The following is a 114,541-nucleotide window of genomic DNA, read 5'->3' on the forward strand; positions in this document are numbered from 1 at the left end:
ATGTGCGATCGCGTGGCCGTGACGAAGGTCGATTCATGGATCGACATGAGCGTGCTGGAAGGCGCACTACGCGACGATCTGGACGAAAAAGCGCCGCGCGCAATCGCCGTGCTGGACCCGTTGAAGCTGATCATCGACAACTACCCGGAAGGCACGAGCGAAATGTGCAGCGCGCCCGTTCATCCGCATCATCCGGACCGTGGCGTGCGTGAGTTTCCGTTTTCGCGGGACTTGTGGATCGAACGCGAGGACTTTCAGGAAGCACCCAAGAAAGGCTATTTCCGCTTGTTCCCAGGCAACAAGGTGCGGCTCAAATACGGCTTCGTGGTCGAATGCACCGGCGCGGACAAGGACGAAAACGGCAACATCACAGCCGTGCACTGCAATTACTTCCCGGACAGCAAATCGGGCACGGAAGGCGCAAACGCCTACAAGGTCAAGGGCACGATTCACTGGGTCAGCGCAAAAGACGCGTATGAAGCCGAAGTCCGGCTCTACGATCGACTCTTCAAGGAGCCGCAACCGGGAGCCGGCGGCGCCGAATTCCTCGACGCATTGAATCCGGACTCAAAGCGCATCGTTCGCGCCTATCTCGAGCCCTCCGCGCGCAATGCTAACGCGGAAGATCGATTCCAGTTCGAACGCCACGGCTACTTCGTGGCTGACCGCGTGGATTCGAAGCCGGGTGTTCCGGTGTTCAATCGTATTGTCAGTTTGCGCGATAGCTGGGGCAAACTGGCCTAAAGCCGGTGCGGCGGTTATCAACGAACGCTCACACATTGCCGGAGAACGGATTGAATCGCACCTTGCCACGATTGTCCGTCCGTGCAATGTGCAGGGTGACTGGGTTCGCGCTGCTGATGGCGGCGCAGATGGCTTGCGCGAGTCCGGCGGAACAACCTGAGGCGTCGCCCACGTTGCGTAAAATCGCCGAGAACAACAGCATTGTTCTTGGCGTGCGCGAATCGTCGGTACCGTTCTCTTATCTGGATGCAAACCAGCAGCCTATTGGCTATTCGCAAAGCATCGCGCTCAAGATAGTCGATGAAGTCCGGCGCCGCCTTGGAAAACCGCATCTTGCCGTGAGCACGGTAGTGGTGACTTCCACGAACCGTTTGTCTTACGTGGTCAACCATCAGATTGACCTTGAATGCGGTTCGACCGCTCATATTCGCGATCGTGAACAGCTCGTCGCGTTTTCAAACAGCTTCTTCGACTATGGCATCCGGATGGCGGTGAAGCGCAAGTCCGGCATTCGGAACTACAGTGACCTCGCCGGCAAGACCGTATCCACAACCGCCGGCACGTCCGACGAACAGTTGATCCGCGAACTCTCGCTAAACCAGAAGCTCGATCTGCGAATCATCAGCGCCCGGGATCATGCCGAAGGTTTCAATGCGATAAAGACCGGCCGGGCTGTCGCTTTCGTCATGGATGATCCGCTGCTCTACGGAAAGATCGCGCAAGAAGGCGCAGCGCAACGCGACTACGTGGTCACCGGAGACCCGCTCGCGCATGAAGCGTATGCATGCATCATGCGCAAGGGCGACCCTGTCTTCAAGCAACTGGCCGACGACGTGATTGCCGGCATGCAGCGTTCAGGCGAAGCGGAAAAGCTCTACAACACGTGGTTCATGCAACCCATTCCGCCCGACAACATTAACCTGCGCTTTCCGCTTTCGCAGGAAATGAGAGCGCTGTTCGCGAACCCGAACGACCGCCCATCGGATAATTGAGCGGCGGCATTGGCGGCTCAATCCAGCGTCTGATGCAGTTCCGCGAGCGACAAGGTAGTCTGGAAAAGCCGCGCGAGGCTGCGGCTTGCATATTCATCGACATCAGTTTGCGATACCCAACGGTACGCGTCCATTTCTGGAATCATGGTGCCGTCCCGGCGACGCGGGAAATACGACTCGCAAATGCAGTCCTCCAGCCTCACCTCGGCCTCAGTGACGCGCACGGCAAACAAATGCAGGTCCTTGTCCCGCCGATACACAAAGCGCCCAAGATCCTTTAGCCGCTCGGCAGGCAGCACAATGCCCGTCTCTTCCACGAGCTCGCGCAACGCAGCTTCAACGGGCTCCTCGCCCTCCTCGCCCTGGCCTTTGGGAATGTCCCAGTGCGACGTTTCGGTCGCGTGGCAGAGCAACACATCGCCTTGCGTGTTGAGTATCACGACGCCGCACGAAACCGTCCGCTCAGCCATTCGATGACCTGCCGCCTCGAGACCCGACAGGCCGCCTACGAAGCTTTGAATGAAGAACGATCACTGTTTCAGAAGCGCCCAACTGCCGCCATTGGTCTTGCAAACAGTCGGAGCCCAAGTCTGCGTCTGACCCTTGGCGTGCGCGACCATGGTCAGCTTGCGACAGGTACGGTCGCCTTTCTTGTCCGTGTCCGACGGCGTGATCGTACCGTTGATTGCTACCGGATTGCCGGCGCCTTCATTGTTCCAGTCAAACGACTCGCCGTCCTGCTTGGTATCGAGTGCGGTGTGCGCTGCCTTGTTGAGCATTTGAAGATCGCGCTGCTTCATATACGTGATGGGTGTGTTGTTCAGGAACCCGAGGTTCGCCGCCTGCGCTGCGCCACCGCCCAGCAGAACGCAACTCGCGACCAGTGACAACGCCATTTGGGCGGAGATGCGTTTGAGCCCGCGAGTTGACTGTGACATGAACATGAGATGTTCTCCCTCGTTGATATTGGTTGATTTTCTGCGCGGATCGCCATTCGGCATGCAGGGACTGGATGGCGGAGGCCAATCGTCTGGCGTCGAGGATAGCATGAGGCTACACGTGCTCAGCAAGCGCAAAAGCGCGGCCAAATGGCCGTCACGTGTGTATTTCAGAGTTATGCAGGACGATCTCGGACACGTCCGATAGAGCCGGCAAAGGAGCAAAACTAACATCGACGACTTGTCGACTTTTGCTCCTCCCTGTCATGGACACCGTTTTCGCCAGCGCGCTCACGCCCACACTTTATGGATGCCTGTGCATCGCGGTAATTGCGTGCGCGTTCGTCATGCCAAAGGGTTTGATAGCGGTGGATCGGCTCCTTGCAAGACGACCCGAGCGATCCGAGTGGGCTGACTGGACGCAAGAGCCGCGACATGCCGACGTAATGGAGCCAGCCCTCTGGCCACGCGTCCTCACCGCCATAGGCTGCGCGCTGCTGTTCGCAGCGCTGCTTACGCTTATGTTTTTATGCCAGCAACTTGCGCTGTAACGCGCAGGGCAAATATGAGACGCCGCAGGAAGTGTCGAAATGTTCGTGGTACGGCAGGAGGGACTCGAACCCCCGCCCCTCGGCTTAGAAGGCCGATGCTCTATCCAGCTGAGCTACTGCCGCGTTGCAGACGATCCGCGATTTTACCTCATTGAACGCGCGCGGGGCCCCATTACAGGCCCCGCGTCATTCCGGCTGTATCAGGTCGGCTTCAAACCGGTTGCGGATGCAACATGAACCAGCCAAGGCAGAACGCCCCCGCGATCAGGCAATACACGCCGAAGGCCGCAAGCCGCCCTTTTCCTTCGAAATATCGCATCAGGAAACGTACGCTCAAATATGCGGCAATGCCCGTCAGAACGCCGCCAAGGATGGCATCGGCGAGTTGATCGGGTGCGTGAAAGAGCTTCGGCAGTTCGAGTACGCCCGCCGCGAAAATAATCGGCGTGCCGAGCAGGAACGAAAACTCGGCCGCCTTTTCGGCACTCAGGCCCGCACCCACACCCGCGATGATCGTCAAACCGCTACGCGAGAAACCCGGAATCAGTGCGCCAATCTGCGCCAGGCCAACCAGAAAAGCCTGCTTGAACGTCAGATCTTCCGGCGCGCGTTGTGCGCGGGCCCGCGTCAAGCGGTCGCCCAGCCACAGCAGCACACCGTTGACCATCAGCGCGACCGCGACGATCCGAAGGTCATGAAACAGCGCTTCGAGGCGCTTCTCGAGCACCAGGCCCACGATACCCGTAGGAATAGTGCCGATGATCAGCGCCCACATCATGTGACCATCGGCGTTCTGGCGTCCGCGCAACGATCCAATAAACCCGATCACCAACGCAATCCAGCGCTTGCGGAAATACCACAGCAGCGCCAGCGCAGTACCAAGATGCAATGCGACGAGAAATGGCAGCAACTGAGGCGCATGTTTGTCGATATGCATGCCGATCAAGCCGGGCACGAGAAGTGTATGGCCAAGACTGCTGACCGGAAACAGCTCGGTCACGCCCTGCAGGACGCTCAGGAAAATCAGAAACCACAAAGTCACGCGTCGATCCTCTTTCGTTGTTGGCGACAGGCTAGCGACAAGATCGCAAAGCCGCGGCGGTGCAGCATACGGCACGCAAAACGCGCCGATTATGCCGGTCGCCAAAAGCAGCGCCAAGCATTTGCGTGCGAGATCGCGCAAACGAAAGCTTATTGTTAGAGATATGAATTCAAAAAGAAATTAAAAAAGGCTCGTCGATTAAGACGAGCCTTTTTATGCATTCCGACATGACAACGTCACGGTCTTAGCTTGTAGAAGAACAAAGCGGTTCCAGCGCCGAACGTGCCAAAAATAAATACTCCAAACATCATAGCCAGATCCATATCATCCTCGCCGTTCGTAGGATCATCTCAACGATAGGATCGTCAAGGCCACAAAATGTTTCATCCGCGTTACATCGTGCGTTCATTATCGGGGTAATGAAACCGGCTGTGTCAGTCGCAATTTCCCCAAAAGGGTTTCCCCGTAGAATTGAGCGCGAACCACTCATTCTCGCCGCTCTGCTGAACGATCGATCCATGGAGACCGCCCTATGCCAACGACGCCCGATATCCTGGAAATCAAACGTGACGACGCCGTCCTCGAACTCGCCCCGCACGCCGGCGCACGCCTGATGACGTGGCGCGTAGGCGGCGAGCCGGTTATCTTCTGGCCTGCCGCACCGGACTGGTCCAATTTCGTCAAGATTCGCGGTGGCAATCCCTTGCTGTTCCCGTTTCTCGGCCGCCATTTCGTGGACGGCCAGATTGGCAAGTGGCGCGACCCGGAAGGCGTTGTGCATGACCTCCCCATGCACGGTTTCGCGCGCAATCTGCCGTTCGAGCACAGGAAGGACGCAGACGGGCACGGCGTCCGCATGACGCTTGTCGACAATGACTTCACCCGCCAGGGCTATCCATTCGCATTTCGCTTCGAAGCCGCATACCGTCTGGTCGATGGCGTGACGCTCGACGTCGAATTGACGACCTCGAATCCTGGCGAAGTGCCGCTGCCTTATTATTCCGGCCACCATTTTTACTTCGCGCTGCCGCACGATCAGCGAGGCATCAGCAGCATCGAACTGCCGCGCACGGAAATGCGCCGGCAACGCGATGATGGCTCGATCAGCGAGCCGGAAGCCGGCAAGATGCTTTACGGAATCGATGACCCCGCCATTCTCGACCGTTTCCACTGCTTTACGGGTCCGTCCGACCAACCGGTGCGGCTCGTGACGCCGGGACTGAAACGCGCGGTGAATTTCGACCTTCAACGTCCTGACTCGGTGCCCTGGTATGCAGTGACGACGTGGACCGAAGCGCCGGCGTCGGATTTTTATTGCGTCGAGCCGTGGGTCGGTCTGCCGGACGCCATACACAACGGCCACGGGCTGCGCTGGCTTGCGCCGGGAAAGACTGAGACGGTAGCGCTCAGGCTGACCATTTCGCCAGCGTCCTGACCACAACAAACGCAACGGACACGGATTGCACCCGCGCTTCTGAGTGCGGCAGCGCGAGGACGTTAAAATCATATCTTTCGACGTTACGCGTTTTGTTTGTCCGCCGTGGCTCTTCGGGTTGTGCGGCGTTTTGCGAGGTTCTGAGTTTGACAAAAATAATTCGACGGCTGGCCTGCGCGACCTTGGTCGCAGTGCTCGCCGCGTGTGGCTCCGCACCTGTCGGACCGGGGTTTTATCGTGTGGAACGGGGCGACACCGTGTCGAAGATCGCCCGGGCGAACCGGACATCGGTGCAGAATATCGCGCGCTGGAACAATCTCACCGATCCGAACGCTATTGAAGTCGATCAGGTGCTGCGCGTCGCGCCGCCGGCGGGGACCGCTATCGCGTCGTCTTCGTCGTCATCTTCACCTTCTTCCGGCATGGGCGGCGGCGCAAGTTCCGCGGACACGGCGCCGGCTGTCTCCGGCGGCGCGGTCAAACCCGCCACCAGCATTTCGCTGATCTGGCCGGCACAAGGGGCCGTGATTCGCGGATTCGACGGCAAGGGTTCAAAGGGTATCGATATCGGCGGAACGCCCGGCGCGCAGATCGTGGCGGCCGCGGCCGGTTCGGTGGTTTATGCGGGAAACGGCTTGCGCGGTTACGGCAATCTGCTGATCGTGAAGCACAACGCCGACTACCTCACCGCTTACGCGCATAACCGCGCGCTGCTCGTGAAGGAAGGCCAGAGCGTCACGCAAGGCCAGCCCATCGCGGAAATGGGCGATAGCGACACAAACCGCGTGATGCTGCATTTCGAATTGCGCTACAAGGGTAGTTCGATCGATCCGTCGCGCTATCTGCCATCCCGATAGATACATCGGCGCAACGCAAGCTTTGGTACGTTCAATCAGTTACAAGGAAGATTCAATGAAAGAGAATGTCAGCGCCTCGGCGCTTGGAAAACTGGCCGTGACGGCTGCTGTCCTGACGCTTGCGGCCGCGCTGGCAGGTTGCGCGAATTCAGCGAAACGCACGTATTTGCCAACCGGAGACACGGGCTTTGCCATCAACTGCAGCGGCGGCGACGCCAGCACGAGTTGGGCCGAATGCTACAAAAAGGCGGGAGAAATATGCGGCTCGTATGGCTACGACGTTGTTTCGAAGGATGTGGACAACGGCGCGACGTCGGGCGGATCGGTCGCGGGAATTTTTGGCGCGAACGTCAAGAACCGGTCGATGGTGATTCGCTGCAAGCAATGATGCCCGCGCGGCTCGCTGCCGCGTGATTTTTCACGGCGTCCCCAAGCCGCTTGCTTTCTTCGCGCATGTCCGGAACATGCAGCGAGCCGAGCAGCCGCGCTGCACGCCATCGTCCTGACAACGGATCGATGTGCGACGCGAATACCAGCAGCGAAATCATCGCAAGCGGGCAAAGAGCAAGAAAGATCCACAGCGCCATCATGATCTGTTTCAACTGAAGAGATATCCGATCATACCGTTGCAGCAAGAATTTCGCATGACACCCGCTTATCTCAATTTTTACACCGTAATAATTACATGGTGCGGCGTAAGCTGAACAACCCGTTTTGCGATGGTCGGGCACAGCCACATTGCGTTACGCGTTGATACAAGTGATCACAATCCTCGGGATTGTTGCATCCTAAGATGTCTTCAGCCCGCGCCTCTCTGCGCGAACAGGTCCCGCGGGTCAGAAGCGCCGATGTGCCCGCATCGGCGTTTCGCCTTTCTTCCTGGCGGCCCAGCACTTTCCCGGCTTTTATCAGAGGACGACGTTCTGATCGATCAGGCTCGCCATGCAAAAGGCCGTTCCGACTCACGCCGCAACGGCCTTTTGCCCTCCGCCACGTCCGCTCACTCAATGCGAAGCGTGAACGTGGTCGTGCGTGTGCGCGCCCGGATCTTCAGCCGCCTGACACGCCGGACAGATACCCTTTAGTTCGATATCGTCGCCCGCCAGCCTGTATCCGCTCGCCTCGACCTGCGACAGCAGGCTCTGGCGCAACTGCTTTTGCTGCTGCAACTCGGTGACGCGCCCGCATTGCTGGCAAACCACCAGCACGCCATGCTGGCAATGTGTCAGATCGTGACAAACCGTAAACGCGTTGATGGATTCAATCCGATGAATCAGCCCCGCCGAGAGCAAAAAATCCAGCGCCCGATAAACCGTGGGCGGCGATGCATTGGGATGCATTGCGCGCATTTCGTCGAGCAGCGTGTAAGCCTTGGTCGCGCGCCCTGACGTCAGCAGTAGTTCCAGCACCGTGCGGCGGATGGGCGTGAGCTTTTGACCGCGCTCGCGACAATAGTCGTCGGCCATGGTGACCGCGGCTTGAAGCGCTTCTGAGGACGAATGGTCGTGAGACCGGGCGGCGTTGGCGGGCGTGTTCATGGGCAAATTATACGCTGCCGCGGCGCGCGGACAGCCATTAGGCGCGCGGCGTGCTGGCGATCATTGCGGCCGCGCCGGCTGGCCGGACGTGGCGGGCGCGATGATCATGACGGGCGGCGTGGTATCGGTCGGGACGCCCTTGTAGTCGGGCGGATCCTGCGGAATCACGCGATGCGGCGTTGAATCGGCACATGCCGAAAGGAATACGGAGCAGGCAAACAGAACGGCAAAGCGCGGCATGGACGGCCCGGAAATGGTTTTCGTGGATTTGAAGACGAAGCAGGAAGAGTAAACGATATCGGGGATTGCGACCGAATCGCCACCGAATCGCCACCGAATGGCAACTGAATGCAACGCAGTGCGCAGCAAACCAACCATGCGGAAAACGACGCGCAGAAAGAAGCACAAAAATGACAAAGGGGTCGCGAGTTGAACTCGTGACCCCTTCATGTGTAACGTGGTCGGAGCGAAAGGATTCGAACCTTCGACCCTCTGATCCCAAATCAGATGCGCTACCAGGCTGCGCTACGCTCCGACAAGAGCGAGACTATAGCGTGTACTGGGTAGCGGCGCAATCAAAAACGCTCGAGACCCTAAAAGGAGATAGTCGATGAACCTCATTCTCTGGCGCCACGCCGAAGCCGAAGATCAGGCCGCGAGCGACCTCGCGCGGCAGCTAACAGGCCGCGGCGTCAAGCAGGCCCAAGCGGCGGCGAAATGGCTGAAAAGCCGTATCGATGACGACGCAATCTTTCTTGTCAGTCCCGCCACGCGCACCATCCAGACAATGGAAACCTTCGGCGACCGGTATCAGGTTGTGAAGGAAATCGCGCCGGGCGCTGCCGCGCAAGCCGTGCTCGATGCAGCACAATGGCCCCAGGGCGCTGCGGAAACGGTCGTGGTGGTCGGACACCAGCCGACGCTTGGGCGCGCCGCGGCTTTGCTCATGACAGGGCACGAAGCCGACTGGACCATGAAGAAGGCCGGCATCTGGTGGTTCCAGGGCCGTTCGCGCGCGGGCGACGATCAAATCGTACTGCGCGCCGTCACGAGTCCCGACCTGCTTTGAACCTGTAAAAACCCGCCTGGTCCACGGAGGACTCAGAGCACTCGCAGTGACGCTTCATTGAATCGTCACTGTGATGCCATGCGAGCGTCATTCGCGATCCTTACATTGTCGGCTATCGGTAATACGTCAGCCAAATCCATCTGGGGATTGTCAATGCAGGAATCGACGACGCACGCTTTCGTGAACCCATCGAACGCTTTGGGCGGCGCAGCAGGACCGACCGCCACAGAGTCCCGCGTGCGCCTGCCGCGTGCCGCCGAGACGGTCACGGCGCAGCACAGGCTGCGGGTCTCGTGGGCACACTCGGAAACCGAGCTTCGCGAAGCGCAGCGCCTGCGATACCGCGTATTCGCCGACGAAATGGGCGCTCAGTTAAAAGGTCCAGCGGGCCTTGACGTCGATGCATTCGATGCCTTTTGCGACCACCTGCTGGTCCGCGACCTGGATACGTTGAAGGTCGTGGGCACGTACCGGGTATTGCCGCCGCATCAGGCCGTGCGCGCCGGCCGTCTCTATGCCGAGAGCGAATTCGATGTCTCGCGCCTCGCCCATCTGCGTCCGAAGCTGGTCGAAGTGGGCCGCTCGTGCGTGCATGCCGATTACCGGAGCGGCGCGGTCATCATGTCGCTGTGGGGCGGTCTTGCCGCGTACATGAAGCAAAACGGCTACGAGACCATGCTGGGCTGCGCGAGTGTATCGATGGCCGATGGCGGCCACTACGCCGCAGATCTCTTCGACGGGATGGACAAGGACGCGTTCACGGCGCTGGAATACCGCGCGTTCGCTCACACGCCGCTGCCGGTGCAGGAATTGCGAACGGGCGCGCAAGCAACCCCGCCGCCACTGGTCAAGGGTTATCTGCGACTGGGCGCAAAAATCTGCGGCGCGCCGGCCTGGGATCCTGACTTCAACACGGCCGACTTCCTGACCCTGCTGCGCCTGACCGATATCAACGAACGCTACGCGCGGCATTTCATGGCCGACTGAACGCGACGCAGGATCGATGGCGCCCCCCCGACCCCGCCCGCTCCCTGGGGCGCCAATCAAACACCCGTATAAACCACCCGATAAGGCTTGCCGATCTTCTCCCACTCGGCCGCTTCCTGCACGAGGCTATAGTCGGTCAGCGGATTCAGCGAGACCCACTCGTTGGGCAGCTTCACGTCAAAACCACCATTGGCGGACGTGACTTCGATGGCCGGCAAGCCGACATCGGCGCGTCTTCTGCACAGCAGCGCCGCCAGCCGCAGACAGAACAGCAACGTCCAGTCGACATCGCGCGCCTGCGAAAGCTTGCCGAGCTTGCCAACGTGGCCAAGCACCAGACCCGCCAGCCGCGCCTGATCGGTACGCGAGAAACCCGGCATATCGGCATGACTCGCGATGTACGCCGAATGCTTGTGATACGCGCTATGCGAGATGGAAAGGCCGATCTCGTGCAGCGCCGCGGCCCATTCGAGGAACATCTTGTTCTCGATCCGGCGATCGGCGTCGATGGAAGACTCGCCTGCTTCGAGCTGCTCGTAGAATCCGACAGCAAGCTGCGCAATGCGCCCCGATTGCGCGCCATCGACCGAGTAGCGCCGCTTGAATCCTTCCACGGTAACGGTCCGCATGTCCTGATGCTGCGTGCGGCCGAGCAGGTCGTAGAGCACGCCGAGACGCAACGCGCCGTCGGTGGTATCGACGTATTCGATGCCCAGTTCCTCGAACACGCCAAGCATGATCGACAAGCCGCCGGCGAGCACCGGAATCCGGTCGGCCTTCAGCGCAATGAGCTTCAGCCGGTTCACGTTCTCGGCCTTGATCAACGCTTTTTTCAGCCGCTCCAGACCGCCGCGCGAAATGCCGTGCGTGATGCCGGGATCGTTGAAGCCATTGGCTTCGATCAGTTCAGCCAGCGCGCGCGCCGTGCCCGATGATCCGATCGCCTGGTCCCAGCCGGTTTGCTTGTACTCGCTGGAGATAATCTCGATTTCACGCTTGGCGGCGAGTTCGGCCTGCCGCATGCAGTATTCGTCCACATTGCCGGCGGCGAAGAATTGCCGGCTATGGCTCACGCAGCCTATGTACAAGCTTTCCATATGGATAGGCGTGTAATGCGACCCGATGATGAATTCCGTCGAACCGCCGCCGATGTCCACCACGAGCCGTTTGCCCGCGCTCGCGGGAACGGAGTGTGCGGCGCCTGCATAGATCAGGCGCGCTTCCTCGCGTCCGGCAATCACTTCGATGGGGAATCCGAGCGCGTTCTGCGCTTCCGCGAGAAATTCTTCGGCGTTCTTCGCCACGCGCAGCGTGTTGGTTGCAACCGCACGCACGTGATCGGGGTGGAAGTCGCGCAGCCGTTCGCCGAAACGCTTGAGCGCGTCCCAGCCGCGCAGTTGCGACGCGCGATCGAGGAATTTGTCGCGCGAGAGGCCCGCCGCGAGGCGCACCGGTTCGCGCAGCGCGTCGACCTGATAGATCGGGCTGCCTGCAGGCGTCTCTTCAACGCGTCCGACGATCAGCCTGAAGCTGTTCGATCCAAGATCTACGGCTGCCAAAAGATGAGGGGAATTGACCATCGATTTTTTAGATTCCGTAGGGTTGTGTCCGCAAATGCATGGCGTTCAGGTGCGATGATCTGATCGCATGCCGCGGCGCGCCGATTTTAATTCCAAGCGGACCGCTCTGCTGGTCTGGTGAAAAGCAAATGAAACAAACAAAGAGGATAAATCGAATCTGAGGTGAACCCAGGCGAATCTTGCCAGAGTCGACCTTACGCGCGCCCTGCGTTAAATTCGTGACATTATGATTTCATAAAAACGTCATCATATTGTGGTTCATTCCGGGCGATCCTTGCGTATTCTGTTTTTGTGAGTACTTTTCCATACTGATGTCCAACCGCTCCCCCCTTCTGAACCGCGAACTGGGCATTCTGGGTTTTAACGAACGTGTATTGTCGCAAGCCGCCGATACCGCCGTTCCCCTGCTCGAACGACTCCGCTTCATCTGCATCACCAGCAGCAATCTCGACGAATTCTTCGAAGTCCGCATGGCCGGCATGCAGGAACAGATGCGAGACAACCCAGGCTCGCTTTCGCCCGATGGCATGTCGTTGCAGCATGTGTACGATCTTGTGGTCGAGCGCGCGCATCGGCTGGTGCATCAGCAATACGCGATGCTGCAGGACAGCGTGTATCCCGCGCTCGAAAGCGAAGGCATCTATTTTCATGGCGTGGAGTCGTGGACCGAGGCACAGACCGACTGGGCGCGCGACTACTTTCAAAACGAGTTGCTGCCGGTGCTGACACCCATCGGGCTTGATCCCGCGCATCCGTTTCCGCGTGTGCTGAACAAGAGCCTGAACTTCGTCATAGAACTCGAAGGCAAGGATGCGTTCGGGCGTCAGGCGGTCATGGGCATTGTCCAGGCGCCGCGTGCGCTGCCCCGGCTCGTGCGCATGCCCGAAGCGCTGTCGGGATATCCGCATGGCTTCGTGCTGCTGAGTTCCTTGATGCAGCGTTTCGTGGACCAGTTGTTTCCGCATCTGGTCGTGCGCAGTTGCAACCAGTTCCGTATCACGCGCAATAGCGAACTGTTCGTCGATGAAGACGAAATCACCAATCTGCGCGTGGCGCTCCAGGGCGAATTGCCGGCGCGGCATCTGGGCAATGCGGTGCGCCTGGAAGTATCGGCGGAAACGCCGCCGCATATGGTCCGCCGGCTTCTGGACGAGAGCGAACTGAATGATCGCGATTGTTATCGCGTGAATGGGCCGGTGAATCTCGTGCGCCTCATGCAGTTGCCCGAAATGGTCGACCGGCCCGACCTCAAGTTCGTCCCGCATATTCCCGCCGTGCCGAGGGAGATCGCGAACGCGGCCAATCTCTTCGATGTCATCGATAAGGGCGATGTGCTTCTGCATCACCCGTACGAGAGCTTTCAACCGGTGCTGGAGTTGCTGTTGCAAGCCGCGAAGGACCCGCAAGTGGTCGCGATCAAGCAGACGATCTATCGCACGGGAACGGATTCGCCGCTGATGGACGCCTTGATGCAGGCCGCGCGCAACGGCAAGGAAGTGACCGTGGTCGTGGAGTTGCTCGCGCGTTTCGATGAAGAGACGAACATCAACTGGGCTTCGCAACTGGAGGCCGTCGGTGCGCACGTGGTCTATGGCGTGGTCGGCCACAAATGCCACGCGAAAATGATGCTGATCGTGCGGCGTGTGTCGCAGGGCGGCAAGATGATGCTCAGGCGTTATGCGCATCTGGGAACGGGAAATTACCATCCGCGTACCGCGCGTCTTTATACCGACTTTGGCATGATGACGTCGAACCAAGAGGTCTGCGAAGACGTGCATCATGTGTTCCAGCAACTTACCGGCATTGGCGGTGAGTTGCGTTTGCATCAGCTCTGGCAAGCGCCTTTCACGCTGCATCCGAATCTCATGGATGCCATTCGCGCCGAAGCCGATAATGCCCGCGCAGGCAAGAAGGCGCGAATCGTCGCCAAGATGAACGCGCTGCTCGAACCGACCGTGATCGCCGCCTTGTATGAAGCGTCGCAGGCGGGCGTGAAGATCGATTTGATCGTACGCGGCGTGTGCGCGTTGAAACCCGGCGTGGAAGACCTGTCCGAGAACATTACCGTGCGGTCTATCGTCGGGCGTTTTCTCGAGCATCACCGCATCTTCTATTTTTATGCGGGCGGTGAGGAGAAGGTGTATTTATCGAGCGCGGACTGGATGGACCGCAACTTCTTTCGCCGCGTCGAAGTGGCGTTTCCCGTGAATGACCGGCGCCTGAAACGGCGGGTGATCGCGGAAGGTTTGTCGGCTTTTCTCGGCGATAACCAGTCCGCATGGCTCATGCAAAGCGATGGTCATTATCGGCGGCGGCGGCCAGGAAAATCCATGCGCAGTGCGCAGCTTGGATTGCTGACGAAGTTCTGCTCGTAACCGCAACGCTTCAACCGATCCGCGGCGCTTCAGGCCGCGATCGACTTTCTCAGCGACGTGCGCGCGGCCGGAAACCTGACCGAAAACGTGCTGCCGCGTCCTTCTTCGCTTTTGACTTCGAGGTCGGCGTGATGGCGTTGCAATACGTGCTTCACGATGGCCAATCCGAGGCCCGTGCCGCCGGTATCGCGAGACCGGCTTCTATCCACGCGATAAAACCGCTCCGTCAAACGCGGAATGTGTTCGGCCGGAATGCCGAGTCCGCTATCGCGCACTGAAAATACCGCGCGATCACGAATGCGTTGCCACGTGACATCGATCGTGCCGCCGTCCGGCGTATATCGGATTGCATTGGTCACCAGATTGGCGAGCGCACTGACAATCTCGGTTTCGGAACCGGAGACCGTCAGCGCTTCATCCACGTTGAACGTGATCCGATGCCGGCCACCGGATAAATTGTCGGCGTCTTCTTCGAGGTGACGCAAAACCGCGCGCATATCCAGCACATCCTCGCTCGGCGGTTTGCCGTCGCCTTCAAGATTTGCCAGCACGAGCAGGTCACGCACAATGTTCTGCATGCGCGCCGATTGCTGTTCCATCATCTCCAGATAACGCGCGCGGTCGGCTTCATCCAGTGGAATCTCGCGCATGGTTTCGAGAAAGCCCGACAACACGGTCAACGGCGTCTTCAACTCATGCGAAACGTTCGCAACAAAATCGCGCCGCATGGAATCCGTTCGTTCCAGTTCGGTTATATCCTGCGTGAGGATCAGCTTGCGATTTTCACCGTACGGAAATATCTGCACGGACAACACATGTTGCCGGTTCGCGCCCATTCCACGCATGACCAGCACTTCCTCATAATGCTGCGAGGCGAGATACCGGACAAACTCGGGTTGACGCACGAGATGGGTTATATGCTGGCGCAGATCGCGTTTTGCATCGAGCCCGAAATGCGTTTCCGCAATGGCGTTGCACCATTCGATCTGATCGGTATCGTCGAGCATGGCCACGCCATTCGGCGACGCCTGAATACCCTGGATAAAACGCGAATGCTGCTGCTCGACCTGACGCACCTGCGCATGCCAGCGCTTGGCGAGTTTATGCAGCCGATAATAAATCTCGCCCCATACCCCCGGCGCGCTCGGCACTTCGCCATATACGGGTGCGTCCAGCAAGCGCCAGAGACGCTGAGTATGAAAGGTCGTGAAGAGTGTCTGCAGAACCAGCATGACGAGCGCAAAACAGAGCGCAGTGCGCAAACCAAGCAGCGCACCAACGATCACGCTCAATATCGCGAGTAACGCGAGGGACACGAGGGAACGCGTCCAGATGATATTCATGAATTAGCGGATCGAGATTATTGCCACGCGATCCCACGACCCCGATTGGTCGCGGGTTTCATGCACTTTTTATCAAGCGCTCTTGGCGAGCCGATACCCACTGCCACGAACCGTTTCAATCATAGCATCGCAACCCGCGGGCTTTAAAGCCGCCCGCAAGCGCTTGATATGCACGTCCACCGTCCGCTCTTCAACGAATACGTGATCGCCCCAGACCTGATCGAGCAATTGCGTGCGGCTATGCACGCGTTCCGGATGCGTCATGAAAAAGTGCAACAGCCGGAATTCGGTCGGACCGAGATCGAGCTTGATGTCGTCGGAATGACCATTCGCGTGCGCAGCCACCCGATGCGTGGCTGGATCAAGACGCAAGCCGTTGATGGCCACCACGTCTTCCGTCAATTGCGGCGCACGCCGGCGCAATACCGCCTTGATCCGCGCCATCAGTTCCTTGGGAGAAAACGGCTTGGTCACATAATCGTCCGCGCCGATTTCAAGCCCAAGCACCTTATCCTGCTCGTCGCCACGCGCGGTAAGCATGATGATCGGAATGTGTTTCGTGCGTTCGTTGCCGCGTAATTCCCGAGCGAAGGCTATACCGGATTTACCCGGCAGCATCCAGTCGAGAAGCACCAGGTCCGGCAATACGTCGCTGATCAGGTTTTGCGCCTGTTCCGCGTTATAAGCACGAATGGGGCAATGGCCCGCGTGTTGCAGATTCACCGAAATCAATTCGGAAATCGCGGGTTCGTCTTCTATAACGAGAATGCTGCTGGGCATCGGCACCTCTGTAACCTTCTTCGCGTAAGTTATCTAACGGCAATGGGAACCAAGTGAAACTTCAGCTCAGCGCTTCGCGTTCAAGCTGATCGCGCGACACATGGCGGACATCCGTACCCTTCACAATGTAAATAATGAATTCCGCAATGTTCTTCGCGTGGTCGCCAATCCGTTCAACCGCTTTCGCGATGAACAGATAATCGAGTCCCGCTGAAATCATGCGCGGATCTTCCATCATGTATGTGATGAGCTTGCGCACGAACGCGCGGAATTCTTCGTCGATGGCTTTGTCGTCGCGCACGATCTGCGCGGCGGCAACCGTGTCGAGGCGCGCGAATGCATCGAGCGCGCGGCGCAGGATGGATACCGCCATTTCCCCGGACAACTTGATTTCCGCGATATTCACGTTGCGGCCCATGCCGTCTTCGTTGATCCGCTTCACGCGCTTCGCGATTTTCTCGGCTTCGTCGCCGGCGCGTTCCAGATTCGTAATGGTCTTCGAGATTGCCATCAACAAGCGCAAGTCGCGTGCGGCCGGCTGGCGGCGCGCGATGATATTGCTGCATTCCTCGTCGATTTCGACCTCCATGGTATTCAGGCGCTGCTCGGCCAGAATCACCTTGTCGGCAATGTCGATATCGAACGCGTTGAGCGCCTGCATGGCATTGATGATCTGCGACTCGACCAAGCCGCCCATTTCCAGCACTTTGGACGAAACCGCGTTCAGATCGGCGTCGAACTGGCTCGACAAATGTTTATCGGACATATGTGCTCCTGAAGTCCTTTTTTAGCCCGTATGACTGCGAGAGATCCATCGCGGACTCACCCAAACCGGCCGGTGATGTAATCTTCCGTTTCCTTGCGGGACGGCTTGATAAAGATTTTTTCCGTATCGCCGAATTCGATCAATTCGCCCAGATACATATAAGCAGTGTAGTCCGAACAACGTGCCGCCTGCTGCATGTTGTGCGTGACGATCACCACCGTATAGTCATTCTTCAGTTCGGCGATCAATTCTTCGATCCGGCCCGTCGAAATAGGGTCGAGCGCGGAACACGGTTCGTCGAGCAACAGCACTTCAGGGCGGATTGCGATGCCGCGCGCAATGCAAAGGCGCTGCTGCTGGCCGCCCGACAAGCCATAACCGCTTTGCTGCAGCTTGTCCTTCACTTCGTTCCACAGCGCCGCTTTCGTCAGCGCCCATTCAACGCGGTCGTCCATCTCCGAGCGCGACAGTTGCTCGAACATCTTCACGCCGAACGCAATGTTGTCGTAGATCGACATGGGGAACGGCGTCGGTTTCTGAAACACCATGCCCACGCGTGCGCGCAACAGCGAAATATCGCGGCGCGTGTCGAGCAGATTGTTGCCATCCATCAGGATCTCGCCTTCCGCGCGCTGCTCCGGATAAAGCGCATACATCTTGTTGAAGGTGCGCAGCAAGGTGGACTTGCCGCAACCCGACGGCCCGATAAACGCCGTCACCTTGTGCTCCGGAATGCGCAGGTTGATGTTCTTCAGCGCATGGAACTTGTTGTAGAAGAAGTTGAGGTTGTTCACCTCGATCTTCGGTTTCATCGACCCGGCTGGAGGCGCCTGGTGCGTCGGCTTGAAACTGCCCGGCACGGCGCCGCGTTCCACGGGGTCCTTGTTTGCATCGGTGGCCGGACTGGCGTTCCGGGTGCTCACATCGCCTGCGACTGTGTTCATGGAAGTTTCCGCCTTATTTTTTCGAGAAGATCGTGCGCGCGAGAATGTTCAGACCGAGCACGCCGAGCGTGATCAGGAACACGCCGGCCCACGCGAGCGCTTGCCATTGGGGGAACGGGCTCATCGCGAACTTGTAGATGGTGACTGGCAAGTTGGCGACGGGCTGGCTCATGTCCCACGAGAAGAATTGATTCGACAACGCCGTGAACAGAAGCGGCGCCGTTTCGCCGGTAATCCGGGCAACCGCGAGCAGGACGCCCGTCACGATGCCGCTTACTGATGCCTTCAGCGTGATCGATGTCACCATCTTCCACTTCGGCGTACCGAGCGCGAAGGCTGCTTCGCGCAGCGCATTCGGCACCAGCCGCAGCATGTTCTCGGTCGTGCGGATCACAATAGGAATCTGCAGCAACGCCAGCGCGATCACGCCCGCCCAGCCGCTGAAACGCCCCGAATGCGCGACCACGATTGCGTACACGAACAGGCCGATCACAATCGACGGCGCGGACAGCAGAATGTCGTTGATGAAGCGGGTCACGCTTGCAAGCCAGCGCTTGTCGCCGTATTCGGCAAGATACACGCCTGCGAGCACGCCAAGCGGCGTACCGATAAACGTGGCAAGCACCACAAGCATCAAGCTGCCGACAATGGCGTTGAGCAAACCGCCGCCATCCGTGTTGGGCGGCGGCGTGTTCTGCGTGAACAATTCGATCGACATGCCGCCAACACCCAGCTTCACCGTGGTGAAGAGAATCCATATCAGCCACAGCAGGCCGAACGCCATTGCCGCCAGCGACAACACCAGCGCAACCACATTCTTGCTGCGCCGGCGGCGCTGCAGCTTGATTCGCGTGGAGGCTTCGCGTTCCGGATTGCCGGAGCCGGGAAATTGCATCGTGGGCTGGCTCATTTTCCGCCCTCCCCTTTTTCGAGGCGAAGCAGCATGAGCTTCGACAATGACAGCACAACGAACGTGATCAGGAACAGGATCAGCCCGAGTTCCATCAACGCCGACGTATGCAGGCCCGGACTCGCTTCAGCAAACTCGTTCGCGAGCGCCGAGGTGATGCTGTTGCCCGGTGAAAACAGCGAGACGTTATCGAGCAGATTCGTATTGCCGATCACGAACGTCACCGCCATGGTCTCGCCGAGCGCGCGGCCGAGACCGAGCATCACGCCGCCAATCACGCCGGTTCGCGTGAACGGCAACACGATCTTCCACATGACTTCCCAGGTCGTGCAGCCAATGCCATACGCCGACTCCTTGAGCAGCACGGGCGTGACTTCGAACACATCGCGCATCACTGCCGCAATGTACGGAATGATCATGATCGCGAGAATCACGCCGGCGCACAAAATGCCGATACCAATTGGCGGCCCCTGAAAGAAGCGGCCGATCAGCCAGACGTCGCCAAGCAGGTGTCCCAGCGGCTTTTCGAAGTACGTGGCGAAGAGCGGGGAAAACACCAGCAAGCCCCACATGCCGTAGACAATCGAGGGAATCGCCGCGAGCAATTCAATAGCGACGCCGAGCGGCCGGCGCAGCCACGCGGGCGCGAGCTCGGTCAGAAACAGCGCGATGCCGAAACTCACCGGCACGGCGATGATCAATGCAATGATCGATGTGGCAATCGTGCCGTAGATAGGCACGAGCGCGCCGAAGCTATCCGTTTGCGGATCCCATTCGGAGCGCCAAAGAAAACTGGGGCCAAACTTTTGCAGCGTGGGCAGCGAAGCCACCACCAGCGACACGATAATGCCGCCCAGCAGCAAGAGCGTGACCACTGCGGCGAGCCGCGCAAGGCCGCCGAAAACGATATCACCGAGTTGTCCCGGAGCGCGCTGGGCGCGGCTTGCGGGCGGAGTCGATGCGAGGTTGATGTCCGACATGGGAGCCTTCGGAAGGACCGCGCGGCGGTTGCCGCGCGGATCTTGATGCACTTAAAGGACTAGGAACCAGAAAGCCTGCGCGTGTTGCTTAAGTTTGTATCGAGCAATACGCCCGATGCAAACCCATATAAGGCTTACTGAACGACCGCCTTGCCCGACGCGTCCTTCACCTTCGCCTTCCACTGCGTTTCGATTTCAGCAGTCACCGAATCCGGCAACGGAATGTAGTCGAGTTCGTTCGCTGCTTGCGTACCGTTCTTGAACGCCCAGCCGAAGAACTTCAGCGTTTCCGCACCTTGCGCTTCCTTTTCCTGCGTCGTGTGCAGCAGCACGAACGTGGCGCCCACGATTGGCCATGCGTCCTTGCCCGGCTCGTTCGTCAGGATCTGGTAGAACGACTTCGACCAGTCCGCGCTGGCTGCCGCTGCCTTGAACGTTTCCGTCTTCGGCTCGACCACGGCGCCCGCCGAGTTCTTCATGTCGACGTACGTCATCTTGTTCTGTTTAGCGTACGCCCATTCCACATAACCGATAGCACCCGGCAAACGCTGAACGAACGCGGCAACGCCGTCGTTACCCTTGCCGCCCGTGCCTGTCGGCCAGTTGACCGTCGAACCTTCGCCAACCTTGCTCTTCCACTCGGCGTTCACCTTGGACAAGTAGTTCGTCCAGATGAAGCTCGTGCCCGAACCATCCGCGCGGCGCACGACGGCAATGTCGGTGTCCGGCAGTTTGACCTTCGGGTTCAGCGCGGCAATGGCCGGGGCGTTCCACTTCTTGATCTTGCCCAGATAGATATCGCCGAGCACTTCGCCCGACAACGTCAGTTCGCCCGCCTTGATGCCCGGAACGTTGATCGCCGGAACTACGCCGCCAACCACTGTCGGGAACTGGAAAAGCCCCTCCTTCGCCAGTTCGTCATCCTTGAGGGGTGCGTCCGAGCCAGCGAAATCCACCGTCTTTGCGATGATTTGCTTGATGCCGCCCGACGAACCGATGCCTTGGTAGTTGACCTTGCCGCCGCCCGACTTCTGGTACGTATCGGCCCATTTCGTGTAAATCGGTGCAGCGAAGGTGCTGCCCGCGCCAGTGATGTCGGCAGCTTGGGCCGACATCGCGAACATTGCGCCGACGATGCCTGCGAGCGCGGTGTGCATCAATTTCATGTGATCTCCAGGGTTGTGAGCAAGTGGCTCGACACCGCGAAGGATAGGTTCTCTGTGTGACAGTTCGATGACGAATGATGAAGCCAGCGTGACAACGTGCTTACGGCTTGAAAGTTATATTAGCCGATTGAAAAGCACACGTTTGCGAGGCTCTTAAACCGGCGCATAACAAAAAACACCACGATCGGGTCGTGGCGTTCTTGTTGTCGCGCAGAGGTGCCAAGATCTCAGGCGGTGGCGTCCTTCACGACTTTAGCGATGGTTTCCGCGTGCCGGATAGCGTCGGTTTGCGACGCCGCCTCCACCATCACGCGCAATACCGGCTCGGTTCCCGATGGGCGAATCAGCACGCGCCCTTTCGATTCAAGCTCGCGCTCAGCCTCGGCGATGGCACGCTTGATCGCGTCGCTGCTCTTCCAGTCAGCGCCCGGACTCATGCGCACGTTGATCAGCTTTTGCGGGAACAGGCTGACGCCTTCCAGCAGTTCGGCAAGCGTGCGGCCGCTGCGCTTGACCGCTGCAAGCACCAGCAGCGCGGAGACGATGCCATCGCCAGTGGAATGCCGGTCCAGCGACAAGATGTGGCCGGAGCCTTCCGCACCCAGAACCCAGTTGTTCTCGCGCAGCTTTTCGAGAACATAACGATCGCCCACCGCCGCACGTACGAGCTGCACGCCGCCCTTTTTCAAGGCCACTTCGACCGCCATGTTGGTCATCAACGTGCCTACCGCGCCGTCGATTTTTCCGTCTGTCGCAATCCGGTCGTTGACCAGCACGTAGAGCAGTTCGTCGCCGTTGTAGAGCCGGCCGGAGGCATCGACGATCTGCAGACGGTCAGCGTCGCCATCGAGCGCAATGCCCATATGCGCCTGATGTTCCCTGACCGCCTTGACCAGTGCGTCGGGCGCCGTTGCACCCACGCCGTCATTGATATTGAAGCCGTTCGGCGACACGCCGATGGTCACGACTTCCGCGCCCAGTTCGTGAAATACCTGGGGCGCCACGTCATACGCTGCGCCATGCGCGCAGTCGACAACCAGCTTCAGGCCATGCAGGTCGAAACTCGCCGGAAACGTACTCTTGCAAAATTCGATATAGCGGCCGCGGGCGTCGTCCAGCCGGCGTGCCTTGCCGAGCAACTCCGAGGGAGCGCAGGACATGGGTTCGTCGAGTTGCGCTTCGATCTGCAACTCGACGTCGTCCGGGAGCTTGTTGCCATCGGCGGAGAAAAACTTGATGCCGTTGTCGTAGTACGGGTTGTGTGAGGCGCTGATCACCACGCCCGCAGCGAGACGCAAGGCGCGCGTAAGGTAAGCCACGCCCGGCGTAGGGATCGGGCCAGCCAGCATCACGTCGACGCCCGCCGCTGAAAAACCCGATTCCAGCGCTGCCTCGAGCATGTAGCCAGACACCCGCGTGTCCTTGCCGATCAACACCGTCGGGCGAGTGCCGCGCTGCGCCCATTGATCCGCGCCCGCGAGCACCTTGCCGGCCGCATAGCCAAGGCGCAGTACAAAGTCCGGTGTGATCGGCGCCTCGCCAACCTTGCCTCGAATGCCATCGGTTCCAAAATATCGACGTGCCATTTTTTTGTTCGTACCTCGCGCAGAACGCGCTTGATCTAGTTGTGTGTTGATGAGTGCCGCCCGCGCGAGGTCTATACCGTCGCGCCCCTCTTTTACTGCGAACGGTCAGCCGCGTCCCGAACCGCTTGCCAAACCTTGAGCGCGTCTGCGGTTGCAGCGACATCGTGCACACGCACAATCGACGCGCCCCGCTCCACAACGCACACCGCGGCCGCCACGCTCGCCGCAACCCGCTCCGACGGATGAGCCCGGCCGGTGACGGCGCCGAGCATCGATTTGCGCGACATACCCGCCAGCAGCGGCACATTCAGGTTCGCGGGCCGCGTGTCGGCGAAATGGGCCAATAAGTCGTAATTATGAACCGTCACGGACTTGCCGAAGCCAAATCCTGGGTCAAGACAGATCCGATTTTGCGCGATGTCAACCTTGGTCAATGTGCGAACCCGCTCATCGAAGAACGCACGGACCTCCGCAACAACGTCGCGGTAGACAGGTTCATGCTTCTGCATGGTTTCCGGCTCACCCAGCATGTGCATCACGCATAAACCACAGGCGCTGTTCTTGACGGCGTCGAGCGCGCCTTCACGGCGAAACCCCCAGATGTCATTGACCATGTCTGCGCCCGCATTTACCGCGGCGCTCATGACGGCAGGCTTGTAGGTATCGATGGAAAGCGGCACGCCCGTCGAGCGCAACGCCTCGATTACCGGAATCACGCGTTCGAGTTCCTCGTTGAGCGGCACGGCCGGTGCACCGGGCCGGGTAGATTCGCCGCCGATATCTATCATGTCGGCGCCGTCGCGAATCATCGCTTCCGCTTGAGCGAGCGCAGCATCGCGGGATACGAAACGGCCGCCGTCTGAAAACGAATCGGGCGTCACGTTCAGAATTCCCATAATCAGAGGGCGTTCGAACGTGAGCGTGAATCGGCCGCATTGAAGAGGCTGGACAAGGGTTTGCATGATCATGGCCGCGGTGACAACGCGCTCAAAAACGAAAAAGGGCTGGTGTGAACAACACACCAGCCCTTTCAACTACTTCGGGTTCACGTCAGGCGGAAGCAGGTGCCGTCGCGTTACCCGGTTTGACTTCAGCGCCGGTATTCCCGCCACCAGCCGAAGGATCGCTCGACGGCGGTGGCAGATTCTTCGGCGGACGCGGCGGACGACCACCCATGATGTCGCTGATCTGATCTGCGTCGATGGTTTCCCATTCCAGCAGCGCCTTCGTCATGGCTTCGACCTTGTCGCGGTTGTCTTCCAGCAGCTTGCGGGCAAGACCATATTGTTCGTCGAGAATCCGGCGAATTTCGGCATCGACCTTTTGCTGCGTGGCTTCGGACACCGTCTTCGACGCCATCTTGCCAAACATGCCGTCCTGCTCGGTATCGACATAAACCATCGTGCCGAGCACGTCCGACATGCCGTAGCGCGTCACCATGTCGCGCGCCATCTTGGTCGCGCGCTCGAAGTCATTCGAAGCGCCTGTGGACATGGAATTCAGGAACACTTCTTCCGCTGCGCGACCGCCGAACAGAATGGCAATTTCCTCAAGCATCTTGTCGCGATACAGATTCACGCGATCATGTTCCGGCAACTGCCACGTCACGCCCAACGCCCAGCCACGCGGCATGATGGTGACCTTGTGAACCGGATCGGCGTGCGGCAACAGCTTGGCAACCACGGCGTGACCCGACTCGTGGAACGCCGTATTGCGGCGCTCCTCTTCACGCATCACGGCGGACTTGCGTTCCGGGCCCATGAAGATCTTGTCTTTCGCGTCTTCGAAATCCGCCATCTCGACAATTCGCTTGCCGCGGCGCGCTGCAAACAGCGCGGCTTCGTTCACCAAGTTGGCCAGATCGGCGCCCGAGAAGCCCGGCGTGCCACGAGCAATCACCGAAGCATCGACGTCGTTCGAAATGGGCACCTTACGCAGGTGGACTTTCATGATGTGTTCGCGGCCGCGAATATCCGGCAGACCCACATACACCTGACGGTCGAAACGGCCCGGACGCAGCAGCGCCTTGTCCAGCACATCAGAACGGTTCGTCGCGGCGATCACGATCACGCCGGAGTTCGCTTCGAAGCCGTCCATTTCCACGAGCATCTGGTTCAACGTCTGTTCGCGTTCGTCATTACCGCCGCCCATGCCAGCGCCGCGATGACGGCCCACAGCATCGATTTCGTCGATAAAAACGATACAAGGCGCGTGCTTCTTGGCCTGTTCGAACATGTCACGCACCCGTGCTGCGCCGACACCTACGAACATTTCCACGAAGTCGGAACCGGAGATGCTGAAAAACGGTACTTTGGCTTCGCCGGCGATGGCACGCGCCAGCAGCGTCTTACCGGTCCCCGGAGGACCAACCAGCAGCACGCCGCGTGGAATCCGGCCACCCAGTTTCTGGAATTTCTGCGGATCACGCAGGAAGTCGACGAGCTCGGAAACTTCTTCCTTTGCTTCGTCGCAACCGGCGACATCGGTGAAATTGATTGCGTTGTTGTTTTCGTCGATCAGCCGCGCTCGCGACTTGCCGAACGAAAACGCGCCGCCTTTCCCGCCGCCCTGCATCTGCCGCATCATGAAGAACCAGAAACCGATGATCAGGATCGTCGGTCCGAGGTAATACAGCGCGGAAACGAGCGCGTTGGGCTCGTCGTCAGCCTTGCCGCTGACCTGAACGCCGTACTTCATCAGGTCGCCGACCATCCAGATGTCGCCAGGCGACACGATCTGGTATTTCTGACCGTCTGCGGGAGTGACGGTGAGATTACGGCCCTGCACGGTTACGGTCTTGACCTTGCCGGTCTTCGCGTCGTCCATGAACTGCGAATACGACACCCCTTCCTGGACGCGGGGCTTGTCGAACTGCTTGAACACCGTGAACAGCACCAGTGCGATAACCAGCCACACCGCTGCCTTAGAAAACATATTGTTGTTCAAAGCACCACTCCTTCACTCATAGACGGGCGCCTACATTCGCCTTGCGGCACCACGAAAGCATTCTAATCCAGACCGCAAACCCCTGCTATAACCTTTAACTAGCGGGAAGATAGCGGCCCGGATCCGATTTTTGGACCCTTTCGGCCAAAATGCGCACAGGACAACAGATCCTGCGAGGCATTTTCCCCGGCAACCCTCAATCACGACGCTTGAGTTGCCTGCCCAAAATAAACGTTTCGGACGATTTATCCCGCGACGCCTTGGGTTTGCGCGGCGCGACGATTTTGAATTGATGCTTGAACTTTTCTACGATCTGACTATAGCCACTGCCGTGAAAACATTTGACCAGCAAGGCACCATCCGGTTTCAGGTGGTTTTGCGAGAACTCCAGCGCCAGATCACACAGATGCTCCATTCGGGCTGCATCCGCACTCGCAACACCTGAGAGGTTGGGGGCCATGTCCGAGATTACAAGATCGACCTGATGATCTCCGACCAATTCTTTGAGCTGATCCAGTACTGAATCCTCCCGAAAGTCGCCCTGAAAGAACGTCACGTCGGCAATGGGTTCCATCGGCAGGATGTCGAGCGCAATTATCTTGCCATCTATGCCACCTTCGCGTGTGTCGCCGCGGTTCGCGCCTTTCGCGAGCTTGTTGCGTACGTACTGGCTCCAGCTACCTGGCGTGGATCCCAGGTCCACGATGATCTGACCAGGTTTGATCAACTTGTCCTGCTCGTCGATTTCCTTCAGCTTGTACGCGGCGCGCGCCCGATACCCCTCGCGCTGGGCGAGTTTCACGTACGGGTCGTTGATGTGGTCGTGCAGCCACGAGTAGTTGAAGCGGTTTTTTGCCATTAAGAATGAACTCTTGCTGCGTGAAACTGTGCTTTTAGCGGATAATACGCGTCTAATTCAGGCTGCTGCTCATATTTGAGGCAGCATTCGTCGGTGTAGACAGCTAGTTTCGGCGCTGTTGCGCCCTTGTATTTGCCTGCGGTGCCTGAACTGATAGCTGGATGCCTCAATGCCCGCAAGGCACTTCGGCCAATCTGGCAGTAGGTGGGCCCCAAGTGCGGCACCTGAGTTCCGGCGATTAAAGATTCGTTAAAATCAAGTCCGTTTGCTCGCCGCATCATGCGCCGCCCGTCATGTCCGGAGCAAGGCGTTCCGCCCTGCCCGTCTTTGTTATTGCAATCGCGACCGTTTAGCCGCTTTTACGCTACGGCGCCTCTCATTTTAGTCGAGTCCGTTACTTCTCATGCCAGCTCTCAAACTTTCTCCTGCCCAACGAGCCGACCTGCGCTCCCAGGCTCACGCGCTCAAGCCCGTTGTACTCATTGGCGGCGAAGGGCTGACCGAAGCCGTGCTGGCTGAAATCGAAGTGCATCTTGCAGCGCACCAGCTCATCAAGATCCGGGTTTTCGGCGATGACCGCGAAGCCCGTGTCGCCGCTTACGCTGAAATCTGCGACCGCCTGGGCGCAGCGCCCGTCCAGCAGATCGGCAAGCTGCTCGTGGTGTGGCGCCCGGAAGACGATGCCGCACCAGCCGGGCGGCCGCGTACCGCTGGCGTTCGCGGCGCAAACCGCGTCGCGCCGCCGAGCGCCGGCGAAGCTGCCGACGCCTCGGCCAAGGGCCGCGCCCCGCGCGTGGTCAAGGTCGTCAAGATCACGCGAGACGCCCCCGTTGTCCGCAAGCCGAAGAAGCAAAAATTGCTGGTTCGCGGCAACGAGCGCGTGACCGCGGGCGGCAACGTGAAACGCGCGAAAAAGCGCTTGCCCAGCGCTAAGCGTCACCACCAATCGTCGAAATAAACTGCCGTCCCGAATAAAGGAGCCGGTGACGTCCCGATATTCGCGGACGTCACCGGCTTTTTTTAGCCGCGCGCGCGACGCGCTGCGACGCTGGCCGTCTTGCCCTTCGGAACAGCGGTTTGCGCGGGGAATCGTCCAGGCGGCAGACGCCAGAACAACACAAGCCCCAGCACGCTCTCGATCAAATAAAACGCGCTCGATACGCCGTGCAACATGCCAAACCGGCTTGCATAGGGCGATTGCGCGAGTTCCATGCCGCCCTCTTGAGCCGCCACACGCAGCGCGTTCATGAATGGCTGCAACGCAAAATAGCCGATCAGCACGCACAACAGCATGCCCGCGATTACCCAGCGCGTACGTTTATATTCTTCAAAACCCGTACGCACCAGGCGATTCGCCATGACCAACAGCACGAGCGCGCACGCGACACCCAGCATGCCCTCGATGCGAAATAGCTGCGCCGCGACCGATCCCGCGGAGGTCCGGTCGAGCATGCTGAACAGCACGGGTGCGGCAATGTAGCCCAGAGTCAGTACGCTGCCGACCCAGATCATGGCGACGATCCGAAAGAATCGATGAGCCATCAGACGTACTTGACCGCAATGACTTCGTACTCGCGCGCGCCGCTCGGCGCCTGCACCGACGCGACATCGCCCTCCGTCTTGCCAATCAGCGCACGTGCGATGGGCGAGCTGATGGAAACCAGGCCGTGGTCGATATCCGCCTCATCGTCGCCGACGATCTGATACGTCACCGTTTTGCCCGAATCCAGGTCTTCCAGCTCGACGGTCGCGCCAAAGATCACCCGGCCGTCGGCTTCCACCTCGGTCGGATCGATGACCTGCGCGCCCGCCAGCTTCGACTCAAGCTCGGCAATCCGGCCTTCGATGAAGCCCTGCTTCTCTTTGGCGGCGTCGTACTCCGCGTTTTCCGACAGGTCTCCCTGCGCGCGTGCTTCGGCAATTGAATTGACGACCGCCGGGCGTTCCACGGATTTCAGATGTTGCAATTCGTCGCGCAACAACGCTGCGCCACGTTTAGTCAAAGGAACTGTGCTCATAACCAACTCATTACGCAAAAATGCAGACGTAAAAAAATTACCGCGGTTAAGTGCATCTCCCGGTAAAAATTGGGAGACGCCGCTTAACCGCGGCCCTTGATGCTTAGACTTCGCTTGGAGACTGCTGATACAGCTGAGACTCGAATCAGAAGCCTTAGTTTAGGCGAGCATGCAGTCCTTGTAAATCATAGACTTCCAGGTCCTTCAGATATCGGAGGCCTTCGACCGCCGCACGGGCGCCGGACATGGTCGTGTAGTACGTGACCTTGTTGGCCTGTGCGCTCATGCGGATGGAACGCGAATCGGCGATTGCGGCGCGCGTTTCATCCACTGTCGTGAAGACCAGCGCAATTTCACCGTTCTTGATCATGTCGACAATGTGCGGACGTCCGTCCTTCACCTTGTTCACGACCTTGACCGGCACGCCCGCCGCTTCGATCGCCGCCGCCGTGCCCTTGGTCGCCACGATCGGATAACCCAGTTCGTGCAGCATGGTCGCGACTTCCACGGCCTTTTGCTTGTCGGCGTCCATCACGGTCAGGAGAACCGTGCCGCTTTCCGGCAAGCGGGATCCCGCCGCGAGTTGCGACTTGAAGAGCGCCTCGCCGAACGTGCGGCCCACGCCCATGACTTCGCCGGTTGAGCGCATTTCAGGTCCGAGCACCGGATCGACAGCCGGGAATTTCACGAACGGGAACACCGCTTCCTTCACGCTGAAATAAGGCGGAATCACTTCCTTCGTAACGCCTTGCGCCGCCAGCTTCTGGCCGACCATCGCGCGGGCGGCGATTTTCGCGAGTGGCAAACCCGTTGCCTTCGATACATACGGCACCGTGCGCGAAGCACGCGGATTCACTTCCAGCACATAGATCACGTCCTGTTTCGAGCCGTCGTCGCGCGGCACCTGCTGGATAGCGAACTGCACGTTCATCAGGCCAACCACGTTCAGCGCGCGCGCCATTGCGCCGGTCTGGCGCTTGAGTTCGTCGATGGTTTCCTGCGACAGCGAATACGGCGGCAGCGAGCAAGCCGAGTCGCCGGAATGCACGCCTGCCTGTTCGATATGCTCCATCACGCCACCGATAAACACCGCTTCGCCGTCCGAAATGCAATCCACGTCGCATTCGATTGCGTCGTTGAGGAAGCGGTCGAGCAGCACCGGCGAATCGTGCGAGACCTTTACGGCCTCGCGCATGTAGCGTTCGAGATCGCGCGGTTCGTGGACGATTTCCATCGCGCGGCCGCCGAGCACGTACGACGGGCGCACAACCAGCGGATAGCCGATTTCCTCGGCGAGACGCAGCGCTTCGTCTTCGGCACGCGCGGTGCGGTTCGGCGGCTGACGCAAGTTCAGGTCTTGCAGCAGCTTCTGGAAACGCTCGCGGTCTTCGGCGGCGTCGATCATGTCAGGCGACGTTCCGACAATAGGCACGCCGTTCGCTTCCAGATCCAGGGCGAGCTTCAACGGCGTCTGCCCGCCGTATTGCACGATCACGCCAACCGGCTTTTCCAGATCGACGATTTCAAGCACGTCTTCCAGCGTCAGCGATTCGAAGTACAGGCGATCGGACGTGTCGTAGTCGGTGGAAACGGTCTCGGGATTGCAGTTGACCATGATGGTTTCATAGCCGTCTTCGCGCATCGCGAGCGCTGCATGCACGCAGCAATAATCGAATTCGATGCCCTGCCCGATCCGGTTCGGGCCGCCGCCGAGCACCATGATCTTCTTTTTGTCCGTGGGATTGGCTTCGCACTCTTCCTCGTAGGTCGAATACATGTAGGCCGTTTTTGTCGCGAATTCGGCCGCGCACGTGTCCACGCGCTTGTAGACCGGACGCACTTTCAATGCGTGGCGATGGCGGCGCACAGCCGTTTGATCCGAGCCCAGCAGCTTTGCCAAGCGCCGGTCCGAGAAACCGCTCTGCTTCAGATACAGCATTTCGTCCTTGGTCAGGCTCTCGACCGTGCGACCGCCCAGCGCCTTTTCCTTCTGGATGATCTGCTCGATTTGCGCGAGGAACCACGGATCGATCGACGTTTCCTCGAAGATTTCCAGAGCGCTCAGGCCGAGACGGAACGCGTCGCCCAGGAACCAGATCCGGTCCGGACCCGGCTCGCCGATTTCGCGAATGACCTCGTCGCGGCTGGTGGTCTTTTCATCGAGCCCGTCGACGCCGACTTCCAGGCCGCGCAACGCCTTCTGGAACGATTCCTGGAACGTGCGGCCAATCGCCATCACTTCGCCGACCGACTTCATTTGCGTCGTCAGGCGAGCATCGGCCTCGCGGAATTTTTCGAACGCGAAACGCGGAATCTTCGTGACCACATAGTCGATGGTCGGCTCGAACGACGCCGGCGTCTGACCGCCGGTGATCTCGTTCTTCAACTCGTCGAGCGTATAACCCACGGCCAGCTTCGCGGCGACCTTGGCAATCGGGAAACCCGTCGCCTTCGACGCCAGCGCCGACGAACGCGACACGCGCGGATTCATCTCGATCACGACCATGCGGCCGTCCTTCGGGTTGATCGCGAACTGCACGTTCGAGCCGCCGGTGTCCACGCCAATCTCGCGCAGCACCGCGAGCGATGCGTTGCGCAGGATCTGGTATTCCTTGTCGGTGAGCGTCTGGGCCGGCGCGACCGTGATGGAGTCGCCGGTATGCACGCCCATCGGGTCCAGGTTTTCGATAGAGCAGACAATGATGCAGTTGTCTTTGGTGTCGCGCACCACTTCCATCTCGAACTCTTTCCAGCCGAGCAGCGACTCTTCGATCAGCAGTTCACGCGTGGGCGACAAATCCAGTCCACGACGGCAGATTTCCTCGAATTCTTCCCGGTTGTATGCAATCCCTCCGCCCGATCCGCCGAGCGTGAACGACGGACGAATCACGGTCGGATAACCGCCGCTGCCCGTCTGCGCGGCAATATCCGCCTGCACCTGCAGCGCTTCTTCCATGGAATGCGCGATGCCCGACTTGGCCGAACCCAGGCCAATCTTCGTCATGGCTTCCTTGAACTTCTGGCGGTCTTCTGCTTTATCGATCGCTTCTGGCGACGCGCCGATCAACTCGACCTTGTACTTTTCCAGCACGCCGTGATGGAACAGATCGAGCGCGCAGTTGAGCGCGGTTTGTCCGCCCATGGTCGGAAGGATTGCGTCAGGGCGTTCCTTGTCGATGATGCGCTCGACCACTTCCCATGTGATCGGCTCGATATACGTGACGTCGGCCGTGTTCGGGTCGGTCATGATCGTCGCGGGATTGCTGTTGACGAGAATGACCTTGTAGCCTTCCTCGCGCAACGCCTTGCACGCCTGCGCGCCCGAATAATCGAACTCGCACGCCTGGCCGATGATGATCGGTCCCGCGCCGATGATGAGGATGCTCTTGATGTCTGTCCGCTTCGGCATAACTGCTCTCAATGATGTGTGTTGCGTGTTCTGGTCCAGCCCGCGTCTTCAGGCGGCTTCTTTCTGCGCTTCCATCAGGCCAACGAAGCGATCGAACAAGTAAGCAAGATCGTTCGGTCCCGGCGATGCTTCCGGATGTCCCTGGAAGCAGAAAGCGGGTTTGTCGGTGAGCGCGAAGCCTTGCAGCGTGCCGTCGAAGAGCGACGTGTGCGTGACCTTTGCGTTGGCGGGGAGCGTTGCGGCATCGACGGCAAAACCGTGGTTCTGCGACGTGATCACCACGCGGCCGTCTTCCAGATCCTTTACCGGATGATTCGCGCCGTGATGGCCCGTTTTCATCTTCATGGTTTTGGCGCCGACCGCCAGGCCCATGATCTGGTGACCAAGGCAAATGCCGAAAGTGGGAATGCCGGCCTTGATGAACTCGCGCGTTGCCGCGATGGCGTAGTCGCACGGTTCCGGGTCGCCCGGGCCGTTCGAGAGGAAGATGCCGTCAGGATTGAGCGCAAGGGCTTCGGCGGCAGTGGCTTCAGCGGGCAGCACGGTGACGTGGCAACCGCGCTCGGCCAGCATGCGCAGGATGTTGTACTTCACGCCGTAGTCGAACGCGACCACACGATACTGCGCCGCCGTCTGTTCGCCGTAGCCGCTTTCGAGCTTCCATTCGGACTGCTTCCACTCGTACTGCTCTTTCGTGGAAACGACTTTGGCCAGATCCATTCCGGACAAACCGGGGAACGAGCGCGCGAGTTCCAGGGCTTTCGCTTCGTCGTCGCCCGCAAGAATGCAGCCGTTTTGCGCGCCTTTGTCACGCAGGATACGCGTGAGCTTGCGAGTATCGATATTGGAAATCGCGACGACGTTTTCGGCTTTCAGATAATCGGCAAGCGACCGTTCAGAACGAAAATTCGATGCAAGCACCGGCAGATCGCGAATGATCAGGCCGGCGGCATGGACTTTGGTGGATTCGACATCGTCAGCGTTCACGCCGACATTGCCGATATGCGGATACGTCAGCGTGACGATTTGCTGCGCGTAGCTCGGATCAGTCAGGATTTCCTGATAACCGGTGATGGCGGTGTTGAACACCACTTCGCCGATCGTGTGACCGGACGCACCGATCGAATGACCACGAAAGACCGTGCCGTCGGCGAGTGCGAGGATTGCGGAAGAGAATGACGGCAACACGGGAGGCTCCTTTGGAACACCCTGTTTGCCGACCTGTCATCCGACCGTGGGGTCGCGCGCGGCCTTGTACGTGGCGGGCGCAGAGCGCATCGCGTTCCGAGGCGTGGCGCCTCGAGCGCGGTGGATGAACGGTGAGTGGGAGGTAGGCGCTAGGGTGTAGGTTGATTTGCTCAAACCTTCGAATTATAGCCCGAAATAGCCCTTCCCTTCAAATTTGAGACGCGCCGTATGCAAGACGCGTTCCAGGCCCTGTACTCAAGCCATACCCAGCGGCCTTCGCGCAGCTAAGACGCCATGCCCCGGTGTTTTTCGAGAACGCTGCCTGGCAATGCATACCAGATGGCGCTTGCGATCTGCAGTGCGATCAGCACGCCCCACACGCTCAAGTGCGCAACGACCGGATAGCGCCCGGCTTGCGCAGGCCAGTGCGACAGCATTGCGCCGATTCCGACTTGAAGGCCGAAGATCAGGATGAACAGCACGAGTGTCAACGTGCTGTGAGCCCGGCCGATCATGTGCGTCGGAAAGTATTCGGCCATCACGGCGTAGCTCAGAATGCCCGTCCCGCCGAAAATCCCGTAGCACGCAATCAGGAACGCGGGTGAAATCGGCGCACGTGCGAGCATCAGCAACTGAACAAGCACGAAAAGCGCCATGCCGAACCCGCAAAAGGCGTACACGGTGACGCCGCGTTTGGCCAGGCTGCGCGCCGCCGCGCCGAAACTCACGCAGCCGATCATCATTGCTATTCCGAGCACCGATACCAGCACTGCTGCGTATTCGGCGCTGAGGTTCATGACATCAAGCAGATAGGGCCTGATCCAGAGCGACTGCATGGCGTAAAAAACGCCCTGCGTCACCACCGGAAACGATGCAATCTTCCAGAACGTACCACTGCGCAAGATATGCCACGTGCCCTTGAACTGCGTGAGCATATCCGCGTTCCGATGCACGCCTTCACGGCGCTCTGGAGCGAATACGAAGATGGCCACGGCAACCGCGAGCGTCATGACAACGAGCCCAAAGCAGATATGACGCCAGTCGGTCACGCCGAGCAGCAAGGCGAGCGGCGAACCGACGACCACGCCGCCCAGACCGCCTACCGCCATGACCAGGCCATTGACCATGGGCAATTGCGCGACGGGAAGGATTTGCGCCAGCGCCTTGAACGCCGCGCTCATGCACACCGACACGCCAACGCCGATCAGCAAGCGCCCCGCCATCATGCCGCCGATACCCCGCGCCGCGCCAAACACGCCAATCCCGAGAGCCGCGAAAAGCAGCATGCCGGCCGTGACGCGGCGTGGACCAAAGCGGTCGAGCAACATGCCGACGGGAATCTGCGCGGCGGCAAAACCAAGAAAATACAGCGATGTAAGCAAGCCAAGATCGGCCGCCGACAGCCCGAGATCATGTGTGATGTACGGGGCGAAGCCCAGGTTTACGCCACGGAACACGTACGAAACAAAGTATCCGGCCGAGAACAGGAAGAACACGCGAAGGCTGGCGGAGGACGTCATGTGCAGCGCAGGGGCTTTATAGAATTTGAAGCGGCAGTTTAACGTGCGCGCCCAAATGAAAACGCCGTCACCTTGGTGACGGCGTGGATTCTTGACCGCGTGGACAGCTTGTTATTTCTTTTTGTCCTTGCCGGCCTTCGTGCTTTTGGACGCCGCCGCGACCGGCTTGACCGCTATCGGCTTCGCTTTCGCCGGCGCACTGGTTTTCTCGGCAACGCGCGTCACCTTGGCTGGCGCGGCGCTGGCCTTGGCATTACGCGACGAAACGCCCTTCGATTGCGGTGCGTGCGTGCCGATCTTCGTCACGCCGCCCTTCGTCCGGCTCGTCACGCTCACCGTCTCGACGCGAACCGGACCCGGCTCCGCCGGCACGGCACGGCCAACCGGCACATGCAACACCATCACCTGGCCTGGCAACACGGAATCGCGATGCGTCCGGTTCCAGCCCTTCAACTGCCCGACCGAGACGTTGTATCGATCGGCGAAGGTCGACATGGACTGCGCGCGGCGCACGCGAATCAGCATCTTGCGCGTATCCGGGACATCGGGTTCAACGGCAAGCATGGCGCTTTCGGCGACGTCGGCGCTGATGTCCTCGTCATCGTCATCGCCGCGCGGCACCACGATGGTCGATCCCGCCTTCAGCCGCATGCCCGCCGGAATCCGGTTCACGGACATCAGCGTATCCGGGTCCACGCCGATTTTCTGCGCGATAACAGCGGGCGTCGCACGTTCGCTCACCGTATAAGTGGTCCACGACGACAGCGCGCCCGAATACGACTTCAGGTTTTTCTGGAAGGCGTTGGCGTTGTCGAAAGGAAGCAGGATTTGCGGATTGGTCGCGCCCAGAATCACCGGCTTCGCAAACGACGGATTCAGCGAACGAAACTCCTCCACCGTCATGCCCGCGAGCCGGGCGGCCATGGTCACGTCGATGTCGCGCGCCGTGGTCACGGTCACGAAATACGGGTGATTCGGAATATCCGGCAGCGTGAGACCATACATCTGCGGATTCGCGATGATGTTTTTCACGGCCTGCAGCTTCGGCACGTAGTTACGCGTCTCGTTGGGCATGCGCAGGCTTTGGTAGTCCGTGGGCAAACCAAGCGCCTCGTTCTTCGCGATCGCGCGCTGCACGCTGCCCTCGCCCCAGTTATACGCGGCGAGCGCCAGATGCCAGTCGCCGAACATGTCATGAAGCCGCGACAGGTAATCGAGCGCCGCGCTCGTCGACGCCAGCACGTCGCGCCGCTCATCCTGAAACATGTTCTGCTTCAGGTTGTAGTCGCGGCCGGTGCCCGGCACGAACTGCCACATGCCGGCGGCCTTCGCCACGGAAAGCGCCTGCGGGTTATAGGCGGATTCGATGAATGGCAGCAACGCGAGCTCGGTCGGCATGTGCCGCTGTTCGAGTTCCTCGACAATGTGATACAGGTATTTTTGCGACCGCCCCGTCATGCGCTCGACGTAATCCGGGCGTTGCGCGTACCAGCTCACCTGCATGTCGACGAGGTCGCTTTGCAGATCGGGAATCTGGAAACCACGGCGGATACGGCCCCACAAGTCGCCGTCAGGTCCGGAAAGCGAATCGACTGATGTCTTGTCGACGTTGATCGTTTCACGGGCGGCGGCAGTCTTGCGAATGGTGTCGGCTACGGCTTGCTGCTTCTGGGCGGAAGGGAGTGAAGATAGGGAATTGGTCGCTGTCGGTCCCTGGCTGGCACATGCAGCCAAAGTCAGGACGAGTAGCGCGCTAAAAATCAATCGCATGAACGTCTCGGATTCCAAAAAATGTGCTTGGAAATTTGGACCCGATAGTACGGAACCGCACTCTTTACGTCAATATAAATGCAAAAAACATAGCAAAATCCGGGCTCTGCAATGCTTTTCAACGTTTCAGATGAAGATATCCGCAGGGCTACGCGGGTTAGCGAAATTTGTCCTTCCAGCCGCGCATGAGTGTGAACGCATCAAGCCGATCGTGCACTGGGCGATTGAATTGTGCAGCAAGCGTGGCCTGGACTTTTTTATTATCGACACGAAGGAACGGATTGGCCTGACGTTCGTGCGAAAGCGTGGTGGGAATGGTCGGCCGATGGCGGGCGCGCAGGCTTTCCGCTTCTTTTTGCCATGCGGCGAGCGCAGGATTATCGGGGTCCGCCGCGCGCGCAAAGCGGATGTTCGACAGCGTATATTCATGCGCACAATGAACGCGCGTCGCGTCTGGAAGCGCGGCGAGCGCATCAAGGGAATTCAGCATTTGCTCTGGCGTGCCTTCAAAGAGCCGGCCACAGCCGCTTGCAAAAAGTGTGTCGCCACAGAATAGATGGGGCGTACCCTGCGGGTCTGCCGCCTGGAAATACGCGATATGCCCGGCCGTATGCCCCGGCACGTCGATCACCGAAAATTCCAGCGCCGGACTCGCAATACTGACGATATCGCCCTGCTTCACACGCCGCGTCAGATGGTCGATCTTCTCGCTGGCCGGGCCGGTCACCGGGATTTCACCCTCGGCCGAATGGCTAACGAGCAGCTTTGCAACGCCGCCGACGTGGTCGTGATGGTGGTGCGTGAGTAAAATAGCAGTCAGCCGCAAGCCGCGCTTCGTCAGATAGGCGTCGACCGGCGCGGCGTCGCCCGGGTCGACCACGACGGCATCCTGGCCGTCGGAAATCACCCAGATGTAGTTGTCTTCAAACGCCGGAACCGGCACGTACTCAAGCGTTTTCATAAGGCGACTCACCCGAACATGTCAGAGCGAACGATTATAGACTGGCCCGCCTGGACGCTCTCCGCGCCCGGCCGCTATGTGCTCGACTGGGAGCAGGCGCAGCTCGACCGAGTGGTATCGGATATTTTTGGCTATCACGCGCTGCAGTTGGGTCTCCCCGGACTCGACGCATTGCGCGAGAATCGCATGCCGTATCGCGGCCTCGTGCTCGATACCGCCAGCGCCGCCAGCGCGCCTTTCACGCTCCCGCCGCCCGCTTCCGCTGACGTACGGCCGGGCGTGACCGCGCTGCCATCGGCTAGCCGTGGTTTGCACGCGCCAGAGGGGCGCAGCGCCGTGTGGTGTGACCTGCTGGACTTGCCGTTCGAGGCGCAGAGCGTCGATTTGCTCGTCATGCCGCATACGCTCGAATTCACGAGCGATCCGCACCGCTTGTTGCGCGAAGCCGAACGCGTGCTGATGCCCGAGGGCCAGTTGATCATTCTCGGTTTCAATTCGCTCAGCTTGTGGGGTGCGCGGCAATCGCTCGGCAAGGTCGCCGGCAAGCCGTTCGTGCCGTCCGCGCATGAAATGATCGCGTTCACGCGGATCAAGGACTGGATCAAGCTGCTCGGATTCGATCTTGAACGCGGGCGCTTCGGCTGTTATCGTCCGCCTCTTCTCACCGATCAGTGGCTCGCGCGCTATCAGTTCATGGAAGCCGCCGGCGACCGCTGGTGGCCGATCTTCGGCGCCGCCTACATGATCACCGCCGTCAAACGCGTGCGCGGCATGCGCCTGATCGGGCCGCGCAAGCTGAAAAAACCCGCACTCGCGCCCGGCTTGGCTCCGGTCGCCACGCCGCACACACGCAACGAGCATTGATGACACAAACTGCCAGCGACAAAGTAATCGACATCTACACCGACGGCGCTTGCAAGGGCAATCCCGGTCCGGGTGGCTGGGGCGCGCTGCTGCGCTTTGGTGACCAGGAAAAGGAATTGTTCGGCGGCGAAACGCCGACAACCAACAACCGCATGGAACTGATGGGCGTGATTTCGGCGCTTGAGGCGCTCAAACGCCCGTGCCGCGTTGTGATCCACACCGATTCGCAATATGTGCAGAAAGGCATCAGCGAATGGATTCACGGGTGGAAAAAGAAAAACTGGATGACGGCCGCTAAAACGCCCGTCAAGAACGCGGATCTCTGGAAACGGCTCGACGCGCTGGTGGCCCAGCACCAGATTGAATGGCGCTGGGTGAAAGGCCATGCCGGCCATCCAGAAAACGAACGCGCCGACGCGCTCGCGAATCGCGGCGTGACCTCACTCGCGGAAGGATAATTTTTTATTTCTATGCGCCAACTCGTACTCGATACCGAAACAACCGGCCTCAATGCCCGCACGGGCGACCGCATTATTGAAATTGGCTGTGTTGAGCTTGTGAATCGACGGCTCACCGGCAACAACCTGCACTTTTACGTGAATCCGGGACGCGACAGCGACCCGGGCGCGCTCGCGGTGCACGGCCTTACAACTGAATTTCTCAGCGATAAACCCCGCTTCGCCGACATTGCCGCCGAGTTGCGTGATTTCGTGGCGGGCGCCGAGCTGATCATCCACAACGCCCCGTTCGACGTTGGCTTCATGGACGTCGAATTCGCGCTCCTCGGCATGCCTTGCGTGAAGGACGTGTGCGGCGGCGTGATCGATACGCTCGTACAGGCGAAGCAGATGTTTCCCGGCAAACGCAATTCACTCGATGCGTTATGCGACCGCTTTGGCATCAGCAATGCGCACCGGACGCTGCATGGCGCGTTGCTCGACTCGGAGTTGCTCGCGGAAGTTTATCTGGCCATGACGCGCGGCCAGGAAAGCCTGGTCATCGACATGCTTGGCGAAATGCCTGTGTCCGGTCCTGGACATGCGCCGCGCATTGCGCTCGATGATTTGCAGTTGCCGGTGCTGATGGCGTCGGAGGAAGAATTGAGCGCGCATCTCGCCGCCCTCGATGATCTCGATAAAGCGGTCAAGGGCACGAGCGTCTGGAGAATCGAAACGGTTATCGATGTTGAAGTTTCGGTCACGCCTTGAACCGGCGAACATAATTATTGAAGCACCGGAAGAATCACTTTACGAAACGGCGGCGCTCTGACATAATTCAAAGCTCTTCGGGTGGTTAGCTCAGCGGTAGAGCACTGCCTTCACACGGCAGGGGTCACAGGTTCAATCCCTGTACCACCCACCAGGATTCCTGGGTCGTGAAAGCCCAGAAGAATCAAGGCCCTACGGCGAAAGTCATAGGGCCTTTTTCTTTTCTGGCAGCAGAGCCTAACTCGCGCATAACGCCATTTGGCGCAAAAGCGGCGCAGTCGAAAATAGCCCCAGACACAAAAGCAACCAATATCGTCTGGAGCATCAATGGCAGGCATCTGGAAACGCGGCAACTACTGGCGCGCATACATCAGGCGGCAGGGTTACCCCCAGCAGAATCGCAGTTTCGACACCCGAACCGAAGCCGAGGCTTGGGCCCGGGGCATTGAATGCGAGATGGACCGCGGCATCTTCGTCGACCGAACTCAGGCCGAGCTCAACACCTTCGGCGATCTCCTGAAGCGTTATGCCGAGGAAGTCTCACCGCACAAAAAAGGCGGCGCCGGAGAAATCCTACGCATCCGCAAACTGCGCACGGAATCGCTGGCCGAGTACAAGGTTGCGGCGCTGACAAGCAAAGTCATGGCCGAATACCGCGATAGCCGGCTGCGTCAGGTGAGCGGATCCACGGTCAACCGTGAGCTGACTCTGATCGGCCACGTGCTTACTATTGCCCGCAAGGAATGGGGCATCCCCATCAAAGCTAACCCTGTATCGGAGATCCGTCGCCCCAAAGAAAATCGGGCGCGCACACGGCGTCTATTCAATGACGAAGAAAAACGCCTGCTTGCCGAGCTCGCCCCCAGCCGACGTGACGAGAACAGACGCTTCGAGCCCGGCGGCTGCCGCAACAAATGGGTGCTGCCCGCCGTGGTCCTCGCGATTGAAACGGCCATGCGCCGCAGCGAGATTCTCTCCCTGCATTGGCCCGATGTGTTCCTCGACGAACGATTTGTCCGGCTGCACGACAGCAAGAACGGAGAGCCGCGTGACGTTCCGCTCTCGACACGAGCTGCGGCCACACTGGCGGCCCTGCCACACGATCCTGACGGTCAAGTGTTCCCGATCACCGGCGAAGCCCTCAAGAAGGCATTCACCCGCGCCTGCGAGCGTGCCGGAATTGCAAACTTGCATTTCCACGATCTGCGGCACGAAGCGACATCGCGAATAGCTGAGCGCCTCGACAACATTCTCGAGCTATCAGCCGTGACCGGGCATAAGACCTTACAGATGCTGAAGCGGTACTACCACCCGCGTGCGATAGACCTGGCGAGAAAGCTTGGCTAATGCACCGGTGTCCGCCCTGCCCCGACTGAAAAACCTAACTCGCTCACAACGCCATGTACGGCTGCGGGCTCGGCCGCATAGGATGCGCTCAACGTAACTCAACTCAGAGTCGCCGGGCAAAGCTCGGTGTGGCACGACTCGACGGTGAGTAACTTAACTCCGAGCCACTCGGCGCAACTCCAAGTGGTTCCCCGGGAACTTACTCACCTCATCAGGGAGCGAAGCGATGATCCTATTGATCGCCGCAGAGAAAGGAGGCGTTGGTAAGTCGACGCTTGCCACGAATTTGGCCGTTTACTTGGCCCATCAGGGCGTGGACATCGTGTTGCTCGATACCGACGGCCAGGCGACGGCGGCCCGGTTTGTCGAGCGGCGCGATGAGGTTGGTATCACACCGGCTGTGCCGTGCGTTCAGCGTACCGGCGAGATTGCCTCGACGCTTCGTGACCTTGCGCGACGGTATCAGGTGGTCGTGGTCGATGCAGGCGGCCGCGATTCGCGCGAAATGCGGTCCGCGATGGCCGTCGCGAATCTGCTGCTCGTGCCAACCAAGGCCAGTCAGGCGGATCTGGAGACATTCCTGAAGGTCAACGAGCTGATCGGCTTGGCGCGCGGACTGAATCCGGAACTGAGGGCAGTAGCGGTCCTTTCCATCGCTCCATCCAACCCGGTGATTCGTGAAGTCGAGGACGCACGGAACCTACTGGCCCGGTTTGACCAGCTTGAACTCGCTGACACGATCATCCGGGACCGCAAGATCTATCGCGATGCCCTCCTGGCTGGCAAGGGCGTCACCGAGCTCGACAACAGCCGTGCACGCGCGGAGATCCAGCTTCTCGCCCAGGAATTTTTCGACCTCACTTGAAAGGATTCACATGACCACCAAATTCAAGCTTCAATCGCACACGGCCAAGCCAGAACTGCGCCCGGCCAGCCCCGAAGATTTTTCCAACGATGCCGGAATGGTCCGTTCACAGCAGCAGCCGCGCCCTTTAAAGCCCGTGCGCCTAAATCTGGATCTCACCCCGGATTTCCATGAGCGAGTGAAGCTCCGTGCAGCAGATCTGCGGTTGACCGGCGCGCAGTACGTGCGCGAACTGATATTGAAAGACCTGCAAGACCGAATACTGGATGAACTCAACTCCAATCAACGCTGATTGACTTTACTCAACTCGCGTGACCCACTCATAGGAGAGGCATATTACCGGCGTTACGAAGGCCGCGACGGTAGCCGTATCTACTCATTACCGTCGAGAGTCCCGTTGACGGGCGCCCCGTAGTTCAGGGGGTGGAATGAGATGCCCAAGCCCCGCCCCGCCTACCACTCCCACCTTGCTATAGAAATTCTGTAGCAACCCAGATTCGCTCGATCGCACAAGCGAACTCCTTCCCTAATGACCCTACGATACCGCTATTGACACAGTTAACAGCCAAAGCAGCCCTCGGCTCGACATCCTCGCAGCAATATCTCGTTCGGCGTAAATCGGCCACCTTCGTCCTTTGACCGGCGCTCTCACGAGGACGCTCGAACGTCGGTTCAACCTAACACCGGACCTTCACACACGGACGCAGTTCGTAGCTGAGTTCGGGCAGGTGATATTCTTTCTGCTCGCTGTATTTCCACACACGGATGCGGTATGAAACGTTCTCTGTCAATCGCTAATGGGCCGAAGCAGCAACTTTTTCTCGCATATCTGAACAGCGAGTTCGCCAAGCAAGCGGTGCGCTCCCAAGCGGCGCTTGGAGTCACAGCAGACGGATCTTTCAGCACTACGGTACATACAGTATTCGGCGAAAACTTCGGCCAGCTCGAGCTGCAATGGGTATTCGACACATCGTCGACCGGAGAGCTGATTAGTGTTGAGGTATCCCCGATAGGCGAGGCCATTTATGGGCCTGTGGTGGACTGGGAGAACGCTGCTCAGGATATTGTGAATTCGGCACTACTGTCTGCATTCAACGAGCGCCGCACTCGAACGGTTAGGCGCCAAATCTTGTATTACATCGGTCCTCAACTGGATGGCGAGTATTGGTTCCGCGGTGTGCGGCTGGCTCCCGCCATGTTGGACGATCCCTTTCCCGCCCTGCTCAATGCTGAACGCGTCGTTGCCTTGGACTTCGAGGTTGATTCGATTGACGAACGAGATGCTAGCTACTTGGCCTCTGAGTTCTCTCGGCGCTTGGCGGCTCGCTTTTCGCTCTTGCTGGACGTCGATCTATATGAATATACCGGTGAACAAGTCTGGGTTCTCCTTCCTGAGGGATCGCGAAGTGAAAGGTTTAGTCGGGGCGTCTTCAATGTACCCGTGCCAACCTCCATGCCGGGCAAAGGAAACATTTGCGGCGCGGGCGCCTGGGGATCGGCGATCGCAACATACGGCCGCACCACAGGTACGCTGAAAATGCCTCCCGAGGCCAGAAGGATTCTGAGAGGACTTGACGGTTTGGCAGAACCAGTGAAAGATGCGTTCGATGGTGCTGCGAGGATGTATCAGATTGGCCTGTCGCTATTTCAACGTTTTCCCTCTGCTGCACTAGCTTATCGTGTTGCGTCAATCGACGCCCTGCAGCAAACGGAGCCGGACTGCAATGGCTTTAGCGAATTCATGCGGAAGTATTCACCCCAAGCCGCCGCAGACCCGAAGATGCTGGATTACCTGCATAGTGACATCAGGTCGTCCCACTTTCATGCGGGTAAGTTTGATCTGGGCGAGTTTTCAGCGCAGCGACATATGGACATTGTGTCTGACCCAGACACAGCCCACCGTTCCCTCCTGCGCTATCGATGTTTCGAGGTAACACGGGAGGCGCTGGTGAACTGGATGGTGTCGATCGCCGCGCCCCCTTGTTCATAAAGCCTCTGTAGGCACCCGCTACCGCGTAACGACGTCGGCGATGATGCGGGCCTTGAGCGCGGAGTTTTTCCCGTCGTTCCGCACTTGAGTGGTCACCGTTGCGGAAGCCTCCGTGCCCGCATGGTTGATCTTCACGGCTGCTGGTGGGTATGTTGGCTTCCGGGGACCGCCTCGTAGATGTCGAGGGGAGTGACGAGTTTCTTCTGCGGGTCGGCTCACACCTGAAAACGGAGTTCCGCGTCGTCATGAAACCTATAGACACGAGGGACGGAAATACGTTGTCCTTCGCAGGGATCAATTAGGGCCGCCTGTGGTGAGAATTTTGCGAAGCACCTGTCGCTCATTCGGGGTAAGTAAACGAAATGTGATCTCGTTATCGAGCCCCTTGATCGCTGCGTCTAGCTGTGAGGTCTTGGCATTCTCCCGAGCGGTCCGTAAATTCATTTTTAATTCCTCAAGCTCCTTCGTTTCTTGATGCGAGGAGTTCTCGCGGAGAATAGCGGTTTCTACGGCCTGCGCTCGCGCTATATCAAAATAAAGGTCGAAGCCATACGATTTTCTGAGCTCGGAGTTTTGAAGCAAAGCAACAGCCTCACGCAAAGGGGTAAGCGAATCTGTTTCCAATTCTTCTATATATATAGACGATTGCGACTTTTTTTCCTGACCCGAAAGATCTCGCCATTCTCGGGCGATCGCCTCGAAGGTCGAGACACCGAGTACGTCTAACGGTGATAAACGCTGGTCGAGCGAAGTCAATCCCGCCTGATTCGCCTTCCATGCCGTCTTTAGACTCTGCTGCGCATCGCGCAGGCGTTTGGTCCATTCTCGATCGTTTTCTTGTGGAGGATTGTTTGAGACCTTGATTACGGTTCGTGTGAGTTGATTTACATTCTTTATATCGTTACGATCAGTATCATAGGCTTCTTTGGCCTTATTGTAGGCTAGTAACAAATAGTTGTTATCCCATTCATCGGATAATCGAAAGCTCCTGGGGCGGGCAAGATTGTAATAAAACCTCGATGAAATTCTCAATACTGACGTGCGTTGATCGCTATTGGCTGTTTGATATGCTTGCGTCATAATTTTATCGCCATCACGGGCGACATTCTCAAACTGTTGTTTGTCATTATTTCCCAGTTGAGATATTTCAAGGAAGATGGCTGCTTTATCGAGCAGTGCCTCTGTCAAGAGCTTTGGGCTCTGAATCTCTTGAAAGTAGTGAACGGCTTCATCGGCCCAGAATGTCGCATTCGGCTTTGTTGAACTATCGTCTTCTACAATCCGATACATTCGATTAACGTACGACAGGGATTTAGAAACCTTCTCCGGATTCTGTTTTTTTCGATCAGCGAGCGACGATTGCTTCCAGGCATACTCAAATTGATTGCGGGCTTCTATCAGGGAGGTCGCGGGCGTCGTGCCTGGGGAAATAGTGCGCGCTGAACGCGCTACCTCCGCCGCTGCGATCCACTTATCGATAGCTCCAGACAGCGTGATCCCTCCCGTCGGGCTCGGTGTCTCGTTCGCGGACCGTATTACTGAGTAACCGAACGACACGCAGCCAGCGAAGAACAGTAGAAGCGCCGCAAACCGCCATTTATCGTGCGATCTGCGAAAAAATCCATAGGCAAGGCACGAAAACAAGATACACATTAAGGCAACTATCCCGAGGTTACTCGCCGCAGCTGCCTTAATGATTTCCGGTAAATTCTTCGCGAAGTCTTCCATACCTAACTCCGCAGCAAGGCGATTCATGATTAATACGAACGCGTTCAAATCGCCGTAAGTTATGTCACAGAATCGCAACGGACCGCCGGCACTTCGAAGTTCTTTGTATTGTGCGAATATATACGTCGCGGTACAGAATAGATATTCCGGCCGCCATTCTGAAACATACTGCACGGTCGATTTCCGTATGTACGCTAGCGCTCATTTGTGCCATTTCGTCCTTGAAAAACGAACAGCATTTTCCTACGTTTGTCTGGACTGCCCGACATTCCCGGCAGCGCCTATCAACCAACCTCAAGGAAGTATATGGACCAGTTGCGCGGTAAAGTCACCACAGTTTCATTCCATGTTGTGTACACAGATGGGTCAACAAAGGATTCCATTTTCGAGCCCAAAGAGGACCTGAAAGCCATCTTGCTGTCGGAATCCTTCATGACGGAAGAAATGAAAAAGCTCTTTACTAAATCTACGACAGACTGGAAGGTAAACCCAGCGATGATCATTGTTGACGGGGCGAGGATTTTGGCAAATTGCGATTGGCCAGACTGCCAACAAGCTTAAATGGCAGATCTCACCAAGATAGTGGTGTTTTGAAGCACTTGCAGGGTGCAACTCGACCTGACCGACGGTTTTGTGTCAACAGGCTTGCCACCCGAATGTCATGTTCGGGTCGATGCTGTTGGCAAAGTCTGTGTCCATTCGTTCCGCAAGATTTTCATGGGTCATTTAGTCTACCCCTAACCAAGGCTTACGAGTGGCTTGTAGCCCGATCTGAAAGCTCGAAATTTTTGCCTGGGGCGCGGCAATTCCACGCGGCGACTTTTTCAACAACGTCGATCGGACTGAGAACGGTCAAAGTTAGTTTGACCAATGCGTAAATAGCTTTGCCGCGAAATGCTCATTTCGGTTACCTATCTATGCCGCAAATTAGAGAACCGATAGTATCCATTGTCCTGTGCAAGGGCTCGCCTCCCGCCAAATGCACCGCCCCCCATGAATGAAGAATGAATCGACCTCGGCGAGCTAAAGTGAAATAAAAAGGAGGCACCTGTGGCAAAAGCTAAATCCGCGAAGAGTCCCGCCCCCAGCGGCGAGGTCTTGACAACAGTGCCGGTCCAGATGCTTATCGCAAATAGGGACCAGCTCGGCGCTGATGTTTTCCCGCTCCAGACAGGCGAGGCATTTGCATCAATCCCAGTCGGGGATGTCCGCCCCGGCAGCCAGATTACGTGGTATTACTCTGGCCCCGCCGGAGCGACGATGACGCTTTCGTTGAATCGCGTTCCGAATAGCGGAGGACATATCCACGCCGGTGGCCCGACCGGTTCCCTGAGTCGTACCTCGATCATTCTTGGTACGAAATACCCCCAAAATGAACCGGTGGTTTTCACCGCCCCCGATGCCGCTGGAACGATCGAGATCACTGGCGTCGCCTCGAAAGGGGGAAATACTACTGGCCAAAACCGAGTCCATATACCGGGATTTACCGCGCTCACGGGTGGCGTCGGTCTCACATTGACCGGAGGGATGCCTGAGCATCCCGGCAATCATTTCGGTTTGCCGGCATTGGTGCAGAAAATTCAGCAATTGGGTGCGCAATTTCACGCGAAATTTGGCAAAAATCTGTTCGTTAATGATATGAGTTTGCACGATGGGGGCCTTTATGACTTCCATAGTACATGGGCGCCCCCCCACGCAACACATCGGGAGGGACGTACCGTTGATGTCAATAGCACCTCGATGTCGAGCGAAGAGAAGGCGTTCTTTAAGGTAACTGCTACTGGTCTCGGCTTTCGCGTCGCGTTAGAAAGCACCCCTCCGCACTGGCATCTGACGATGTAGTGTCGTCGTCTAAAGATAACCCGAGGCGCGCCCATGTAGTCCGGCAGCGAAGTATCAGTCGAGTGATTCAGCGACGTTCGCTTACTATTCTACCCCCGCTTAATACCTGCTCACGCGCGAAAAGCCCGCAATACTAGTACCGCTGACTTTTTCCGATCTGAACGCCTGCGTTGCAGTTCTCTCCGCCGCATCGCATATACTGTTCGAAATGCTGATTAACCCTGAAATGCGAGAAGCCCTCACGCAATGACCGTTCGGCAATGGCGAGAAAAGCATGCTATAAAATTACAAGGAGACCAACTTGGCAAAGGCAGCAAACAAGCGGGTAAGGACGGTTGGGTCAATAGCAAATGAATTGATCAAAAAATCTCGCGAAGCAGCATTATCCGCAGTTCAGATATTTAACAGTCCATCGATCACATTTAAGTCTGAGACGTTTATTGTTTTGATGGTTATCGCATGGACGTATTTGCTTCACGCGCACTACCGAAAAAAAGGCGTTGAATACCGGTATCACAAAATAGCCGGTGCACGTAGGATTTTCGAACGTACAGGTCAAGGTGCTTTTAGGTATTGGGACCTCGCACAGTGCCTGAAAATTGGAGATTCACCTGTTAAAGAGAGCAGCGCGACGAACCTGGCCTTTCTAATTGGGCTGCGACATGAAATCGAGCATCAAATGACCACGCGGCTTGACGAACAACTGAGCGCTCGATTTCAGGCGTGTTGCCTCAACTACAACGATCTGGTCAAAAAACTATTTGGCGACGCACACGGCATTGACAAACACTTATCGTTCAGCCTGCAATTTTCCTCTATTGATACCGAGCAGGTGAAGACCTTGGACGATGCAAAAGGCCTGCCTGCTCATATCCGAGCCTATATAAACGCATTTGACGCCAAACTAACCGAAGACGTTTTTAATGATCCTAGATTCGCTTATCGCGTCTTATTTGTCCCTAAGAGTGTAAATAAGAAAGGACAGGCAGACAAAGTCATTGAGTTCATTAAATCTGACTCTGATCTGGCGAAAGATGTAAATCAGCATTACGCTGTGATCAAAGAAACCGAAAAAACGAAATATCTGCCTTCGCAAATAATCGAACTAATAAAGGATAAAGGCTTTAAAAGTTTTACCATGCATGACCACACTACCCTCTGGAAGAAAGAAAACGCGAAAGATCTGAAAAAGCATTTCGGCACATCGGTAGCAGGTCATTGGTATTGGTACGATTCCTGGCTTGAGTATGTGACAAATCATTGCCAACACCAGCCCGAACTCAAGCAACAGTAGCAGCAACTTCCTAAGAGGTGTGTCGCCATAGTGAGATAGGGTTGTTTGGGCGAACGGAGGAAAGCGTAACGCTAGTGCTTCCCGAGAAGTTCATTCATCATCTGAACCCTTTTTCTCGTCCGAATCGCCCGCATGGCTTTCTGAGTGTACGTACCTGAATCGCCCCTCAGGTTTAGGAAGTATTCGGTAGCACCGTGTTGAGCTAGAGAAACTTGATTGCAAAGATGTCCGAACCTACTCGGGCAGTTGGACATTCCAGGATTTACGATTTTCAGTTGTCGATCTCCAGATAGCGAAAGCCAATCAACCAAAGTTTCGTCAATGTGTCGATCGCCAAATCCATAACCAATGCATATCAGTTCCGATGCATAGTTAACATATCGGCGAAACAGTTCCATAAATTCAGGTGGCGCAAGTTGATGCGCCTGTGGTGTAAATTTGTGCGCCCCCGAAAGCAGCGTATTCCGCAGAAATTGTATTTCACCATGGGAATCAATGTAGATATTTTCATTTATCGCGCGAACGCCATCCCTTTTCCCCAGCGCTAGATCGATTGAGCTTATTAAGGCGAGCTGCTGAGCATACGAGCTAGGGTCGCCATTTTTCGCAGCAATCTTAACGTAACTTAACTCGTCACCCTGTGCAAAAATATCTAACGCGCCATGTATTTTTATAAGATTTATACCGGCCTCGCCAGGCTTGAAGAAGTGATAGTCGTTTGCCTCGATGCTAGCGCGAGATAGTCGCTCGAAACTTACACTCTTTGATTCTCCATCACCGGCTCCCATTTCTATTTCGACAGCCTCTTTAAAACCTGATCTTATTGGGATAGAGAATTTTCCGGCTAGCAACTCTATTATGAGGTCGTGATTTATTGAAAATATCCATAAGGGTTTATTCTCTTCGACCAATTTGGTGATTCCACTAAAATCATCTAAGACGCAGGCTGAAAAAGCGAGATTTTTTATTTGCCGCTCCATCAAAAGACCACGAACTGCTTGAAGCAGGAATCCATTTATTGCGTGCAAATTTCGACGTTTCTCTTGATCCCTCTCACGGGAAAACGCAACTTCGACTGCACCAATAATGTTTTCATAATGCATATCTTTGTTACTCAGGAACGAAACAAGCATCGAAATCAAGTCGTCGCTCCAGCCCCCTCCCTGTGCCCGCCATAACGCATTAAAGCTCTCTAGCTTTTCTTTCGGAAGCCACCTTTTCAATTCTGCGGTCAACTCACTAACCAACTGCATTCCACAATCGAATGACGCCCCTGCACCCAGAAACAGCGCTTGCATAGGAAAACCTTCAAAAATTAACGATATGAAACTGCATCCCCATTTCCCACGATGAGTGCCCAGTGTCGATTGTTATCGTCCGGCTGCCATGCCTTGGGTAGGATACCGACTCGCGCGGCGCTTCAGGCCGATCAGGGACGTTCGTCGGATAGAAGGACTTTCGCACGGTGCCCCCCGGAAATTAGAATAACGCATAGTAACTCCGTAGCCGCCAGGATTTCGCGAGTATTGGTCATCGCGTCTCTGCTCCGGGCATTTAGAGGCATGGATTGTCCACGATTCAATTGCGTTTGGTGAAGGTCTGTTTGTGGCGCGGTCTTTGCCTGTCGTAATCCCCAGGCGGGTCATCACTTACGGCGATGCTAGGTGAGATTGCTATGAGACAATCGTTTATCCGCTAATCCATTTAGTAGACGCGAACAAACGGATCAAGCTTCTTAGCTACAAAGTGGTTCGGGCGCCATCCACTTAGTAGCTTTTCGATAAGAAATGTATCCGCTAGGCTGGTCAGCACTCCGACAACTGGGTTCATGAAGCCCGCCCCTGTCGTCAATGCATATCGAAGAGTTTTTCCCTTTATGCCTTGGACCTGGTCCTCGGACAAAATTGCTTTCATATATGCTGAGACCAAATTCTCATCGATATTCACTGAAGTAATCCAGTTCTTGAATCGGCTAGCGCTGCTCAGCAATTGCAGGAATTCATCGAATGAGCGTTCTCCAGAGTCTATGCATTCGGCTAAGCTGGGTGCATCTGGAAGAATGACATCGACGAACTTTTGTTGGGAATCCGCGTGCTCCTTTGTGCTCTGAAGCAGTTCGACGTATCGAAGACGGATCAGAGACGAGGCAACCTCCGAAGTCACGAAGTCACCACTATAGTGAGACGCCATTGCCAAATCTGCTCGCGCCTCAAGAATCGTGGTCAAAAGATTGGCGATCGTCACTGCCTCCTGAGGCGGCGCCTTAGCGTTGCGATGCGCGTTAATTTCCCCAAAATCGATGTCCGAGAAGGCGCACACCCCATTAGGTAACCGAAGAAGCTCAATACTCAGTGATTGGTCGCCATCAAAATACCGATCATCAGCGTGGAGAATTGCCTGCCGAATGGCGGTTTGCATATACACATCGTCGCCGAGATCAGATCGAGCCGCCTCGGGGATACCCCCCTTTACAAAGTGGTTTCCCGAAAGCTTCCGTGCGACGACCAGATCTACAAACCACAACGAGAACTTTCGCGCGTCCTTGCGAGCGAATCCCTTGCGCTCTAGTTGTAAAGCGATTCGATCGTATGGTGTCGCCAATTTGCCTTTTTCGTGCCCGGACATAGTTACCGCGGCGAAGTCGTAAAACTCAGTTACCCCTACTTTGTTTGTGACCGTGGCGAGAATCTCGTCGCAAAACACCGCACTCACCTGTGGAAGGTCGAGAAGGGTCTTTAGGCGCGGAAGACCGATTTGGTGTGCAAGCCCCACAAGCGTGCCGGGGTCAAGGACAAGATGGACGCCCTGATAGTAGAGAAGCGCCTCTGCGATCTGGCCGACCGTCACCAAACTCCCGTTTTCCGCCCGTCTCAGGACGACCTTCTCGAACATATTCGTTTCCGCCGTTGATTGTGCAGCCCAAATTGTTGCGTCCGGGACGGGCGATCCTACGACCGCCCAAGGATACGTTTACGGGTAGTTCCCGGTGTCCGGCTATGCATTACAGAAATGCCCCCGCCGGCCTCCTTACGCCTATTCTGCTTTCTCGTCCGTTTCGATCAATTGTGCTTCTTCTTGAATGATGCGAAAGCACAGCCACCGCAGCTTGCCAAGTAGGCTTCGCTCAAAGACTGTAAGTCGGCTTTTCCCGCGGTGAACAATCTTGGACCGAATATCGTAGATTTGGCGGAATTGAACAAGTATCTCTGCTCTTTGAGTATGAGTTTTTGCGATAAGGTAAGCACAGCGGTTTGATAGTAGCTCGCCCAAACCGGTCTGGTCAGATGAGGCTTTATCGCCGAGAAGAATCTCAACAACGACGGCGGCTTGGACGAATTGGAGCAGCTCATCGTTGCCGCAATAGCTGTCGAGAAGCCATTGTGCGGCAAGGATGAGGTGCTTCGCGCGCTCTGCGTTTCTGTAGATCGCACTCATAGTGTTGAGTTCTATCTTAATGCGACGCACGAAACTCTCGTCTGTGCCCGAATGGCCATTAAGGTCGTCCATGACCAGACAGCGTATTAGCTCGGAGTGACGCGTCTCCAGATTCTCCGCTTCCTGAGGGATCCAGTTGCCATCTATATGCCTGTGTACGTAGTATTTTTCAGGCGTGGAGTACAAGTTGTAGGTCCAGATGGGCTTCATTAGACGTTGTGCAATGCAAATGCCAAAAAATGATCTGATCGTATCGATTGCCTGCCTTTGCGGCTCGGTAGCAGAGTATTTGCCACAGAAGCCAGCGATTCTTATCTGTAGATATGCGGTGTCATTTTTCCATTCGGCTGGGGTTTGACTGGAGAGCAGACCACCGCCGGCGATGGCTTCATCCCGTTTTGCAATTCCAGAAATTAACGGAAACTCATCTTTCAGGGATTCGCCTTTTCGGATCGAAATGGTATCCGAGATATCGAACTGCCCGACATGCTCGCAGAATAGACGGCTAAACGCAGCGGGCAGCGCTGCTGTGACAGTGTATTGCCAAGGCAGCGAATTGAACTCAGTTACTAGCCTGGATGCTAGTGAGCCGAGATCTGCGTAGGGTTCGATTTCTGACAGCGGTTTGACTTCGCCACTTTCATACACCTGTTGCTCAAAGAGCTCTCGGGAGAGAGTTTCCGACACGAAGTCGACGAATGGCGATTCACCGATGTATTTTTTTAACGCTTCCTGAACTTTACCTGTCTGCGGCAAGATAGCGTCGAGCCCGATAAGGCGATCCGATGCACCTGAGCCTAAGAACATTCGGTTTCGGACTTCGATCTGACCGAGCGCTTGTGTCAGCGTTGCGGCTAACTGCGCCAAACAATTTTCATGGAGTTTGAGTGTCATTCGCAGGTCAGTTTAGTTTTTTGCGTCAAAATAATGTCCGTGAATATTTTACGGTCTCAATGTGCAGCATGCCGCAAATTCGTCGAATCGCCGCGTAACGGTCCCGACGGGCTCTGATGCCCGAGGATGAGCCGGGATGGGACGCCAGAGGCGAGCCACGAGTGGCGTGGCAAGATCGCATCTGTGTTATCCACCAAAGAGAAATTTAATGGCGTTGAATACGTTGAAGCAATCGCTTCGATCGAACTGTGACGGTCAAAGTCACTTCGACGGATTGATCCGAAGCGGCGATAGATTAGGCGGAAGTGCACGCTGCTCCAGGAAATAGATTTCGAGCGCTACCAATGGCAGACCAGCCCAGAGCGGGTGTTGCCTATGTGCATTGCGGTCTTACGTGACCCGTCTGAGGAAACGCTCAGGCAGTCGCAAACGAGTTAGCCCGCCGCCTCCTTGTCTCTTGGAGAAACGGAGATTTGAATCGTGGACTATCTTGGATTGTTTTTGTCTCGGTGCCTTCGTCGGCGCCGTCGCGACCCTCGGCCTGCGGTTTGCGAGCGACATGCAGGCGGCACACCACGGCGTCGGCAGGACAACGATTAGACCGGGCGGGCGCGACCCTTGAGGCTGATTCCGGCACCTGCGATCATGGATCATGGCGGGCCGCCACCACGCGCTGTTCGATGCGTGCGCTAACCGCCACGCTGTGAGCATTTCACCCCAAGCGCGACTAGATAACCTCAAGGGGGTGAGCATTTCACCCCAGCGCAACCCTGAATGTCGCACCGGCGTGCGAATAAAAAACGGCACAAGGTGTCGGCGAAAAAATTCTGACCATCCCGAGGGTCGGGCCAGAACTTAAGAGACTTCCGTTATCGCATCCTTAACGCGGGGCTCAGGCCATTACTTCAGACTGATATGGGGCGCTAACTATCGCTCCACCATGCCCGCGTCGATCAGTTGGGGTTGCCTCGGGTGAAATACTCACATCCCCTCGGGGTTATCTAGTCGCGCCCATCGCCTCTTAGCGCTCTTGAATGCGATAACTGGGCTGCGCAAGATCAACCGGAAAACATAATGGGCGTGCCGAATAACATAAAGCTGACCGAGCTGCTGGCGCAATCCGCCCCGTCTGTACCATATGCCGACGAGATGTGGGCGCACGCGCAACCCCTGTGGGCGGCGACAATTGTCTTGGCCGGTCGTTGACGATTGCTTTGGCCGGTGGTGAGGAGTCGTAGGCGGCGTAGCCGCCGGAGACGACGAGCCACCGGCAGCGCTGTGTCGGCGGGGCTTTAGGATGGGCTGATCGAAGCTTAAAGAAGAAGCGGTCAGCTCATGTCTGGAACCCGCATTACCGACCAACAGGTTCGTCTCTACATGAACAAGCGCAAACACCATTCTCAGGAAGTCGCTGCCGCCAAGACCGGTATCAGCGTGCGCACGGCACGCCGGATCGAGCGCGATGCCACGTTGCCCTCCCAGAAGCCGCGTCAATCTTGGCGGACCCGCCCTGATCCCTTTATCGACGTATGGGACAGCGAAGTCGTACCGTTGCTGCGCAACGCGCCCCACCTGATGGGCATCACGATCTTGCGCAAGCTGCAGGATGATCATCCGGATCGTTATCCCGACAGCATGCGTCGCACGCTGGAGCGACGTATTCGCCAGTGGCGGGCACTCGAAGGGCCTGACCTGGAGGTGTTCTTCCCCCAGGAGCATCAGCCCGGCGTGCGTGGACTGTCGGACTTCACCGATATGAGCAAGCTGTGCGTGACGATCGGTGGCGCCCCGTTTGGCCACCGGCTGTATCACTTCGTACTGGCGTTCTCGCGCTGGGAGTATGCGAACGTTGTTGAGGGTGGCGAGAGTTTCGAGGCCCTCGCAGCGGGATTGCAGAACGCGCTATGGCAAGCGGGTGGCTGCCCGCGCGAACATCGCTCTGACAGCTTGTCGGCTGCCTTTAAGAACCTGACGGAGCAGGAGGACTTCACGACGCGTTACGCAGCGCTGCTCGATCATTACGGCATGGAGGGTACGCGCAACAATCGCGGTCTGGGTCACGAGAATGGCAGCGTGGAATCCTCGCATCGATATCTGAAGGAAGCGGTCGACCAGGCCCTGATGCTGCGGGGCCATCGCGACTTCGCGGACCGGGCGGCCTACGATGAATTCATCCGTGAGGTGGTGATGCGCCGAAACCGGCGCAACGCTGCGGCGTTTCGCATTGAGCGCGCACAGCTGCAGGATTTACCTGAACGCCGTACCACTGACTTCGTCGAGGAAGAGGCGCTCGTGACCCGTTGCAGCACGTTCACCGTGCGCGGCATCCTGTACAGCGCGCCGTCGCGCCTGATCGGCCATCGCCTCAAGGTGCGTCTCTACGGTGATCGGCTCGACTGCTATCTGTCCGGCGCTCTGGTGCATAGCACCGCGCGAGCTTCTCGTGCCGCCGACAACCGCCACGCGCTTGACTACCGACACTTCATCGACTCGCTCAGGCGCAAGCCACAGGCATTCAAGGGGCTTGCGTTTCGTGATGCACTGTTTCCTCGCGAAGCCTATCGCCGGACCTGGGAGCAGTTGGAGGGGCAGCTGTCGCAACGTCAGGCCTGCAAGAGCATGGTGGGTCTGCTCGAACTCGCGGGACACCACGGCGTTGAAGCGCTATTGGCCGAACGGCTTGAAGCGTTGCTCGCAGCCGGTGACCTGCCCGATCTGAAGCAGTTGCGCGACGAATTCGCGCCACGTCAGGCATTGTGCCCTGAGGTGGTGGTCGAAATGCCCCCCGTGGCGATCTATGACGAGTTGCTCGACCAGGTGGCAGCATGAACGCTCCCGCCCACGACAACGGCCGTCTGGCCCTGATGCTCAACGAGCTACGTTTGCCGACCATCGGCAGGTTGTGGCCCGAGTTCGCGGAACGATCCGACAAGGAAGGCTGGCAGGCCTCCCGGCTACTCGGCGCATTGCTCGAGCACGAACTGGCTGAACGAGCCAAACGACGTATCGAGCGCCACCGAACCGAGTCACATCTGGACCCGACCAAAACACTTGCGACCTTCGACTTCGGCATGGTGCCGATGGTCTCGAAGGCGCATGTCACTGCGTTGGCAACCGGAGAATCCTGGCTGGAGAAAGGCGCAACGATTCTCCTGTTCGGGCCGCCTGGCGCCGGCAAGAGTCATCTGGGATCAGCCATAGGACACGCGTTGATCGACGCTGGCTACCGGGTGCTGTTCACGCGCACCAGCGAACTCGTCCAGAAGCTTCAGGCTGCACGCCAGAGCCTGCAATTGCCATCCGCACTTGCGAAGCTCGATCGCTTCGATCTCATCATCCTCGATGACCTGTCGTACGCGCGCAAGGATCAGGCCGAAACCAGTGTGCTGTTCGAACTGATTGCCGAGAGGTATGAGCGCAAAAGTCTTTTAATAACGGCCAATCAGCCGTTCTCTGGCTGGAATGATGTGTTCCCCGACCCCGGCATGACGGTCGCAGCCATCGACCGGCTCGTCCATCACTCGACGATCTTCGAGCTGAACGTCGAAAGCTATCGCCGTCGTAAGGCCAGCGACAAACAGAGCGCGCGCCGGCGACAATTACCCGACGACAATTACGATGGAGGCGCGACAACTATGAATTAGCCAGCGACAACTACACCCGTCGACCGGCCAAGATAGTTGTCGCTGATCGGCCGTGCTGCTTGACGCCGTCTACCCCTGGGCCGTGAATTCGGCGCGCGCTCTGCAATCCTGTTGGTGAACCTTGAAGCAACTTGCTCGGATGCCGAGCCAGCGTTTGACATGGAAACTATCGAGATTGGCGCGTGCTCGATCGGCGCCGATAGTTTGGTGCTAGATCGCTTCCAGATGTTTGTGCGCCCGGTTGTGAATCCGTAGCTCACTGCGTTCTGCACGGACCTGATCGGAATCAGGCAGGCTGACGTTGATAGTGCGCCGCTGTTTCCAGCCGCCGCAGATGTGCTGCGCGCCTTCGTGGCAAAGCATCAGCAGGCTTGTTCAGTCTGGATAAGCTGGGGCGCATACGATCGGAAGCAGATCGAACACGACTGCGAGCGGCATGGCGTCTCCGCGCCGCTCGTCCTGCCGCATCAGAACGCGAATCACCCGTTTACGAAAGCATAGCGGATTGGCAGGGAGGTAAGCGTGGTGAAGGCGTGCGAGCCGGTCGGCCTGACGCTCGCCGGTACGCATCACCGCGCGCTTGACGACGCGCTCAACATCGCACGGCTGCTGCCTTGGGCGTTCGGTGACCGCATGCGAGTATCAAACCGTGAGGGAACAGGCTGAAGCGGATACAGGCCCCCGCGCGCTTGGGGTTATTTGGTCGCGCGTGGAGTACTCACACCTTGCCTGCTCGCTCGGGTTGGCCGTTCGGATTTTCTATCAAATGGGGCAAGCCCGCCCGCGGGCGAGTCAGGCCAGAGGCGAAGCTCGCGGGAGCTAGTGTGTCGGGTTCAGCACCCTTGCTACGGACCGGACTGTCCACAGCTTGCTGGTGTGCCTATCAAAAAAAGTCGTTAGCGCGTGGCAACATGTCGAGCGTCATCATGGTTTGCGCCTTCGCGAGAAATGTGCCGGTCCGGTCCAGATGCAGCGCGCGCATGCCAACGGCGCGGGCACCCTCGTAGTCTGCCTGCAGAGTGTCGCCGACCATCAGGGCGTCTGCCGGTTCAACGCCAAGCGCTTCGCACGTCCATTGAAAGATGCGCGGATCCGGCTTCAACGCTCCGACTTCGAACGACCACGCATACACGTCCAGTTCGATCGGCAACAGCCGCAAAAGTGGTTCCGCATAGGGCGCAGCCAGATTGGATACGACGGCGAGTTTTGTGCCACTCGCCCTGACAGCTTCGAGTGCAGCGGCCACTTCCGGGAAAAGTTGAATGCTCGCCAGCTCGGCCCGCAAATCTGCCTCCAACTGGTCAAGGTCAACTTCTTCGACATGTAGCTCGCTTGCTGCCTGACGTAGAGTGAGCGGGCGCGTCATCAGCAGCTCGCGCGCCTGCGCGCGATCAGGAGACAGACGGGCCAGCTTCGCAAACGGCCCGCGCTTGTCGCGGATTTCACATAGGGTTCCGAATGCATCGAGCACGATTGCCCTGATCGGGCGCCGTGCTTTTCCTTGTCGATCGATCATCGTTAGAGCTCCGACTTGTTCGGTTTCAGTCATCCGTTCGCCTTTCGAGCATCGAAGTTCGCCCTCTGAGCGACCGGTCATCTTCAAATCCATAGTCCATGACGCAGCGCTGCGTCATGGACGAGGCCCGCAACGTATGGCAACGAAGCCAATGACGCAAGCATGCGTCATTGGCGACGTGTAGCAGGCCGTCGCGCGCCCGAGAACTACCGTTCCCCGAGCGGACGACGCATGCTTGCGTTGTCGCTGTGTCATGGTTTCAGCTTAAGTTCATGTCGCTTCGCGCTCGCGATCTTAAAGCGAGAGAGCCGGTCGACTTTCGGGGAATGTTTGATCGGTCGGGAAGTTTGAATGTGCACAGCGAGTGCTTGCGCTCGGCCACGGCTCTTCCGTCCATGGATAGCGTGACCGTATTTTCCAATGCTGTAGTCGGACAAGTGCCCCATGAACTTGGCCGCCTCTTCCAGTTGCACATTGGGATCCGCCTTGAGATCCGATGCCATCTGGTGGCGAAAGCAATATGGACTCACCCGCGTTCTCAAGGTTGGAAATACACTTTTCCCGAGAGAAACAATGCTGTTGTAGAGGTAATCAGCGTTGTGAGTGACTTGGAATTGCCCGGTACCATTGACCGAATTCTGTGCTGCCGATACCTGGAGAAACGTCAATGCCGCGTTAGCTTCGGCGTTTATCTTGAATCCGTAATGCCGCTTGGGCTGGCCACGCTCGCGCCCTCCGGCGTCCGTACATTTTGCCCCTACTACTTCGACCACAAGTAGGTCTCCACGCAAAAACGTGCGCACACCCTGTTGGATTTCTGCAGGGCGACATCCGGTCAACCAGAGTACAGCTAAAGCGGGGAGCAGTTGTGGCCGAGCATCCCGCCATTCAGGTTCGGATGCACGTTCCCACATGAATTCACGCCAGTCAGATGGCAGTGATTTGAGTGCTGATTTTTTAGCTTTCCCCATCGTCGTCGGCTCCGTATAAGTTAGTTTTCTGATTCCGGTGGTAGCTGTTGTGGTGGATTTCGATGTGGTTAGAAATCGGCTGGAAACCACCCCCGAGTTGCTTCGCACCTCGACCCCTGAGGGGTGCGAGTTTGGCAGTTTCCACGCACAACTCGCCATGCATTCGCATGTCTGAGTTGCGCCCGAAAACAGCCAAGCCCCCTCTTGTCCGACATGAATTTCGGACAAGAGTCCGACACGATTTCGGCACTGTAGAAATCTCCCTTCCGTTGGCAACGAACATGGAGTTGATGACTGCCTTGAACCGGCCTCGACAGTGGAGAGTTACCGCCCGCGAACCATTGATGTGCCGGGGTGATCGTTGGTTCCACGCCCGCTCGTGGACACTGCCGCCCCGCTGGCCGACGCGCCGCACCCGACCACCAGTTCCCTGGGAGCATCGCCTTCAGCCTGACGCGCAGCGACCTGCGGCTTGCCCAAGAAAGAATGCAGATCGACGATTGCCCCCTCTCTGCAAGCCAAAAAGGCGCCTATCACCAATCGCTGTTTCGCGCGCGCCGTCGCGCCCGAATCGAGCCGCATGGGGACCCGCGTCGTAGACGTGGGGAGAGCGGCGGCCTGCCTGAGGCGGGCGATCCGGCTGAACGGTTGTGAACCGGCGGCGTTTCCGTAGTGGTTGATCATGCGCCGCAGGTGCGCACTTGTTCTGCTTCATAACGAGACGGGCTAACCCGGTAAAGAATTTTCACAGAAGTTTTCCACAGCGCATCGGCGGTTTACAGTTAAGAAGGGTTAGTAAACAGTTAGCGTTGGCGGAGATCGGCTGCTCAGCCTTTGTCTAAAAGGGATTTAAGAAAGCCGCCGGTCGGTCAAAGGTCATGTTCCAGTCGGTCAAAGGTCACACCCTGGTCGGTCAAAGGTCATCCTCGGTCGCTCAAAGGTCACACTCCGGTCGGTCAAAGGTCATACTGTCTAATCAGATGGCGGGCAGCTGCTCAAGCGCTTGACCTTCACGAGATCATCCTGGCCAAGAGACCAGTCTTTCAAAAATTTGACCCGTTTCAGTTCGTCCAACGCAACTTTGACAAGCCCGCGCAGATGCTTTTGCTTGGCTGTTGTCAGCCCTGCCCCCGCCTTGATCGTCTCCAGCCTGATGGGAAACGGGGCTTCATGGCTGGCAAGATATCCGTGTAACCACGTTGCGAGCCCATCGGGTAGATCGAGGCGCTGTTTCCACTCAACACGTGTGAAGTAGCCTTTTGCTCCGTAAAGCTCGATCAGCTGCTGAGCCAGTTGCACCTTGTATTGCTTGAGCGTCGTGCCCGTTCGCGGATCGCACCACTCGAACACGGGGATCATTGACATGGCGATGCCAGCGTCACTGCCGTCATCGCCATCTCTACCGCCTAGGCGTTTCGCTATCACTTGGAGAGACGTGGCTTGCATACGAGTCAGGCAATCGCGAAGACGGGTGTAGCTTTGACTTTTCACCGGCCATCCAATCGCGATGAGAAAAGAACGCGCTGTAAACTGCACGGTGTCACCGAGCGGCCGTAACTGTGCAAGTTGAATGAGCTGGAGCCAGACGGTCTCATCGTCCTGCCGGAGCTCTTCGCCCGTATAGATCACTTGACCCTCGCCGATCACATAGATCTCGTGCCGTTTCAGGTACTCGCGCTTCTGGCTTCTATTACGGGCGTTGAACAATGCGGATCGAAAAATTTCATTCGGTAGCGCTCGGAACGTCGCGGGCCAGAAAGGAAGCATTAACTGTCGGGCCGCGTCGGCGAAGGCTGTTACCGCGTCAACCTTCGACGTCCTCTCTCGTTCCCTCGCCAACTGCGCATTTGATTTCTGCACAATCAGGGAACATTGGGAAAGAATTATGTCGCCCTTAGATTGCGTCAAGCCAGCGGCCGCTCCATCGTGACCAGTCGAGCGCGAGCGATTGCCGGTGTTGGACGCGAATACGTCACTCATCATTAACTCGACCAACGCTCACTTATTGCACATCTGACTTACGCCGGCGACCACGGCGCAAACCCAGGCTATACGCATCTGGCGTCCTGTTGGACACAGCCGGAACAGGCAACATGCCATCTATCCATGCGCGCACATCTGCGACACGCCAGCGCACGCAGCGGTGCTCGCGGATGACGGGATCAGGGACCTTCCCTACGTGGAGCCGAAAATTGAAAGCCGCGCGGGTGACGCACAGCAGAGCAGCGAACTCATTTGCGTTGATTAGCGCCTGTGGACCCAATGTATCGAACTCCGCACGGAAGTCCTTCGCCTTTTGCGCCGAGTTGACGGCGCTAGGTTGCGGATTATTGATGGATTGCTGTGCGGACCATTTTGCTTGCATTTGCTTCCCCTAAATCGCTATTGCGAGGTGGAGTCACGATACGTAAGATCGACCCGTCATCGTAATTGCGTTGTGCGCGAGTTAGGCTATGACTGCTAGTCGAAAAACCATCGAGTACAAGTGTGGACAGGCGGCCGTGAGCAGCCTGTTTCGTCGCATCCTGAAAAGAAGTGGACTGACACAAAAAGAACTTGAAATCCGCCTGCGCATTGAGCGGGCCGATGGGAGTAATTACGGGAAATACCTGCGCGGTGAGCAGGTACCCTCTTGTGGGCGATTCCTACAGTTCGTTCGCGCGGCCCGGCGCGAACGCTGGTTGACCCTAGATGAGTTGCAGGAACTCGGGATGAATGACGCCACCGCGGTCGCTGCGTTACCCGATGACATTCAGAGCGCTCGGAAGAAGGCTCTTGATCTGTTCCTGGACGGTCAGGATCGCATTTTGATTGGGCTGTTGCCCATGTACGTTCACGGCTCACGCGGCGAGCGGACACACCGCCCCCCCATAGACGGCGCCGAAATGGCTCGTGGATATGCCAGGTGGATCGCCGAAATTGAGCTGCTTGGTGGAAAGGTCACGCACAAAACTTACAAACTCGAGCCCACTCAAACGGATCTCGACGTGGAGCAATGGGAAGCCGAGCAAGCGAACAAGGCATGGAAGGCATGGCAAGCATCATTGTCTGACTTTCAGCGCGAATTTGAGCTTGCTCACATGGACTATTTGGTCGAACAGCAGATACTGAGCGAGGCCAACGCGGAGGAAGGATACTGCGACGCTCCCAAACCGCCGACGCCGCCGCTACCCGCTCACCACGTGGAGAACGTAAGAGAGCTGAACCTGTGGTTCGGCGGACGCGATTACTCCGCCTACCCCTATCGCCTCGTCCATGAAGATGAGGTCACCATTTACTGGCGCGGCGATCCTACCCAAGGCCTCCAAGGGCTCGAATCGTTTAGCATTCGCCGCGCCGCTCGCAAACGTAGAGCCAAAGCCGCCGAAACACAAGCGGCGAAGAAGGCAAAGCGGGCAATCAACCGCGCTGCATCGTGTCGGAGTGGCGCAAAAGTGGCGCACCAGCTAGCAACAGCGGGCAATACCTAAAACCTCCCGGCAATATCAAATCCTTGTAAAATCAAGGCTTACGACATTTCGATGTCGTATTTAAGGGGTTATTTTCGGGTTCACACGGCAGGGGTCACAGGTTCAATCCCTGTACCACCCACCAGGATTTCGCGGTTGAGTTTGCATCGCGTTGAAAGAAGCCCTCGGCGCAAGCTCGAGGGCTTTTTCTTTGGGGCGCCGCGCATTGCGAACTTTCACCCCGCCCAAATCCCGCGCGCCATTCCAGTTGCGGCAATCACCATCACGATAATCAGGCCGGCCTCTGCATCGCTCATTGCGGCGTATTTGCGTGCCTTGCCAAGATCGATTGCGGCGCCACGTCCAACGCCCATCCGCCATTTGATCAACGCCATCATCGGCGAGATTTCGATCAAGAGAATCAGCACAAGCGCTGTCATTTTCAGATGGAAAAGCGGCTCGTGAAGATAATAAGCACCTCCTTTTTCGAAACCACCGAACGCGCGCGTCGCGCCTGTCACCAGCAGGATCAGTGCAGCGACGCCCCAGATGTTATCGGCGCGAAAAACCTGTTTGAGGCGCGCGGAATTGGCGTTAAGGGAACTGGCGGGATCAAGCTGACGCAGCGCCCTCGCCCGGCCGAAAACCGATGCAAGCGCAAATCCAAACGCCAGCAAGTGAATGGCTGCGAGACACCATTGAGCGAGCATGCGTTCTCCTTGGCCAATCAAACATTGAACCGGCAAGCCGAGAGGTGCGCTAGTTCAGGCTTTGCCCCAATGAAACTTCCAGCGCCCGCGCCGCCTTCCGATCGCCTTCGCTGCTGAGCGGCGTGCGGAAAACAGTCTTGCGGTTATGCCCGGCGGCCGCAGGTGAATCCCACAGCAACTCCATTCTGGCGCGTGCGGCGCGTCCGAACAAACCGCGCTTTGCGGGCGTCGCGGTACTGACCGTTTCGCTATCGCTACCAGAACTACCGGAGCTGTCGGACGACTTGAAACCGTCCGGCCACTTCACCGACAACTCCCGCGCATCGTACTGACCGAGCTTGCGGCTTTCGGCCCAGACCACGGCGGTGCGGGTGGTGTTATCGATGGAAATGGCATAGCGGCCAATAGCGAATCTGCGCGCGGCGAAATTCGAGCGCCAGAGCGCGCGCGGCCGGCAAATCCACAGCACCACGGCATAGAGCGCGGGTGCGACGAGCAGCCAGCCGTTGGTTTGCGCAAGCGCGTGCAGGGCGCTTTTCCAACCGGCGGTCCACGTGAAAAAACCCACCGACCAGACAGCGAACACAAAACTCAGCAGCGCGAGCAGCCGCAACGCCTGCCGCAACCATTGCGGCAACGGATGAAGCGGCCGTTCAGCACGAGCCCGCGCCCCCGGAAGGAACAACAAGAGGAACAGGAGAACAAGGTTGATGCAAGCCCACGGCGAGGAAGTCATCGCACGCATGGACGACAAATAGCCCATTTGCGACATCGAGAACATCCAGCGCGCGACGAGCACGAGTCCGATCGCGCGCAGTGCGAAGACGGTGCCCGCACCCGCAGCCGCCGCGACCGGTGCCGGTCTCGCACTATTTTGCTTCGTTCTCGCCAAAACTTCGCTCCTGTTCACAACTGTCCCCGTTCGCACGATTCAAATATTTGCCGGCGCGCAATGTGATCCTTGTTGGAACGTCCACGTTCAACCGTCCATTTCCGCCAGTTTCGCCCGCTTTCGATAAAGCCAGCACATTATAGGGAGAATGTCGAAGCTGCCATGAGGCTTGCCCCTCCAACCCGCCGATAACCCATGCAGCCTGGACTTACAGTGTGTCAAAACAACAACGCCCCGCGCGCCTGAGGGCGCACGGGGCGTTGTTCGATCACGCGCGTCGGTGACGCGCATGAAGCCCGGACTTAGCTGGCGTTGACTTCGCGCAGCACGGTGCGGCGCTTCGTGCGGAGCAGTTCCTCGTAGGTCTGGACGTAGCGGGCCGCCATGACCTTCGACGAAAAACGCGTTTCGAACGCCTGGCGCACCTTGGCGCGCGGCAGCGTATGAAGGCGCTTCACAGCGGCGATTGCGCTGAGTTCATCTTCCACGACAAAACCCGACACACCGTTTTCGATCACTTCCGGCACTGAACCACGATTGAACGCGATGACCGGCGTACCACACGCCATGGCTTCGATCATCACGAGACCGAACGGCTCCGGCCAGTCGATCGGGAACAACAGCGCGTGCGCGTTGCCGAGGAACTCCGTCTTCTGCTGCTCGTTGATTTCGCCCACATATTCAACATGCGGCAGCGCGAACAACGGCTTGATCTGCTCTTCGTAATAGGCGCGGTCGGCGTTATCGATCTTTGCGGCGATCTTGATCTTCATGCCCGCTGCGCCGGCAATACGAATTGCCCGGTCAACGCGCTTTTCCGGCGAGATACGGCCGAGGAACGCCAGATAACCCGGCTGCACGTTGGGAACCGGCGTCAGCAGGTTTTCCGGCAGGCCGTGATAGACCGTCGAGAGCCAGTTGGCTTGCGGCAGCGGCTGGCGCTGGTTGTCCGATATCGAGACGACGGGCGCTTCGTTGAACGTGCTGAAGATCGGCTGCAGTTCCGGCAGGTCGAGACGGCCATGCATGGTCGTCAGGAACGGTACGGGCTGACGCGAGAACAGCGAAAACGGGTAATAGTCGATGTGGAAATGCAGCACGTCGAATTCGTCGGCGCGACGGCGCACTTCTTCCAGCAGCAACATGTGCGGCGCCATGGTGTCGCGAATGGTCGGATCGAGGCGCAGCGCTTGCGGCCAGAACGCTTCGAGTTTCGCGGACGTTTGCGAATCACCGCTCGCGAACAGCGTGACGTCGTGACCGGCCTCAACCAGGGCTTCGGTCAGATAGGACACCACGCGCTCCGTGCCGCCGTAGAACTTTGGGGGAACGGCTTCGTGGAGAGGCGCGATTTGAGCGATTCGCATGTCGAAAACTCCTAATAATGTCAGGCAAATTGATGCGCTTGGCATCGGTCATATTTAATCAAGCGAATCGCCCACCCGGGCCCGGCACCATGCTGGTTGTCCAGTGAAATGGCCGGAAGCACAAGAAAAACCGCGATGCTTCGCTGTTGCTTGGGTGTTTCGGCGTACTCGAATATTGAGCCATCAGCCCTTTTTCTTCAGGCGTCTGTTTCAGAGGGTGATCCCAAAGAGCAAGATCGGGTCCATCTCGTAAAACCGGCGCACCTAGCGATAAACGCACAACCTGCGGGGCCGTTGACCGGAACCTACAAGAAGCTGTCAAAAAATCTAAGGGGAAACCCGCACGAAGTATCGAGGTTTTTACACAGCTTTCAAGCCCACATTTCAACTTATTTACGTTGTTACAGCGTCGATACACTTTGCAAGCCCTTGTTTATCAAGGATGTTCTACATTGTACGAACAGTCGCAACGCACCCTGGAAATACCCGGGGGAACAACCTCGCCATGATTTCGCCAGCCCGCAATGACCGGCGCGACCTTGGCTGTCATGTCGACCAACGCGATTTCGCCTACAGCGGGACCGCCACGTGCTCATACCCTGCGCAGGAAGTTACAGGAAGTATTCGGCCGTTCGCCGGGCGACCAGGCGAACGACGGCAAGTCATTCGCGCCAAGCGGCGAACGTTGCACAAGTTCCGTCGCCGTCGGGCATCGGTATCCGTCAAACCGGCCCGCTTTCGCTGAAATTGCGCCTGTTCTGATGGATAAGTGCCACGGAAAGGCCTACACGAGACGATTTGGCTCGCTACACTGGCTACAATTCAACCTTGTCGCTGTGCGGCTTTGGCTGGATTGCCGGGGACTGCCCGACGCGCCCTGTTTGTGGCGACAGCGAAGCACCGCGCTCAACCGCTCTACTCGACCTAAAACGACCAATTGGACCAACTCACAGTCTCCCAGCGTAACGTACACAACGCGAAGCTAGCGAGCTATGCGCATCGCCCGCTTGCGTTCCTGTTCCGTTACATCCGTCGGCATCCTGTCGCTCATACCATTGTGCTGGTCAGCGTGCTGGCCGCCGTTGGTTGCGCGCTCGCCTCGCAGTACGCGATCAAGCATCTGATCGATGTGCTCGGCCAGGGCCGCGGCCATCCCGGCCCGCTTTGGGCTGCGTTCATGATCCTGGTCGGCCTGATCGCCGCCGATAACCTGCTATGGCGGGTTGGCGGCTGGGTCGGCGCGCATGCGTTCGTCGTGGTGACGGGCGACTTGCGGCGCGATCTTTTTTCATATCTGAGCGGCCATTCGCCAACCTATTTCTCCGAAAAGCAGCCCGGCATGCTGGCGAGCCGGATCACGGCGACATCGAACGCGATCTACACCGCCGAAAACACCATGGCGTGGAACGTGTTGCCGCCGTGCATCGCGGTGATCGGCGCGATCTTCATGATCGTTGCGGTCAATCCGCTGATGGCCGGCGGCCTGTTGCTCGCTTCCGCCATCCTTGCGTTCGTGCTGTACCGGCTTGCAGGGCGTGGCTCCGCGCGGCATCACACGTTTGCGTCGAAGGCGGCTTCGGTGGACGGCGAACTCGTCGATGTCATCGGCAACATGGCGCTCGTGCGTGCGTTCGGCATGACCTTTCGCGAGCAAAAGCGCTTTGGCTCGACGGTCAAGGCCGAGATGGTCGCGCGCCAGCAAAGCTTGCTATATCTCGAAAAATTGCGGCTGTTCCATGCGGTGGTCACGGCAATCCTGTCTGCAGGACTGCTCGGCTGGGCGCTGTGGCTGTGGTCGAAAGGCCAGGCGACTTCCGGCGACATCGTGCTGGTCAGCTCGCTCGGCTTCACCATCCTTCACGGCACGCGGGATCTCGCCGTGGCGTTGGTGGACGTCACGCAGCACGTCGCGCGTCTTTCGGAAGCCGTGCAAACATTGCTCGAACCGCACGGCATGCCGGACCGGTCGGATGCCACCGAGCTCGTGCCGCAAGGCGGCCGCGTCGACTTCGAAGAGGTGACATTCGCTTATCCGCGACGCCGTCCGATTCTCGATAAATTCAACCTGCACATTGAGCCGGGTCAGCGCGTCGGGCTGATCGGCAAGTCGGGCGCGGGGAAATCCACCGTGCTCGCGCTGCTGCAACGCTTCTATGAAGCGCAAGGCGGCGCGATCAAGGTCGACGGACAGGATATTTCGCTGATTACGCAAGATAGCCTGCGGCTTTCCATCGCGCTCGTTCCGCAGGATATCTCGCTGTTCCATCGGACGGTGTACGAGAATATTGCGTATGGCCGGCCCGAAGCCACGCGGGAAGAAGTGCTGGCGGCGGCTCGCGAAGCGCGCTGCACGGATTTCATCGAAGCCATGCCGGAAGGCTTCGATACCATCGTCGGCGACCGGGGCGTGAAGTTGTCGGGCGGCCAGCGCCAGCGGATTGCCATCGCTCGCGCGATTCTGAAGAACGCGCCCATCCTGCTGCTCGATGAAGCCACTTCCGCGCTCGACAGTTCCTCCGAGGAAGCCATCCAGCAAGCGCTCGACCGGCTGATGGTCGGCCGTACGGTGATTGCGATTGCGCACCGGCTGTCGACGCTGCAGGGCTTCGACCGGATCATCGTGATGAGCGCGGGCAAGGTGATTGACGACGGATCGCCGCAGCAATTGCGGGATCGTCCGGGGTTGTATCGGGAATTGTTGTCCAAGCAGCACGGCAAATTGCCGCCAACCACCATGCCCTCGCAGCAGATCGCCGCCAAGGCCGAACAAACGTAACGGGCTTCTACCAACCGTCCACGCTTCGAAAAATCCGCTTCGGTTTTCATACCGAAGCGGATTTTTTTATGTCATGCCTGAAGGTCGCGCATGAAATTGTCGCGCCAGACCGAAACGTTGTTCTCGCGAAGTTGCGTGAACATTTCGGCGTGGCGGGCGCGGCGTTCGGCCAACGGCATGGCGAGCGCCGTGGCCAGTGCATCGGCCATGCCGGCAATATCGAGCGGATTCACGATCAGCGCGCCGTTTAGTTCCTGCGCCGCCCCAGCGAATTGCGACAAGACCAATACGCCTGGATCATCCGGATCTTGCGCCGCGACGTATTCCTTGGCGACGAGGTTCATGCCGTCGCGCAAAGGCGTGACAAAACCCACATGTGACGCGTGAAAGAGCGCGGCAAGCACGGGGCGCTCGTACTGCCGGTGGATGTAGCGGATCGGCGTCCAGTCCAATTCGGCGTACCGGCCGTTGATGCGCCCGGATTCCGCTTCCAGTTGCAGGCGGATGTCCTTGTAGGTGTCCATGTCGGCGCGCGTGGGCGGCGCGATCTGCACGAATGAGACGTTATTGCGCTGCGCAGGTTCAAGTTCCAGCAGCTTTTCGAACGCGCGAAAGCGCTCGACCAGACCCTTCGAATAATCCAGGCGGTCCACGCTCATGATCAGCTTGCGGTCGCGCAGCGTGGTCTTCACGGTCTGCACTTCGCGCCCGCTTTCGCCGTCCTTGGCAAGCGCGGCGATTTCATCGGGATACACGCCGATTGGATAAGCGCCCGCCCGCAACGTCTTGCCAAAGGCGCTCACGGCATTCGGCTCGCCCGCAATGCGCGTGACCGTGCCGTTCGCCTCCGTCTCGATGTAATCGCAAAACGCGCGCAAATCCGGCGCGGTCTGGAAGCCGAGGAGATCGTAGGAACACAACGCCTCGGCCAGCACGCGATGACGCGGCACGCTCAGCAGAACCTGCGACGCTGGAAACGGAATGTGCAGGAAGAAACCGATGCGATTGGTCACGCCCTCGTCCCGCAGCGCCTGTGCAAACGGGATCAGATGATAGTCGTGGACCCAGATGACATCGTCGGGTTTGAGCAGCGGGGCGAGTTGCTTCGCGAGCCATCGGTTCACGCGGCAATAGCCTTCGAATTCATCGCGATCGAACTGGATCAGATCCGGCCGATAGTGAAACGCGGGCCAAAGCGTGGCGTTTGAAAATCCGCGGTAATACTGGTCGTAGTCACGCTGCGCCAGCCCGATGGTCGCAAACGTCACGCGCCCGCGCTCTTCGAGCTTGATGGCTTCGGGCGCTTCGGCCACCACGTCGCCGCTCCAGCCGAACCACATGCCGCCGGTTTCCTTGAGCGCGTCATACACGCCGACTGCAAGGCCGCCCGCAGCCGGGCCGCCTTCGGAGATTGGCGCGACGCGGTTCGAAACAATGATCAGGCGGCTCACGAACGCGTTCCCTGAATGCCGGCCACGCCTTGCAGCCACGTGAGCAGCGCACCGACTGATTCCAGACGCGCATGCGCGAGGGTATCGCCCGCGCCCACCTTGATCGACAGGCCGTTACGCTCGTTCACGACCGCGAAGCCCTTTTCGTCGGTCAGATCGTCGCCCACAAACACCGGGCGGCGGCCCGTAAACGGCGGTTCGTCGAGAAACGCACGCACTGCGCGACCTTTATCGACGTCCTTTGGCTTGATCTCGTAGACCATCTTGCCGGGCTGCAGTACGTAGGCATCGGCGTATTGGGCGACGAGTTTCTCCGTCGCCTCGCGCGCCGCCGGGCCGCGATCCGGCGCGTTGCGGTAATGCAGCGCGAGCGCCGCGCCCTTGATCTCCAGCAGCATGCCGGGATTCGCCTTCATCACGTTTTCGAGCACATGTTCCATGCGCATCAGGCGTTCGTCGTTGAATCCCACGCGATGCACGTCCGCGTTCGAATCGCGGCGCTCGGCGCCATGAAGACCGGCGACCGGAATATCCGGCATATTGAGAAACGAGTCGATGCTGTCGATCCCGCGTCCCGACACGATCGCCACCGCGCCGTTGGTCGCACGACGCAAGGCGTCCAGGATCGGCGGTACGGCCGGCGAGACGACAACGCCATCGGGCGTGGAAGCGAGTTCGACGAGCGTGCCGTCGAAGTCGAAGAAAAAAGCGGTCTCGGCGAGCGGGAGTTTTTCAGGAAGGTTTTGCATCGATATCTGCCTTTAAGCCGTGACGGACCGGAAAAGTGTGCGCATGTTACCGCGCTTTGTCGCTGCATCCGGACGTCCTTGCAAGCCGCACGCCCGCAAAATGGATTCGCAAGCCGGTGATCCGCCAGTCTGCGGCAAAACGTCTCGAACGTGCGCGCGGGACAGCAAGCGCACAGCAAGGCCCTCTATTCTGAGATAAAGTCGGCCCCGCATGACGTCGCGAAACATCTTGTGACGAATCATCCGGTCTGCCGCCTTCATGCATCCACTTTGTCCGAGTTGCACATGCCTTCCTGGTTCCAGTTTCAACGCCGCGGCCGCCTGCCCGCCTTGCTTGCCGCGCTGGTTTTCAGCGCCGCGCTTGCCGCGTGCTCGCATCCCGACACTACGCCCTGGAAACTGACCGACGTCAGTGGCCACCTTCCCGACCTCGACTTCCATCTGACCGACGATACCGGCAAACCCGCCACCGGCCAGTCGTTCGCCGGCAAGACCACGATCGTCTACTTTGGCTACACGCACTGCCCGGATGTCTGCCCGGAAACGATGGCGCGGCTGATGCAGGTCTTGCAGAAGCTCGGACCCGACGCTAAGAACACGCGCATTGCATTCATCACGGTTGATCCCGCACGCGATACGGCCGCCGCGCTGCACGAATACGTGCGTGCGTTCGACGCCGAACATGCAATCGGGCTGACGGGCACGGATGGGGAAATTGAGGGGCTGGCGAAGCGGTATCGCGTGGCTTATCAGGTGGAGAAGCGCGATCCGTCGGGCGCTTACGACGTCACGCACAGTTCGGCCGTCTACATCTTCGATACCCACGGCCACGCGCGCCTGCTCGCGACGGAAAATGATTCCATCGATAACATCGCGAGCGATCTGCGCCGTGTGATCGATTCGACGTCCTAGCGCGGGCCGGCTTCGCGGCGCATCCAGATATGCGGAATGTCGTCCTCGAGATGAACGTCGGAGATGGGTTCGAAGCCGGAACTCGCGTAGAAGCGCTGCAAGTGGGCCTGGGCGTGCAGACGAATGGCGCGCCCGGGCCATTGCTGCGCAATGTGCTTGAGCGTGCGTTCGAGCATGGCCTGGCCTAACCCGATACCCCGAAACGGCGCCCGAGTGAGAACCCGTCCGATGCGAAGGTCGCCGGTTTCATCGGGCGGAAGGACGCGCAGATAACCGGCGAGTTCAGCGTGGGTCGTTTGACCAAGCACAAGCAGATGCCATGCATCGGTATCCTGACCGTCTATGTCGGCATACAGGCACTGCTGCTCGATTACGAACACTTCGCTGCGGGCCGCGAGCACGGTGTAAACATCGAATGCGTCAAGTTCGTTGAACGAGGCCCAGCGCCAGTCGAATTCAGAGTAGAGGTTGGTCATGGATGCGTCTCACTTGAAGAAGTTTCGATGCCCGCGGACGGCCTGCAGACGCCGTATCAAAAAGAAAAGCCCCGACCAAGTCAGGGCTTTTTCTTTTTGAATCCTGGAGGCGCGAGCCGGAGTCGAACCGGCCTAAACGGCTTTGCAGGCCGCTGCATAACCGCTTTGCTATCGCGCCAGAAGCGGGGACTACGTGAACGTTCCGGGCCACCAAACAAAAAGGGAAGCTTGGCTTCCCCTTTAGTGGAGCGGGAGACGAGGCTCGAACTCGCGACCTCAACCTTGGCAAGGTTGCGCTCTACCAGCTGAGCTACTCCCGCATCTTGCCTTGCACTGTACTGCCAGCTACCGGCTTACCATTGCCAGCAACCTCTGAATCTGGAGCGGGAGACGAGGCTCGAACTCGCGACCTCAACCTTGGCAAGGTTGCGCTCTACCAGCTGAGCTACTCCCGCATCTTGCCGACTTCTTCTGCCAATTTACTGCTTTTGTACTTCATCAGACGCTGCGTTGCGATGTTTTGTTTCGCGTGCATCCGACAGAAACGAGATTATGGAGAAGCCCAACTTTAGTGTCAAGAGCTTTGTATGTGCCCCATCACTTTTCGACGCAATCAACTATGTCATCTATCGATCACAGCATGCCGCCGCGCTCACGAATCTGCGGCCATGCGAGTTTCATGTAATAGAGCATAGACCAGACCGTGAGGAACGCGGCAACATAGATCAGCCAAAGACCCCACACGCGCGTATCGATAACGACAGGCGTGCCCGCGATCTTGAGCGGCCCGTAGAACAGCAACATGGGAATTGCAACCATCTGGCAAACGGTCTTGAATTTGCCAAGCGAATTCACGGCCACGCTCTTCGATGCCCCGATCTGCGCCATCCATTCCCGCAACGCTGAAATCGTGATCTCACGCCCCACTATAACCAGCGCGATCACTGCGTTCAGCCGCATCAGTTGCACGAGGATCAGCAACGCGGCGGTGACCATGAGCTTGTCGGCCACGGGATCGAGAAACGCGCCGAACGCCGATGTCTGGTTGAGCTTGCGCGCCATATACCCATCGAGCCAGTCGGTCAGCGCGGCGAGCACGAAGATGACCATGCCGACCAGGTTGCGATGGTCCGGGCTCATCATCATGTCCGGCAAATAGAAGACGCCCACGACGAGCGGAATCAGCACGATTCGCAGCCACGTCAGGAAAATCGGAAAATTAAACGGCATGGGCGTGACTCTTATTGAGAGGTGCCATTGTGCCGCGTCGACTTATATGTCACAAGCCGACGGGCCGGACGTCCGGACGTTGCGTTCAATGCAACTGCCGGTAGATCTGCTCGGCCAGCGCCTGCGATATCCCTTCCACGCTCGCGAGATCTTCCACGCTCGCCGCCTGCACGCCGCGCAATCCGCCAAAGCGCGACAGCAGCCGCTGACGCCGTTTTGCACCAATGCCTTCGAGTTCTTCGAGCCGCGAGGTCTGCCGCGTCTTCGCCCGCTTCGCGCGCATGCCGGTAATTGCGAACCGATGCGCTTCGTCGCGGATCTGCGCGACCAGCATCAGCGCCGCGCTCTCCTTGCCGAGTTCGAGCGGCGTGCGGGTATCGGCGAAAATCAGGGTTTCAAGACCCACCTTACGCCCTTCTCCTTTCGCCACGCCAACCAGCATGCTGCGGTCGAGCCCCAGTTCGGCGAAGACTTGCCGCGCGATCTCGACCTGCCCCTTGCCGCCGTCGATCAACACGATATTCGGCAGGCGGCCGCCCGGCGGCGTGGGTTCGGCAACATCGGCGGCGTCCGATTGCGGCGCTTCGGACGGGTCCAGTTCAACCGGTTCATCCGAAGCACGCGCCGCGGCTTGCGCGACCATCTTCTCGTATCGGCGCGTGAGAACCTGGCGCATCGCGGCGTAATCGTCGCCGGGCGTGATGCCGGTGATGTTGTAGCGACGGTATTCCGCCGTCTGCATCTTGTGATGGTGATACACCACGCACGATGCCTGCGTGGCCTCGCCCATGGTGTGGCTGATGTCGAAACATTCAATGCGCAACTGCGCGAGATCGGCCATCTCGAGGCTCAGCGTATCCGCGAGCGAGCGCGTGCGCGCCTGTTGCGAACCTTGTTCGGACAACAGCCGCGCAAGGGCGAGCTTCGCGTTGGATTCGGCCATGGACAGCCACACGCGCTTTTGTCCCTGCGGCTGACGCAACAGCGTGACCTTGTGCCCGGCTTGCTCCATCAACAAATCCACGAGTTCGCGATTGGCCGGCGCGTGGCTCACGACCAGCACCGGCGGCACGCGATTACCAATGTAATGCTGCGCGATGAACGCCTCCAGCACTTCAGCCTCGAGCGCGCCCTGGCGCTGTGATTCGGTGGCCTGATCCGGCTGCGCCGCGCCTGTTTCCGCGATGTCATCCTGCATCTCGCCGGTCGTCGCATGCGCCTCGAAGTCCTGTTCCATCGACGCAAGCGTGCCGGGCGGCAATGCGATTTCGCCGGCGTTCGCGTCCACTTGCTCGATGACGATATGGCCGGCGCTCTCCGCGATGTCGTCATCGTCCAACCCGTCGGCCATGTCCTCAGGCATGGCGTCTTCTATGGCCAGCGCTGCTTCGACATGCGTCGGGAAATACGCCTTGTCGCCGAGATGACGGCCACCGCGCACCATCGCGAGGTTCACGCAGACCTTGCCGCCCAGCGCCGCGACCGCGAGGATATCGACGTCGTTGTCACCGCCCACTTCTATGGCCTGCTGATGCAGCACGGTGGAAAGCGAGCTCATCTGGTTGCGCACGGCGGCGGCCTGCTCGAACTTGAGATCGGCGGCGAACGCGTGCATTTTCTGCTCGAGTTCCTTCATCACTTCGCCCTGCCGCCCAAGCAGGAAACGCGATGCGTTCGACACATCGCGCGCGTAATCTTCTTCATCGATCAAACCAACGCACGGTCCCGTGCATCGTCCGATCTGATGCAGCAGGCAAGGCCGCGTGCGATTGGTAAAAACGGAGTCCTCGCACGTGCGCAGCTGGAACACGCGCTGCAAAATCTGGATACTCTCGCGCACGGCCCAGGCGCTCGGGAACGGGCCGAAGTATTGGTTCTTCTTGTCCACGCTGCCGCGGTAATACGCCATGCGCGGAAACTTATGCCCGGTCAGCTTGAGATAGGGATAAGACTTGTCGTCGCGAAACAGGATGTTGTAGCGCGGCGTGAGCGCCTTGATCAGATTATTCTCAAGCAACAGCGCTTCTGCTTCGGATCGTGTGACGGTCGTTTCTATCTTGCGAATCCGCGTCACCATCATCGCGATGCGCGGCGAAAGCAGCGTCTTCGTAAAATAGCTCGACACACGCTTTTTCAGGTCGCGCGCTTTCCCGACGTACAGCACGTTGCCGTTTTCGTCGTAGTAGCGGTACACGCCCGGCAGGTGCGGCAACTGGGCCAGGTTCTTTTTAGGGTCGAAAACGTCGGATTCGGTCATGCAGGAATGATATGCGGGGAGTTCGTCTGGCAGCCTCTGGACCGGCGCGGTTGACTTGAAAACGCGCATGACGCGCGAATCGTTATCCTCAAAAATGCCAGTTTAGTGCAAACCACACTCAGGCTCGTTGTTCACCATCGATCAGCGGTTCGTCGCCGCTCAAGCACTCATGCCGCCTTCATCGCAACATTCTCCGGGGCTCGCCGGTAACGAGAGCCACCCGAGCAACACCGCCAGCGATATCGCGTGCGATATTTTTTGCGAAGTCATCGACAACTTTGGCGATATCGGCGTCTGCTGGCGGCTCGCGCGCCAGCTCAAGGCGGAGCATGGCTGGCAGGTGCGCCTTTTCGTCGATGACCTCAAGGCCTTTCATGCGCTCTGTCCCGCCGTGGACGCCGCGCTCGCGCGCCAGGAGGCCGAGGGCGTGATCATCGAGCACTGGCATGCGCCCACGCACGCGGGCGACACGCTGCAGATCGCCGACGTGGTGATCGAAGCGTTCGGCTGCGAGTTGCCTGCCATCTACGTCACCGCAATGGTGCGCCGCGAGCGCAAGCCTGTATGGCTGAACCTGGAATACCTGAGCGCCGAGGACTGGGTCGCGGATTTCCACTTGCGGCCGTCGCCGCATCCTCGTTATGCGATCAACAAGACGTTTTTCTTTCCGGGCCTCGGCGCGGGAACGGGCGGCGTGCTGAAGGAACGCACACTCGATACCGCGCGAGAGACATTCCAGCGCGAGGCGTGGTGGCGGGAACGTGTCGGTATTGCCGCGCCCGACTCCGCAACGACCGTCATCTCGCTGTTCGCGTATGAAAATCCAGCCATCGATTTATTGCTGGAACAGTGGCGCGATTCCGCTGCGCCTGTAGTCTTGCTGGTGCCGAAGGGACGCATATCGGGCGCGGTCGCACGCTTTTTCGGGTTGCGTGGCTTCGCGGCGGGATCGAAGGCGCAAAGCGGGTCGATAACGGCCTATGCGCTGGGTTTTGTCGAGCAGCCGCTCTTCGACGCCTTGCTGTGGGCCTCCAATATCAATTTCGTGCGCGGCGAAGATTCGTTCGTGCGGGCGCAATGGGCGCAAAAACCTTTCGTCTGGCATATTTACCCGCAGGCCGACGACGCGCATCTGCCGAAGCTCGACGCCGCGCTCGCGCACTACGCAAACGGCTTGCCGGATGGCGCGCGAACGTCGCTGGAACGGTTCTGGCATGCCTGGAACGGCGTGGGCATGCCCGACTGGTCCGATTTCTGGGGGTATCGCGAGGTTCTGGAGCAGCGCGCCGCCGATTGGGCGCAAGAACTGGCGCGCATCGGCGATCTGGCCGGAAATCTGGCGGAATACGCGAAATCTCAGTTAAAATAAGCGGTTATCCAACGGCTTACAGTTCGGAACACGTGCAAGGCACAGCGAAGGCACAAGCGGCGCACGGTTCCGGGCGGATTCCACGGTGGATGGGTGAAAAGCGCCCAGGCGCGCGGTATGGCGTGGGATGGAATAGGCAGGATATCCGCAGCATCCAAATCTCAAAGCCGGCCGCCAACACCGCAGCGATCAGGCTCACATTTTCGTACAGGACAGTTTTTCAATATGAAGACCGCACAAGAACTCCGCGTCGGCAACGTCGTGATGATCGGCAGCGATGCCATGGTCGTGCAGAAAGCCGAATACAACAAATCCGGCCGCAATTCGGCCGTCGTGAAAATGAAGTTCCGTAACCTGCTCTCCGCAGGCAACATGGAATCGGTGTACAAGGCGGACGACAAGTTCGACGTCGTCCAGCTCGACCGCAAGGAAGTGACGTACTCGTATTTCGCCGATCCCATGTACGTGTTCATGGACGCGGACTACAACCAGTTCGAAGTCGAAGCCGACATGATGGGCGACGCCCTGCACTACCTCGAAGACGGCATGCCGTGCGAAGTGGTGTTCTACAACGAGAAAGCCATCTCGGTCGAACTGCCGACCACGCTGGTGCGCGAGATCATCTACACGGAACCGGCTGTGAAGGGCGATACCTCGTCGGGCAAGGTGCTGAAGACGGCCAAGCTCACCACGGGTTTCGAACTGCAAGTACCGCTTTTCTGCAATATCGGCGACAAGATCGAAATCGATACGCGCACGAACGAGTATCGCAGCCGCGCATAGGCGTTGCAGCGCATCTAGCGCCGCATCGGAAATTAGAAAAAGCGCCCCAAAGGGCGCTTTTTCTTTTTGCTGAACATTCTTGCCAATTCAGGCAAACTTTACCGCTCCGTATCTCTAAATTACGATAGAAACCTCTCGCGACATGCAAGGCGCGCTGCTAACTACCTGATTTGTCTACCACACACTGATGGCATGAAACCTGCTCTGATTGATATGACCGCGTAATGTATGCGCGGAATTTTTCAACTTCCGACACAAGAAAAAATGCCCAATACCAAAGCCACGTTTGCCCGCCTTGTCCTTGCTGCTGTTTGCGCGGTTCCCGCGATTGCCATTACCGCCGGATGTTCGTCGACTCCTACCCATGAATCGGCCGGCGAATACACCACCGATACCGCGCTGACCACGAAGGTGAAAACGGCGCTGCTGGAAGATCCAGGCCTGAAGTCATTGTCGGTGAGCGTCAAGACGTATCGGAGCGAAGTGCTGTTGTCGGGTTTCGTGGACTCGCCGAATCAGATTCAGAAGGCGGTTTCGGTCGCGCGTGGAGTAGAAGGCGTGCAGTCCGTCAAGAACGACCTGCATGTGAAGCCGCAATAAGAACCAAAGCAGCGGCGCTTGCGTGAGCGGACCGGCTTGTAAGCCGGCCGCGCCACGCGGAATCAGTATTGAGCGTTAGCAGGACGAAGACCCGCCGGTGTCATGCGATGAGCGGAATGTAAGCGTCGAGCCAATCTGAGTTCGAAGCGCGAACGTCCGGCGCCGCCACCGCCAGGTATCGAGACGTTTGCCGGGGATCGCCATCGGGGTGATTGGCCACGAACGTCATTCAGACCCATTTAACACGCCGTGTCCGCCATGCCACACGCTTTGATTGTCGAAGACGATCCGAACAGCCTTTCCGGCTTGTCCGCCATTCTCGCGGCCGATGGTTTTTCCGTCGATACCGCGACCACGCTCGCCGAGGCGCGCTCCGCCCTGACGCGCTTCATCCCGGATGTCGTGCTCGTCGACTTGAATCTGCCTGACGGCAGCGGCCTCGACCTGCTGCACAATCTGCCTGCACAACCGCCCGGCGGTGCATTGCCAGTCATCGTGATGACGGGCAATGCAACCGTGGAAAGCGCTATTGAAGGCTTGCGGCAAGGCATTTGGGATTACCTGCTCAAGCCGGTGAATATTCCACGCCTGCGCAGCTTGCTCGCGCGCATTCCGCGTCCGTACGAACTCACCGAAGAAGTCGGCGCATTGCGCAGCACGCTGCGCGAACTCGGCCACTTCGGCAGCATGCTCGGACGCAGCCCCGCTATCCAACATGTCTACGACCTGATCGAACATACCGCGCCAACGGAAGCCGCCGTGCTGATCTGCGGCGAAGCGGGCACTGGCAAGAAGGTCGCGGCCCGCACGCTGCACGACATGAGCCGGCGGCGCAAAGGTCCGTTCGTTTCGTTCGATTGCGCCGCGTCCAGCGACATGGGCGCGCGTTCGATGGAAAGCCTGATGTTCGGCCACGAGCGCGGCGCGTTCGCCGGTGCGGAAAACCGCGAACCGGGTTTGCTCGAACAGGCTGGCGGCGGCACCTTGTTCCTCGATCAGCTCGATGCATTGCCGATCGCCCAGCAGGAAGCGCTGTTGCGTGCGCTCGATTCGCAGACGTTCATGCGCGTTGGCGGCAGTAACAAGATCGTCACGGATTTCCGGCTGCTGGCGTCGACCAGAATGTCGCCGAAAGACGCCGTCGCCGAGGGCAAGCTCCGCGAGGATCTGTTCCAGCGTTTGAATGCATCTTCGATTGCGATGCCGCCCTTGCGCGATCGTGGCGACGATATAGCGCTGCTCGCGGAGCATTTTGTCTACGAGCTCAATCGCGAAAATCACGTGAGCGGCATTACAAGCGGCGCGCCCAAGCGCGTGAGTCCGGATTTCATCCGTGAATGCCTTGCGGCGGAATGGCCGGGCAACGTGCGCGAACTGCGCGAGCGGGTCCGGCGCGCGTATCACGCATCCGGCGATGTGATCGAAACCCTTCGCGCCGATGAACAGACGAGCGCCGGTGGGCGCGGCCTGAACGGCACCAGCGTTCAGGTCACGGTGGGAACCGCACTCGCCGATGTGGAGGACATGCTGATCCGGGCGACGCTCGAAGCAGTTGGCGGCACGCGGCATAGGGCCGCGACGCTGCTTGGGATCAGCCCTAAGACGCTTTATAACAAGCTGCAGCGCATGAAGCTGGAGTGATCCGGACTAATTCGTTTGAAAAAAAGCCGGTGGTTTCTTCGCAGAAACCACCGGCTTTTGCATTCGTGCATCAACAATGTACGTCTTAGCCCAACGCCTTTTTCACCAGCGCCACCGCCTGCTGATATTCGACTTGCGACATCAGCTTGTTCCAGCGCCAGGCGTGTCCTCTTGGCCGCATCCGCTTCAACCGCGTCTGCGATGCCTTCGTCTGCTGGAATGTCAGCCGGTCCAGCACCTTTTCAGCTTCTTCCGGCTGGTTGCAGATCAGCACCATGTCGCATCCAGCCGTCAGCGCTGCGGTCGCGGCTTCGGTCAGCGTGCCACCGGCGCGCGCGGCTTCCATCGAAAGGTCGTCGCTGAAGATCGCGCCGTTGAAGCCTAATTTGCCGCGCAAGATATCCTGCAACCACACGCGCGAAAAACCGGCGGGTTTTTCATCGACTTGCGGATAGATCACGTGCGCCGGAATCACCGAAGCCAGGGACATGCCCAGCCAGTCGTACGGCTTGGTATCGGCGGCGAGGATGTCTTCGAGCGGGCGATCGTCCACCGGCATGGCGACATGCGAATCCGCCGATGCAAACCCATGCCCCGGAAAATGCTTGCCGCAATTCGCCATGCCCGCGAGCGCGAGGCCGTGGTTCAGGCTCTTGGCGAGCAGGGTCACCACCCGCGGATCGCTGTGCAGCGCACGGTCGCCGATCACCTTCGAATGCCCGTAATCGAGGTCGAGCACGGGCGTAAAACTCATATCGATACCGCACGCCCGCAACTCCGCCGCCAGCACATAACCGAACGCGGTCGCGGTTTTCGTCGCGAGCAGAACGTCACGGTCCCAGAGCGCGCCGAGCTTGCCCGGCGCCGGCAGGACGGTGAAGCCATCGGTACGAAAGCGCTGCACACGGCCGCCTTCGTGATCCACGGCAATCAGGATGTCGTCACGCACCGCGCGAATCGCGTCGGTCAGCGCGGCGAGTTGCGTGCGATCCTGAAAGTGCCGCGTGAAAAGGATGATGCCGCCGGTCATCGGATGGTCGATACGGCGGATGTCGGCGTCGGAGAGCGTGGTGCCGGCCACGTCGAGCATGACCGGGCCGGGAGTGCGTTTTAAAGAGTTCAAATTGGAAGAGACAAAGTCAGGGGTTTAAGTAGTCTTGGCGCTCGGGCGCTCAGGTATTGATTTCCGCGATCACGAATGACACCGCATAGTCGCGTTCATCGGTGATCGTGACCTGTGCCGTAATGCCGTGTGCTGCTAGCCATTCGGCGAGTTCGCCCGATGCCACCACGATCGGCTTGCCGCTTGGTTCGTTGAGCGTCTGGACTGCGCGCCAGGTCATTGGCCAGTGCATGCCCAGGCCGATCGCCTTGGAAAACGCTTCCTTGGCCGAGAAACGCGTGGCGAGAAACGCGAGGCCGCGCACTTCGGAGCGCGCCTTGCGGGCGTGATAGACGCGCAGTTCGTCCGCGCCGAGCACCTTTTCGGCGAAGCGCCCTTTCGTGCGCTCCATCACGCCCGCGATGCGGCTGACCTGAACGAGATCCGTACCGATTCCATAGATCGCCATGGCGGGTTTATCGCGAAGATGTGGCGGCTAGGCGCGACGCCACCATGATCGCCTTCATTTCGCGCACGGCGTTATCCCAGCCGGCGAAGATCGCGTGCGCGACAATCGCATGACCGATGTTCAACTCCACAATGCCTTCGAGCGCCGCGATTGGCTGCACGTTCGTGTAGTGCAAACCATGCCCCGCATTCACCTTCAGCCCAAGCGAGTTGCCAAAATCGACGCTGCGCGCCACGCGCTCGAATTCCTTTTGCTGCGTGGCTTCGTCGTGCGCTTCGGCGTAGCAGCCCGTATGCAGTTCGATCACCGGCGCGCCCGATTCATACGCCGCGCGGATCTGGGTTTCATCGGCGTCGATAAACAGCGACACTCGCGCGCCCGCTTGCCTCAATTGCTCGCACGCGGCTTTCACCGCGTTGAACTGGCCGGCGACGTCGAGCCCCCCTTCCGTGGTCAGTTCCTGGCGCTTTTCCGGCACGAGACACACGTCGTGCGGACGAACGCCGCACGCTATGTCCAGCATCTCCTGCGTGACCGCGCATTCGAGGTTCATCCGCGTCTTGAGCAACGGACGCAGCGCGTGCACGTCGGCATCGAGAATATGGCGGCGATCTTCCCGCAAATGCAGCGTGATGGCGTCAGCGCCCGCTTCTTCAGCCTGGAGCGCGGCGCGGACAGGATCGGGATAGTGCATGCCGCGCGCGTTGCGCAGCGTGGCGACGTGATCGATGTTGACGCCCAGATCGATCACATTCGCGGGCGACGAAAGAAAGAAGCTCATGGATTTGGCAGCTCAGAGATTTTGCAGGTCGATCAGGATTTGACGGGTGGCGAGCGGCGTCCCGCCAAGATACACGTTCAGCAGAAAGCGCATCAGCGTCTTGCTTTGCGCGGCCGTCTGCGGGCGGCTGTATTCGTCCTTCTCCATGTCGAGCAGCGTCTGACCCGCGATCACGGGCCATTGCGACGGGACATCGTCCGACGCTTCGCGCACGCCGCGTTCTGGATCGAACACATATTTCTGCCCGGCCACAACTGGCTGGCGCGTGATGGTCTTGTTGAGCGCCATTGCGTAACCGGTTTCGCGCAACAACACGCGCTCGAACGATCGCAGCGCGTGCAACGCCGGCTCGCCGTGCGCAAGACGCGACAACGTCAGCACGTAATGATTGAAGAGCGCCGGATGCGCGTCCTCGCGCGCGCAGAACTTGACGAGCAGTTCGTTGACGTAAAAACCGCAGAGCAACGCGTCGCCGGCAAGCGGCAACATGCCGCCGACCCATTCCGCTTGCGTCAGGGTACGGACTTCGCCCTTCCCGGTCCACGATAAACCCAGCGGCTGGAACGTCTGCAGCACGCCGCGCAACGCGGAATGCGGCCGTTTTGCACCCTTGGCGACGAGCGCCACGCGGCCATGATCGCGGGAAAACACGTCGAGAACCAGGCTCGTTTCCCGATACGGATAGCTGTGCAGCACGAACGACGGCTGCTCCGCGATACGAAAGTCCGAGCGCGGCGCGGCGCGCGGCGGCTTGGGTGGTCTGGCTTGCCTGGGTTCTTTGGGTTCTTTTGGCGCAGCAGGTTGGGCTGGCGTTTTTGCCGCAGCAGCACGCGTCCCGCGCTTCTTTGGCGCGGGCGTTGCAGGGTCGTCGACGCTGAAGTTATCGTCAGCGAGCGGATCGGAGTCGGCGTTGGAAGACTGGGTCATCCACGCGTCATTCGTACCCATAGGCGCGCAGTCCCGCTTCGTTGTCCGCCCAGCCGCTCTTCACCTTGATGAAGGTTTCGAGGTACACGGGACCGTCGAAAAGCTTCTCCATGTCGAGGCGCGCCTCGGTGCTGATCTGCTTCAGCTTGGCGCCCTTCTGGCCAATGATCATCGCCTTGTGGGTATCGCGTTCCACGAGAATGGTCGCGAAAATCCGGCGCAGCCGCCCTTCGGTTTCCCATTTGTCGATCATCACCGTGCTTGTGTACGGCAATTCGTCGCCTGTCCAGCGGAACACTTTTTCGCGCAGGATTTCGGCGGCGAGAAAACGCTCGCTGCGATCGGTCAGATCGTCTTCGCCATAGATGGGCGAACCCTCCGGCAAATACGGCTTCACGACTGTCATCAGACGCGCGATGTCGTCGGGATGCTTCGCGGTCATCGGCACGATTTCCTTGAAGTCGTGCAACGCGCTCATTTTCTGCATGAACGGGAACAGCGTTTCTTTGTCGGTGACGTGATCCAGCTTGTTCGCAATCAGAAGGCACGGCGTGTCGTTCGGAATCAGGTCGAGCACCTTCTGGTCGTCAGGGCCAAAACGGCCGGCCTCGATCACAAACAGGATAGCGTCGACCGCCGTCAGCGTGGACGTCACCGCGCGGTTCAGCGAGCGGTTCAGCGCGCCGCTGTGCTTGGTCTGGAAGCCGGGTGTGTCGACGAAAATGTATTGTGCGTCCTCGAGCGTATGAATGCCGGTGATCCGGTGCCGCGTGGTCTGCGCCTTGCGCGACGTGATGCTGACTTTCTGTCCGACGAGCGCGTTCATCAAGGTCGATTTGCCGACGTTCGGCCGGCCGACGATCGCGACCATGCCGCAGCGGAAACCAGGGGGAGTGGGAGCGTTCATAGATGTTTGCAGCTACAGATTCGTTGGGACGCGTGGCGTCGGGAGTATGCGATTGGCCGGCGCGTTAGCTTCGGATTCAGCTTCAGCGCGGTCAATGGCCTGTGTCGGCCGCGCGTGCGACGTTTTCGTCGACGCTCGCTTCCGCGTGCGCCTCAACACTTTCCTCGGCCACGCCGCTCTTCTGAGCCACGACGGAAGCCTCTTCGCGCTGAGATGCGGATTTATCGATGACCGGCGATTCCGTTGCCGACTTGTTTGACGGTTTTGCCGCAGTCTTTTCGGCGCTTTTTTCCACCGGGTTATGCACAGGATTATCCACCGCCTGTGGTGGAGTGGGAGCTGGTTGTTTATCGGCGGTTTTATCGGCGTTTTTGTCGGCCCGTTCCGCCCGATGGATCGTCGTGCGCTCGGCTTTCTCCAACGCCGCGGCCGTTCCCGCGGATGGCTCCACATGCGACGCACGAATCACAGCCAGCGGCGCGGTGGCCGGGCGCTCGGAATCGTTATGCGTACCGCTGGCGCCGTTGGCCGCACTCGCGCGCGCACGCTCACGCCGGTCAGGCGCCCGGAGATCCAGCGCAGCCTGAACACCGGTCACGCCGGGTACGACTTCCTGTTCCGCAAGCTTCGCCGCGCGAGCGCCCTTGCGCTTCGGCTTCGTCGTGAGCGCAGGTGTTGCAGAAGCAAGCTCGTCCAGCGCTTTCTTCGCCGCGGCCTGTTCCGCTGCACGGCGGCTTGCGCCCGAACCGGATACTTTCACGTCGAGCTTCGGCACCGTGCATTCCACTTCGAACTGCTGATTGTGCGCAGCCCCGTGTGTCGCGACTACGGTATAAGTCGGCAACGCGATCTTGTGGCCTTGCAGGTATTCCTGCAGCAGCGTCTTGGCGTCCTTGCCGATGGTGCGTGGATCGATGTGATCGAGAATTGGCGTGTAGAGCCGTTTGATGACCTGAAGTGCCGCGTCGAAACCGCCATCCAGGAAAACCGCGCCGAAGATGGCTTCCAGCGTATCGGCCAGGATGGATGGGCGGCGAAAGCCACCGCTGCGCAGTTCCCCTTCGCCCAGCCGCAAGGCCTCGGAAACATTGAGCGCCTGTGCAATCTCATAAAGCGACTGCTGCTTGACCAGATTCGCGCGAACGCGAGAAAGATCGCCTTCGTCGAGTTTTGCGAATCGTTGGAACAAAAGCGCAGCCACCACGCAATTTAGAACGGAATCTCCAAGAAATTCGAGTCGTTCATTGTGCGTGGCACTATGACTGCGATGGGTCATCGCCTGGCGCAGCAATTCCGCATTGCGAAATTCGTACTGAAGCCGGCTTTCCAACGGGGTTGAGGGCATGGGCAGAGTATAACGCGGGCGCCGGAGCGGACGATTCCGGCTGAAAAACAGAAAATCGAAAATAAAACCGATACCGCAAGCACACGTTAGCCGCGTTTCTTCGTGCTGTTTCTAGCGGCCAACGTAGCGTGTCATGCAGCGTGTTCAAACGCGTTCATTAATGAATACGCCGCGGACTACGCCGCGTATTCCCGCGGCGTAGTAGTCGAACCATTTACACAAGATTGACGCGCTTCAATGGAATGAACCAATGCGCTTCAAACTGCTGAAGTTCATCCAGATAAAGAAGGCGCGGCCGACAATATTCGCATCGGGCACAAAACCCCAATAGCGGCTGTCCGCACTGTTGTCGCGATTGTCGCCCATCATGAAATAGCTGCCGGGTGGCACCTTGCAGATCACGCCCTGCGCGTTGTAGTTGCAATCGTCGCGATTCGGAAAATCGTCCGCGCCAATAACAAACGGCGGCACTTGCGCGTTGTTCAGAATGGCATTCTTGCGGCCATCCAGATCTTCTTCAAACTGCTTTGCATAACCAATACGTTCGTCATCGAAATAATCAGGCAACGGAGTTTCCGGAACCGCCTTGCCGTTGATGGTCAACTTCTTGTCCTGATACGCGACGGTATCGCCCGGAAGACCAATCACCCGCTTGATGTAATCCACCGATTCGTCTTTCGGATAACGGAACACCACGACGTCACCGCGCTTGAGCGGCGTACCGCTGGTCAGCTTGGTGTTGCTGATGGGCAGGCGCAAACCGTATTCGAATTTATTGACCAGAATAAAGTCGCCCACCAATAACGTCGGCACCATTGATCCAGACGGAATCTTGAACGGCTCGACTACAAACGAACGCACGACGAAAACCACGAGAATGACCGGAAAGAAACTTGCCGAATATTCCAGATACCATGGCTGGCGAAGTTTCTCGTCACGCAGGCGAGCGCGCGTTTGCGGCGCGTGTTCGTCGGCGAAACGCGGTTCGAGGCGTGCCTGCTGCTTGTCGAATTCGGCTACCGCTGCATCCGCCGCGCGCCGCCGTTGCGGCTCGAATACCAGTTTATCGAACACCCACGCGATCCCCGTCAAAACGACGAGCACCAAAAGAATCAACGCAAAATTCATCAATCGTTTCCGGTTGTTTTATTAATCTTCGACGCGAAGAATCGCGAGGAAAGCTTCTTGCGGAATCTCGACGGAACCGACCTGCTTCATGCGCTTCTTGCCGGCCTTCTGCTTTTCCAGAAGCTTTTTCTTTCGGGAGATATCGCCGCCGTAGCACTTTGCCAGAACGTTCTTACGCAATGCTTTAATGTTTTCACGCGCAATGATATTCGCGCCAATGGTCGCCTGGATCGCCACGTCATACATCTGCCGCGGAATCAGTTCGCGCATTTTCGACGCCACTTCGCGTCCGCGATGCTGGCTCTGCGACCGGTGCGTGATCACCGACAATGCGTCGACCTTGTCGCCGTTGATCAGCATGTCGACCTTCACCACGTCGGAAGCACGATATTCCTTGAACTCGTAATCCATGGACGCATAACCGCGCGACGTGGATTTCAGGCGATCGAAGAAATCGAGCACGATTTCCGCCATCGGGATTTCGTAGGTGAGTTGCACCTGACGGCCGTGATACTGCATGTTGACCTGCTGCCCGCGCTTGTTCGTGCACAGCGTGATCACCGACCCGACGTATTCCTGCGGCATGTACAGGTTCACGGTCACAATAGGCTCGCGCACTTCTTCAATGTATGAAGGCTCCGGCATTTTGGCCGGATTCTCCACCTGAATCAGTTCCCCGTCGCGTTTCACTACTTCGTACACCACGGTCGGCGCCGTGGTGATGAGATCCATGTCGAATTCGCGCTCAAGGCGTTCCTGCACGATCTCCATGTGCAGCAGGCCGAGAAAGCCGCATCGGAACCCGAAGCCGAGCGCCTGCGACACTTCCGGCTCGTACTGCAGCGACGCGTCGTTGAGCTTGAGCTTTTCGAGCGATTCACGCAGCGCGTCGTACTGGTTCGCCTCGACCGGATACAAACCCGCGAACACCTGCGGCTTCACTTCCTTGAAACCGGGCAACGGCGCGTCGGCCGGACGTGCGACCGTGGTGACCGTGTCGCCCACTTTGGCGGCCTGCAGTTCCTTGATACCCGCAATAATGAAACCCACCTGCCCCGCCGACAGCGCCGCCAAGTTGGTGGCTTTCGGCGCGAACACGCCGAGATGCTCGACCGGATAGACCGCGCCGGACGCCATCATCTTGATCTTGTCTTTTGGGCGCAGCGTGCCGTTCTTGATGCGCACGAGCATGACTACGCCGACGTAGTTGTCGAACCACGAGTCGATGATCAGCGCCTGCAGCGGTGCGTCCGGATCGCCCTTCGGCGGCGGCACCTTGGCGATCAGCGCTTCGAGCACGTCCGTCACGCCGAGGCCGGTTTTGGCGCTGCAATGCGTTGCATCGGTCGCATCGATACCGATCACGTCTTCGATTTCCGCAATCGCGTTGTCGGGATCGGCCGCCGGCAAGTCGATCTTGTTCAGCACCGGCACGACTTCCACGCCGAGTTCGATGGCCATGTAGCAGTTGGCGACCGTCTGCGCTTCCACGCCCTGGCTCGCGTCCACGACCAGCAACGCGCCTTCGCATGCGGAGAGCGAGCGGCTGACCTCGTATGAAAAGTCGACGTGTCCGGGGGTGTCGATGAGATTCAGGTTATAGACCTGGCCGTCGCGCGCCTTGTAAGTCAGCGCTGCGGTTTGCGCCTTGATCGTGATGCCGCGCTCGCGCTCGAGATCCATGGAGTCGAGGACCTGCGCGTCCATCTCGCGGTCGGACAAGCCGCCGCAAAGGTGGATGATGCGGTCGGCCAGCGTCGATTTGCCGTGGTCGATATGCGCAATGATCGAGAAGTTACGAATATGATTCATTCAGTGCCGATCAAGCAAAAAGGCGCGCCCAGACAAACGCGGAGCACGCCTTGAAAATGGGGTGAAAAACCCGTCTATTTTAGCCGAAAAGGGCAGCCAACGGCGGATTTTACGGGAAAGGTCCGATTGTTCATGGACTTGAGGACGATCCAAGAAGCGCATTGCGCACGCGCGCTCGGTCCAGATGGTAATGACACAGTTGCGCGCCATCGAACACCAAAACGGGCACGAGCTCGTCATAAAGCGCTTCGAGCGCCGGGTCGCTGTCTATATCGATCCATTCGACCCGCACGCCGAACTCCGCCGCTATTGGCTCGAGTTCGGCACGCATTTCCTCGCAAAGATGGCACCACGCGCGCCCATAAAGCAAGAGCGCCCCCACTTCGCGTTACTTCCGTTACTTCTGCGCCGACGCGCGCGGGCGTAACGGCACGAACTGCGTGTTGTCGCCACGGCGTACGAGCACGGCGACCATCTTGCTTGGATCGACGTTTTGCGCGACGGCGTCGAACTGCTTTGCGCTCGTGATATCCGTGTCGCCAATACGCAGGATGATGTCGCCCTTCTGGAAGCCCGCACGCGCCGCCGGACCCTCCACCGCATCCACCTGCACGCCGTTAGTGATCTTCAGCGACTTCTTCTGGTCAGCCGGAATGTCGCTCACGGCAATCCCGAGCGCATTGCTCGGTGCGCGTTCCTTGGGCGGCGACGGCTTTTTGGTCTCGGCTTTCGTGACCTTGTCCGGCTGCATTTCCGCAATGGTGATCGGCAATTCGCGCGACTGGCCCTTGCGCCATACGGTGATCGTGGCCTTCGTACCGGGCTTCGTGTCACCGACCATGCGCGGCAAGTCGGTCGCCGTGGACACGTCATGGCCGTTGTATTTCAGGATGATGTCGCCCGGCTGGATGCCGGCCTTGTCGGCGGGACCGCCTGCTTCAACGCTGCTCACCAGCGCCCCTTGCGCCTTCGGGAGCCCGAGAGAGTCGGCGACTTCCTTGGTCACTTCGCCAATTGCCACCGCGATCCGGCCGCGCACCACCTTGCCGCCGGTCTTCAGTTGATCCGCGACGCGCATGGCTTCATCGATAGGAATGGCGAACGAAATCCCCATGAAGCCGCCAGTACGGCTATAGATCTGTGAATTGATGCCGATCACTTCGCCGGCCATGTTGATGAGCGGTCCGCCGGAATTGCCTGGATTTACCGCGACGTCCGTCTGGATGAAAGGCAGGTAATCGCCGGTGTCGCGCCCCTTTGCACTGACAATACCCGCCGTCACGGTGTTATCGAGGCCGAACGGCGAGCCGATTGCCAGCACCCATTCGCCCACGCGCACCTTGTTCGAATCGCCCATGGTGATGGCGGGCAAGCTCGTCGCCTGGATTTTCACCACGGCGACGTCCGTGCGTTCATCGACGCCTACCAGCTTGGCTTTGAACTCGCGCTTGTCGGTGAGCGTGACGTAGATGGTGTCGGCGTCGTCGACCACGTGGGCGTTGGTCATCACGTAACCATCGGCAGACATGATGAAACCGGAACCCACGCCGCTGCTCTGCTCGGAGTTGTCCTGACTGTCGGGGCTGTCCTGCGGCGCACTGCGGTTTCCGCGGCCACTGCCACCGCCGCTATCGCCGCCCTGATCGCCTCCGCCGCCACCGTTTCCGCCGCGCGGCGAACCGGGAGACCCCGGCGTACCGGGCATCGGAATGCCGAAAAATCGCCGGAAAAATTCCGACATGTCGCCGTTATCCATGCCGGGCGGTAAGCCGCGCAAATCATTGCTGCTGCTCACACGCGTGGTCGTGCGGATATTCACCACCGACGGCCCGACTCGGTCCACGAGCGTAGTGAAGTCGGGCAGGTTCACTATGGGCACCGCGCCAGTCGATGCAACCGGCGCAGCCGCCGGTGCGACTGCCGATGTTGCGGCGCTCGCTGCGGATGCGGTCGCCGCGAAGGTCGGAAGCGGCAGGCATGCAGCAAGCGCCGCGGCCGTAAGGAAGGTGCGCAGCGAGAGGTTGCTCATATCTTGATGGGCCGAGGAATTACTTGGAAGGCTTGTATTCTATGGCAGAAGCAAATTGCTGCAACGTAGCCTGGGGAACTTCACCTAACAAGGTAATCCAGAAATCCCCGCGACGCTTGACCAGTACGTGTGTCGCGCCACTGTCGCCGGCGCCTTCCTTACGTGAATTCTCTTCTACGGGCTCGACAAAAATCGAGATTGCCGCGAGGCCATCGGAAAAAACAGCTTGATCGACGGGGATGGGCGGTTGCCCTTCTTCACGTGACGCCATTGGCCTGCGCAACTCGCGAATCTCGCGAAAACCAGGGACATTGGGCGTGATCTTCCAGCCTTGCGCTTCCATATCCACTGGTTGAACCGGCGGCCGCACAACTGTCCACCCGTTTATATTCTTGATGCCGTTCGCGATTGCCGACCGGTCGACCGTGCCGCCGATCTTGACTTGCGAAAACGAAAGCTGTTCGAGAACCTGACCATCGGGCCCGAGCGTCTGGGCACGCAGCAAGAGACCGGTCTTCGAGTCGGCCCAGAACTTGTAAGCAAATCGCCAGGCGTCTTTCGGATCAAGCTCGATAACCTGACTATCGATACCCGCGACGCGATCTGTGCCGAGAATTTTCGGATCGTAGACAGACAGGACCTGCTCGCCACCGGTAGCCAGCAGCGACGGGAACGAATCCTTGTTCTGACGTTTTTCGACGACCAGCAGATGACGTTCAGGCACGAACGTGTACATGTCGTCGTCATGGCGAAGCATCTTGCGCGGCTTGCCGTCCAGACTTTCCAACGACTCATACTCGCCGTCGCTGCGGGCTGCGGAATGGGTTATCCGCGACGATTGCACCGTTGTTCCACGCTGGTAGACGAAGGTGCCTTCGTAATTCTGCTGCTGTGCGGCTTCGTGAATCCGGTTGAGCAGATCCGCAGCCGACTTGCGCGAGGCAGTTGAATCGTCGCCTTGCGGGGAACCGCCTTGCGCCGAAGCTCCAGATGCCGCGGATAACAACGCGACTGCACAGAACAATAGAACCGGCAGCCGCCCCCAATGAGTCGTTTTCTTCAACCGCACAAGTTGCATCAGTTATTGACCTTGGCTCGTAGCCGCAGTGCGGATCAAAGGCGTTGAGCCCGGCATGACGGGCTGTTGGGAGAATTGCTGATGCGCTTCCAGATACTGATCGAGACTTGCATCACGAATGATGTTCGCTTCAACGACCGGCGAGCGCAGCGTGGCGGCCGGCACTGAAGCCATCGCGACGCGCTGCACATGATCCGACGAAGACACGCTTGCGACTTGCACGCCGCCGTGGGAATCGACACCCTGCAACTGGGGCACGACGATCCACGTAAGCGTAGCCGCAGCAGCCGCGACTGCGAACGCCGGCACGACGCGCCGGCGGAACACGCCCGAGCGCACGCGCTCGGCTGCCGCAGCCGGAATGGACGCTGGCGCGAATACATGCGCTTCGGCCTCGAACCGCGCCGAAAACGCGTTCATGAACGCGCTGCTGGCTGCGGGACTTGTCGCCAGATCGTCGGAACGCAGAGCATCGCCGATCAAGTGATAGTCCGACCACGCCGCGCGGTCTTTCTGCGTAAATCCGGAAAGAAACTGGCTGATGTCGCCTGAATCGTCGAACGATTCTCCGTCGACAAAAGCGGAAAGACGCTCGCCTCGTGACCCAGCTTGCGATTGCACCGAAACCGACCCCATGATGCTCCCCATCTTGACTGCACCTGTAGTGACACTACCTGACCCAGATACCGCATCCCTGCCCCGCGCAACCTCGCTGCTACCAGCGCTTGCCTTCGGGAGTGTCCAGCAATGGACGCAATTTTGCCGCAATGGCTTCGCGAGCACGAAAAATTCTCGATCTGACCGTCCCTATAGGGCAATCCATCATTTCGGCAATTTCTTCGTAGCTCAGACCTTCAATTTCACGAAGAGTTATGGCGGTGCGCAGCTCTTCCGGTAAAACCGCCATCGCAGCATTGACCGTCTGTGCGATCTGCTTGCTCATCAACATCGACTCAGGCGTGTTGATATCCCTTAGTTGGTCTGCGTCGGAGAAAGTTTCCGCTTCTTCTGCATCGGCTTCGGTAGAAGTTGGAGCACGCCGGCTTTGGGTGGCAAGATAGTTCTTTGCCGTGTTTACCGCAATCCGGTAAAGCCACGTGTAAAACGCCGATTCTCCGCGAAATTGCGGCAACGCGCGATAAGCCTTGATAAAGGCGTCTTGCGCGACGTCCTCCACCTCGGCGGGATCGCGGACGAGCCGCGAGATAAGCCGGATAATCTTGCGCTGGTATTTGGCGACCAGAAGCTCGAACGCTGCTTTATCGCCCTTCTGCACGCGTTCGACCAGTAACTGATCGATTTCTTTTTCGCTCACCTGGGAAATCCGTTAACTTTGGGGGTGCTACGCGGAGGGCTATTGTAGCGTTACGCCACCGGGGCGCGCCGAACGCTCATTGGCGGTTACAAGCGTTACAGGTGTTCCTGGGCGCAGCGCCGTGCGCGCACGGCCAGTTCGCGAAACGCGCTTGCGCCGGCCAATGAATCGGCGGGGACGAGAAGCGGCTCGGACCGGCCATCGGCGGAAACCAGGACCAGAGCAAGCAGACGATCGCTCCACTGGGCACAACCGGATATTTGCCGATACTGCGCGTGGCCCTTGCGGTCCCAAGTCGTCAAGCCATCCTGCCCAATCTCGAATGCGACGGGGCGGCGACGTTCGCCACTGAGCGCCATGCTTCCAAGCCCGATCACGACAATGAACGCCGCGACGCAGGCGTCAAAAACACCGGAATACGCCGCGACCGTCTGGAACACGGCGCCGGCCGCGACTGCCACGAACGCCACCGTGGCGCCCGACAACAATCGCGATGGGGTGATTTCCTGGCGGCGGGATAACCCGGCGAATGCTTCCGCCGAAGCCTCCCGCTGCGATTCAAGCGTACTCATCACTCGCTGGTTCTCCGCGAGCACGTAAGCGCGAGACGCCCGGTGACGTTCAATGCCGCTTGAAAACGAGCGTGCCGTTCGTGCCGCCGAAGCCGAACGAATTTTTCAGCGCCACGTCGATCTTCATTTCCCGCGCTTCGTTCGCGCAGTAGTCCAGATCACACGCCGGATCCTGGTTAAAGATGTTGATGGTCGGCGGCGATACCTGATGATGCAGCGCCAGCACCGTGAACACCGACTCCAGTCCGCCTGCGCCGCCGAGCAGGTGCCCGGTCATCGACTTGGTGGAGTTCACGACGATTTTCTTCGCGTGGTCACCAAAGGTGTTCTTGATACCGATTGTTTCCGCCAGATCGCCGAGCGGCGTGGACGTGCCGTGCGCGTTCAGGTAATGCACTTCGTCGGGATTGACCTGGGCGTTTTTCAACGCATTGCGCATGCTGCGGCGCGCGCCGTCGCCATCCTCAGGCGGCGCGGTCATGTGATATGCGTCGCCGCTCATGCCGTAGCCGCTGACTTCCGCATAAATCTTCGCGCCGCGTGCCTTCGCGTGTTCGTACTCTTCAAGCACCATCACGCCAGCGCCTTCGCCCAGCACAAACCCGTCGCGATCCTTGTCCCACGGACGGCTAGCGGTTGCCGGGTCATCATTGCGTTGCGACAGCGCGCGCGCCGCCGCGAATCCGCCCACACCCAGCGGCGACACGGTAGCTTCGGATCCACCGCAGATCATCACGTCGGCGTCTCCGTATTCGATCAGCCGCGAACCTTCTCCAATGCAATGCAGCCCTGTGGTGCAGGCAGTCACGATCGCGAGATTCGGCCCTTTCAACCCAAACCGGATGGACAGGTGGCCAGAGATCATGTTGATGATCGACGCCGGCACGAAGAACGGAGAAATCCGGCGCGGGCCGCGATTGAGCAATTCCGTTTGCGTGACTTCGATCATCGGCAAGCCGCCAATTCCCGAGCCCACCACAACACCTACGCGCTCCGAGTTCTCTTCGGTGATTTCAAGCCCGCTGTCCTGCATGGCCTGAACACCGGCCGCAATGCCGTAATGGATAAAGGTATCCATGTGGCGCGCTTCCTTCGCCGGCATATAGTCTTCGACATTGAAGCCCTTGACTTCACCGGCAAAGCGCGTGGAGAAGTTCGTTGCGTCGAACTTCGTGATCTCGGCGATGCCCGACTTGCCGGCGACCAGATTGGCCCAGCCGTCGGCAACGGTATTGCCGACAGGCGAAATCAGCCCAAGGCCTGTAACAACAACACGACGACGGCTCACGGTAACCCCTTATCCATAAATGACAAAAAGCAAAAGCCACAAGGTTCACAGGAAATCGCCCTGTGAGCCCTGTGGCCGTTAAATCGGTTCGAAGCGCGGTTCGAAGCGCAACAGAGCGTCAACCCCGAATATCGTAGCAGTAGCTGCGCTTGGCTCTTAAGCCTTGACGTTCGCGCGAGCGTAGTCGATTGCTTGCTGAACCGTCGTGATCTTTTCCGCTTCTTCGTCCGGAATTTCCATGCCGAATTCGTCTTCGAGAGCCATCACGAGTTCGACGGTGTCAAGCGAGTCAGCGCCCAGATCGTTCACGAACGAAGCTTCGTTCTTGATTTCAGCTTCGGCGACGCCCAGTTGTTCGGCGACGATCTTCTTCACGCGCTGTTCGATATTGTCCATGCAGCCCTCCGAGGGAAATGTAGTTCAAAAACACAAGTGCGCGCATTTTATCAGGTTTGTACCCGTAATAACCCACGCACAAATCAGGTTTGCTTCACGTGCGACGCCCGTCCAATGCACGTCACACCCTTTCAACGTCACCGGCTAGCTACAGCGCATTTCGCGTCTCGCGCAGCTTGCTTTCAACAAGCATTTTGCGCACCCGCCAAGGCGCGGATATTAACGAAATGCCTGTCACATGTACATGCCGCCGTTCACATGGAGCGTGGTTCCCGTGATGTAGCCCGCGTGCGGCGAAGCGAGGAAAGCCACAGCATGAGCGATATCTTCGGGGCTGCCCAGTCGGCCGAGTGGTATCTGTGCTGTGAGCGCCGCACGCTGCGCTTCCGGCAAGACCTTGGTCATGTCGGTATCGATAAAACCCGGCGCAATGCAGTTCACCGTGATTCCGCGGCTGCCGATTTCTCGCGCCAGGGCGCGCGTCATGCCCGCCACGCCAGCCTTCGCGGCCGCGTAGTTCGCCTGGCCCGGATTGCCCGAAGAAGCCACCACCGACGTGATATTGATGATCCGTCCGCCGCGCGCTTTCATCATCGGGCGCAGAACGGCGCGCGACAGGCGGAAGACGGCGCGCAGGTTCGTGTCGATAACAGCATCGAATTCTTCGTCTTTCATGCGCATCGCCAATTGATCTTTCGTGATCCCGGCGTTGTTCACGAGCACATTCAGCGCGCCAAATTCCTTCACCACGCCGTCGATAAACCCCTCGCTCGCGGCGGCGTCCGTCACGTCCAGCACCGCGCCGCGGCCTTGCACGCAGGCTTCCTTCAGCGCTGCGGTGATTGCTTCGGCGCCGCTTTCGCTGGTCGCCGTGCCAATCACGGTCGCGCCCTGACGCGCGAGTTCGAGCGCGATCGAGCGTCCGATTCCGCGCGATGCACCCGTTACGACAACAATCTGCTTGTCCAGACTCATGTTTTATCCGTTCCTTGTCTTGTTCAGCCGGCGAGCAGCGCGCGAACTTCGTCGAGCGAAGCGGGATCGAAAATCGACGCACCGACGAGCGCGCCATCTATACGCTTCGTCAAGCCGTTCAGCACCTTGCCCGGACCGCATTCGATCACATGCGTGACGCCTTCATGCGCCATTTTCTGCACCGTTTCCACCCATCGCACGGGACCCGCCGCCTGACGCACGAGCGCATCCTTGATGGCGGCCGGTTCGGCGACGCTGGCAACATCGATGTTATTGATCAGCGGAATCTGCGGCACGTCAATTTCGACGCTCGCCAGATATTCGCGCAATTGATCCGACGCGGGCTTAAGCAACGACGAATGAAACGGCGCCGAAACCGGCAGCGGCAGCGCGCGCTTCGCGCCCTTCGCCTTGGCCAGTTCGCAGGCCTTCTCCACGCCGGCTTTCGCGCCCGCGATCACCACTTGCGAAGGCGCGTTGAAGTTGACCGCTTCCACAATGCCGGCCGCCGATGCTTCCGCGCAGACGGCGCGCACGGCGTCGTCGTCGAGACCCAGGATTGCGGCCATGCCGCCTTCGCCCACGGGAACCGCGCTCTGCATGGCTTGCGCGCGAAAGCGCACGAGCGGCACGGCGTCCGAGAATTTCAGCGCGCCGGCCGCCACCAACGCCGTGTATTCGCCGAGGCTGTGTCCAGCCACCAGCGCCGGCTTCAGCCCGGTTTCCTTCTCCCACACACGATAAATTGCATAAGCGGCCGTCAACATCACAGGCTGCGTGTTGGTCGTGAGTCCAAGATCTTCCGCCGGACCTTCGGCGATCAGTTTGCCCAGATCCTGGCCGAGTGCATCGGATGCCTGTTGCACGGTTTCGCGCACTACGGCGTGATCGGCGAATGCGTTGAGCATGCCGACCGATTGGGAGCCTTGTCCCGGAAAAACGAACGCGAATTTCATGACGTCCTTACTCAATTGGATGGGTCGAATGGCCGATGCGGCCAGGCAACGCGGGCACTGACGCCGCGTTCAGTAGCGGATGACCGAAGCGCCCCAGGTGAAGCCGCCGCCGACGCCTTCTATCAGCACATGCTGGCCGCGCTTGATGCGGCCGTCGCGCACCGCGACGTCGAGTGCGAGCGGAATCGAAGCCGCCGACGTGTTGCCATGCTCGCCGACGGTCACGACCATGCGTTCGAGCGGCACATGAAGCTTCTTCGCCGTGCTTTCCATGATGCGGATATTGGCTTGATGCGGAATCAGCCAGTCGATGTCGCCAGCCGTGAGCCGCGCCTTTTCCAGCGCCTCGACGGCCACTTTCTCGAGCACTTTCACAGCGAGCTTGAAGACCGCCTGGCCGTCCATGTGCAGGAACGCGCTGCCTTCTATCACACCCTTGTTCACATTGCCCGGCGTGCACAGGATGCTCGAATGGCTGCCGTCCGCGTGAAGCGCGCTCGACAGCACGCCCGGTTCGTCCGACGCCTGCAGGATGACCGCGCCCGCGCCGTCACCAAACAGCACGCAGGTGGTGCGGTCGTTGAAATCGAGGATACGGGAGAACGTTTCGGCGCCCACGACGAGCGCCGTGCGATTCATGCCACCGCGAATGAAGCTGTCGGCGGTGGCGACGGCGTAGGCGAAACCGGAGCAGACCGCCTGGATATCGAATGCGGCGCCGCCATTCTTGATACCGAGCTTGTTCTGCAGCAGGCAGGCCGTGCTGGGAAAGACAAAGTCAGGCGTGGAGGTCGCCACAATGATCAGGTCGATCGATTCCGGATCGATTCCCGCTGCTTCAATCGCCTGGCGCGACGCGTGCAGGGCGAGTTCGCTCGTGGTCTGATCGGGCGCGGCGAAGTGGCGCGCGTGGATGCCTGTGCGAGCGACGATCCATTCATCGCTCGTTTCCACGGCTTGCCTGGCCAGCCGGTCGGCCAGATCCTGATTCGTGACGCGATCGGCTGGCAGATAACTGCCCGTTCCGATCACACGGGAATAGAGATTCGATTGAGCCATTATGCCTTCGAGGGTAGCGCGGCGCCCGGTGCGCCCGGCTGCACGAGCGGGCGTGAAACGGCCGCGTCGCCGGAGGCGGCTGGTGCTGCCGGGTCCACGGTCACGGCTGCGTCAGCGGCAGTGTCCAGCGCCGCTTGTTGCACAGGCGCAGCATTTTCTTCCATGGCGCGTACGAGCCGTTCCAGCACGCCATTTTTGACCGCATCATACCCGCGTTTGATAGCCCACTCAAACCCGTAGGCTTGCGCCGAGCCATGGCTTTTGATGACGAGGCCGCGCAACCCGAGGAGCGCCGCGCCGTTGTATTGGGCGGGATCGACGCGTCGTTTGAAGCGCTTGAGAACCGGCAGTGCGACGATCGCCATCAGCTTGGTCGCGAGTGACCGGCTGAATTCCTCGCGGATCATGTCGGTGAGCATTTGCGCGAGACCTTCCGACGTCTTCAGCGCCACGTTGCCGACAAATCCGTCGCAGACGACTACGTCTGTTGTGCCTTTATAGATGTCATTGCCTTCCACGTTGCCGTAGAAGTTGAGCGTGCTTGCGCGCAGCAGTTCGCCGGCGCGCTTGATGGTGTCGTTGCCCTTGATGACTTCTTCGCCAATGTTGAGCAGGCCGATGGTCGGCCGCTCCTTGCTGCCGATAGCGGCCACCAGCGCATGTCCCATCTCGGCGAACTGCAGCAGGTGCTGCGGCTCGCAGTCCACGTTCGCGCCCAGGTCGAGCACGGTGGTGAAGCCCTTCTGGCTCGGCATGGCAAACGCGATAGCCGGCCGTTCTATGCCCGGCAGCGTCTTGAGCACGTAACGCGACACGGCCATCAATGCGCCCGTGTTGCCCGCCGAAATGCAGGTCTGCGCCTGCCCTTCCTTGACGAGATTGAGCGCCACGCGCATCGACGAATCCTTCTTCCGGCGCAGCGCGACTTCCACCGGGTCGTCCATCTCGACTACTTCCGTAGCCGGGACGACCGTCAGCCGGGTTTCGCCGGCGGCCTTGCACTTCTTCAACTGCGCGCGAATAGCCGACTCGATGCCGACGAGCAGCAAATGCGCATCGGGATGCGAACGCACGAAACTGACAGCGGCGGGAACGGTCACGGACGGGCCGTGGTCGCCTCCCATGCAGTCGATGGTGATCTTTACGGTCATGGAGTGCGACGAATTTCAGGCACAAAAAAGCGGCAGTAAAATGCCGCCTTCTTGTTACACCAGGAAGATGTCAAACGCGAGCGACCGTAGCTCAATTCATGTGTCAGACCATGAGTCAAGACGGCGACGCGAGACGCACCAAGCGTCGCGGACGCATTGCCCGCAGTACGCTCAATCGTTCTTCGTCTTGATGACTTTCTTGCCACGATAGTAGCCGTTCGGGCTCACGTGGTGACGCAGATGAACTTCACCCGTGCCCGGCTCAACGGCCAGCGCCGGCGCCGTGAGGAAGTCGTGCGAACGATGCATGCCGCGCTTGGACGGCGATTTCTTGTTTTGCTGAACTGCCATGATGACTCCAGAAAAATTTTGCGAATTCTAACACAGCTCGACACACCGGCGACCCCGACCTGAAGCCAGCGAGCCCGTCCGGACGCATCGCGCCGAATGACGATCCGATACCCGGCTTGAGCGCCGGACATCACTACTTTTTTTAATGCGTGTCGTTGCCGGAACCGCCCTGCTTGAGCTTGCCGAGCGCGGCGAAGGGGTTGGGCCTGTTTGAGCCGCTGCCCGAACCGCCATCCTGCCGCGATTCTGCTTCGCCATTCAGACCACCTTCGTCCAGCTCGCCCTCGGCGCTGTAGAGATCCGTGTTCAGGCTCTCGTGCACTTCGGGACACACGTCGTGCTTGGGCACGAGCGGCAAGGACAACAACAATTCCTCTTCGATCAAGTCGATGAGATCGAACTGGCGCGAGCCCACGATCACCTCGACTTCATCGTTGTCCAGCGGAAATTCATCTGCTTCTTCTTCCGTCAACACAATGCGATACGTTGCGTCGACATCAAGGTGCTGCGAATACGGCGATAAACAACGCTGACATTCGATCCAGACTGAGCCGTGCACGGCAAGCCGCAAATACGGCTGCGGCGCTTCGGTGCCGTCGTCCTGCAACTCGGGCTGCATGGAGCCTTCGGCCTGCCATGAAAACACCGTGTCGCGATCGGGCGCGTCCGCCGGCACTTCACTGAGCAGACGCGGCAACTGCGAAACCCGTACACCGCCCGCCGCCTGCCGGCGGCTCTGGGCAAAGTCGAACAGGTCGAGTGCGCGCAAGTCCTCGGGACATGCAGGTTTGCCAGGATTTTGTGTCATGTGCGCTCCTGCGATGGGTCATTACCGCGACGGCTGAAAAAGCGAGTGCACGGAACACGACCGGGATGGAAGCTGCAGTATGCACCGCACTGAACCCGTCCGGCTGGTGTGGTTTATCCGGATTTTACCGGACAAGGCGAAGCAGGCTTATGACGCTTCCAACGCTTCTGGCCCTGAAAACCACAACATATCTCGGTACACTTCCGGCCGTCGCGCTTCACTGCAGGCCGCCGCTCATTTTCATCGTGCTCTTATTCAATCAAACGCAAAAACTGCTTGAACACCCTGCGCGCACCGATGAAAAGCCCAAAACTATAGCGGCTTTGTCTTTTCGAGTCAAACACTTATGCTTCGGGTTGCGGCGCAAACACCGCAACCGCCAATCTCCTTGTTTAGCCGGTTCTTTTCATGCCCGATGTCTCAAATAAGCCGCGTCTCGTCCTTGCATCGAGTTCGCGTTATCGACGGGAATTGCTCGAACGCCTGCGCGTTCCGTTCGATGTAATCACACCCGACATAGACGAAACGCCGCTCGACGCGGAAACGCCCGAAGCCACGGCCCTGCGGCTTTCGGAGGCGAAAGCCCGTACGGCCGCGAAGCGCGTGACGGACGCGGCCGGCGCGCTGGTTATCGGCTCGGATCAGGTCGCCACCTGCGACGGCCGGCAGATCGGCAAGCCCGGCACGCACGACAATGCGCGCGCCCAACTCCAGTTTATGCGCGGCAAAAGCGTCGAGTTCCATAGCGCGTTATGCCTTTTCGATAGCCGCACGGGCAACGTCCAGTCCGCCGATATCGTTACCCGCGTGCAGTTTCGCGATCTTTCCGATGACGAAATCGAAGCCTATCTACTCGCCGAAACGCCTTACGACGTGGCGGGAAGCGCGAAATCGGAGGGATTAGGCATCACGCTCGTCTCAGCCATTCATTCCGATGATCCCACCGCGCTGATCGGCTTGCCGCTGATCGCGTTGTCGAAAATGCTGCGCGCGGCCGGATTTCCTTTGGTGGAGGCAGCATGAGCGGCGTTCTGTATCTGATTCCCAACACGCTCGGCGAAGGCGACAGCGCCGCGCTGGCCCACGTCCTGCCCGAACCGGTTCGCGCACGCGCGGCGGCGCTGCAGTATTACATCGGCGAAAACGCGAAAACCACGCGCGCATTCCTCAAGAAAGTCGGAACCGAGCGTCCGATCCAGGAAATCGAAATCCGCGAGTTGAACGTCAACACGCCGCCCGGCGAAGTCGAAAAGCTGCTAGCGCCGATTCTGGGCGGCACTGACGCAGGACTCGTTTCCGAGGCCGGTTGCCCCGCGGTCGCCGATCCGGGCGCCCTGCTCGTGCGCCGTGCGCATGAACGCGGCGTGAAAGTCGTACCGTTTGTTGGACCGAGTTCGATTTTGCTGGCGTTGATGGCGTCGGGAATGAACGGCCAGAGCTTTGCGTTCAACGGCTACCTTCCCGTCGATGCCGCCGAGCGCGGCAAACGTCTGCGGGACCTTGAAATGCTGTCGAGGAAAGCGAACCAGACGCAGATTTTTATCGAAACGCCATATCGGAATCGTGCGTTGCTGGATACGTTGCTCGCGGCTTGTGCACCGTCGACGCTCGTTTGCGTCGCGGTGGACCTGACGCTGCCGGAGGAAACGATCGTTACGCGAACGGTGGCCGAATGGAAAAAGAAAACCGCACCCGAACTGCATAAGCGGCCGGCGATTTTCCTGCTGCTGGGTGCATAAAACATAAAAAACGCTCGCCGGGAACGTCCACGGCGAGCGTTTTCATTGCCTACAGAAAGCTATTTCAACTGCATTTTTCCGCTTGTCATCAGCGCCTCTATGGATGCGTTTCCAGCCGCCGCGCCAAATTTGCGCGCAACGCGTTCGCCAATGCTCTCTTTCTGCGTGTAATCAACAAGATCCGGCTGCTTCACAATCTCACGCGCGACGTAATCCGCGTCGCCGAAACCATCGGCGAGACCCAGTTCCACGCTTTTCTGGCCGGTCCAGAACATGCCCGAGAAGATGTCGGGACTGTCTTTCAGGCGCGATCCGCGGCCTTTTTTGACGGCATCGATGAATTGCGTATGGATCTGGTCCAGCATTTCCTGCGCGTGCGCATCCATTACCGGCGTTTCAGGCGAGAACGGATCGAACGCGCCCTTGTTCGCGCCGGACGTATGCAGGCGGCGCTCCACGCCAAGCTTGCTCATCAGGCCAGTGAAACCAAAACCGTCCATCAGCACGCCAATCGAGCCAACGATGCTCGCCTTATCGACGTAAATCTTGTCAGCAGCAGCAGCGGCGTAATAGCCACCCGACGCGCACATGTCGTTTACGACCACGTAAAGCGGCTTCGACGGATACTTCGTCCGCAAGCGCGTGATTTCCCGATTGATGATGCCCGCCTGCACCGGACTGCCGCCGGGGCTATTGCAGCGAAGGATCACGGCGGCCGTGGCGTCGTCTTCGAACGCGCTGTCGAGCGCCGCGTTGACGTTGTCAGCGCTTGCGTCGCTATTGGCGGAAATTTCGCCTTCGAGTTCGACCAACGCCGTGTGCCGAGCAGTCTTCGATACCTTGTCGCTGGTGAAATCGAATGCCCGCCAGACCGCAACCGCGAGGATGGCGAGAAAAACGAAACGAAAGAAAATGCGCCAGCGGCGCGCCGAGCGCTGCTCGTTGATCGCCGCGAGCGCGATGCGTTCAAGCGCGGCGCGCTCCCAGTTTTCACTCCGTGGGGCGCCCGCGGGCGCCGGACGCAACGGGTCGGAAGGGTCGGTGGGAATGTGATCGGACATGCGTCGCCTGGTTGACTGATTAAAGATTGAATCGGGAGTTTTTGGTTCAAGCGGGGCGCAGGTCGTCGTCGGGAAGCCAGAAAACAGCACGGCCTTCCGGCGTATCGCGCTCTTCGGTTTCAACCTTCCGCAAACGCGCGCCGCGGCACGGGCCGCCGACGCATTTCCCGGTATCCGGCTCGTAAATTGCGCCGTGGGTCGCGCACATCAAGTATAAGCCGGAGCTCTCGAAGAACTTGCCTTCGGACCAGTCCAGCTCCATGGGCACGTGCGCGCACTGGTTGAGATAGCCGAACGGCCTGCCGTCGTAGCGAACGAAAAACACCGTGGCTTCGCCGCTTTTGCCGGCTGCGCTGCGGCGAACGCCATCGCCGCCATCGACCAGTTCCTCCGATGCGCAGATCCGCACCGCTTCAGGCGGCGTTCCCGTCATGCGTTCTCCCGCAACCAGTCGCCGAGCGCGGTCACGTTTTCGGCGACGAAAAGCGGCTCGAGCGCATGCAGCGACTTCGCCGGATGCGCGCCATACGTCACGCCAACCGACGCCGCGCCCGCATTCTTCGCCATTTGCAGGTCGTGCGTGGTGTCGCCGACCATCACCGTGCGGTTCACGTTCTGACCCAGTTCGCGGGTCAGTTCGTGCAGCATCGCGGGATGCGGTTTGGAGAAGGTCTCGTCGGCGCAGCGCGTTCCGTCGAAAAGGCTCGTCAGGCGCGACTGGTCGAGCGCCCGGTTCAGGCCCACGCGGCTTTTTCCCGTCGCGACCGCCAGCAGATAACCCTCGTCACGCAGGTTTTGCAGCATCTGGCGCACGCCCTCGAAGAGTTCGGTTTGCTCACCCTTGATCAGGTAATGAAAGCGATACCGCTCCGCCAGCTTCGGGTAATCGGTGGGATCGAGCGTGGGCGCCGCGATCTGCAACGCGTCGCGCAGGCCAAGCCCGATGACGTAGCTCGCGGCTTCGTCGGCGGGAACGGGCAGGCTCAGGTCGCGGCAGGCCGCCTGAATGCTGCGCGTAATATGCGCCGTGGAGTCCATCAAGGTGCCATCCCAGTCGAAGACAATCAGGTCGAATTGCTGACGCGCCATTACTCTGTCTCTCTGGAAAATTGTTTGAGTTGTTCGATGAACCGCCTGCATTCGGCCGGCAGCGGCGCTTCGACCTGGAGCGTCTCGCCCGTTGCCGGATGAACCAGTTTCAGGCGGAAAGCGTGCAGGAACATGCGTTTTAGCGACGGCTTTGCATCGGGACGCACCAGATTCTTGTTCAGCGCGAAGTCGCCGTATTTGGCGTCGCCGGCAATCGGCAGGCCAATGTGCGCCATATGCACGCGAATCTGGTGCGTGCGGCCGGTTTTAAGTTCGGCCTCGACCCAGGCGTATTCGTCGAAGCGCTCGATCAGGTTGAAAACGGTGTGCGATGCCAGCCCGTCGTCCTGAACCCGCACGCGCCGCTCGCCTTCGGGCGTCAGATATTTGTGCAAGGATTCTTTCACGATCCTTCGGCGCCCCCAGCCCGCCAGCCACTCGCCGTGGCCAACTGCCTGATAGCGTTTATCGATTTTGTTGTCGCGCATCTGTTCGTGCAGGTTCACGAGCGCCGAGCGTTTTTTCGCGAGCATCAGCACGCCGGACGTCTCACGGTCCAACCGATGCACCAATTCGAGGAACTTCGCCTGCGGACGCGCATTGCGTAACTGCTCGATCACGCCGAACGCCACGCCGCTGCCACCATGAACGGCAACGCCGGCGGGTTTGTCGATCACGATCAGGTGATCGTCTTCAAATAGTATGGGGAATTCGGCGGCTGGCGCATTCGACGAAACCGGTGTCTCGTCCAGTTGAGCGGTACGAATGGGCGGCACGCGAACCAGATCGCCCATTTCCAGCCGATATGCCGCGTCAATGCGCCCTTTGTTCACACGAACTTCGCCGCTGCGCAAAATCCGGTAAATGTGGCTTTTCGGCACGCCTTTACAGACGCGAAGTAAAAAATTGTCGATGCGTTGACCCGCTGCGTTCTCGTCGATCTCGATCATCGAGACCTGTTCGCTTGCGACCTTTTTATGGGATGTTTTGCCTAACTCATTCATTCTGAATATAATTTGCGGACAGTCTGGAAAAAGCCAGTAAGCTGGCCGGATGTTGTCAGACTGTACAGGTGCAAGCGGACAACCGTTATTTTACTTGCGCCCAGGGCCAGTTGCTCACCCGGAAAACGGAGTAACGAGTTGCACGCACGGCGATATCGCGCGGCAGGGACGGTGCCCACAGGCGCGTTCGGTCGAGTCGATCGCCGACACGGTAACGGATTTTTGGCGATCAAGAATTTTATCGGCGAGAGTTGATGAAGGCCGGATTTTATTCGGCCGGGTCCGGATTCGACCCCGGGTATCAGGCAGGTATCGAAAAGATATTGGGCGGATATCAGGTATTGGGCGACCGGAACGTCGGCGCTTTGCCGTAGCGAAGAAAACAATGGTCTGCCGCAAGCTGCGCTGAAACGGGCGAAGCGTGGCGGACGTTGTAACAAGGCGAGACACCCAACGCGGTTGATCGGGCGCTTCGAGCGCCTGAAAAGCCACAACGGCAGTCTGCCGCAGTTTTGAACCAGAGCCTGGCCGTTTTGCTTACCCGCGATTTTGCGAGAGAAAACGCCGGCTGAAAACGAAACTGCTGCAGGATGCATCCGGCTGCTGCTGGCTGCGCTGCTGGCTCCTCGATTTGTTTGCTGGACGTCGAGCCGCAGTGCTGTGCCGCTTAAGCCGACAGCCGTCGAATCACGGCGTGTCAAACCTGTTCGCATGTGCCCAGGGCTTTCTACCTGTCGCGGCGTATTTCGCCGCACGTTGGTGGCAAAGCCCGCCTCAGGCAATTCTCCGAGCCAGAACTCCCGCGCCCAGCGTGCTTTGTGACAACAAACAACAAAGCGCGGCGCGCCCGCCCTCCTGCTTCATGCGACTGACAACCGCGTGAATTCGCTCGATGGGGGCCGGTAGAGCCGCTCTGGAGCCGTCCAATGAAACGCATGCTGTTTAACGCGACGCAGCAAGAAGAATTGCGCGTCGCTATCGTCGATGGGCAAAAACTCATCGATATCGACATCGAAACCGCCGGGCGCGAACAGCGCAAAGGCAATATCTACAAGGGAGTTGTGACTCGCATCGAGCCGTCGCTCGAAGCCTGTTTTGTGAACTACGGCGAGGACCGCCATGGTTTCCTGCCGTTCAAGGAAGTCGCCCGCCAGTACTTCAAGGACGGCGTCGACATGCGCTCCGCACGCATTCAGGACGCTTTGCGCGAAGGCCAGGAACTGATCGTTCAGGTCGAAAAGGAAGAGCGCGGCAACAAGGGCGCGGCCCTGACCACGTTTATTTCGCTTGCCGGACGCTATCTCGTCTTGATGCCGAACAACCCGCGCGGCGGCGGTGTATCGCGCCGGATCGAGGGCGACGAGCGCCAGGAATTGCGCGAAACCATGTCGCAGCTCGATTTGCCGGATGGCATGAGCATCATCGCGCGAACCGCGGGGATTGGCCGTTCGGCCGAAGAACTGCAGTGGGATCTGAACTACCTGATGCAACTGTGGCGCGCGGTGGAAGCGGCGTCGCAAAGCGGCGTGGCCGGCAAGCCGATGCTGATTTATCTCGAATCCAGCCTCGTGATCCGCGCAATCCGCGACTACTTCCAGCCGGATATCGGCGAAATTCTCATCGATACCACCGAAATCCATGACCAGGCCAGCGCCTTCATGGACATCGTGATGCCGGATAACTTGAGCAAAGTTAAGCGCTATCACGACGACGTTCCCCTCTTCTCCCGTTTCCAGATCGAACACCAGATCGAGACCGCGTATTCGCGCACGGTGCCGTTGCCCTCGGGCGGCGCGATCGTGATCGACCACACGGAAGCGCTGGTGGCCATCGACGTGAACTCGGCGCGCTCGACCAAGGGCGCGGATATCGAGGAAACGGCGACCCGCACGAACCTCGAAGCCGCCGACGAAGTCGCGCGCCAGTTGCGCCTGCGCGATCTGGGCGGGCTGATCGTGATCGACTTCATTGACATGGAATCGGCCAAGAGCCAGCGCGAAGTCGAGCAACGCCTGAAAGACGCGTTGAAGCACGATCGTGCGCGCGTACAAATGGGCAAGATTTCGCGTTTCGGCTTGATGGAACTGTCGCGCCAGCGGCTGCGTCCGGCGCTCTCCGAAGGCAGTCATGTGACGTGCCCGCGTTGTAACGGCACGGGCCATATCCGCGATACCGAATCGTCCGCGCTGCAAGTGCTGCGGATCATTCAGGAAGAAGCAATGAAGGAAAACACCGCGGCAATTCATTGCCAGGTGCCGGTGGAAGTCACTGCTTTCCTGCTGAACGAAAAACGTTCGGAAATCAACAAGATCGAGTCGCGTTTCAAGGTCAATGTGGTGCTGATCCCGAACAAGCATCTCGAAACGCCGCATTACAAGCTGGAACGCCTGCGTCACGACGATACGCGTCTGGATGAGCCGCGTGCATCGTGGAAGATGGCCGAGGAAGCCGCGCACGAACTGGAATCCGAAACGGGTTACAGCAAGCGCACCGAGGAAGTGAAGCCCAAGCAGGAAGCAATGGTCAAGGGCATTACGCCGGCTTCGCCCGCGCCCAGCGCGCCGGTGAAGGTGGCGGCGGCTCCGGTCGCGGCACCCGCGCCGGTGGCGGCATCGACGGGCGGGTTTATCGGCTGGCTGAAGAATCTGTTTGGCGTGCAGCCCGAAGTGAAACCGGCGCCAGCGCCTGTCGTTGCGCCCGCACCGGCGCGTCCGGCCCGCGGCGAGCGGCCGGAACGCTCGGGCCAGGGAGGCGATCGCAACCGGAATCGTCGTGGTGGCGCTGGTTCGCGAGATAGCGCAGCGAGCACAGGCACGGCGAGCGCACCGGGCACGGCAGGCGGGCGTCAAAGCCCGCGCCGCGAGGAACGCGAACCGAAGGAAGGACGCGAACCGCGTGATACGCGCGAACTGCGGGAGCCGAAGGAGCCCCGTGAATCGCGCGGTGGCCGCGAAGGCCGTGAGCCGCGCGAGGCGCGTGAAGGCCGCGAACCGCGCGAGGCCCGCGAAGGCCGTGAGCCGCGGGAACAGCGTGAGCCACGCGAACCGCGTGAATCACGCGATAACCGCGAGCGCGCTGAAGCGGTCGATCGTAGCGAACGCCGGGAACGCGGTGAGCGCAAGAAACCTCAGCCGGAAGCGGCCGTCGAAGCATTGACGCAAGGTGAAACATCGGCATCCGATCTGACGGAAGCGCGCCAGGCAGGTCAGGAATCGCAGCAAAACGGCAATGCCGACGCATTGCAGGCCGATCAGGCTAGCGCGGCGCGTGAAGGCGAAGAGCGCCGTCGTCGTCGCCGGGGCCGTCGCGGCGGACGTCGCGATCGCGAAGAAGAAGGCGTGACGGTCAATCAGGCAGCGGATATTGCGGAAGGCGAAGGCACGGCTGAAAGCACCGATCCGGAGCGCGCTCAGGCCGGTGTATTCGATACCGACGGCGACGACACGCGCGATTTCGCGCCTGCCGCAACCAAGCCGCAGGTTCAACCATCGGCTGTAACGGTCGAGCCGATTGCGGCTGCCGCCGTTGCCGTGACGGAATTGCCCGAGCCGGTTCGCGCGGTGCCGGTCGAACCGGTCCAGGCAGTCGAACCAGCGGCGCCAGTCGCAGCAGAACCGGTCGCCGAACCAATTGAAGCAAAGCACGCGGAAGCCGAAGGGTTCGTGGTGCAGCACGAGGCGCATGAAGTTCACGCGCATCAGGCTGAAACGCCCGCGATCAACGTGTTCGAGAAGCCGGCAACCCCGCGGCCTGTCGAAAACCCGTTTGGCCCGACGCCCAAGGTAGCGGAAGAAAAGCCGGCGAGCCCGTTCATCGACACCCCGAAGGCAGAAGAACCCGTCGTTGCTCAGGCCGAGCCCCAAGCAGCTTCTCATGCGGCGCCGCAAGCCGCTGAAACGCTTGCCCAGCCTGCGGAGCCGTTGAAAACGGCGGCTGTCGCCGCATCGCCGACGTCGGAAATGGTATCGGCCGTTGCGCCGGCCGCGCCAGTCGTCGCGCCGCCGTCCGCACCGGTCGAGTCCGAGCCGGTCAAGACGTTCGCAGCGGTTGAAACTGCTGAGCCAGCCCCGGCAGCTCCTGCAATTGCTCCGGTCGCGCTGAAGGAAGACGCGCTCAAGCCGATGCTGGATACAGCCGGCCTCGTCTGGGTGAACACCGACGCCGACAAGCTTCGCGCGGCACGTGAAGCCGCGGCTCAGGTCGAAGCGCCGAAACGCGTGGTACGCGAGCGCAAGCGCCTGCCGCCGCTCGACTCCGCGCCCATGCAGCAGGTCGAAACGGGTAAGGACGTTCAATAAGTACGCTTGATAGCGTTTGATGCTTCAGTAAAGCGTCACGGACTTCCGGTCCGTGACGCTTTTTTATTCTTGCGCGTGAAAAACACCACAAAGCACTGCCGCGGATCACTGCTGATCCGCCCTTCCGCTAAAATGAGACGTTCGAAGTTAATAGCAGCCGAGCGGCCGTTTCTCCGAACACTTGTCGCCGCTGCTTGCGAGAAATAAAACGATCATGTCCCGACGCATCATTCCCGTCACCGATGTCACCGCGATCCCGGCCTTCCCGGGAGCCGTGGCGACGCCGACCGGATTGCTCACCGACAGGCTGTCACGCGATTTGCGCGATCTGCGCATTTCGGTGACCGATCGTTGCAATTTTCGCTGCGTGTACTGCATGCCGCGCGAAGTCTTCGATAAAAACTATGAATTCCTGCCGCACAGCGCGCTGCTTTCGTTCGAAGAAATCGAACGGCTGGCACGGCTCTTTGTCGCTCATGGCGTCGAGAAGATCCGGCTGACCGGCGGCGAACCGCTGCTGCGAAAAAACATCGAATTCCTGATTGAACGGCTGGCGCTGATGCGTACGCCCGAAGGCCGGCCGCTCGACATCACGCTGACCACCAACGGCTCCATCCTCGCCCGCAAGGCCCGGTCGCTAAAGGACGCGGGTTTGTCGCGTGTCACGGTGAGCCTCGACGCGCTCGATGACGCGTTGTTTCGCCGCATGAATGACGCCGACTTCGCCGTCGCCGACGTGCTCGACGGCATCGACGCCGCGCATGCAGTCGGCCTGGCGCCGCTGAAGGTGAACATGGTCGTCAAACGCGGCACGAACGACGCCGAAATCGTGCCCATGGCGCGTCATTTCAAGGGCAGCGGCACGGTGCTGCGGTTCATCGAATACATGGATGTGGGCGCGTCGAACGGCTGGAACATGAGCGAAGTGCTGCCATCGGCGGAAGTTGTTTCGCGGATCGCCGAGCATTTTCCGCTGCGTCCGCTTGACGCTCACAACGACGCCGAAACCGCGCAACGATGGGGTTATCAGGACGGCAGCGGAGAAATTGGCGTCATTTCAAGTGTCACGCGGGCATTTTGCGGGACTTGCACGCGAGCGCGCTTATCCACGGAAGGCAAGCTGTACTTGTGCCTGTTTGCAACGTCTGGACACGACCTGCGCGCGCTGGTTCGCAGCGGCGCGAGCGACGCGACCATTGCCACCGCGATCGCGCGAATCTGGGAAGCGCGCACTGACCGCTATTCGGAACTTAGGGGCAGCAATTCGCTGCCAGACGTAGACCCGGACGCACGCCGCGTCGAAATGTCGTACATCGGCGGCTGACATGACCGAGCCGGCGCCAAAAGCGCTTTCGAAGCACGACATGACCGGCGTGGTGCTGGCCGGTGGACGTGGATCGCGCATGGGCGGCGTGGACAAGGGCTTGCAGCCGCTGAACATGGAACCGCTCGCGGTGCACGCGCTGCGCCGGCTCTCGCCGCAATGCGGCGCCATGCTGATCAGCGCAAACCGCAGTCTCGAAATGTATGCGAAGCTTGGCATGCCGTTCCGGGCCAAGGTCATTGTCGACGCATTTCCGGACTTCCCCGGCCCACTTGCCGGCATGTCGGCGGCATTACACGCGGCGCAGACCGGGTTCGTGCTCTTCGCGCCATGCGATGCGCCTTTCATCGATACCCATCTGGCCGAGCGGCTATCGGAAAAACTGCTTGCCGGAAATGCGGATATCGCCGTCGCGAGCGTGATTGACGCCGCTGGCGATCAGCACATGCATCCGGTCTTCGCACTCCTGCGAGCATCATTGGCCGACGATCTCGACGCGTTTATCCGCGCCGGAGAACGCAAGGTCCGCGCGTGGTACGCGCGCCACAAGGCGGTAGAAGTGACCTTCACCAACGAGCGTGCGTTTTACAATGTCAACGATCTGCAGCAGCTAGCCGACCTCGAGTGCAACTAATCGCGAGTTCGTTTCAGCGTGCTGCGAGCCATTGGCTTGCCAGATGTCGCGGTCATGCCGTGCATCTCAACACGTCTGCCTCTCCATCCATCCGCCTGCGGGCTTTGCGTCGCGACTCCGCGCTGTTTTTACCCATCGATGAACTCATCCAGGCACTTTTCGAGCTGCGTCGCCGAGTACGATCCGAACGCGCTGCCCGTCAGCGCGGCGCAGGAGATCGTGCGTCAATGGGCGTTGCCGCGCGGGCGTGCCGAAGTGGAGCGCGTGCGGCTATTCGATGCGCTGGACCGCGTGCTGGCTGAAGACGTCGTCTCGCCGATCAACGTGCCTTCCCACGACAATTCCGCCATGGACGGCTACGCGTTCGACGGCGCGGCGCTCGAAGAAGCCGGTCGTGAAGGCCAAGTTGAGCTCAAGGTGGCCGGTAAGGCGCTCGCCGGACAACCGTTTGCAGGCGTGGCGCTCTCCGCGCAATGCGTGCGTATCATGACGGGCGCGCTGATCCCGCCCGGTTGCGACACGATTGTTCCGCAAGAACTCGTGCAACGCACGGGAGACACGATCACGTTCGGCGCGGCGGGGATCAGACGCGGCGTGAATCGGCGGCTCGCGGGGGAAGATCTTGCACAAGGTCAGCCGGCATTGCGTGCAGGGCGAATCGTGCGGGCATCGGATATTGGTTTGCTGGCTTCGTTGGGCATTGCCGAAATCGCCGTGCGGCGGCGTTTGCGGGTCGCCTTTTTCTCGACCGGCGACGAATTGCGCGCGGTCGGCGAGGCGCTACCACCGGGTTCCATTTACGACAGCAACCGCTACACGCTTTACGCCATGCTGCGCCGGATGAACGTGGAGCCCGTCGATCTGGGCATTGTGCGCGACGACCACGCATCGCTTGAACAGGCGCTGCGCCGGGCAACGCGGGAAGCCGATGTTGTAATCAGTTCGGGCGGCGTGTCGGTTGGCGACGCCGATTTCACGCGCGACCTGATGAATACGCTCGGCGACGTCGCGTTCTGGAAGATTGCGATGCGTCCGGGCCGGCCGCTCGCATTCGGCCGTTTGTGGTCCGGTGCGCGTCCCGGCGACGGTGAGTCGGCGTTGTTCTTTGGCTTGCCCGGCAATCCGGTTGCCGTCATGGCGACGTTTTATTTCATCGTGCGGGAGGCGCTGCTTGCCATGTCGGGCGCCACGGCGCATGCGTTGCCATTGATATCGGCGACGAGCACGAATCCACTATCCAAACGCGCCGGGCGCACGGAGTTCCAGCGCGGTATCGCGCAGCGCGACAACGCCGGGCGTTGGCACGTGGTCACGACCGGGCCGCAAGGATCGGGCGTGCTGAGTTCAATGAGCGAAGCCAATTGCTTCATTGTTCTCAGGCATGAGGCAGGCAATATCGATGCAGGAGACAGCGTCGATATCCTGCCATTCGACGGCCTGATCTAGTTTCAAAGAGTTTTCGATAACCGCTTCAAGGATCCAGGCTGTAACGCGGTCATCACACGGGTGGCTAAAGCTGTGGATTCGAACGCATTGCACTACGACTGACGGGGCTTTTCCTTCATGAAAAAACAGATTTCGTTCATCGCACCGGGACAAACCGCCAAAGCGCTGATTCTCGTGTATCTCACGTTCAGCGTGCCAATTGTGTTGCTCGGCGTGCTGGTCGCGTTCTTCCGATATGGCTCCGTGGAACTCAGCACCGTGACAAGCGCACTGCTGCTCAACGCAATCCTGGGGTTCATCCTGTTGTGGATTGCGTGTCACGCATACAACTGGGTGGCGTCGCGATTTGGCGGCATCGAGATCGTGTTGTCCGACGCGCCGGAAGAAGCGTGATGAGCGCGCTAATCCGCACCGCGGCGCCCAGCGATATCAACGCGATTTTTGGACTCATGCTGGAGTTGGCCGAGTTTGAAAAGCTGACGCACTTGTTCACGGCGACTGAATCCGGCTTGCACGACGCACTGTTCGGCGCACGGCCCGCTGCGGAAGCCATGGTCGCCGAGGAGAACGGGGTTATCGTGGCTTATGCCCTGTTCTTCCAGAACTACTCCACTTTCCTTGGAAAGCGCGGGTTGTATCTCGAGGACCTTTACGTGAAGCCGGCTATTCGCGGTAGCGGACTCGGCACGCAGATGCTGCGCGCCCTCGCGGCGCTGGCAGTGGAACGTCAGTGTGGCCGTTTCGAATGGACCGTGCTGGATTGGAACGTGAACGCCATCGGCTTCTACGAGAAAATGGGCGCAACGGTGCTGCCCGACTGGCGCATCGTGCGCATTACGGGCGAAGACCTCGCAAGGCTGGCTTCGCCTGTTGTGACTGCTGGCTAAGCGTCCGGCTCCTCGCGATCCGCGTCGGCTTCATGCCCGAGCAGGTTGGCCGCCTGCTCACCCGGCAAAGCTTCTACATCGCGTAGTTTCTTGCTCATCTGCCGGGTGCGCGTTTCCGCCGATTCAATGGACCGCGTCACCGCCTCCAATTGCGAGCGGGTCTTCGAGAGCACTTCTCCAAATTTCCTGAACTCCGTTTTCACCGCGCCGAGCACTTGCCAGACTTCGCTGGAACGCTGCTCGATCGCGAGTGTCCTGAAGCCCATTTGCAGGCTGTTGAGTAAAGCGGTCAGCGTGGTCGGACCCGTCACACTCACACGATACTCACGCTGCAAGAAGTCCGTGAGCCCTGGACGGCGCAGAATCTCCGCATACAGACCTTCCGTGGGAAGGAACAGCAACGCGAAGTCCGTGGTGTGCGGCGGCGCGACGTACTTCTGCGCAATGGTTTTTGCTTCTGCGCGAATGCGGCCCTCAAGCGCGCGCGACGCCTCTTCCACCGCAACCGGATCGACTCGATCCTGAGCGTCGATCAGACGTTCGTAATCCTCGCGCGGAAATTTTGCGTCGATGGGAAGCCAAACCGGCGTCGCTACTGCGTTCGTCCCGCTTTGGCCGGGGGCGTCGTGACGGCCTGGGAGCTTGATCGCGAATTCCACGCGGTCGTTGCTCTTTGGAATTGTCGCGACATTCTTCGCGTACTGATCTGGCGTAAGCAATTGTTCGAGCAGCGACTCCAGTTGCACTTCGCCCCACGTCCCGCGTGTCTTGACGTTGGTCAGCACTTTCTTCAAGTCGCCGACACCCGCGGCCAGCGTCTGCATTTCTCCCAATCCACGATGCACCTGCTCCAGCCTGTCCGAGACCAGCTTGAACGATTCACCAAGACGCTGTTCCAGCGTGGCGTGAAGTTTTTCATCGACGGTGCGGCGCATTTCTTCGAGCTTCGCCGCGTTGTTCGCTTCAATGTCCTTCAGCCGCGCTTCCAGCGTGGTTCGCACTTCACTCAAGCGCCGGTCGTTCGACTCTGACATCTGCGCCAGTTGCAGCGTCAAGGCATCGCCGAAACGCTTGAGCGCCTGGCTTTGTTCGTCGC

At 59.1% G+C, this 114,541-nt stretch carries 104 protein-coding genes and 6 tRNA genes (2 of these 110 only partly in view); 39 read left to right on the forward strand and 71 right to left on the reverse strand.

The features are described from left to right. Positions 1 to 744 carry the end of a glutamine--tRNA ligase/YqeY domain fusion protein gene (locus ACRWA7_RS27770; protein WP_438393555.1) on the forward strand. The gene continues 966 nt to the left of window position 1, outside the view, so only the last 744 of its 1,710 coding nucleotides appear in the window; its start codon lies beyond the left edge, outside the window; its stop codon occupies positions 742 to 744. 116 nt (positions 745 to 860) lie between these two features. Beyond that, positions 861 to 1,736 (forward strand): transporter substrate-binding domain-containing protein, encoded by an 876-nt coding sequence (locus tag ACRWA7_RS27775; RefSeq protein ID WP_438396806.1) that lies wholly within the window; start codon positions 861 to 863, stop codon positions 1,734 to 1,736. A 17-nt stretch (positions 1,737 to 1,753) separates the two neighbouring features. On the opposite strand, the gene ACRWA7_RS27780 is transcribed toward ACRWA7_RS27775, so the two are convergent. From ACRWA7_RS27780 to ACRWA7_RS27795, 4 genes are all read right to left on the reverse strand, one after another. Further along, positions 1,754 to 2,206 carry an NUDIX domain-containing protein gene (locus tag ACRWA7_RS27780; RefSeq protein ID WP_060819727.1) on the reverse strand — a complete coding sequence of 151 codons (453 nt, stop codon included), beginning with the start codon at positions 2,204 to 2,206 and terminating at the stop codon, positions 1,754 to 1,756. Positions 2,207 to 2,266: 60 nt separating this feature from the next. After that, positions 2,267 to 2,680: an RT0821/Lpp0805 family surface protein gene (locus tag ACRWA7_RS27785; RefSeq protein WP_438393559.1), complete on the reverse strand. Its 414-nt coding sequence runs from the start codon at positions 2,678 to 2,680 to the stop codon at positions 2,267 to 2,269. Between the two features lie 591 nt (positions 2,681 to 3,271). Continuing rightward, a tRNA-Arg gene (locus tag ACRWA7_RS27790) sits at positions 3,272 to 3,348 on the reverse strand. A gap of 88 nt (positions 3,349 to 3,436) precedes the next feature. Then, positions 3,437 to 4,267: an undecaprenyl-diphosphate phosphatase gene (locus ACRWA7_RS27795; protein ID WP_060856142.1), complete on the reverse strand. Its 831-nt coding sequence runs from the start codon at positions 4,265 to 4,267 to the stop codon at positions 3,437 to 3,439. Between the two features lie 532 nt (positions 4,268 to 4,799). Between ACRWA7_RS27795 and ACRWA7_RS27800 the strand changes: the two genes are divergently transcribed. From ACRWA7_RS27800 to ACRWA7_RS27810, 3 genes are all read left to right on the forward strand, one after another. Continuing rightward, complete coding sequence (locus ACRWA7_RS27800) at positions 4,800 to 5,702, forward strand: aldose epimerase (protein ID WP_438393562.1); 903 nt, start codon at positions 4,800 to 4,802, stop codon at positions 5,700 to 5,702. A 146-nt stretch (positions 5,703 to 5,848) separates the two neighbouring features. Continuing rightward, positions 5,849 to 6,559, forward strand: a complete 711-nt coding sequence (locus ACRWA7_RS27805; RefSeq protein ID WP_060819732.1) for a peptidoglycan DD-metalloendopeptidase family protein — start codon at positions 5,849 to 5,851, stop codon at positions 6,557 to 6,559. A 55-nt stretch (positions 6,560 to 6,614) separates the two neighbouring features. After that, entirely contained in the window at positions 6,615 to 6,947 is a 333-nt protein-coding gene (locus ACRWA7_RS27810) for a hypothetical protein (RefSeq protein ID WP_060819734.1), read from the forward strand. Here the strand turns inward: ACRWA7_RS27810 and ACRWA7_RS27815 are convergent. Together ACRWA7_RS27815 and ACRWA7_RS27820 are read right to left on the reverse strand one after the other, a co-directional pair. Beyond that, complete coding sequence (locus tag ACRWA7_RS27815) at positions 6,910 to 7,161, reverse strand: hypothetical protein (protein ID WP_438393565.1); 252 nt, start codon at positions 7,159 to 7,161, stop codon at positions 6,910 to 6,912. The genes ACRWA7_RS27810 and ACRWA7_RS27815 overlap by 38 nt on opposite strands. 402 nt (positions 7,162 to 7,563) lie before the next feature. Continuing rightward, positions 7,564 to 8,097, reverse strand: a complete 534-nt coding sequence (locus ACRWA7_RS27820) for a Fur family transcriptional regulator (RefSeq protein ID WP_438393567.1) — start codon at positions 8,095 to 8,097, stop codon at positions 7,564 to 7,566. On the opposite strand from ACRWA7_RS27820, the gene ACRWA7_RS27825 reads away from it, so the two are divergent. Continuing rightward, positions 8,096 to 8,242: a hypothetical protein gene (locus tag ACRWA7_RS27825; RefSeq protein ID WP_438393569.1), complete on the forward strand. Its 147-nt coding sequence runs from the start codon at positions 8,096 to 8,098 to the stop codon at positions 8,240 to 8,242. The genes ACRWA7_RS27820 and ACRWA7_RS27825 overlap by 2 nt on opposite strands. A 313-nt stretch (positions 8,243 to 8,555) precedes the next feature. On the opposite strand, the gene ACRWA7_RS27830 is transcribed toward ACRWA7_RS27825, so the two are convergent. Continuing rightward, a tRNA-Pro gene (locus tag ACRWA7_RS27830) sits at positions 8,556 to 8,632 on the reverse strand. 75 nt (positions 8,633 to 8,707) lie between these two features. Here ACRWA7_RS27830 and sixA point away from each other — a divergent pair. Together sixA and ACRWA7_RS27840 are read left to right on the forward strand one after the other, a co-directional pair. Continuing rightward, complete coding sequence (gene sixA, locus ACRWA7_RS27835) at positions 8,708 to 9,166, forward strand: phosphohistidine phosphatase SixA (protein WP_438393572.1); 459 nt, start codon at positions 8,708 to 8,710, stop codon at positions 9,164 to 9,166. 153 nt (positions 9,167 to 9,319) lie between these two features. Next, complete coding sequence (locus ACRWA7_RS27840) at positions 9,320 to 10,153, forward strand: GNAT family N-acetyltransferase (protein ID WP_438393575.1); 834 nt, start codon at positions 9,320 to 9,322, stop codon at positions 10,151 to 10,153. Positions 10,154 to 10,209: 56 nt separating this feature from the next. Here the strand turns inward: ACRWA7_RS27840 and ppx are convergent, their stop codons facing one another. After that, positions 10,210 to 11,733, reverse strand: coding sequence for an exopolyphosphatase (gene ppx, locus ACRWA7_RS27845; protein WP_438393576.1), 1,524 nt, complete (start codon positions 11,731 to 11,733; stop codon positions 10,210 to 10,212). Positions 11,734 to 12,044: 311 nt separating this feature from the next. Here ppx and ppk1 point away from each other — a divergent pair, with 311 nt between their 5' ends. Then, positions 12,045 to 14,108 carry a polyphosphate kinase 1 gene (ppk1, locus tag ACRWA7_RS27850; RefSeq protein WP_060819743.1) on the forward strand — a complete coding sequence of 688 codons (2,064 nt, stop codon included), beginning with the start codon at positions 12,045 to 12,047 and terminating at the stop codon, positions 14,106 to 14,108. Positions 14,109 to 14,137: 29 nt separating this feature from the next. On the opposite strand, the gene phoR is transcribed toward ppk1, so the two are convergent. From phoR to ACRWA7_RS27905, 11 genes are all read right to left on the reverse strand, one after another. Then, positions 14,138 to 15,451, reverse strand: coding sequence for a phosphate regulon sensor histidine kinase PhoR (gene phoR, locus ACRWA7_RS27855; RefSeq protein ID WP_060819745.1), 1,314 nt, complete (start codon positions 15,449 to 15,451; stop codon positions 14,138 to 14,140). Positions 15,452 to 15,523: 72 nt separating this feature from the next. Next, a complete protein-coding gene (phoB, locus tag ACRWA7_RS27860) occupies positions 15,524 to 16,231 on the reverse strand; it encodes a phosphate regulon transcriptional regulator PhoB (protein WP_060819746.1) in 708 nt (235 codons plus the stop codon). Between the two features lie 61 nt (positions 16,232 to 16,292). Further along, a complete protein-coding gene (phoU, locus tag ACRWA7_RS27865; RefSeq protein WP_060819747.1) occupies positions 16,293 to 16,997 on the reverse strand; it encodes a phosphate signaling complex protein PhoU in 705 nt (234 codons plus the stop codon). 56 nt (positions 16,998 to 17,053) lie between these two features. Further along, complete coding sequence (gene pstB, locus ACRWA7_RS27870; RefSeq protein ID WP_172811968.1) at positions 17,054 to 17,809, reverse strand: phosphate ABC transporter ATP-binding protein PstB; 756 nt, start codon at positions 17,807 to 17,809, stop codon at positions 17,054 to 17,056. A 145-nt stretch (positions 17,810 to 17,954) separates the two neighbouring features. Continuing rightward, positions 17,955 to 18,851, reverse strand: a complete 897-nt coding sequence (gene pstA, locus ACRWA7_RS27875; RefSeq protein WP_060819749.1) for a phosphate ABC transporter permease PstA — start codon at positions 18,849 to 18,851, stop codon at positions 17,955 to 17,957. Continuing rightward, positions 18,848 to 19,831, reverse strand: a complete 984-nt coding sequence (gene pstC / locus ACRWA7_RS27880) for a phosphate ABC transporter permease PstC (protein ID WP_060856145.1) — start codon at positions 19,829 to 19,831, stop codon at positions 18,848 to 18,850. The genes pstA and pstC overlap by 4 nt, the downstream gene beginning before the upstream one ends. Positions 19,832 to 19,965: 134 nt before the next feature. After that, positions 19,966 to 20,997, reverse strand: coding sequence for a phosphate ABC transporter substrate-binding protein PstS (gene pstS / locus ACRWA7_RS27885; protein ID WP_438393582.1), 1,032 nt, complete (start codon positions 20,995 to 20,997; stop codon positions 19,966 to 19,968). Positions 20,998 to 21,224: 227 nt separating this feature from the next. Then, a complete protein-coding gene (glmM, locus tag ACRWA7_RS27890; RefSeq protein WP_060819751.1) occupies positions 21,225 to 22,583 on the reverse strand; it encodes a phosphoglucosamine mutase in 1,359 nt (452 codons plus the stop codon). 92 nt (positions 22,584 to 22,675) lie between these two features. Continuing rightward, positions 22,676 to 23,545, reverse strand: a complete 870-nt coding sequence (gene folP, locus ACRWA7_RS27895) for a dihydropteroate synthase (RefSeq protein ID WP_438393585.1) — start codon at positions 23,543 to 23,545, stop codon at positions 22,676 to 22,678. Between the two features lie 88 nt (positions 23,546 to 23,633). Continuing rightward, positions 23,634 to 25,529: an ATP-dependent zinc metalloprotease FtsH gene (gene ftsH, locus ACRWA7_RS27900; protein WP_060819754.1), complete on the reverse strand. Its 1,896-nt coding sequence runs from the start codon at positions 25,527 to 25,529 to the stop codon at positions 23,634 to 23,636. A 196-nt stretch (positions 25,530 to 25,725) separates the two neighbouring features. Continuing rightward, the gene (locus ACRWA7_RS27905; protein ID WP_213778909.1) at positions 25,726 to 26,388 is read right to left on the reverse strand and encodes an RlmE family RNA methyltransferase; all 663 of its coding nucleotides are present in this window, start codon (positions 26,386 to 26,388) and stop codon (positions 25,726 to 25,728) included. Between the two features lie 403 nt (positions 26,389 to 26,791). On the opposite strand from ACRWA7_RS27905, the gene ACRWA7_RS27910 reads away from it, so the two are divergent. Beyond that, complete coding sequence (locus ACRWA7_RS27910) at positions 26,792 to 27,346, forward strand: YhbY family RNA-binding protein (RefSeq protein WP_060819757.1); 555 nt, start codon at positions 26,792 to 26,794, stop codon at positions 27,344 to 27,346. A 62-nt stretch (positions 27,347 to 27,408) separates the two neighbouring features. Here the strand turns inward: ACRWA7_RS27910 and ACRWA7_RS27915 are convergent, their stop codons facing one another. From ACRWA7_RS27915 to gloB, 7 genes are all read right to left on the reverse strand, one after another. Then, positions 27,409 to 27,930, reverse strand: coding sequence for a DUF4149 domain-containing protein (locus ACRWA7_RS27915; RefSeq protein ID WP_438393589.1), 522 nt, complete (start codon positions 27,928 to 27,930; stop codon positions 27,409 to 27,411). Further along, positions 27,930 to 28,406 (reverse strand): transcription elongation factor GreA, encoded by a 477-nt coding sequence (greA, locus tag ACRWA7_RS27920; RefSeq protein WP_060819760.1) that lies wholly within the window; start codon positions 28,404 to 28,406, stop codon positions 27,930 to 27,932. Before greA ends, ACRWA7_RS27915 begins: the two co-directional genes overlap by 1 nt. 154 nt (positions 28,407 to 28,560) lie before the next feature. After that, complete coding sequence (gene carB, locus ACRWA7_RS27925; protein ID WP_438393592.1) at positions 28,561 to 31,815, reverse strand: carbamoyl-phosphate synthase large subunit; 3,255 nt, start codon at positions 31,813 to 31,815, stop codon at positions 28,561 to 28,563. A gap of 48 nt (positions 31,816 to 31,863) precedes the next feature. Continuing rightward, on the reverse strand, positions 31,864 to 33,003 hold the full coding sequence (gene carA / locus ACRWA7_RS27930) for a glutamine-hydrolyzing carbamoyl-phosphate synthase small subunit (RefSeq protein ID WP_438393593.1): 1,140 nt from the start codon (positions 33,001 to 33,003) through the stop codon (positions 31,864 to 31,866). A 284-nt stretch (positions 33,004 to 33,287) separates the two neighbouring features. Further along, a complete protein-coding gene (locus tag ACRWA7_RS27935; RefSeq protein WP_438393595.1) occupies positions 33,288 to 34,523 on the reverse strand; it encodes an MFS transporter in 1,236 nt (411 codons plus the stop codon). 111 nt (positions 34,524 to 34,634) lie between these two features. Then, positions 34,635 to 36,293 carry a transglycosylase SLT domain-containing protein gene (locus ACRWA7_RS27940; RefSeq protein ID WP_438393597.1) on the reverse strand — a complete coding sequence of 553 codons (1,659 nt, stop codon included), beginning with the start codon at positions 36,291 to 36,293 and terminating at the stop codon, positions 34,635 to 34,637. A 157-nt stretch (positions 36,294 to 36,450) separates the two neighbouring features. Then, on the reverse strand, positions 36,451 to 37,254 hold the full coding sequence (gene gloB / locus ACRWA7_RS27945; RefSeq protein ID WP_438393600.1) for a hydroxyacylglutathione hydrolase: 804 nt from the start codon (positions 37,252 to 37,254) through the stop codon (positions 36,451 to 36,453). Between the two features lie 18 nt (positions 37,255 to 37,272). Here gloB and ACRWA7_RS27950 point away from each other — a divergent pair, with 18 nt between their 5' ends. The 8 genes from ACRWA7_RS27950 (at position 37,273) to ACRWA7_RS27985 (ending at position 43,528) form a co-directional block, all read left to right on the forward strand. Continuing rightward, positions 37,273 to 38,118 (forward strand): class I SAM-dependent methyltransferase, encoded by an 846-nt coding sequence (locus ACRWA7_RS27950; protein WP_438393603.1) that lies wholly within the window; start codon positions 37,273 to 37,275, stop codon positions 38,116 to 38,118. Beyond that, on the forward strand, positions 38,118 to 38,576 hold the full coding sequence (gene rnhA, locus ACRWA7_RS27955) for a ribonuclease HI (protein ID WP_438393606.1): 459 nt from the start codon (positions 38,118 to 38,120) through the stop codon (positions 38,574 to 38,576). The genes ACRWA7_RS27950 and rnhA overlap by 1 nt, the downstream gene beginning before the upstream one ends. 12 nt (positions 38,577 to 38,588) lie before the next feature. After that, positions 38,589 to 39,326 carry a DNA polymerase III subunit epsilon gene (dnaQ, locus tag ACRWA7_RS27960; protein ID WP_060819775.1) on the forward strand — a complete coding sequence of 246 codons (738 nt, stop codon included), beginning with the start codon at positions 38,589 to 38,591 and terminating at the stop codon, positions 39,324 to 39,326. Positions 39,327 to 39,405: 79 nt separating this feature from the next. After that, positions 39,406 to 39,480 (forward strand) — tRNA-Val (locus tag ACRWA7_RS27965). A gap of 173 nt (positions 39,481 to 39,653) precedes the next feature. Continuing rightward, complete coding sequence (locus ACRWA7_RS27970; RefSeq protein ID WP_438393607.1) at positions 39,654 to 40,673, forward strand: site-specific integrase; 1,020 nt, start codon at positions 39,654 to 39,656, stop codon at positions 40,671 to 40,673. A 226-nt stretch (positions 40,674 to 40,899) separates the two neighbouring features. Then, complete coding sequence (locus tag ACRWA7_RS27975) at positions 40,900 to 41,538, forward strand: division plane positioning ATPase MipZ (protein ID WP_438393610.1); 639 nt, start codon at positions 40,900 to 40,902, stop codon at positions 41,536 to 41,538. 10 nt (positions 41,539 to 41,548) lie between these two features. Further along, the gene (locus tag ACRWA7_RS27980) at positions 41,549 to 41,830 is read left to right on the forward strand and encodes a plasmid partition protein ParG (RefSeq protein ID WP_438393612.1); all 282 of its coding nucleotides are present in this window, start codon (positions 41,549 to 41,551) and stop codon (positions 41,828 to 41,830) included. Positions 41,831 to 42,310: 480 nt separating this feature from the next. Beyond that, entirely contained in the window at positions 42,311 to 43,528 is a 1,218-nt protein-coding gene (locus ACRWA7_RS27985; protein WP_438393613.1) for a hypothetical protein, read from the forward strand. A gap of 294 nt (positions 43,529 to 43,822) precedes the next feature. Here ACRWA7_RS27985 and ACRWA7_RS27990 read toward each other — a convergent pair whose 3' ends face one another. Then, positions 43,823 to 45,256 carry a hypothetical protein gene (locus ACRWA7_RS27990; protein WP_438393615.1) on the reverse strand — a complete coding sequence of 478 codons (1,434 nt, stop codon included), beginning with the start codon at positions 45,254 to 45,256 and terminating at the stop codon, positions 43,823 to 43,825. A gap of 306 nt (positions 45,257 to 45,562) precedes the next feature. Here ACRWA7_RS27990 and ACRWA7_RS27995 point away from each other — a divergent pair, with 306 nt between their 5' ends. The 3 genes from ACRWA7_RS27995 (at position 45,563) to ACRWA7_RS28005 (ending at position 48,392) form a co-directional block, all read left to right on the forward strand. Continuing rightward, the gene (locus ACRWA7_RS27995) at positions 45,563 to 45,817 is read left to right on the forward strand and encodes a hypothetical protein (RefSeq protein WP_438393618.1); all 255 of its coding nucleotides are present in this window, start codon (positions 45,563 to 45,565) and stop codon (positions 45,815 to 45,817) included. A 489-nt stretch (positions 45,818 to 46,306) separates the two neighbouring features. Continuing rightward, positions 46,307 to 47,098 carry a hypothetical protein gene (locus tag ACRWA7_RS28000; RefSeq protein ID WP_438393621.1) on the forward strand — a complete coding sequence of 264 codons (792 nt, stop codon included), beginning with the start codon at positions 46,307 to 46,309 and terminating at the stop codon, positions 47,096 to 47,098. A gap of 301 nt (positions 47,099 to 47,399) precedes the next feature. Then, positions 47,400 to 48,392 carry a DUF3644 domain-containing protein gene (locus tag ACRWA7_RS28005; RefSeq protein WP_438393624.1) on the forward strand — a complete coding sequence of 331 codons (993 nt, stop codon included), beginning with the start codon at positions 47,400 to 47,402 and terminating at the stop codon, positions 48,390 to 48,392. Positions 48,393 to 48,463: 71 nt separating this feature from the next. On the opposite strand, the gene ACRWA7_RS28010 is transcribed toward ACRWA7_RS28005, so the two are convergent. The 3 genes from ACRWA7_RS28010 to ACRWA7_RS28020 all read right to left on the reverse strand — a co-directional run bounded on the left by ACRWA7_RS28010 (position 48,464) and on the right by ACRWA7_RS28020 (position 52,721). Next, positions 48,464 to 49,690: a hypothetical protein gene (locus ACRWA7_RS28010; protein WP_438393627.1), complete on the reverse strand. Its 1,227-nt coding sequence runs from the start codon at positions 49,688 to 49,690 to the stop codon at positions 48,464 to 48,466. Positions 49,691 to 50,096: 406 nt separating this feature from the next. Continuing rightward, positions 50,097 to 51,284: a hypothetical protein gene (locus ACRWA7_RS28015; RefSeq protein ID WP_438393629.1), complete on the reverse strand. Its 1,188-nt coding sequence runs from the start codon at positions 51,282 to 51,284 to the stop codon at positions 50,097 to 50,099. A 141-nt stretch (positions 51,285 to 51,425) separates the two neighbouring features. After that, positions 51,426 to 52,721, reverse strand: a complete 1,296-nt coding sequence (locus ACRWA7_RS28020) for a hypothetical protein (protein WP_438393630.1) — start codon at positions 52,719 to 52,721, stop codon at positions 51,426 to 51,428. A 1,335-nt stretch (positions 52,722 to 54,056) separates the two neighbouring features. On the opposite strand from ACRWA7_RS28020, the gene istA reads away from it, so the two are divergent. From istA to ACRWA7_RS28035, 3 genes are all read left to right on the forward strand, one after another. Then, positions 54,057 to 55,550: an IS21 family transposase gene (istA, locus tag ACRWA7_RS28025; protein ID WP_438393632.1), complete on the forward strand. Its 1,494-nt coding sequence runs from the start codon at positions 54,057 to 54,059 to the stop codon at positions 55,548 to 55,550. Then, the gene (istB, locus tag ACRWA7_RS28030; RefSeq protein WP_438393634.1) at positions 55,547 to 56,365 is read left to right on the forward strand and encodes an IS21-like element helper ATPase IstB; all 819 of its coding nucleotides are present in this window, start codon (positions 55,547 to 55,549) and stop codon (positions 56,363 to 56,365) included. Before istA ends, istB begins: the two co-directional genes overlap by 4 nt. Positions 56,366 to 56,887: 522 nt before the next feature. Beyond that, positions 56,888 to 57,031, forward strand: a complete 144-nt coding sequence (locus ACRWA7_RS28035; protein ID WP_438393635.1) for a DNA polymerase III — start codon at positions 56,888 to 56,890, stop codon at positions 57,029 to 57,031. 217 nt (positions 57,032 to 57,248) lie between these two features. On the opposite strand, the gene ACRWA7_RS28040 is transcribed toward ACRWA7_RS28035, so the two are convergent. The 3 genes from ACRWA7_RS28040 to trfA form a co-directional block, all read right to left on the reverse strand. Further along, positions 57,249 to 57,974 (reverse strand): HAD family hydrolase, encoded by a 726-nt coding sequence (locus tag ACRWA7_RS28040; RefSeq protein WP_438393637.1) that lies wholly within the window; start codon positions 57,972 to 57,974, stop codon positions 57,249 to 57,251. A gap of 158 nt (positions 57,975 to 58,132) precedes the next feature. Beyond that, positions 58,133 to 58,852: a site-specific integrase gene (locus ACRWA7_RS28045; RefSeq protein ID WP_438393639.1), complete on the reverse strand. Its 720-nt coding sequence runs from the start codon at positions 58,850 to 58,852 to the stop codon at positions 58,133 to 58,135. 972 nt (positions 58,853 to 59,824) lie between these two features. Further along, positions 59,825 to 60,832 carry a plasmid replication initiator TrfA gene (trfA, locus tag ACRWA7_RS28050; RefSeq protein ID WP_438393641.1) on the reverse strand — a complete coding sequence of 336 codons (1,008 nt, stop codon included), beginning with the start codon at positions 60,830 to 60,832 and terminating at the stop codon, positions 59,825 to 59,827. A 521-nt stretch (positions 60,833 to 61,353) separates the two neighbouring features. Here trfA and ACRWA7_RS28055 point away from each other — a divergent pair. Continuing rightward, a complete protein-coding gene (locus tag ACRWA7_RS28055) occupies positions 61,354 to 62,322 on the forward strand; it encodes a hypothetical protein (RefSeq protein ID WP_438393643.1) in 969 nt (322 codons plus the stop codon). A gap of 215 nt (positions 62,323 to 62,537) precedes the next feature. Here ACRWA7_RS28055 and ACRWA7_RS28060 read toward each other — a convergent pair whose 3' ends face one another. The 3 genes from ACRWA7_RS28060 to ACRWA7_RS28070 form a co-directional block, all read right to left on the reverse strand. Next, on the reverse strand, positions 62,538 to 63,011 hold the full coding sequence (locus ACRWA7_RS28060; RefSeq protein ID WP_438393645.1) for a DUF2214 family protein: 474 nt from the start codon (positions 63,009 to 63,011) through the stop codon (positions 62,538 to 62,540). A gap of 49 nt (positions 63,012 to 63,060) precedes the next feature. Continuing rightward, on the reverse strand, positions 63,061 to 63,903 hold the full coding sequence (locus tag ACRWA7_RS28065) for a hypothetical protein (protein WP_438393647.1): 843 nt from the start codon (positions 63,901 to 63,903) through the stop codon (positions 63,061 to 63,063). A 302-nt stretch (positions 63,904 to 64,205) separates the two neighbouring features. Continuing rightward, the gene (locus tag ACRWA7_RS28070; RefSeq protein ID WP_060819778.1) at positions 64,206 to 65,270 is read right to left on the reverse strand and encodes a glycosyltransferase family 4 protein; all 1,065 of its coding nucleotides are present in this window, start codon (positions 65,268 to 65,270) and stop codon (positions 64,206 to 64,208) included. Positions 65,271 to 66,207: 937 nt separating this feature from the next. Between ACRWA7_RS28070 and ACRWA7_RS28075 the strand changes: the two genes are divergently transcribed. Further along, complete coding sequence (locus ACRWA7_RS28075) at positions 66,208 to 68,046, forward strand: ABC transporter ATP-binding protein (protein WP_060819780.1); 1,839 nt, start codon at positions 66,208 to 66,210, stop codon at positions 68,044 to 68,046. Between the two features lie 71 nt (positions 68,047 to 68,117). On the opposite strand, the gene otsA is transcribed toward ACRWA7_RS28075, so the two are convergent. After that, on the reverse strand, positions 68,118 to 69,497 hold the full coding sequence (gene otsA / locus ACRWA7_RS28080) for an alpha,alpha-trehalose-phosphate synthase (UDP-forming) (protein WP_438393649.1): 1,380 nt from the start codon (positions 69,495 to 69,497) through the stop codon (positions 68,118 to 68,120). Then, complete coding sequence (gene otsB / locus ACRWA7_RS28085) at positions 69,494 to 70,246, reverse strand: trehalose-phosphatase (RefSeq protein WP_438393651.1); 753 nt, start codon at positions 70,244 to 70,246, stop codon at positions 69,494 to 69,496. Before otsB ends, otsA begins: the two co-directional genes overlap by 4 nt. A gap of 285 nt (positions 70,247 to 70,531) precedes the next feature. Here otsB and ACRWA7_RS28090 point away from each other — a divergent pair, with 285 nt between their 5' ends. Further along, complete coding sequence (locus tag ACRWA7_RS28090; protein ID WP_438393653.1) at positions 70,532 to 71,158, forward strand: SCO family protein; 627 nt, start codon at positions 70,532 to 70,534, stop codon at positions 71,156 to 71,158. On the opposite strand, the gene ACRWA7_RS28095 is transcribed toward ACRWA7_RS28090, so the two are convergent. The 6 genes from ACRWA7_RS28095 to uvrC all read right to left on the reverse strand — a co-directional run bounded on the left by ACRWA7_RS28095 (position 71,155) and on the right by uvrC (position 75,121). Beyond that, positions 71,155 to 71,634, reverse strand: a complete 480-nt coding sequence (locus ACRWA7_RS28095; protein WP_438393656.1) for a GNAT family N-acetyltransferase — start codon at positions 71,632 to 71,634, stop codon at positions 71,155 to 71,157. The two genes, ACRWA7_RS28090 and ACRWA7_RS28095, sit on opposite strands and share 4 nt — an antisense overlap. Before the next feature lie 104 nt (positions 71,635 to 71,738). Further along, positions 71,739 to 71,812: transfer RNA gene (locus tag ACRWA7_RS28100), tRNA-Cys, on the reverse strand. A 66-nt stretch (positions 71,813 to 71,878) separates the two neighbouring features. Continuing rightward, a tRNA-Gly gene (locus ACRWA7_RS28105) sits at positions 71,879 to 71,954 on the reverse strand. Positions 71,955 to 72,013: 59 nt separating this feature from the next. Further along, positions 72,014 to 72,089: transfer RNA gene (locus ACRWA7_RS28110), tRNA-Gly, on the reverse strand. Positions 72,090 to 72,267: 178 nt separating this feature from the next. Further along, on the reverse strand, positions 72,268 to 72,864 hold the full coding sequence (gene pgsA / locus ACRWA7_RS28115) for a CDP-diacylglycerol--glycerol-3-phosphate 3-phosphatidyltransferase (protein ID WP_060819787.1): 597 nt from the start codon (positions 72,862 to 72,864) through the stop codon (positions 72,268 to 72,270). 85 nt (positions 72,865 to 72,949) lie between these two features. Beyond that, positions 72,950 to 75,121: an excinuclease ABC subunit UvrC gene (gene uvrC, locus ACRWA7_RS28120; RefSeq protein WP_060856147.1), complete on the reverse strand. Its 2,172-nt coding sequence runs from the start codon at positions 75,119 to 75,121 to the stop codon at positions 72,950 to 72,952. A gap of 169 nt (positions 75,122 to 75,290) precedes the next feature. Here uvrC and earP point away from each other — a divergent pair, with 169 nt between their 5' ends. From earP to ACRWA7_RS28140, 4 genes are all read left to right on the forward strand, one after another. Beyond that, complete coding sequence (gene earP / locus ACRWA7_RS28125) at positions 75,291 to 76,490, forward strand: elongation factor P maturation arginine rhamnosyltransferase EarP (RefSeq protein ID WP_438396808.1); 1,200 nt, start codon at positions 75,291 to 75,293, stop codon at positions 76,488 to 76,490. Between the two features lie 225 nt (positions 76,491 to 76,715). Continuing rightward, positions 76,716 to 77,273, forward strand: a complete 558-nt coding sequence (efp, locus tag ACRWA7_RS28130) for an elongation factor P (RefSeq protein ID WP_060856008.1) — start codon at positions 76,716 to 76,718, stop codon at positions 77,271 to 77,273. Between the two features lie 264 nt (positions 77,274 to 77,537). Then, a complete protein-coding gene (locus tag ACRWA7_RS28135; protein WP_060856149.1) occupies positions 77,538 to 77,873 on the forward strand; it encodes a BON domain-containing protein in 336 nt (111 codons plus the stop codon). 258 nt (positions 77,874 to 78,131) lie between these two features. Then, a complete protein-coding gene (locus ACRWA7_RS28140) occupies positions 78,132 to 79,514 on the forward strand; it encodes a sigma-54-dependent transcriptional regulator (RefSeq protein WP_060856150.1) in 1,383 nt (460 codons plus the stop codon). 85 nt (positions 79,515 to 79,599) lie between these two features. Here the strand turns inward: ACRWA7_RS28140 and nagZ are convergent, their stop codons facing one another. The 22 genes from nagZ to ACRWA7_RS28250 all read right to left on the reverse strand — a co-directional run bounded on the left by nagZ (position 79,600) and on the right by ACRWA7_RS28250 (position 99,963). Continuing rightward, on the reverse strand, positions 79,600 to 80,604 hold the full coding sequence (gene nagZ / locus ACRWA7_RS28145; protein WP_438393660.1) for a beta-N-acetylhexosaminidase: 1,005 nt from the start codon (positions 80,602 to 80,604) through the stop codon (positions 79,600 to 79,602). A gap of 82 nt (positions 80,605 to 80,686) precedes the next feature. Then, a complete protein-coding gene (acpS, locus tag ACRWA7_RS28150; RefSeq protein WP_438393663.1) occupies positions 80,687 to 81,085 on the reverse strand; it encodes a holo-ACP synthase in 399 nt (132 codons plus the stop codon). 7 nt (positions 81,086 to 81,092) lie between these two features. Continuing rightward, positions 81,093 to 81,866 carry a pyridoxine 5'-phosphate synthase gene (gene pdxJ / locus ACRWA7_RS28155; RefSeq protein ID WP_438393664.1) on the reverse strand — a complete coding sequence of 258 codons (774 nt, stop codon included), beginning with the start codon at positions 81,864 to 81,866 and terminating at the stop codon, positions 81,093 to 81,095. Positions 81,867 to 81,878: 12 nt separating this feature from the next. Next, positions 81,879 to 82,814, reverse strand: coding sequence for a DNA repair protein RecO (gene recO / locus ACRWA7_RS28160; protein WP_438393666.1), 936 nt, complete (start codon positions 82,812 to 82,814; stop codon positions 81,879 to 81,881). Further along, positions 82,801 to 83,700 carry a GTPase Era gene (gene era / locus ACRWA7_RS28165; protein ID WP_060856013.1) on the reverse strand — a complete coding sequence of 300 codons (900 nt, stop codon included), beginning with the start codon at positions 83,698 to 83,700 and terminating at the stop codon, positions 82,801 to 82,803. The genes recO and era overlap by 14 nt, the downstream gene beginning before the upstream one ends. Before the next feature lie 91 nt (positions 83,701 to 83,791). Continuing rightward, entirely contained in the window at positions 83,792 to 85,045 is a 1,254-nt protein-coding gene (gene rnc, locus ACRWA7_RS28170; RefSeq protein ID WP_438393669.1) for a ribonuclease III, read from the reverse strand. A gap of 234 nt (positions 85,046 to 85,279) precedes the next feature. Continuing rightward, the gene (gene lepB / locus ACRWA7_RS28175; RefSeq protein WP_438393672.1) at positions 85,280 to 86,173 is read right to left on the reverse strand and encodes a signal peptidase I; all 894 of its coding nucleotides are present in this window, start codon (positions 86,171 to 86,173) and stop codon (positions 85,280 to 85,282) included. 21 nt (positions 86,174 to 86,194) lie between these two features. Continuing rightward, a complete protein-coding gene (gene lepA, locus ACRWA7_RS28180; protein ID WP_060856016.1) occupies positions 86,195 to 87,985 on the reverse strand; it encodes a translation elongation factor 4 in 1,791 nt (596 codons plus the stop codon). Between the two features lie 130 nt (positions 87,986 to 88,115). Beyond that, a complete protein-coding gene (locus ACRWA7_RS28185; protein ID WP_438393676.1) occupies positions 88,116 to 88,367 on the reverse strand; it encodes a glutaredoxin family protein in 252 nt (83 codons plus the stop codon). A gap of 15 nt (positions 88,368 to 88,382) precedes the next feature. Then, entirely contained in the window at positions 88,383 to 90,014 is a 1,632-nt protein-coding gene (locus tag ACRWA7_RS28190) for a DegQ family serine endoprotease (protein WP_438393678.1), read from the reverse strand. 19 nt (positions 90,015 to 90,033) lie between these two features. Next, a complete protein-coding gene (locus ACRWA7_RS28195) occupies positions 90,034 to 91,092 on the reverse strand; it encodes a MucB/RseB C-terminal domain-containing protein (RefSeq protein ID WP_438393681.1) in 1,059 nt (352 codons plus the stop codon). A gap of 3 nt (positions 91,093 to 91,095) precedes the next feature. Then, the gene (locus ACRWA7_RS28200; protein WP_438393683.1) at positions 91,096 to 91,728 is read right to left on the reverse strand and encodes a sigma-E factor negative regulatory protein; all 633 of its coding nucleotides are present in this window, start codon (positions 91,726 to 91,728) and stop codon (positions 91,096 to 91,098) included. A gap of 79 nt (positions 91,729 to 91,807) precedes the next feature. Next, entirely contained in the window at positions 91,808 to 92,407 is a 600-nt protein-coding gene (gene rpoE / locus ACRWA7_RS28205; protein WP_060856020.1) for an RNA polymerase sigma factor RpoE, read from the reverse strand. Positions 92,408 to 92,502: 95 nt separating this feature from the next. Next, on the reverse strand, positions 92,503 to 92,979 hold the full coding sequence (locus ACRWA7_RS28210) for a hypothetical protein (protein WP_438393686.1): 477 nt from the start codon (positions 92,977 to 92,979) through the stop codon (positions 92,503 to 92,505). Positions 92,980 to 93,028: 49 nt separating this feature from the next. After that, positions 93,029 to 94,267, reverse strand: coding sequence for a beta-ketoacyl-ACP synthase II (gene fabF / locus ACRWA7_RS28215; RefSeq protein WP_060856022.1), 1,239 nt, complete (start codon positions 94,265 to 94,267; stop codon positions 93,029 to 93,031). A gap of 156 nt (positions 94,268 to 94,423) precedes the next feature. Continuing rightward, complete coding sequence (acpP, locus tag ACRWA7_RS28220; RefSeq protein ID WP_004197638.1) at positions 94,424 to 94,663, reverse strand: acyl carrier protein; 240 nt, start codon at positions 94,661 to 94,663, stop codon at positions 94,424 to 94,426. Positions 94,664 to 94,897: 234 nt separating this feature from the next. Then, the gene (gene fabG, locus ACRWA7_RS28225) at positions 94,898 to 95,638 is read right to left on the reverse strand and encodes a 3-oxoacyl-ACP reductase FabG (protein ID WP_438393689.1); all 741 of its coding nucleotides are present in this window, start codon (positions 95,636 to 95,638) and stop codon (positions 94,898 to 94,900) included. Between the two features lie 23 nt (positions 95,639 to 95,661). Next, positions 95,662 to 96,594 carry an ACP S-malonyltransferase gene (gene fabD, locus ACRWA7_RS28230; RefSeq protein WP_438393692.1) on the reverse strand — a complete coding sequence of 311 codons (933 nt, stop codon included), beginning with the start codon at positions 96,592 to 96,594 and terminating at the stop codon, positions 95,662 to 95,664. A gap of 69 nt (positions 96,595 to 96,663) precedes the next feature. Next, positions 96,664 to 97,653 carry a beta-ketoacyl-ACP synthase III gene (locus ACRWA7_RS28235; protein WP_438393695.1) on the reverse strand — a complete coding sequence of 330 codons (990 nt, stop codon included), beginning with the start codon at positions 97,651 to 97,653 and terminating at the stop codon, positions 96,664 to 96,666. Next, a complete protein-coding gene (gene plsX, locus ACRWA7_RS28240) occupies positions 97,653 to 98,804 on the reverse strand; it encodes a phosphate acyltransferase PlsX (protein ID WP_438393697.1) in 1,152 nt (383 codons plus the stop codon). Before plsX ends, ACRWA7_RS28235 begins: the two co-directional genes overlap by 1 nt. 171 nt (positions 98,805 to 98,975) lie before the next feature. Beyond that, positions 98,976 to 99,155 (reverse strand): 50S ribosomal protein L32, encoded by a 180-nt coding sequence (gene rpmF / locus ACRWA7_RS28245; RefSeq protein ID WP_056354381.1) that lies wholly within the window; start codon positions 99,153 to 99,155, stop codon positions 98,976 to 98,978. Between the two features lie 142 nt (positions 99,156 to 99,297). Next, positions 99,298 to 99,963: a YceD family protein gene (locus tag ACRWA7_RS28250; protein ID WP_438393700.1), complete on the reverse strand. Its 666-nt coding sequence runs from the start codon at positions 99,961 to 99,963 to the stop codon at positions 99,298 to 99,300. 408 nt (positions 99,964 to 100,371) lie between these two features. Here ACRWA7_RS28250 and ACRWA7_RS28255 point away from each other — a divergent pair, with 408 nt between their 5' ends. Next, positions 100,372 to 100,986 carry a Maf-like protein gene (locus ACRWA7_RS28255; protein WP_438393701.1) on the forward strand — a complete coding sequence of 205 codons (615 nt, stop codon included), beginning with the start codon at positions 100,372 to 100,374 and terminating at the stop codon, positions 100,984 to 100,986. Next, positions 100,983 to 101,702: an SAM-dependent methyltransferase gene (locus tag ACRWA7_RS28260; RefSeq protein ID WP_438393703.1), complete on the forward strand. Its 720-nt coding sequence runs from the start codon at positions 100,983 to 100,985 to the stop codon at positions 101,700 to 101,702. The genes ACRWA7_RS28255 and ACRWA7_RS28260 overlap by 4 nt, the downstream gene beginning before the upstream one ends. A 59-nt stretch (positions 101,703 to 101,761) precedes the next feature. On the opposite strand, the gene ACRWA7_RS28265 is transcribed toward ACRWA7_RS28260, so the two are convergent. From ACRWA7_RS28265 to ACRWA7_RS28280, 4 genes are read right to left on the reverse strand one after another with little or no spacing between them, the layout of a single operon-like run. After that, entirely contained in the window at positions 101,762 to 102,763 is a 1,002-nt protein-coding gene (locus ACRWA7_RS28265; RefSeq protein ID WP_438393705.1) for a S49 family peptidase, read from the reverse strand. Between the two features lie 46 nt (positions 102,764 to 102,809). Beyond that, positions 102,810 to 103,196, reverse strand: coding sequence for a Rieske (2Fe-2S) protein (locus ACRWA7_RS28270; RefSeq protein ID WP_438393706.1), 387 nt, complete (start codon positions 103,194 to 103,196; stop codon positions 102,810 to 102,812). Then, complete coding sequence (locus tag ACRWA7_RS28275; protein ID WP_060856033.1) at positions 103,193 to 103,852, reverse strand: HAD-IIIA family hydrolase; 660 nt, start codon at positions 103,850 to 103,852, stop codon at positions 103,193 to 103,195. Before ACRWA7_RS28275 ends, ACRWA7_RS28270 begins: the two co-directional genes overlap by 4 nt. Further along, positions 103,852 to 104,856 (reverse strand): RluA family pseudouridine synthase, encoded by a 1,005-nt coding sequence (locus ACRWA7_RS28280; protein WP_438393707.1) that lies wholly within the window; start codon positions 104,854 to 104,856, stop codon positions 103,852 to 103,854. The genes ACRWA7_RS28275 and ACRWA7_RS28280 overlap by 1 nt, the downstream gene beginning before the upstream one ends. 926 nt (positions 104,857 to 105,782) lie before the next feature. Here ACRWA7_RS28280 and ACRWA7_RS28285 point away from each other — a divergent pair. The 6 genes from ACRWA7_RS28285 to ACRWA7_RS28310 all read left to right on the forward strand — a co-directional run bounded on the left by ACRWA7_RS28285 (position 105,783) and on the right by ACRWA7_RS28310 (position 113,445). Then, a complete protein-coding gene (locus ACRWA7_RS28285) occupies positions 105,783 to 109,154 on the forward strand; it encodes an Rne/Rng family ribonuclease (RefSeq protein ID WP_438393710.1) in 3,372 nt (1,123 codons plus the stop codon). A gap of 214 nt (positions 109,155 to 109,368) precedes the next feature. Beyond that, entirely contained in the window at positions 109,369 to 110,478 is a 1,110-nt protein-coding gene (gene moaA, locus ACRWA7_RS28290) for a GTP 3',8-cyclase MoaA (protein ID WP_060856036.1), read from the forward strand. 1 nt (position 110,479) lies between these two features. Then, positions 110,480 to 111,112 carry a molybdenum cofactor guanylyltransferase MobA gene (mobA, locus tag ACRWA7_RS28295; protein ID WP_438393713.1) on the forward strand — a complete coding sequence of 211 codons (633 nt, stop codon included), beginning with the start codon at positions 110,480 to 110,482 and terminating at the stop codon, positions 111,110 to 111,112. Between the two features lie 138 nt (positions 111,113 to 111,250). Next, the gene (gene moeA / locus ACRWA7_RS28300; protein WP_438393715.1) at positions 111,251 to 112,558 is read left to right on the forward strand and encodes a molybdopterin molybdotransferase MoeA; all 1,308 of its coding nucleotides are present in this window, start codon (positions 111,251 to 111,253) and stop codon (positions 112,556 to 112,558) included. A gap of 117 nt (positions 112,559 to 112,675) precedes the next feature. Next, positions 112,676 to 112,951 (forward strand): hypothetical protein, encoded by a 276-nt coding sequence (locus ACRWA7_RS28305; RefSeq protein WP_031363462.1) that lies wholly within the window; start codon positions 112,676 to 112,678, stop codon positions 112,949 to 112,951. After that, a complete protein-coding gene (locus ACRWA7_RS28310) occupies positions 112,951 to 113,445 on the forward strand; it encodes a GNAT family N-acetyltransferase (RefSeq protein ID WP_438393717.1) in 495 nt (164 codons plus the stop codon). The genes ACRWA7_RS28305 and ACRWA7_RS28310 overlap by 1 nt, the downstream gene beginning before the upstream one ends. Here the strand turns inward: ACRWA7_RS28310 and rmuC are convergent. Then, positions 113,442 to 114,541, reverse strand: the 3' portion of a protein-coding gene (gene rmuC / locus ACRWA7_RS28315; protein WP_438396810.1) for a DNA recombination protein RmuC. It continues 370 nt past the right edge of the window; only the last 1,100 of its 1,470 coding nucleotides appear in the window; its start codon lies off the right edge, out of view; its stop codon occupies positions 113,442 to 113,444. The genes ACRWA7_RS28310 and rmuC overlap by 4 nt on opposite strands.

Origin of the sequence: Caballeronia sp. DA-9 (assembly GCF_051615025.1) — a bacterium.
Taxonomy (GTDB): domain Bacteria; phylum Pseudomonadota; class Gammaproteobacteria; order Burkholderiales; family Burkholderiaceae; genus Caballeronia; species Caballeronia sordidicola.

Excerpts from the sequence above, each read along its gene's own strand:
- ACRWA7_RS27775 (WP_438396806.1), top strand. The coding sequence starts at position 861 with ATGGCGGCGCAGATGGCTTGCGCGAGTCCGGCGGAACAACCTGAGGCG.
- ACRWA7_RS27780 (WP_060819727.1), bottom strand. The coding sequence starts at position 2,206 with ATGGCTGAGCGGACGGTTTCGTGCGGCGTCGTGATACTCAACACGCAA.
- ACRWA7_RS27785 (WP_438393559.1), bottom strand. The coding sequence starts at position 2,680 with ATGTTCATGTCACAGTCAACTCGCGGGCTCAAACGCATCTCCGCCCAA.
- ACRWA7_RS27800 (WP_438393562.1), top strand. The coding sequence starts at position 4,800 with ATGCCAACGACGCCCGATATCCTGGAAATCAAACGTGACGACGCCGTC.
- ACRWA7_RS27810 (WP_060819734.1), top strand. The coding sequence starts at position 6,615 with ATGAAAGAGAATGTCAGCGCCTCGGCGCTTGGAAAACTGGCCGTGACG.
- ACRWA7_RS27825 (WP_438393569.1), top strand. The coding sequence starts at position 8,096 with ATGGGCAAATTATACGCTGCCGCGGCGCGCGGACAGCCATTAGGCGCG.
- ACRWA7_RS27820 (WP_438393567.1), bottom strand. The coding sequence starts at position 8,097 with ATGAACACGCCCGCCAACGCCGCCCGGTCTCACGACCATTCGTCCTCA.
- sixA (WP_438393572.1), top strand. The coding sequence starts at position 8,708 with ATGAACCTCATTCTCTGGCGCCACGCCGAAGCCGAAGATCAGGCCGCG.
- ACRWA7_RS27840 (WP_438393575.1), top strand. The coding sequence starts at position 9,320 with ATGCAGGAATCGACGACGCACGCTTTCGTGAACCCATCGAACGCTTTG.
- ppx (WP_438393576.1), bottom strand. The coding sequence starts at position 11,733 with ATGGTCAATTCCCCTCATCTTTTGGCAGCCGTAGATCTTGGATCGAAC.
- ppk1 (WP_060819743.1), top strand. The coding sequence starts at position 12,045 with ATGTCCAACCGCTCCCCCCTTCTGAACCGCGAACTGGGCATTCTGGGT.
- phoR (WP_060819745.1), bottom strand. The coding sequence starts at position 15,451 with ATGAATATCATCTGGACGCGTTCCCTCGTGTCCCTCGCGTTACTCGCG.
- phoB (WP_060819746.1), bottom strand. The coding sequence starts at position 16,231 with ATGCCCAGCAGCATTCTCGTTATAGAAGACGAACCCGCGATTTCCGAA.
- phoU (WP_060819747.1), bottom strand. The coding sequence starts at position 16,997 with ATGTCCGATAAACATTTGTCGAGCCAGTTCGACGCCGATCTGAACGCG.
- pstB (WP_172811968.1), bottom strand. The coding sequence starts at position 17,809 with ATGAAACCGAAGATCGAGGTGAACAACCTCAACTTCTTCTACAACAAG.
- pstA (WP_060819749.1), bottom strand. The coding sequence starts at position 18,851 with ATGAGCCAGCCCACGATGCAATTTCCCGGCTCCGGCAATCCGGAACGC.
- pstC (WP_060856145.1), bottom strand. The coding sequence starts at position 19,831 with ATGTCGGACATCAACCTCGCATCGACTCCGCCCGCAAGCCGCGCCCAG.
- pstS (WP_438393582.1), bottom strand. The coding sequence starts at position 20,997 with ATGAAATTGATGCACACCGCGCTCGCAGGCATCGTCGGCGCAATGTTC.
- glmM (WP_060819751.1), bottom strand. The coding sequence starts at position 22,583 with ATGGCACGTCGATATTTTGGAACCGATGGCATTCGAGGCAAGGTTGGC.
- folP (WP_438393585.1), bottom strand. The coding sequence starts at position 23,545 with ATGCAAACCCTTGTCCAGCCTCTTCAATGCGGCCGATTCACGCTCACG.
- ACRWA7_RS27905 (WP_213778909.1), bottom strand. The coding sequence starts at position 26,388 with ATGGCAAAAAACCGCTTCAACTACTCGTGGCTGCACGACCACATCAAC.
- ACRWA7_RS27910 (WP_060819757.1), top strand. The coding sequence starts at position 26,792 with ATGCCAGCTCTCAAACTTTCTCCTGCCCAACGAGCCGACCTGCGCTCC.
- ACRWA7_RS27915 (WP_438393589.1), bottom strand. The coding sequence starts at position 27,930 with ATGGCTCATCGATTCTTTCGGATCGTCGCCATGATCTGGGTCGGCAGC.
- greA (WP_060819760.1), bottom strand. The coding sequence starts at position 28,406 with ATGAGCACAGTTCCTTTGACTAAACGTGGCGCAGCGTTGTTGCGCGAC.
- carB (WP_438393592.1), bottom strand. The coding sequence starts at position 31,815 with ATGCCGAAGCGGACAGACATCAAGAGCATCCTCATCATCGGCGCGGGA.
- ACRWA7_RS27935 (WP_438393595.1), bottom strand. The coding sequence starts at position 34,523 with ATGACGTCCTCCGCCAGCCTTCGCGTGTTCTTCCTGTTCTCGGCCGGA.
- ACRWA7_RS27940 (WP_438393597.1), bottom strand. The coding sequence starts at position 36,293 with ATGCGATTGATTTTTAGCGCGCTACTCGTCCTGACTTTGGCTGCATGT.
- gloB (WP_438393600.1), bottom strand. The coding sequence starts at position 37,254 with ATGAAAACGCTTGAGTACGTGCCGGTTCCGGCGTTTGAAGACAACTAC.
- ACRWA7_RS27950 (WP_438393603.1), top strand. The coding sequence starts at position 37,273 with ATGTCAGAGCGAACGATTATAGACTGGCCCGCCTGGACGCTCTCCGCG.
- rnhA (WP_438393606.1), top strand. The coding sequence starts at position 38,118 with ATGACACAAACTGCCAGCGACAAAGTAATCGACATCTACACCGACGGC.
- dnaQ (WP_060819775.1), top strand. The coding sequence starts at position 38,589 with ATGCGCCAACTCGTACTCGATACCGAAACAACCGGCCTCAATGCCCGC.
- ACRWA7_RS27970 (WP_438393607.1), top strand. The coding sequence starts at position 39,654 with ATGGCAGGCATCTGGAAACGCGGCAACTACTGGCGCGCATACATCAGG.
- ACRWA7_RS27975 (WP_438393610.1), top strand. The coding sequence starts at position 40,900 with ATGATCCTATTGATCGCCGCAGAGAAAGGAGGCGTTGGTAAGTCGACG.
- ACRWA7_RS27980 (WP_438393612.1), top strand. The coding sequence starts at position 41,549 with ATGACCACCAAATTCAAGCTTCAATCGCACACGGCCAAGCCAGAACTG.
- ACRWA7_RS27985 (WP_438393613.1), top strand. The coding sequence starts at position 42,311 with ATGAAACGTTCTCTGTCAATCGCTAATGGGCCGAAGCAGCAACTTTTT.
- ACRWA7_RS27990 (WP_438393615.1), bottom strand. The coding sequence starts at position 45,256 with ATGGAAGACTTCGCGAAGAATTTACCGGAAATCATTAAGGCAGCTGCG.
- ACRWA7_RS27995 (WP_438393618.1), top strand. The coding sequence starts at position 45,563 with ATGGACCAGTTGCGCGGTAAAGTCACCACAGTTTCATTCCATGTTGTG.
- ACRWA7_RS28010 (WP_438393627.1), bottom strand. The coding sequence starts at position 49,690 with ATGCAAGCGCTGTTTCTGGGTGCAGGGGCGTCATTCGATTGTGGAATG.
- ACRWA7_RS28015 (WP_438393629.1), bottom strand. The coding sequence starts at position 51,284 with ATGTTCGAGAAGGTCGTCCTGAGACGGGCGGAAAACGGGAGTTTGGTG.
- ACRWA7_RS28020 (WP_438393630.1), bottom strand. The coding sequence starts at position 52,721 with ATGACACTCAAACTCCATGAAAATTGTTTGGCGCAGTTAGCCGCAACG.
- istA (WP_438393632.1), top strand. The coding sequence starts at position 54,057 with ATGTCTGGAACCCGCATTACCGACCAACAGGTTCGTCTCTACATGAAC.
- istB (WP_438393634.1), top strand. The coding sequence starts at position 55,547 with ATGAACGCTCCCGCCCACGACAACGGCCGTCTGGCCCTGATGCTCAAC.
- ACRWA7_RS28040 (WP_438393637.1), bottom strand. The coding sequence starts at position 57,974 with ATGGATTTGAAGATGACCGGTCGCTCAGAGGGCGAACTTCGATGCTCG.
- ACRWA7_RS28045 (WP_438393639.1), bottom strand. The coding sequence starts at position 58,852 with ATGGGGAAAGCTAAAAAATCAGCACTCAAATCACTGCCATCTGACTGG.
- trfA (WP_438393641.1), bottom strand. The coding sequence starts at position 60,832 with ATGAGTGACGTATTCGCGTCCAACACCGGCAATCGCTCGCGCTCGACT.
- ACRWA7_RS28060 (WP_438393645.1), bottom strand. The coding sequence starts at position 63,011 with ATGCTCGCTCAATGGTGTCTCGCAGCCATTCACTTGCTGGCGTTTGGA.
- ACRWA7_RS28070 (WP_060819778.1), bottom strand. The coding sequence starts at position 65,270 with ATGCGAATCGCTCAAATCGCGCCTCTCCACGAAGCCGTTCCCCCAAAG.
- otsB (WP_438393651.1), bottom strand. The coding sequence starts at position 70,246 with ATGCAAAACCTTCCTGAAAAACTCCCGCTCGCCGAGACCGCTTTTTTC.
- ACRWA7_RS28090 (WP_438393653.1), top strand. The coding sequence starts at position 70,532 with ATGCCTTCCTGGTTCCAGTTTCAACGCCGCGGCCGCCTGCCCGCCTTG.
- ACRWA7_RS28095 (WP_438393656.1), bottom strand. The coding sequence starts at position 71,634 with ATGACCAACCTCTACTCTGAATTCGACTGGCGCTGGGCCTCGTTCAAC.
- pgsA (WP_060819787.1), bottom strand. The coding sequence starts at position 72,864 with ATGCCGTTTAATTTTCCGATTTTCCTGACGTGGCTGCGAATCGTGCTG.
- uvrC (WP_060856147.1), bottom strand. The coding sequence starts at position 75,121 with ATGACCGAATCCGACGTTTTCGACCCTAAAAAGAACCTGGCCCAGTTG.
- earP (WP_438396808.1), top strand. The coding sequence starts at position 75,291 with ATGCCGCCTTCATCGCAACATTCTCCGGGGCTCGCCGGTAACGAGAGC.
- efp (WP_060856008.1), top strand. The coding sequence starts at position 76,716 with ATGAAGACCGCACAAGAACTCCGCGTCGGCAACGTCGTGATGATCGGC.
- ACRWA7_RS28135 (WP_060856149.1), top strand. The coding sequence starts at position 77,538 with ATGCCCAATACCAAAGCCACGTTTGCCCGCCTTGTCCTTGCTGCTGTT.
- ACRWA7_RS28140 (WP_060856150.1), top strand. The coding sequence starts at position 78,132 with ATGCCACACGCTTTGATTGTCGAAGACGATCCGAACAGCCTTTCCGGC.
- nagZ (WP_438393660.1), bottom strand. The coding sequence starts at position 80,604 with ATGCTCGACGTGGCCGGCACCACGCTCTCCGACGCCGACATCCGCCGT.
- acpS (WP_438393663.1), bottom strand. The coding sequence starts at position 81,085 with ATGGCGATCTATGGAATCGGTACGGATCTCGTTCAGGTCAGCCGCATC.
- pdxJ (WP_438393664.1), bottom strand. The coding sequence starts at position 81,866 with ATGAGCTTCTTTCTTTCGTCGCCCGCGAATGTGATCGATCTGGGCGTC.
- recO (WP_438393666.1), bottom strand. The coding sequence starts at position 82,814 with ATGGGTACGAATGACGCGTGGATGACCCAGTCTTCCAACGCCGACTCC.
- era (WP_060856013.1), bottom strand. The coding sequence starts at position 83,700 with ATGAACGCTCCCACTCCCCCTGGTTTCCGCTGCGGCATGGTCGCGATC.
- rnc (WP_438393669.1), bottom strand. The coding sequence starts at position 85,045 with ATGCCCTCAACCCCGTTGGAAAGCCGGCTTCAGTACGAATTTCGCAAT.
- lepB (WP_438393672.1), bottom strand. The coding sequence starts at position 86,173 with ATGAATTTTGCGTTGATTCTTTTGGTGCTCGTCGTTTTGACGGGGATC.
- lepA (WP_060856016.1), bottom strand. The coding sequence starts at position 87,985 with ATGAATCATATTCGTAACTTCTCGATCATTGCGCATATCGACCACGGC.
- ACRWA7_RS28190 (WP_438393678.1), bottom strand. The coding sequence starts at position 90,014 with ATGAGCAACCTCTCGCTGCGCACCTTCCTTACGGCCGCGGCGCTTGCT.
- ACRWA7_RS28195 (WP_438393681.1), bottom strand. The coding sequence starts at position 91,092 with ATGCAACTTGTGCGGTTGAAGAAAACGACTCATTGGGGGCGGCTGCCG.
- ACRWA7_RS28200 (WP_438393683.1), bottom strand. The coding sequence starts at position 91,728 with ATGGGGTCGGTTTCGGTGCAATCGCAAGCTGGGTCACGAGGCGAGCGT.
- ACRWA7_RS28210 (WP_438393686.1), bottom strand. The coding sequence starts at position 92,979 with ATGAGTACGCTTGAATCGCAGCGGGAGGCTTCGGCGGAAGCATTCGCC.
- acpP (WP_004197638.1), bottom strand. The coding sequence starts at position 94,663 with ATGGACAATATCGAACAGCGCGTGAAGAAGATCGTCGCCGAACAACTG.
- fabG (WP_438393689.1), bottom strand. The coding sequence starts at position 95,638 with ATGAGTCTGGACAAGCAGATTGTTGTCGTAACGGGTGCATCGCGCGGA.
- fabD (WP_438393692.1), bottom strand. The coding sequence starts at position 96,594 with ATGAAATTCGCGTTCGTTTTTCCGGGACAAGGCTCCCAATCGGTCGGC.
- ACRWA7_RS28235 (WP_438393695.1), bottom strand. The coding sequence starts at position 97,653 with ATGGCTCAATCGAATCTCTATTCCCGTGTGATCGGAACGGGCAGTTAT.
- plsX (WP_438393697.1), bottom strand. The coding sequence starts at position 98,804 with ATGACCGTAAAGATCACCATCGACTGCATGGGAGGCGACCACGGCCCG.
- rpmF (WP_056354381.1), bottom strand. The coding sequence starts at position 99,155 with ATGGCAGTTCAGCAAAACAAGAAATCGCCGTCCAAGCGCGGCATGCAT.
- ACRWA7_RS28250 (WP_438393700.1), bottom strand. The coding sequence starts at position 99,963 with ATGACACAAAATCCTGGCAAACCTGCATGTCCCGAGGACTTGCGCGCA.
- ACRWA7_RS28255 (WP_438393701.1), top strand. The coding sequence starts at position 100,372 with ATGCCCGATGTCTCAAATAAGCCGCGTCTCGTCCTTGCATCGAGTTCG.
- ACRWA7_RS28260 (WP_438393703.1), top strand. The coding sequence starts at position 100,983 with ATGAGCGGCGTTCTGTATCTGATTCCCAACACGCTCGGCGAAGGCGAC.
- ACRWA7_RS28265 (WP_438393705.1), bottom strand. The coding sequence starts at position 102,763 with ATGTCCGATCACATTCCCACCGACCCTTCCGACCCGTTGCGTCCGGCG.
- ACRWA7_RS28270 (WP_438393706.1), bottom strand. The coding sequence starts at position 103,196 with ATGACGGGAACGCCGCCTGAAGCGGTGCGGATCTGCGCATCGGAGGAA.
- ACRWA7_RS28275 (WP_060856033.1), bottom strand. The coding sequence starts at position 103,852 with ATGGCGCGTCAGCAATTCGACCTGATTGTCTTCGACTGGGATGGCACC.
- ACRWA7_RS28280 (WP_438393707.1), bottom strand. The coding sequence starts at position 104,856 with ATGAATGAGTTAGGCAAAACATCCCATAAAAAGGTCGCAAGCGAACAG.
- ACRWA7_RS28285 (WP_438393710.1), top strand. The coding sequence starts at position 105,783 with ATGAAACGCATGCTGTTTAACGCGACGCAGCAAGAAGAATTGCGCGTC.
- moaA (WP_060856036.1), top strand. The coding sequence starts at position 109,369 with ATGTCCCGACGCATCATTCCCGTCACCGATGTCACCGCGATCCCGGCC.
- mobA (WP_438393713.1), top strand. The coding sequence starts at position 110,480 with ATGACCGAGCCGGCGCCAAAAGCGCTTTCGAAGCACGACATGACCGGC.
- moeA (WP_438393715.1), top strand. The coding sequence starts at position 111,251 with ATGAACTCATCCAGGCACTTTTCGAGCTGCGTCGCCGAGTACGATCCG.
- ACRWA7_RS28305 (WP_031363462.1), top strand. The coding sequence starts at position 112,676 with ATGAAAAAACAGATTTCGTTCATCGCACCGGGACAAACCGCCAAAGCG.
- ACRWA7_RS28310 (WP_438393717.1), top strand. The coding sequence starts at position 112,951 with ATGAGCGCGCTAATCCGCACCGCGGCGCCCAGCGATATCAACGCGATT.